At 69.7% G+C, this 107,829-nt stretch carries 101 protein-coding genes, 2 tRNA genes and 2 pseudogenes; 43 read left to right on the forward strand and 62 right to left on the reverse strand.

What is annotated here, in order from left to right; genetic code table 11:
* Window positions 1-241: 241 nt before the first annotated feature.
* The 5 genes from VKV26_08930 to VKV26_08950 all read right to left on the reverse strand — a co-directional run bounded on the left by VKV26_08930 (window position 242) and on the right by VKV26_08950 (window position 3,627).
* Window positions 242-796: a hypothetical protein gene (locus VKV26_08930; protein HLZ70015.1), complete on the reverse strand. Its 555-nt coding sequence runs from the start codon at window positions 794-796 to the stop codon at window positions 242-244.
* 481 nt (window positions 797-1,277) lie between these two features.
* Entirely contained in the window at window positions 1,278-2,225 is a 948-nt protein-coding gene (locus VKV26_08935) for a hypothetical protein (GenBank protein HLZ70016.1), read from the reverse strand.
* Between the two features lie 57 nt (window positions 2,226-2,282).
* Window positions 2,283-2,642, reverse strand: a complete 360-nt coding sequence (locus tag VKV26_08940) for a hypothetical protein (protein ID HLZ70017.1) — start codon at window positions 2,640-2,642, stop codon at window positions 2,283-2,285.
* Window positions 2,629-3,249 carry a sigma-70 family RNA polymerase sigma factor gene (locus VKV26_08945; protein HLZ70018.1) on the reverse strand — a complete coding sequence of 207 codons (621 nt, stop codon included), beginning with the start codon at window positions 3,247-3,249 and terminating at the stop codon, window positions 2,629-2,631. Before VKV26_08945 ends, VKV26_08940 begins: the two co-directional genes overlap by 14 nt.
* An 81-nt stretch (window positions 3,250-3,330) precedes the next feature.
* Window positions 3,331-3,627, reverse strand: a complete 297-nt coding sequence (locus tag VKV26_08950) for a plastocyanin/azurin family copper-binding protein (GenBank protein ID HLZ70019.1) — start codon at window positions 3,625-3,627, stop codon at window positions 3,331-3,333.
* A 785-nt stretch (window positions 3,628-4,412) separates the two neighbouring features.
* Between VKV26_08950 and VKV26_08955 the strand changes: the two genes are divergently transcribed.
* Window positions 4,413-5,417 carry an ATP-binding cassette domain-containing protein gene (locus tag VKV26_08955; protein ID HLZ70020.1) on the forward strand — a complete coding sequence of 335 codons (1,005 nt, stop codon included), beginning with the start codon at window positions 4,413-4,415 and terminating at the stop codon, window positions 5,415-5,417.
* 86 nt (window positions 5,418-5,503) lie between these two features.
* Here the strand turns inward: VKV26_08955 and miaB are convergent, their stop codons facing one another.
* From miaB to VKV26_08970, 3 genes are all read right to left on the reverse strand, one after another.
* On the reverse strand, window positions 5,504-6,790 hold the full coding sequence (miaB, locus tag VKV26_08960; protein ID HLZ70021.1) for a tRNA (N6-isopentenyl adenosine(37)-C2)-methylthiotransferase MiaB: 1,287 nt from the start codon (window positions 6,788-6,790) through the stop codon (window positions 5,504-5,506).
* 118 nt (window positions 6,791-6,908) lie between these two features.
* Window positions 6,909-6,994, reverse strand: a tRNA-Ser gene (locus tag VKV26_08965).
* A gap of 184 nt (window positions 6,995-7,178) precedes the next feature.
* Complete coding sequence (locus VKV26_08970; GenBank protein ID HLZ70022.1) at window positions 7,179-8,135, reverse strand: exo-alpha-sialidase; 957 nt, start codon at window positions 8,133-8,135, stop codon at window positions 7,179-7,181.
* Between the two features lie 284 nt (window positions 8,136-8,419).
* Between VKV26_08970 and VKV26_08975 the strand changes: the two are divergent.
* Window positions 8,420-8,635, forward strand: a pseudogene (locus VKV26_08975) (Rdx family protein).
* Window positions 8,636-8,725: 90 nt separating this feature from the next.
* Here VKV26_08975 and purM read toward each other — a convergent pair.
* Window positions 8,726-9,766 (reverse strand): phosphoribosylformylglycinamidine cyclo-ligase, encoded by a 1,041-nt coding sequence (gene purM / locus VKV26_08980; protein ID HLZ70023.1) that lies wholly within the window; start codon window positions 9,764-9,766, stop codon window positions 8,726-8,728.
* 110 nt (window positions 9,767-9,876) lie between these two features.
* Window positions 9,877-11,463: an amidophosphoribosyltransferase gene (gene purF / locus VKV26_08985; protein ID HLZ70024.1), complete on the reverse strand. Its 1,587-nt coding sequence runs from the start codon at window positions 11,461-11,463 to the stop codon at window positions 9,877-9,879.
* Between the two features lie 301 nt (window positions 11,464-11,764).
* On the opposite strand from purF, the gene VKV26_08990 reads away from it, so the two are divergent.
* From VKV26_08990 to VKV26_09000, 3 genes are read left to right on the forward strand one after another with little or no spacing between them, the layout of a single operon-like run.
* Window positions 11,765-12,370 (forward strand): TetR family transcriptional regulator, encoded by a 606-nt coding sequence (locus VKV26_08990; GenBank protein ID HLZ70025.1) that lies wholly within the window; start codon window positions 11,765-11,767, stop codon window positions 12,368-12,370.
* On the forward strand, window positions 12,367-12,987 hold the full coding sequence (locus VKV26_08995; GenBank protein HLZ70026.1) for an ABC transporter ATP-binding protein: 621 nt from the start codon (window positions 12,367-12,369) through the stop codon (window positions 12,985-12,987). The genes VKV26_08990 and VKV26_08995 overlap by 4 nt, the downstream gene beginning before the upstream one ends.
* Window positions 12,984-13,874: a hypothetical protein gene (locus VKV26_09000; GenBank protein ID HLZ70027.1), complete on the forward strand. Its 891-nt coding sequence runs from the start codon at window positions 12,984-12,986 to the stop codon at window positions 13,872-13,874. The genes VKV26_08995 and VKV26_09000 overlap by 4 nt, the downstream gene beginning before the upstream one ends.
* A 22-nt stretch (window positions 13,875-13,896) precedes the next feature.
* Here VKV26_09000 and VKV26_09005 read toward each other — a convergent pair whose 3' ends face one another.
* Window positions 13,897-14,694, reverse strand: coding sequence for a hypothetical protein (locus VKV26_09005; GenBank protein ID HLZ70028.1), 798 nt, complete (start codon window positions 14,692-14,694; stop codon window positions 13,897-13,899).
* A gap of 520 nt (window positions 14,695-15,214) precedes the next feature.
* The gene (locus VKV26_09010; protein HLZ70029.1) at window positions 15,215-16,168 is read right to left on the reverse strand and encodes a YbjN domain-containing protein; all 954 of its coding nucleotides are present in this window, start codon (window positions 16,166-16,168) and stop codon (window positions 15,215-15,217) included.
* Between the two features lie 559 nt (window positions 16,169-16,727).
* Here VKV26_09010 and VKV26_09015 point away from each other — a divergent pair.
* From VKV26_09015 to VKV26_09025, 3 genes are all read left to right on the forward strand, one after another.
* A complete protein-coding gene (locus VKV26_09015) occupies window positions 16,728-17,990 on the forward strand; it encodes a cytochrome P450 (GenBank protein HLZ70030.1) in 1,263 nt (420 codons plus the stop codon).
* A 205-nt stretch (window positions 17,991-18,195) separates the two neighbouring features.
* Window positions 18,196-18,519, forward strand: a complete 324-nt coding sequence (locus VKV26_09020) for a YciI family protein (GenBank protein ID HLZ70031.1) — start codon at window positions 18,196-18,198, stop codon at window positions 18,517-18,519.
* A 66-nt stretch (window positions 18,520-18,585) separates the two neighbouring features.
* Window positions 18,586-18,903 (forward strand): hypothetical protein, encoded by a 318-nt coding sequence (locus VKV26_09025; protein HLZ70032.1) that lies wholly within the window; start codon window positions 18,586-18,588, stop codon window positions 18,901-18,903.
* Window positions 18,904-18,906: 3 nt separating this feature from the next.
* Here the strand turns inward: VKV26_09025 and VKV26_09030 are convergent, their stop codons facing one another.
* On the reverse strand, window positions 18,907-19,332 hold the full coding sequence (locus VKV26_09030; protein HLZ70033.1) for a hypothetical protein: 426 nt from the start codon (window positions 19,330-19,332) through the stop codon (window positions 18,907-18,909).
* A 51-nt stretch (window positions 19,333-19,383) separates the two neighbouring features.
* Window positions 19,384-19,992 (reverse strand): amino acid transporter, encoded by a 609-nt coding sequence (locus VKV26_09035; protein HLZ70034.1) that lies wholly within the window; start codon window positions 19,990-19,992, stop codon window positions 19,384-19,386.
* 287 nt (window positions 19,993-20,279) lie between these two features.
* Here VKV26_09035 and VKV26_09040 point away from each other — a divergent pair, with 287 nt between their 5' ends.
* The 6 genes from VKV26_09040 to VKV26_09065 all read left to right on the forward strand — a co-directional run bounded on the left by VKV26_09040 (window position 20,280) and on the right by VKV26_09065 (window position 29,236).
* Complete coding sequence (locus tag VKV26_09040; GenBank protein ID HLZ70035.1) at window positions 20,280-20,585, forward strand: metalloregulator ArsR/SmtB family transcription factor; 306 nt, start codon at window positions 20,280-20,282, stop codon at window positions 20,583-20,585.
* Between the two features lie 173 nt (window positions 20,586-20,758).
* On the forward strand, window positions 20,759-21,634 hold the full coding sequence (gene arsM, locus VKV26_09045) for an arsenite methyltransferase (protein ID HLZ70036.1): 876 nt from the start codon (window positions 20,759-20,761) through the stop codon (window positions 21,632-21,634).
* Window positions 21,635-21,639: 5 nt separating this feature from the next.
* Window positions 21,640-22,197 carry a GNAT family N-acetyltransferase gene (locus tag VKV26_09050; GenBank protein ID HLZ70037.1) on the forward strand — a complete coding sequence of 186 codons (558 nt, stop codon included), beginning with the start codon at window positions 21,640-21,642 and terminating at the stop codon, window positions 22,195-22,197.
* Window positions 22,198-22,425: 228 nt separating this feature from the next.
* Window positions 22,426-26,175 (forward strand): Ig-like domain-containing protein, encoded by a 3,750-nt coding sequence (locus tag VKV26_09055; GenBank protein HLZ70038.1) that lies wholly within the window; start codon window positions 22,426-22,428, stop codon window positions 26,173-26,175.
* Window positions 26,176-26,396: 221 nt separating this feature from the next.
* The gene (locus VKV26_09060) at window positions 26,397-27,878 is read left to right on the forward strand and encodes a metallopeptidase TldD-related protein (GenBank protein HLZ70039.1); all 1,482 of its coding nucleotides are present in this window, start codon (window positions 26,397-26,399) and stop codon (window positions 27,876-27,878) included.
* Window positions 27,875-29,236: a TldD/PmbA family protein gene (locus VKV26_09065; GenBank protein HLZ70040.1), complete on the forward strand. Its 1,362-nt coding sequence runs from the start codon at window positions 27,875-27,877 to the stop codon at window positions 29,234-29,236. The genes VKV26_09060 and VKV26_09065 overlap by 4 nt, the downstream gene beginning before the upstream one ends.
* 87 nt (window positions 29,237-29,323) lie before the next feature.
* Here the strand turns inward: VKV26_09065 and VKV26_09070 are convergent, their stop codons facing one another.
* From VKV26_09070 to VKV26_09095, 6 genes are read right to left on the reverse strand one after another with little or no spacing between them, the layout of a single operon-like run.
* Window positions 29,324-29,710 carry a type II toxin-antitoxin system VapC family toxin gene (locus tag VKV26_09070; GenBank protein ID HLZ70041.1) on the reverse strand — a complete coding sequence of 129 codons (387 nt, stop codon included), beginning with the start codon at window positions 29,708-29,710 and terminating at the stop codon, window positions 29,324-29,326.
* Window positions 29,703-30,011 carry an AbrB/MazE/SpoVT family DNA-binding domain-containing protein gene (locus VKV26_09075; GenBank protein HLZ70042.1) on the reverse strand — a complete coding sequence of 103 codons (309 nt, stop codon included), beginning with the start codon at window positions 30,009-30,011 and terminating at the stop codon, window positions 29,703-29,705. Before VKV26_09075 ends, VKV26_09070 begins: the two co-directional genes overlap by 8 nt.
* Window positions 30,012-30,036: 25 nt before the next feature.
* Window positions 30,037-31,662, reverse strand: coding sequence for an amidohydrolase (locus VKV26_09080; protein HLZ70043.1), 1,626 nt, complete (start codon window positions 31,660-31,662; stop codon window positions 30,037-30,039).
* 54 nt (window positions 31,663-31,716) lie between these two features.
* Window positions 31,717-32,349 (reverse strand): hypothetical protein, encoded by a 633-nt coding sequence (locus VKV26_09085; GenBank protein ID HLZ70044.1) that lies wholly within the window; start codon window positions 32,347-32,349, stop codon window positions 31,717-31,719.
* Window positions 32,349-32,723: a DUF488 domain-containing protein gene (locus tag VKV26_09090; protein HLZ70045.1), complete on the reverse strand. Its 375-nt coding sequence runs from the start codon at window positions 32,721-32,723 to the stop codon at window positions 32,349-32,351. The genes VKV26_09085 and VKV26_09090 overlap by 1 nt, the downstream gene beginning before the upstream one ends.
* A gap of 20 nt (window positions 32,724-32,743) precedes the next feature.
* Window positions 32,744-33,388, reverse strand: a complete 645-nt coding sequence (locus tag VKV26_09095; protein HLZ70046.1) for a DUF488 domain-containing protein — start codon at window positions 33,386-33,388, stop codon at window positions 32,744-32,746.
* 172 nt (window positions 33,389-33,560) lie between these two features.
* Here VKV26_09095 and VKV26_09100 point away from each other — a divergent pair, with 172 nt between their 5' ends.
* Window positions 33,561-34,472, forward strand: coding sequence for an alpha/beta hydrolase (locus VKV26_09100; GenBank protein ID HLZ70047.1), 912 nt, complete (start codon window positions 33,561-33,563; stop codon window positions 34,470-34,472).
* Window positions 34,473-34,590: 118 nt separating this feature from the next.
* Here the strand turns inward: VKV26_09100 and VKV26_09105 are convergent, their stop codons facing one another.
* Complete coding sequence (locus tag VKV26_09105) at window positions 34,591-34,947, reverse strand: zinc-ribbon domain containing protein (GenBank protein HLZ70048.1); 357 nt, start codon at window positions 34,945-34,947, stop codon at window positions 34,591-34,593.
* 222 nt (window positions 34,948-35,169) lie between these two features.
* Between VKV26_09105 and VKV26_09110 the strand changes: the two genes are divergently transcribed.
* Window positions 35,170-36,357: a CoA transferase gene (locus VKV26_09110; GenBank protein HLZ70049.1), complete on the forward strand. Its 1,188-nt coding sequence runs from the start codon at window positions 35,170-35,172 to the stop codon at window positions 36,355-36,357.
* Window positions 36,358-36,474: 117 nt separating this feature from the next.
* Here VKV26_09110 and VKV26_09115 read toward each other — a convergent pair whose 3' ends face one another.
* Window positions 36,475-38,394 (reverse strand): response regulator, encoded by a 1,920-nt coding sequence (locus tag VKV26_09115; GenBank protein HLZ70050.1) that lies wholly within the window; start codon window positions 38,392-38,394, stop codon window positions 36,475-36,477.
* 297 nt (window positions 38,395-38,691) lie between these two features.
* Between VKV26_09115 and VKV26_09120 the strand changes: the two genes are divergently transcribed.
* Window positions 38,692-39,555 (forward strand): hypothetical protein, encoded by an 864-nt coding sequence (locus tag VKV26_09120; GenBank protein HLZ70051.1) that lies wholly within the window; start codon window positions 38,692-38,694, stop codon window positions 39,553-39,555.
* Between the two features lie 22 nt (window positions 39,556-39,577).
* Here the strand turns inward: VKV26_09120 and VKV26_09125 are convergent, their stop codons facing one another.
* Both VKV26_09125 and VKV26_09130 read right to left on the reverse strand, forming a co-directional pair.
* Window positions 39,578-41,212, reverse strand: a complete 1,635-nt coding sequence (locus tag VKV26_09125) for a DUF3352 domain-containing protein (protein HLZ70052.1) — start codon at window positions 41,210-41,212, stop codon at window positions 39,578-39,580.
* 279 nt (window positions 41,213-41,491) lie between these two features.
* Window positions 41,492-41,650 carry a hypothetical protein gene (locus tag VKV26_09130; GenBank protein HLZ70053.1) on the reverse strand — a complete coding sequence of 53 codons (159 nt, stop codon included), beginning with the start codon at window positions 41,648-41,650 and terminating at the stop codon, window positions 41,492-41,494.
* 94 nt (window positions 41,651-41,744) lie between these two features.
* On the opposite strand from VKV26_09130, the gene VKV26_09135 reads away from it, so the two are divergent.
* A complete protein-coding gene (locus VKV26_09135) occupies window positions 41,745-42,443 on the forward strand; it encodes an FHA domain-containing protein (protein HLZ70054.1) in 699 nt (232 codons plus the stop codon).
* A 139-nt stretch (window positions 42,444-42,582) separates the two neighbouring features.
* On the opposite strand, the gene cofH is transcribed toward VKV26_09135, so the two are convergent.
* Entirely contained in the window at window positions 42,583-43,953 is a 1,371-nt protein-coding gene (gene cofH / locus VKV26_09140) for a 5-amino-6-(D-ribitylamino)uracil--L-tyrosine 4-hydroxyphenyl transferase CofH (protein ID HLZ70055.1), read from the reverse strand.
* Window positions 43,950-45,269, reverse strand: a complete 1,320-nt coding sequence (gene cofG, locus VKV26_09145; protein ID HLZ70056.1) for a 7,8-didemethyl-8-hydroxy-5-deazariboflavin synthase CofG — start codon at window positions 45,267-45,269, stop codon at window positions 43,950-43,952. The genes cofH and cofG overlap by 4 nt, the downstream gene beginning before the upstream one ends.
* Before the next feature lie 128 nt (window positions 45,270-45,397).
* On the opposite strand from cofG, the gene VKV26_09150 reads away from it, so the two are divergent.
* Complete coding sequence (locus tag VKV26_09150; GenBank protein HLZ70057.1) at window positions 45,398-45,973, forward strand: helix-turn-helix domain-containing protein; 576 nt, start codon at window positions 45,398-45,400, stop codon at window positions 45,971-45,973.
* A gap of 428 nt (window positions 45,974-46,401) precedes the next feature.
* Entirely contained in the window at window positions 46,402-47,421 is a 1,020-nt protein-coding gene (locus VKV26_09155; GenBank protein HLZ70058.1) for a glycosyl hydrolase, read from the forward strand.
* Between the two features lie 150 nt (window positions 47,422-47,571).
* On the opposite strand, the gene VKV26_09160 is transcribed toward VKV26_09155, so the two are convergent.
* Window positions 47,572-47,751 (reverse strand): hypothetical protein, encoded by a 180-nt coding sequence (locus VKV26_09160; protein ID HLZ70059.1) that lies wholly within the window; start codon window positions 47,749-47,751, stop codon window positions 47,572-47,574.
* A gap of 150 nt (window positions 47,752-47,901) precedes the next feature.
* A complete protein-coding gene (locus VKV26_09165; protein HLZ70060.1) occupies window positions 47,902-49,125 on the reverse strand; it encodes a CoA transferase in 1,224 nt (407 codons plus the stop codon).
* 127 nt (window positions 49,126-49,252) lie between these two features.
* Here VKV26_09165 and VKV26_09170 point away from each other — a divergent pair, with 127 nt between their 5' ends.
* On the forward strand, window positions 49,253-49,546 hold the full coding sequence (locus tag VKV26_09170; protein HLZ70061.1) for a DUF1778 domain-containing protein: 294 nt from the start codon (window positions 49,253-49,255) through the stop codon (window positions 49,544-49,546).
* 14 nt (window positions 49,547-49,560) lie between these two features.
* On the forward strand, window positions 49,561-50,049 hold the full coding sequence (locus tag VKV26_09175; GenBank protein ID HLZ70062.1) for a GNAT family N-acetyltransferase: 489 nt from the start codon (window positions 49,561-49,563) through the stop codon (window positions 50,047-50,049).
* A 33-nt stretch (window positions 50,050-50,082) separates the two neighbouring features.
* Here the strand turns inward: VKV26_09175 and VKV26_09180 are convergent, their stop codons facing one another.
* The 5 genes from VKV26_09180 to VKV26_09200 all read right to left on the reverse strand — a co-directional run bounded on the left by VKV26_09180 (window position 50,083) and on the right by VKV26_09200 (window position 54,210).
* Window positions 50,083-50,718, reverse strand: a complete 636-nt coding sequence (locus tag VKV26_09180) for a DoxX family protein (protein ID HLZ70063.1) — start codon at window positions 50,716-50,718, stop codon at window positions 50,083-50,085.
* Between the two features lie 117 nt (window positions 50,719-50,835).
* On the reverse strand, window positions 50,836-51,405 hold the full coding sequence (locus tag VKV26_09185; GenBank protein HLZ70064.1) for a YceI family protein: 570 nt from the start codon (window positions 51,403-51,405) through the stop codon (window positions 50,836-50,838).
* A 42-nt stretch (window positions 51,406-51,447) separates the two neighbouring features.
* Window positions 51,448-51,879: an ester cyclase gene (locus tag VKV26_09190; protein ID HLZ70065.1), complete on the reverse strand. Its 432-nt coding sequence runs from the start codon at window positions 51,877-51,879 to the stop codon at window positions 51,448-51,450.
* Between the two features lie 162 nt (window positions 51,880-52,041).
* A complete protein-coding gene (locus VKV26_09195) occupies window positions 52,042-53,268 on the reverse strand; it encodes an FAD-dependent oxidoreductase (GenBank protein HLZ70066.1) in 1,227 nt (408 codons plus the stop codon).
* Between the two features lie 159 nt (window positions 53,269-53,427).
* A complete protein-coding gene (locus tag VKV26_09200) occupies window positions 53,428-54,210 on the reverse strand; it encodes a TIGR03084 family metal-binding protein (protein ID HLZ70067.1) in 783 nt (260 codons plus the stop codon).
* A gap of 86 nt (window positions 54,211-54,296) precedes the next feature.
* Between VKV26_09200 and VKV26_09205 the strand changes: the two genes are divergently transcribed.
* Both VKV26_09205 and VKV26_09210 read left to right on the forward strand, forming a co-directional pair.
* Window positions 54,297-55,217 carry an alpha/beta fold hydrolase gene (locus VKV26_09205; GenBank protein ID HLZ70068.1) on the forward strand — a complete coding sequence of 307 codons (921 nt, stop codon included), beginning with the start codon at window positions 54,297-54,299 and terminating at the stop codon, window positions 55,215-55,217.
* 356 nt (window positions 55,218-55,573) lie between these two features.
* Window positions 55,574-56,470, forward strand: coding sequence for a haloalkane dehalogenase (locus VKV26_09210; GenBank protein HLZ70069.1), 897 nt, complete (start codon window positions 55,574-55,576; stop codon window positions 56,468-56,470).
* Between the two features lie 25 nt (window positions 56,471-56,495).
* On the opposite strand, the gene VKV26_09215 is transcribed toward VKV26_09210, so the two are convergent.
* The 3 genes from VKV26_09215 to VKV26_09225 form a co-directional block, all read right to left on the reverse strand.
* Window positions 56,496-57,287: an enoyl-CoA hydratase-related protein gene (locus VKV26_09215; GenBank protein ID HLZ70070.1), complete on the reverse strand. Its 792-nt coding sequence runs from the start codon at window positions 57,285-57,287 to the stop codon at window positions 56,496-56,498.
* Between the two features lie 208 nt (window positions 57,288-57,495).
* Window positions 57,496-58,527, reverse strand: coding sequence for an LLM class flavin-dependent oxidoreductase (locus tag VKV26_09220; protein HLZ70071.1), 1,032 nt, complete (start codon window positions 58,525-58,527; stop codon window positions 57,496-57,498).
* A gap of 111 nt (window positions 58,528-58,638) precedes the next feature.
* A complete protein-coding gene (locus VKV26_09225) occupies window positions 58,639-58,887 on the reverse strand; it encodes a hypothetical protein (protein HLZ70072.1) in 249 nt (82 codons plus the stop codon).
* Between the two features lie 197 nt (window positions 58,888-59,084).
* Between VKV26_09225 and VKV26_09230 the strand changes: the two genes are divergently transcribed.
* From VKV26_09230 to VKV26_09240, 3 genes are all read left to right on the forward strand, one after another.
* Complete coding sequence (locus VKV26_09230) at window positions 59,085-59,621, forward strand: MOSC domain-containing protein (GenBank protein ID HLZ70073.1); 537 nt, start codon at window positions 59,085-59,087, stop codon at window positions 59,619-59,621.
* A gap of 124 nt (window positions 59,622-59,745) precedes the next feature.
* Window positions 59,746-60,954 carry an ATP-binding protein gene (locus VKV26_09235; GenBank protein HLZ70074.1) on the forward strand — a complete coding sequence of 403 codons (1,209 nt, stop codon included), beginning with the start codon at window positions 59,746-59,748 and terminating at the stop codon, window positions 60,952-60,954.
* A complete protein-coding gene (locus VKV26_09240) occupies window positions 60,947-61,390 on the forward strand; it encodes a response regulator (protein HLZ70075.1) in 444 nt (147 codons plus the stop codon). Before VKV26_09235 ends, VKV26_09240 begins: the two co-directional genes overlap by 8 nt.
* 265 nt (window positions 61,391-61,655) lie before the next feature.
* Here the strand turns inward: VKV26_09240 and VKV26_09245 are convergent, their stop codons facing one another.
* A complete protein-coding gene (locus VKV26_09245) occupies window positions 61,656-63,713 on the reverse strand; it encodes a hydantoinase/oxoprolinase family protein (GenBank protein HLZ70076.1) in 2,058 nt (685 codons plus the stop codon).
* A 127-nt stretch (window positions 63,714-63,840) separates the two neighbouring features.
* Between VKV26_09245 and VKV26_09250 the strand changes: the two genes are divergently transcribed.
* A complete protein-coding gene (locus VKV26_09250; GenBank protein ID HLZ70077.1) occupies window positions 63,841-65,103 on the forward strand; it encodes a CoA transferase in 1,263 nt (420 codons plus the stop codon).
* Window positions 65,104-65,278: 175 nt separating this feature from the next.
* Here the strand turns inward: VKV26_09250 and VKV26_09255 are convergent, their stop codons facing one another.
* From VKV26_09255 to proS, 7 genes are all read right to left on the reverse strand, one after another.
* The gene (locus VKV26_09255; protein HLZ70078.1) at window positions 65,279-65,704 is read right to left on the reverse strand and encodes a hypothetical protein; all 426 of its coding nucleotides are present in this window, start codon (window positions 65,702-65,704) and stop codon (window positions 65,279-65,281) included.
* Between the two features lie 124 nt (window positions 65,705-65,828).
* Window positions 65,829-66,062, reverse strand: a complete 234-nt coding sequence (locus VKV26_09260; GenBank protein HLZ70079.1) for a hypothetical protein — start codon at window positions 66,060-66,062, stop codon at window positions 65,829-65,831.
* A 58-nt stretch (window positions 66,063-66,120) separates the two neighbouring features.
* Window positions 66,121-67,152 (reverse strand): hypothetical protein, encoded by a 1,032-nt coding sequence (locus VKV26_09265; protein HLZ70080.1) that lies wholly within the window; start codon window positions 67,150-67,152, stop codon window positions 66,121-66,123.
* A gap of 96 nt (window positions 67,153-67,248) precedes the next feature.
* Window positions 67,249-67,521 carry a DUF4242 domain-containing protein gene (locus tag VKV26_09270; GenBank protein HLZ70081.1) on the reverse strand — a complete coding sequence of 91 codons (273 nt, stop codon included), beginning with the start codon at window positions 67,519-67,521 and terminating at the stop codon, window positions 67,249-67,251.
* Between the two features lie 188 nt (window positions 67,522-67,709).
* Entirely contained in the window at window positions 67,710-70,316 is a 2,607-nt protein-coding gene (locus VKV26_09275) for an AAA family ATPase (GenBank protein ID HLZ70082.1), read from the reverse strand.
* A 185-nt stretch (window positions 70,317-70,501) separates the two neighbouring features.
* Window positions 70,502-70,765 (reverse strand): MoaD/ThiS family protein, encoded by a 264-nt coding sequence (locus VKV26_09280; GenBank protein HLZ70083.1) that lies wholly within the window; start codon window positions 70,763-70,765, stop codon window positions 70,502-70,504.
* Between the two features lie 36 nt (window positions 70,766-70,801).
* Window positions 70,802-72,235, reverse strand: a complete 1,434-nt coding sequence (gene proS, locus VKV26_09285; GenBank protein ID HLZ70084.1) for a proline--tRNA ligase — start codon at window positions 72,233-72,235, stop codon at window positions 70,802-70,804.
* A 161-nt stretch (window positions 72,236-72,396) separates the two neighbouring features.
* Between proS and VKV26_09290 the strand changes: the two genes are divergently transcribed.
* Entirely contained in the window at window positions 72,397-73,092 is a 696-nt protein-coding gene (locus VKV26_09290; protein ID HLZ70085.1) for an NIPSNAP family protein, read from the forward strand.
* A 15-nt stretch (window positions 73,093-73,107) separates the two neighbouring features.
* Entirely contained in the window at window positions 73,108-73,839 is a 732-nt protein-coding gene (locus VKV26_09295; protein ID HLZ70086.1) for an MBL fold metallo-hydrolase, read from the forward strand.
* A 244-nt stretch (window positions 73,840-74,083) separates the two neighbouring features.
* Here VKV26_09295 and VKV26_09300 read toward each other — a convergent pair whose 3' ends face one another.
* From VKV26_09300 to VKV26_09310, 3 genes are all read right to left on the reverse strand, one after another.
* Window positions 74,084-75,184, reverse strand: a complete 1,101-nt coding sequence (locus tag VKV26_09300) for an amidohydrolase family protein (protein ID HLZ70087.1) — start codon at window positions 75,182-75,184, stop codon at window positions 74,084-74,086.
* 118 nt (window positions 75,185-75,302) lie between these two features.
* Window positions 75,303-76,679, reverse strand: coding sequence for a Rieske 2Fe-2S domain-containing protein (locus VKV26_09305; GenBank protein HLZ70088.1), 1,377 nt, complete (start codon window positions 76,677-76,679; stop codon window positions 75,303-75,305).
* A 52-nt stretch (window positions 76,680-76,731) separates the two neighbouring features.
* On the reverse strand, window positions 76,732-76,917 hold the full coding sequence (locus VKV26_09310; GenBank protein ID HLZ70089.1) for a superinfection immunity protein: 186 nt from the start codon (window positions 76,915-76,917) through the stop codon (window positions 76,732-76,734).
* A 362-nt stretch (window positions 76,918-77,279) separates the two neighbouring features.
* On the opposite strand from VKV26_09310, the gene VKV26_09315 reads away from it, so the two are divergent.
* From VKV26_09315 to VKV26_09325, 3 genes are all read left to right on the forward strand, one after another.
* Window positions 77,280-79,088: an ABC transporter substrate-binding protein gene (locus VKV26_09315; GenBank protein ID HLZ70090.1), complete on the forward strand. Its 1,809-nt coding sequence runs from the start codon at window positions 77,280-77,282 to the stop codon at window positions 79,086-79,088.
* Complete coding sequence (locus VKV26_09320; protein HLZ70091.1) at window positions 79,088-80,032, forward strand: ABC transporter permease; 945 nt, start codon at window positions 79,088-79,090, stop codon at window positions 80,030-80,032. Before VKV26_09315 ends, VKV26_09320 begins: the two co-directional genes overlap by 1 nt.
* 98 nt (window positions 80,033-80,130) lie before the next feature.
* Window positions 80,131-81,057: an ABC transporter permease gene (locus VKV26_09325; protein HLZ70092.1), complete on the forward strand. Its 927-nt coding sequence runs from the start codon at window positions 80,131-80,133 to the stop codon at window positions 81,055-81,057.
* Here the strand turns inward: VKV26_09325 and VKV26_09330 are convergent.
* A complete protein-coding gene (locus tag VKV26_09330) occupies window positions 81,054-81,911 on the reverse strand; it encodes a hypothetical protein (protein HLZ70093.1) in 858 nt (285 codons plus the stop codon). The genes VKV26_09325 and VKV26_09330 overlap by 4 nt on opposite strands.
* 296 nt (window positions 81,912-82,207) lie before the next feature.
* Between VKV26_09330 and VKV26_09335 the strand changes: the two genes are divergently transcribed.
* The 4 genes and pseudogenes from VKV26_09335 (at window position 82,208) to VKV26_09350 (ending at window position 85,303) form a co-directional block, all read left to right on the forward strand.
* The gene (locus VKV26_09335) at window positions 82,208-82,771 is read left to right on the forward strand and encodes a DsbA family protein (protein ID HLZ70094.1); all 564 of its coding nucleotides are present in this window, start codon (window positions 82,208-82,210) and stop codon (window positions 82,769-82,771) included.
* A gap of 289 nt (window positions 82,772-83,060) precedes the next feature.
* On the forward strand, window positions 83,061-83,882 hold the full coding sequence (locus VKV26_09340) for a hypothetical protein (protein ID HLZ70095.1): 822 nt from the start codon (window positions 83,061-83,063) through the stop codon (window positions 83,880-83,882).
* Between the two features lie 272 nt (window positions 83,883-84,154).
* Complete coding sequence (locus VKV26_09345; protein ID HLZ70096.1) at window positions 84,155-84,451, forward strand: hypothetical protein; 297 nt, start codon at window positions 84,155-84,157, stop codon at window positions 84,449-84,451.
* Between the two features lie 54 nt (window positions 84,452-84,505).
* Window positions 84,506-85,303: pseudogene (locus tag VKV26_09350) on the forward strand (PPK2 family polyphosphate kinase).
* Here VKV26_09350 and VKV26_09355 read toward each other — a convergent pair.
* The 3 genes from VKV26_09355 to VKV26_09365 form a co-directional block, all read right to left on the reverse strand.
* Window positions 85,296-86,675 (reverse strand): MmgE/PrpD family protein, encoded by a 1,380-nt coding sequence (locus VKV26_09355; GenBank protein ID HLZ70097.1) that lies wholly within the window; start codon window positions 86,673-86,675, stop codon window positions 85,296-85,298. The pseudogene VKV26_09350 and the gene VKV26_09355 overlap by 8 nt on opposite strands.
* Before the next feature lie 63 nt (window positions 86,676-86,738).
* Window positions 86,739-88,253 carry an MFS transporter gene (locus tag VKV26_09360; protein HLZ70098.1) on the reverse strand — a complete coding sequence of 505 codons (1,515 nt, stop codon included), beginning with the start codon at window positions 88,251-88,253 and terminating at the stop codon, window positions 86,739-86,741.
* A 172-nt stretch (window positions 88,254-88,425) separates the two neighbouring features.
* Window positions 88,426-89,373 (reverse strand): PAC2 family protein, encoded by a 948-nt coding sequence (locus VKV26_09365; GenBank protein HLZ70099.1) that lies wholly within the window; start codon window positions 89,371-89,373, stop codon window positions 88,426-88,428.
* A gap of 172 nt (window positions 89,374-89,545) precedes the next feature.
* On the opposite strand from VKV26_09365, the gene VKV26_09370 reads away from it, so the two are divergent.
* Window positions 89,546-89,622 (forward strand) — tRNA-Tyr (locus VKV26_09370).
* 89 nt (window positions 89,623-89,711) lie between these two features.
* Here the strand turns inward: VKV26_09370 and VKV26_09375 are convergent.
* From VKV26_09375 to VKV26_09400, 6 genes are all read right to left on the reverse strand, one after another.
* Window positions 89,712-89,906, reverse strand: coding sequence for a tyrosine-type recombinase/integrase (locus VKV26_09375; protein HLZ70100.1), 195 nt, complete (start codon window positions 89,904-89,906; stop codon window positions 89,712-89,714).
* A 258-nt stretch (window positions 89,907-90,164) separates the two neighbouring features.
* Window positions 90,165-90,551: a hypothetical protein gene (locus VKV26_09380; protein HLZ70101.1), complete on the reverse strand. Its 387-nt coding sequence runs from the start codon at window positions 90,549-90,551 to the stop codon at window positions 90,165-90,167.
* Between the two features lie 164 nt (window positions 90,552-90,715).
* Entirely contained in the window at window positions 90,716-92,362 is a 1,647-nt protein-coding gene (locus tag VKV26_09385) for an MDR family MFS transporter (GenBank protein ID HLZ70102.1), read from the reverse strand.
* Window positions 92,363-92,600: 238 nt separating this feature from the next.
* A complete protein-coding gene (locus VKV26_09390) occupies window positions 92,601-92,897 on the reverse strand; it encodes a hypothetical protein (protein HLZ70103.1) in 297 nt (98 codons plus the stop codon).
* A complete protein-coding gene (locus tag VKV26_09395; GenBank protein ID HLZ70104.1) occupies window positions 92,894-94,180 on the reverse strand; it encodes a Rieske 2Fe-2S domain-containing protein in 1,287 nt (428 codons plus the stop codon). The genes VKV26_09390 and VKV26_09395 overlap by 4 nt, the downstream gene beginning before the upstream one ends.
* A 77-nt stretch (window positions 94,181-94,257) precedes the next feature.
* Window positions 94,258-95,268, reverse strand: coding sequence for a 2-dehydropantoate 2-reductase (locus tag VKV26_09400; protein HLZ70105.1), 1,011 nt, complete (start codon window positions 95,266-95,268; stop codon window positions 94,258-94,260).
* 117 nt (window positions 95,269-95,385) lie between these two features.
* Between VKV26_09400 and VKV26_09405 the strand changes: the two genes are divergently transcribed.
* Window positions 95,386-95,880, forward strand: coding sequence for a DinB family protein (locus tag VKV26_09405; protein ID HLZ70106.1), 495 nt, complete (start codon window positions 95,386-95,388; stop codon window positions 95,878-95,880).
* A gap of 48 nt (window positions 95,881-95,928) precedes the next feature.
* Here VKV26_09405 and VKV26_09410 read toward each other — a convergent pair whose 3' ends face one another.
* Window positions 95,929-97,437: a D-aminoacylase gene (locus tag VKV26_09410; protein HLZ70107.1), complete on the reverse strand. Its 1,509-nt coding sequence runs from the start codon at window positions 97,435-97,437 to the stop codon at window positions 95,929-95,931.
* A gap of 188 nt (window positions 97,438-97,625) precedes the next feature.
* On the opposite strand from VKV26_09410, the gene VKV26_09415 reads away from it, so the two are divergent.
* The 3 genes from VKV26_09415 to VKV26_09425 are packed head-to-tail and all read left to right on the forward strand — an operon-like array spanning window position 97,626 to window position 101,224.
* On the forward strand, window positions 97,626-99,356 hold the full coding sequence (locus VKV26_09415) for an ABC transporter substrate-binding protein (GenBank protein ID HLZ70108.1): 1,731 nt from the start codon (window positions 97,626-97,628) through the stop codon (window positions 99,354-99,356).
* Window positions 99,357-99,371: 15 nt separating this feature from the next.
* Window positions 99,372-100,319 carry an ABC transporter permease gene (locus VKV26_09420; protein ID HLZ70109.1) on the forward strand — a complete coding sequence of 316 codons (948 nt, stop codon included), beginning with the start codon at window positions 99,372-99,374 and terminating at the stop codon, window positions 100,317-100,319.
* Entirely contained in the window at window positions 100,316-101,224 is a 909-nt protein-coding gene (locus tag VKV26_09425; protein ID HLZ70110.1) for an ABC transporter permease, read from the forward strand. Before VKV26_09420 ends, VKV26_09425 begins: the two co-directional genes overlap by 4 nt.
* Before the next feature lie 18 nt (window positions 101,225-101,242).
* Here VKV26_09425 and VKV26_09430 read toward each other — a convergent pair whose 3' ends face one another.
* Together VKV26_09430 and VKV26_09435 are read right to left on the reverse strand one after the other, a co-directional pair.
* Window positions 101,243-103,384 (reverse strand): S8 family serine peptidase, encoded by a 2,142-nt coding sequence (locus VKV26_09430; GenBank protein HLZ70111.1) that lies wholly within the window; start codon window positions 103,382-103,384, stop codon window positions 101,243-101,245.
* Window positions 103,385-103,555: 171 nt separating this feature from the next.
* Window positions 103,556-104,749 carry a CoA transferase gene (locus VKV26_09435; GenBank protein ID HLZ70112.1) on the reverse strand — a complete coding sequence of 398 codons (1,194 nt, stop codon included), beginning with the start codon at window positions 104,747-104,749 and terminating at the stop codon, window positions 103,556-103,558.
* Between the two features lie 122 nt (window positions 104,750-104,871).
* Here VKV26_09435 and VKV26_09440 point away from each other — a divergent pair, with 122 nt between their 5' ends.
* Window positions 104,872-105,618, forward strand: a complete 747-nt coding sequence (locus VKV26_09440) for an SDR family NAD(P)-dependent oxidoreductase (GenBank protein HLZ70113.1) — start codon at window positions 104,872-104,874, stop codon at window positions 105,616-105,618.
* A gap of 42 nt (window positions 105,619-105,660) precedes the next feature.
* Here VKV26_09440 and VKV26_09445 read toward each other — a convergent pair whose 3' ends face one another.
* Window positions 105,661-107,403: a CocE/NonD family hydrolase gene (locus tag VKV26_09445; protein HLZ70114.1), complete on the reverse strand. Its 1,743-nt coding sequence runs from the start codon at window positions 107,401-107,403 to the stop codon at window positions 105,661-105,663.
* A gap of 275 nt (window positions 107,404-107,678) precedes the next feature.
* On the reverse strand, window positions 107,679-107,829 hold a 151-nt coding region (locus VKV26_09450), incomplete at its 5' end, for an alkanesulfonate monooxygenase (GenBank protein HLZ70115.1).

The following is a 107,829-nucleotide window of genomic DNA, read 5'->3' on the forward strand; positions in this document are numbered from 1 at the left end:
GCCTGGCACAGGGGCTCGACCCGCGCGCGATGCGCGGCTAAGACGACGCCTCGAATCCGCCGGCGCCGCGGCCGCGTACTACTGATAGGGACGGCGGCCGGCCTCTGAATCGTCGGGGTGCGTGCGCGGTGGGGAGGAGGAGCCGCCGTCCCTTACCCCCTCACCGTTCCTTCTGATGGGTTTCACCAGCAGCAATCGCCCGGCGCTCGCGCACCGGACTGCGAGCCGTGCCCTGCCGCGCTCATGGTCGCGCGCCGAGCCGCGTGTCTGCGGTGAAGCTGAGGAAGCCTTCGACGCGCGGCGGCGCCGCCACGCCGGGCAGCGGCACCACAAGCTGCGTGTCCAGGTGCGGCGCCAAGTCCGGCGTCGTGCGCCCCCCGCCGCCGATCACGTTGCCGTCCGCCGCGTAGGCTACGACGCTGAGCCACGCGTTGCGGACCGGCACGGCGTTGTGATTGGTCAGCAGCAGCGTGGCGAGCGGCGGCGTCGCGTCCGTCACGCCGGTGACGACGACGACGACGGCGGTGCTGCTCGAGTCCCCCGGAGGCAGCGGGCGGAGCATCACGTCCATCCGGGTAGGCGAGGCGGCCGCGGAGGCCGGCAGCGCCTCCGCCCAGCCGGGGCGGCCGAGCGGCGCGATGTAGGGGATGACGAAGCTGCGCACCTTCGCCTGCCCCGGCGACGCGCCAGCGAAGCGCACCTCACCGCGTACGCCCACGGCGGCCGGCCCCGGATTCTCGACCACCATGGCGTAGCTGCCGCCGCTCGCATCGATATGAAAGCCCTGCGCGGCCACGCGCGGCGCATCAGCAACAGCGGGCGCGGGTGGAGGGCTGGCGGCGGGCGTGCCGGCGGGTGCACGTAGCGCCGGCAGCGATGGCGTAGCGACCGCGAGCGTCGAAGCCGGCGTGTCCATGGCGGCGGCCGTTGCCGGCGCGGGGCTGTTCACGGGCGCGACAACCCGCTCGCTTCCGGCGGCTGCGGCAGGGGGCGCGGCTGGATTCGGGCGCGCCGCGCCCCCGCAGGCCACGCCCAGCAAGAGGCCCAACGCCACGTACGGCAGCGCGCCACGCGCGAAGGCAGCCGGCAGAGCTTGCCGCTGCCCTTTCGCTCGCTTGCCCACGCCCGTTCGTCTCTCTTGCGGCGAGGTCGCCTTTGCCCGCACGTACGCATCGTGCCGGCAGCGAACCGATCGTCGCGCCTGCCTGCCCGCTTCGGCGTGGCGGAGGCCGCCGGCCGGCCGAGCCGGCGGCCTCCATGAAACCTGAGTCCCGATCTCAGCGGCCCGAGGAGCGGGCGCGCCGCCCGAACCAGCCGGCGCCGCCCAGCAGGAGCAGGCCGGCCGCGATCAGCAGTCCCACCAGCCAGCGGTCCGCGCCGTGGCCGTTCAGGTAGCCGCCGTTGCCGGAGCCCGGCAGCCCATTCGCCGCGGCCGGCGGCGCCCCGGCGGCGACCTGCCCCGCGCCGAACGTCGCGGTGATCGCGTTGGTGATGTCACCGGCGATCGGCGTGTGGTCGTTGTTGTGGAGTTGGACCTTGATCTCGTGCTGCCCCGGCGCGATCTGCGGCAGGGCGTCGTTGGGGATGGTGATCGAGTCGGAGACGCTCAGCCCCGCGTACTTGCCGTCGATATAGATATGCCAGTGGCCGACACCCGGCTGCGGCGGCGTGCCGATCTTGGTGCCGTCCAGCTTCAGGCCGGTGATCTGCACCTTGATCTCGTTCGGCCGCGTGGTGGAGAGCTGCGCCCCGTTTGCCGGCGAGATGATCTTGATCGAAGGGCTGCCGCCGGCGGGCGTGAACTTCACGTCCTGGGTGAAATTCACCATCGCCGTGGCGATGATGTCGCCTGCCACCGGCGTGTGGTCGTTGTTGTGCAGTTGCACCTTGATCTCGTGCTCGCCGGCGGGAATGTCGGTGAGCGCGTCGTTGGGCACGGTGACCACGTCGGAGACGCTCAGGCCCGCGTACTTCCCGTCGACGTAGACGTGCCAGTGTCCAATGCCGGGCTGGGGCGGCGTGCCGATCTTGGTGCCATCCATGTGAAAGTTGCTGACCTGCACGTGCACGTCCAGCGGCCCGGAATCCGACTGCCCCGCGCTGGGCGAGACGAGCTTGATGCCGGGCGACGCCTGGGCGTGAGTGTGCCGGGCCGCGGGTAGCAGCAGCGCCGCGGCGGCAAGCAGAAGGATTGCTGGGAAGCGGGTCAACGGGAGCCGGTGCATCGATACCTCCATCTCGTCGCGCACTATTGGGGCGAGCACCGCCGGCGGCGGGTGTGGCTACTCGCCGGCGGGTTCGCCGCGGTCGGTACCTGCCGCGCGCAGGGCGCGACCCGGGCATGGCCGGGCGTGAACCGGCGTCTGCCCGCCGGCGAAGAGGCGCAGCACCGCCCCCGCGTGCAGGCAGGGGCAGTGCATGCGCACCTGCCGCGGCAGCCGCTGCTCGGCGATGCAGAAGCGGTCGAACGGACAGTAGGCCCAGCCTTCGGGCAGGGGGCCCTCGCCGCGGCGGGGCGCCAGCCGCGCCGCCAGCTCGTGTTCCAGCCCCGCGCGGAAGCCGGCGTCTGTTGCAACAGGCGCTTCCAGATCGCCCAGCAGCTGCTCCACGTCGTCCGCGTGCTGGGGTTCAAATCCGTTCATGGCTGCCGATCTCCCCGTTGATCGCGCCGCGATCGCCATAGGCGCGGCGGAAGGCATGCCGTGCCCGCGCCAGCAGCGACTCCGCGGCGTCCTCGGAAAGCTGCAACTGCCCGGCCAATTCGCGGCCGCTGAGCCGGTCAAGATACTTCAGTGTCAGCGCCTGCTGGTAGCGCGGGGGCAGGGCGCGCAGGGCAGCCAGCACCAGGCCGCGCCGTTCCTCGCGCTCGACCAGGTCACACGGATCGATCAGGTCGCGCGGCTCGGCCACGAAGGCGGAGCGGATCTCGCCCAGGCGTTGCAGGCGGCGGAAGTGGTCGGCTACTTTGTGGCGGGCGATGCCGCAGAGCCAGGTGAAGACCTCGGCGCGGCCGTCGAACCGCTCCAGGGCGCCGAACGCCGCCACCAGGCTCTCTTGCGTCAGGTCCTCGGCGGTTTGCTGGTCGCCGCCGACGCGGAAGAAGACGAAGCGATAGAGACGGTCGAGATAGGCGCTGGTGAAGATCTCCAGTGCCATGGCGTCGCCGTGCCGCAACCGGCGGAGGAGATCACTCTCATGGTCCGGGTCTGGCGGCGCCGGTTTCACATCGGTCCTCCGCGGCGCGCTCACCGCATTCAGATCGTTCGTCGCAGCAGGCGGGAATTTCCGTCGCTCGCCATTGATCGCGCCTGGGCGCCTGGGCGCAGCGGCTCAGGGCACGACCTGCACCACGCCCTTCATCCACGGGTGCAGGCTGCAGTGATAGGGCACGCTGCCGGCCGCGGCGAAGCTATGGCTGAAGTGGTCGCCGGCGTTCAGCACGCCCGAATCAAAGCTCGAGCCGTCATCGGCGGTGACCGTGTGGATCTCGTTGCCGGCCGGGTTGGTCCAGGTCACGCTGCCGCCGGCCTTGACCGTCACCATCGCCGGCATGAAGCCCCAGCCGTGCGGGTCTCCCGGCGGCTGGTCGAGCGACACGGTGGCCGTCGCGGGCGCGGAAACTGCCACGGCCGTCGCCGGAGCGGGCGAGTGCGCGGCTGTTGCTGTCGGCGTAGCGACGGCTGTGGCGATCGAAGCGGTCGCCGGCGCCGACGCGGGTGTGGACGCGACCGCTTGTGGCGCTACGCTGGCCCCAACGGCTGCCGGCGCGGTTACGCTGGCGACGCCTTGCGTTCCCGCCGCCGGAGTGCTCTGGTTACTGCTGCAGGCGACCAGCCCGGCCGTGAGGCCCGCGAGCGCCAGCAGCCATCCCAACCTCTGCACGCTATCCCTCCACTGTGCGCTTCACGGCTTACAGATGGTTTCAAAACCGGCTCGATCGCCGTGTGCTGCGCGTGCACGACCACCCGGAACGCCGGTTTTAGAACCATGTCTTCGTCCTGCTGGTTAGTCGCCGGGGCGGCGGCTTTCCGTCGTGCCCGTGCCGGCCGGCAGCGGACCGGCGTCCTACCGCTGGTACGAGCCACTGCCGTGCAGCGGATGCACGTGCTGGTGGCCGGTGCGCCCGCCGCTTACGCTTGACGCCCTTCCGAATGGTCTGCTAGCGTCGATCCAGCAGTCGGAGGCAGCGAGGAACCGTGTCGCAAACCGCACGCGTAGCGATGCCAGGCGCCGGCGCCGTCCTTATCGCGGCGATGCGTGCGCCCGTGCGTCGGCGCGGAGGCGGTCGGGCGGCATAGAACGCCGCGGATCGGTCAACTCACAGACGCCACGGGCAGCAGGCCCGCGGCGTTTTCGTTTTGGTGCGGGTTCCTGCGCCGGGCTGGGGCAGGCACGCGGCGGGAGGCGTGGCGATGCAGACGATCGAGGTCGAGGCGCTGGAGAAGCGCTTCCGTGCCCGGCGTAAACAGCCGGGCCTCGGCGGCAGCGTGCGGGCGCTCTTCGCGCCGCAGTACAGCGAGGTGACCGCCGTCGATCGCCTCAGCTTCAGCATCGGTCGCGGTGAAATCGCCGGCTTTATCGGCCCGAACGGCGCCGGCAAGTCCACGACGCTGAAGATGCTCACCGGCATCCTGCATCCCAGCGGCGGCAGCGCCCGCGTGCTCGGCTTCGTGCCCTGGCGCGAGCGCAAACGGCTCACCTATCGGATCGCCTCGGTCTTCGGTCAGCGCTCGCAGCTTTGGTACCACCTGCCGCCGGCCGACAGCTTCAACCTGCTGGCACACGTCTACGAGCTGGAGCAGGGCGCGTACCGGGCGCGGCTGGCGCGGCTGGTGGAGCTGTTCGCGATTGCGCCCTACCTGCACGTGCCGGTGCGGCGGCTGAGCCTGGGCGAACGCATGCGCTGCGAAATCGCCGCGGCGCTGCTGCACCGGCCCGAGCTGCTGCTGCTGGACGAGCCGACGATCGGCCTCGACGTCGTCGCCAAGGGCCAGATCCGTGCCTTCGTGCGGCAGCTTGCCGAGGAGGAGCAGGTCACGGTACTGCTCACCTCGCACGACGCGGGCGACATCGAGCAGGTCTGCCGCCGTGTGCTGGTAATCAACCACGGCACGCTGATCTTCGACGACGCGCTGGAGCGGCTGAAGCGCGGCTTCCTGCGCCACAAGGTGATCGATCTGAAGTTGGCCGAGCCGGGTGAACCGCAACCGGAGCCGGGCCTGCGCGTGCTCAGCGCCGATCCGTACCGGCTGCGGCTGGAGGTGGACAGCGACCGGCAGCCGATGGAGCGGGTGATCGCCGGCCTCGTCGGCCGTTACCGCATCGCCGACCTGACCGTGGAGGAGCCGCCGCTGGACGAAGTGATCGCGGCGATCTACGCCGCGGGCCGCCCGGTACTCACCGCGCCGCAAGGCTGAAGCCGGACCCGCGCGCAGCGGAAATTGGAGAGATGAGAGTGGACGGCGAGCTGCTCGCTACCCGTTCCGGCTTCCTCCCCTATGCCCTACGCTCCACGCCCTGCGGCCTCGCCCTGGAGCGACCAGGGGCTGGTCTTCGTGATGCGGACCGAAACCAACTCGCCGATCGCCGCCGCGCCGTCGAAATGGACGAGCTTGTTGGTGCGGCTGCGGCCGGAGCGGCGGCCCTCGCGGATCTCTTCGACCAGCACGTCCTGCACGCTGCCCAGCAGCCGCGCGTTGATCTCCGTGGCGATCCGTTCCTGCGCGTGCTCAACCGCCTGCAGGCGGCGCTTCTTTTCGTCGGCCGGCACATCGTCGGGCAGGCGGCGCCAGGCGATCGTGCCCGGCCGCGGCGAATAGGTGGCGACGTGGACCTTGTCGAAACGCAGCTCTTCGAGCAGCGCCAGCGAGTGCGCGAACTGCTCCTCCGTCTCGCCGGGGAAGCCGACGATCAGGTCGGTGGTGATGCTCGCGCCCGGCATCAGCTCGCGCACGCGCCGTACTTTGGCGCGGTACTCGCCCAGCGCGTAGCCGCGGCGCATGGCGCCGAGCACGCCGTCGTCGCCGCTCTGCACGGGCAGGCTGAACGACTCGCACACCTTCGGCAGCTCGGCCACGGCCTGCATGATGCGTTCGGTCATGTCACGCGGATACGAGGTGAGAAAGCGGATGCGCTCGAGTCCGGGCAGATCGTGGATCAGGCGCATCAGGTCGCCGAGATCGGGTTGATCGGGCAGGTCGTAGCCGTAGGCTTCGACCGTCTGGCCGAGCAGCGTCACCTCGCGCACGCCGCTGCGCACCAGCGTCGCGACCTCGTGCTGGATTTCGGCGGGCGGGCGGCTGCGCTCGCGGCCGCGGCGGTAGGGCACGATGCAGTAGGTGCAAAACTTGTTGCAGCCCTCGATCACCGGCACAAACGCCGTCGGACCGCCCGTCTGGCCCACGGCTTCCGGCCAGAACTCGCCGCCGAGGTCGTCGGTGTCAACGCCGAGGCCGTGCAGCACGTCGTCGAACGCCTGCGGCTGGGCGAAGATGTCGACGAAGGGGAAGCGGTGCTCGAGATCGGCGGTGCGCGGGCCGATCATGCAGCCCATCATCACGATCTTCAGCTCGCCGTGCCGCTGCTGCTTCAACCGCTTGAGCGTCGCCAGCTTGTTCACGGCGCGCTCTTCGGCGCCCTCGCGCACGGCGCAGGTGTTGACGACCACGACATCGGCCTCTTCCGGCCTCGCCACCGCGGCATAGCCGACGCGGTCGAGGCCGGCGCCCAGCCGCGCGGAGTCGGCCTGGTTCACCTGGCAGCCGACGGTCCAGATGTGGTACCTGAGCATGGCCGTGGTCCTCGATCGGCGCCGAGCGAGCCGAGGCGCTAATCCTACACTGTCTTCGCCGCTTCGGCCCTCTCGGCCCTCAATGAAAAGACCCCTGCGTGCAGGGGCCGGCTCTGCGTGGCGGAGGGGGAGGGATTCGAACCCTCGATCCCGAAGGATAACGGTTTAGCAAACCGCCGCACTAGGCCACTATGCGACCCCCCCCGAAAACGCGAGCCTGGGCGAGCTTGCGCGAGGTTGATACCCCCGGCAACCGCCGCCCCGTCGCGTTGACGGTCTGACCACTGGCGAGTCTATCAGACCCGCCACCGCGTGGGAAGCCGCCACGCTCAAGCCTTCGCCGTCGAGCAACGGCGCCTGACGGGACGCGACAATCGGGGGCTGCGCGCTACGCGTCGTCGGGGAGCGGCAGCAGCGCCTGGATCGGCGGCAGGCCAGATGCCTGCACCTGCCAGTGCTCGCCGCGGTCGTCGCTGCGATACACCGTGTCCGCGACCGCGGCGTACACCCGCTCCTCGCCCTCCGCCACCAGCGCCCCCACCATCCGCGCGAACGGCGCCGGCAGGCCCTGCTCCAGCCGCTGCCAGTGCGTGCCGCCGTCCTCACTGCGGTAGAGCACCACGTTGGCGCCGTTGCGCCAACCCGGCGGCGGCGTGGCCGCTGCGGCGGTGTACACCCGCTCGGGGGCGGCGGCACTTGCGGCAAACGTCACCGTATAGCCCCGGTCCAGACCGTCGTCGTAGTGCTGCCAGCGGTCGCCGCCGTCATCGCTGCGGTAGAAGCCGCCGCCCGTCGTGGCGTAGAGGCGCGCCGTGGGCGTGGGCGTCACCGTGTGCACGTCCCAGTACAGCCCCTCGTTCAGGCTGAGCCAGCTGCGGCCGCCGTCGGGGCTGCGGAAGACGCCGCCCTCTTCGACACCGATGTAGATCCCGCCGGTCACTGCGGGGTCCGGCGCGATCGAGCGGATATGGGGAATGTGCGGCGGCGGCGGAAAGGTCCAGGTCTCGTAGCCGGGGATCTGCCGCACGGATTCGCAGGCCAGCCAGGTCACGCCGCCGTCGTCGCTGCGGTAAAGCATGGCGGGCGAAACGCCCAGGTAGAACCGGCCCGGCAGCCGCGGGTCGGCGGCGAAGGCCCAGACCTCCTCCTCCACGCTGCGCGGGTTGAGGCAGTCCCACTCGCCCTCCGCGCCGCGCCGCCAAACGGCGTTCTCCGCCGCAAGCGCGCAGACCGCCCGCGCGCCGCGCGCGAGGAAACGCGGCGCGGGCACCGTTCCCTCCGTTGTCGAGCGGTTCTCGGTCAAACAGAAGATGCCATCGGCGGTGCCGGCAAGCAGGCGCGCCATTGGTTCCCTCCTCCAGACACGGCGGGGTGGCCGCGGGGACACGTCCATTCTACGCCCGCGGCGGAAGCACGGCAGCGCGTCCCGGTGATCGCATTGGCCCCGCGCCGGTGGCCAGAACTCCGCCGCGGTGGTACCGTGCGAGCGCGGGCGTATGAGCGCGTCCACTCGCTTGCAACAGCGCGGCGACAGGGCGATACCGGAGGTGCAACATGGCGGAGACGGAAGGCAAGGCTCAGGTAGAGATCGCGTACTGCGTCACCTGACAGCTCTTCCCCACGGCCGCCTGGATGGCGACCGAGCTGTATGCGGCCTTTGGCAACGACCTTGCCCTGACCCTCACGCCCGCGGGCGGGGGCCGTTTCGAGGTCTACCTGAACGGTAAGAAGATCTGGGACCGCAAAGAGGCGCCGGGCCGGCCCTACCCCAGCCTGGCCGTGGTGCACGACCTGCACGACGTCGTCGCCGAGGCGATCGCGGCGGCCGAGGTGCCTGCCCGCTGAGCCCGTGCGGCAAACGGTCGTCCTTCGCCGGCGCCCCACGGTCATGGCCTTCGCGCCTTCGCGCCTTCGCGCATGAAGCCTGGCCGCGGCTCAGCGCAGCAGCACCCGCGGCGTGCCCGGCTCCGCCGCGATTACAGCGCCCACCAGCCAGGCGCCGGGCAGGGCGCGCAGCAGCGGCTCGCACTGCTCGGGCGCGGCAGCGATCACCATGCCGACGCCCATGTTGAAGGTGCGGAACATCTCCATCTCCGGCACGTCGCCCGTGCGTTGGATGAAGCGGAAGAGCGTCGGCACGTCCCACGAGGAGCGCTCGAACTCGGCCGCCACGCCCTCGGGCAGGATGCGCGGCACATTCTCGTACAGCCCGCCGCCGGTGATGTGCGCCAGCGCCGTGATGCGCGGCAGGAGCGGCTGTAGCTCGTGCAGGTAGCCTCGGTGCGGCACCATCAGTGCCGCGCCGAGGCTGGTGTCCGTGCCCGGCACGATCTGCGCCAGCACCTCGCGATCGTGCTGCTCCGTCTCGGCGCCGCCCTGCGCGATCTGGAAGATCCGCCGTACCAGCGAGTAGCCGTTGGTGTGCAGGCCGTTCGACGGCAGCGCCAGCAGCGCGTCGCCGGGGCGGATGCGCGAGCCGTCCAGCAGGGCCTCGCGCTCGCAGACGCCGACGATGAAGCCGGCGATGTCGAAGTCGCCGCGCTCGTAGACGCCGGGCATGTCGGCCGTTTCGCCGCCGATCAGCGAGCAGCCGGCCTCACGGCAGGCCTCGGCCATGCCCTCGACGATCGCTACTTTCTGGTCTTCGCTCAGGCCGTTGTTGGCAAGGTAGTCGAGGAAGAAGAGCGGCGCGGCGCCGGCGGTGAAGATATCGTTGACGCAGTGGTTGACCAGGTCGCGGCCGACCGTGTCGTAGCGGTCCAGCACGCGCGCCAGCTTGACCTTGGTGCCCACGCCGTCGGTGCTGGAGACGAGCACCGGCTCGCGGTACGCGCCCAGCTTCCACAGCGCGGCGAACGGCCCGATGCCGGCCAGGACTTCGGGCCGCGCCGTGCCCGCCGCCAGCCGCTTCATACGCTCGACGGCGCGGTTGGTCGCGTCGATATCCACGCCCGCCGCGGCGTAGGCGTCAGTCACGGCCAGCAGCCGTGCGGATGACAGGTGACAATGGAGTCAGCAGCCGACGGCCCGGCCAGGCTCAGCGCTAACCGCCCCATCTGTACCCTGAAACCAGTCACCGTAACCCCTCACCGTACCCCGTCGTGCGGGTGGTCGGCGTCGCCGGCGGCGACGAGCGCGGGCTGGCGGTAGTCTGTGCCTTCCAGCGTGAGCTTGTCGAACTCGAGCTGCACGGGCACCGGGTAGTGGCCGGTGAAGCAGGCGAGGCAGAAGCTCTCGCGCGGCATGCCCGTGGCGTGGATCAGGCCGTCCAGGCTCAGATAGCCGAGGCTGTCGGCGCCGCTCACGCGCTCGATCTCCTCGACGGAAATGCGCGCCGCCAAAAGCTCCTTACGTGTGGCCATGTCCACGCCGAAGTGGCAGGGATGGCGGATCGGCGGGGCGCAGATGCGGAGGTGGATCTCGCGGGCGCCGGCGTCGCGGATCATCTTCACCACGCGCGGCGTGGTCGTGCCGCGCACGATCGAGTCGTCCACCACCACCACGCGCTGGCCCTCCAGCACTTCGCGCACCGGGTTGAACTTCAGGTGCACGCCCGTCTCGCGCAGCCGCTGGTCGGGCTGGATGAAGGTGCGGCCCACGTAGCGGTTCTTCATCAGCCCCTCGGCGAAGGGGATGCCGGAGGCACGGGCATAGCCCACGGCGGCGGCCGTGGCCGAGTCGGGCACGCCGATCACGATATCGGCGTCCACCGGGTACTCGTTCGCCAGCTCGGCGCCCATCGCCATGCGCATCGGGTAGATGCGGCGGTCGCGGATGATGCTGTCGGGCCGCGAGAAATAGATGTACTCGAAGACGCAGAAGGCGTCCTGCTTCGACTCCACCGCCTGCTCGGCGTGCATCCCGTCGGCGTCGAGGATCACAACCTCGCCCGGCTCGACCTCGCGCACGTACTCGGCGCCCAGGTGATCGAGGGCGCAGGTTTCCGAGGCGATGCACCAGCCGCCGCCCAGCCGGCCGATGCAGAGCGGGCGGTTGCCCATCGGGTCGCGCACGCCGATCACTTTGTCCGGCGTGAGAATCGTGAGGCAGTAGGCGCCCTCGATGCGGCGCATGACGTGGCGCAGCCGCTCCACCCAGGTGAAGCCGGGCGCCATGCTCAGCATGCGGGCGATCAGCTCCGAGTCGGTGGAGGTGGTCAGCTCGTGCCCTTGCTCTTCGAGCTGGCGACGCAAAATCGGCGCGTTGACGAGGTTGCCGTTGTGCGCCAGGGCGATCTCCCCGCGTTGGCCGATGGTGTGGATCGGCTGGGCGTTGGCGATGCGGCTGGAGCCGGTGGTCGAGTAGCGCGTGTGGCCGATGCCCAGGTGGCCGGGCAGGTGCGCCAGGTCTTCCTCTTCGAAGACCTGCGCCACGAGGCCCATGCCCGTGCGCACGTGCAGGCTGCCCTTGTCCGCCGTGGCGATGCCGGCGCTCTCCTGCCCGCGGTGTTGCAGGGCGAAGAGGCCGTAAAAGGTGAGGCGGGCGACCTGCTCTTCCGGCAGATAGACGCCGAAGACACCGCAGGCCTCTTTGAGCTCGTCGGTTGCCGCCGCCGGGGCGAGCGCCAGGTCGGCCGGCAGTGGCCGCGAGCCAAGCGCGGGCATAGCCGGCAAGGTGCGCACCGCGGCGCCGGCAGAGGACCGATCGACGGGCGTGCCATCATGCTGCTGCATCATCAGCCTGCCTGCGGGTACACGCCAGTACGGTGGAAACGGTGCGCGGGAACGCGGGCAACGGCCATTCGCTCAAGTTCGTCTCTGCTTCCGCAGCGAGAGGGGACGCGTCCCTGCGGCGAACTGACACCTTTATGGTACGGCCCGCCCCGCCGAAGGGTCAAACCCGCCGCACGACGTAACAACGCGCCGCGGCGACCCGCGCCTCGCCCGTGCTCGGTGAACGCACGCAACAACGAACCGCGCAGCGCCGCACCCGGCGGCTTGACAGCCCGCGCGCGATGGCCCATCGTTCAAACAGATGTTTAAGTCTCAACGGGATGGAGATGCCGATGCCCGCGACCGCATCCTGCGCGCCGCCGCGGAGGAGATCGCGGCCAGCGGCTGGGGCGGCGTGCGCATCCGCGCCGTGGCCGAGCGCGCCGGGGTCAACGTCGCCATGCCGCACTACTACTTCGGCTCGCGCGAGGCGCTGCTCAAGGCCGCCACGCTGGCGCTGCTCGAGGCCGAGTTTCGCGAGCCGGGCGAGCTGCTGCTGCGCGCCCGCAGCCTGCAGGAGGCGGTGCAAGGGATGATCGGCTGGATCGGCCGCTACGACCCGGCCGCGCCGGCGCACCGAGTCTTCGGGGAGGCGTTGCTCGAAGTCGTGCGCGACGAAGCGCTGCGGGTGCAGCTCGGCCCGATCCTCGCCGGCTTCCGCGCACGGTTGACCGAGCTGGCAGCGTCCGGGTCCTTGCCGCCGGGCGCCGAGCCGGCCGGCGCGGCCGCAGTGCTCGCCGCCACGATGGACGGCCTGCTGCTGCACCGCGTCTCCGACCCGGCGACCGATCTGGCCGCGGCGGCACGGACGCTGGCGGCCCTGCTCGACGGGCGGCGGCCAGCGGGCGACGGGGGAGATACGCGATGACCGCGGCAACTGAGCCGGTGCTCGAAGCGCGCGATCTGCGCCGCACCTACGGACGCCACAAGGTGCTCAACGGCGTCAGCTTCGCCGTGCGGCCGGGCGAGCTGGTGGGCATCGTCGGCGAGAACGGCGCCGGCAAGTCGACGCTGCTCAAGATCCTGGCGGGCGAGCTGCGGCCGGACACCGGCGACGTGCTGCTGCGCGGCGGCGCCGGCTACTGTCCACAGTTGCCTGTCTTGAACGAGGCGCTGAGCGTGCAGCAGCACCTCGACTACTTTGCCGCCGCCTACGCGCTGCACGATCTTTCCTATGCCGACGCGCTGGTGCAGAAGCTGGCTTTTAGTCAGTACCGCGCCGCGCGCGTCGGCGCCCTGAGCGGCGGCACGCGGCAGAAGCTGAACCTGACGCTGGCGCTGATGCACCGCCCCGGCCTGCTGCTGCTCGATGAGCCCTATCAAGGCTTCGACTGGGAGACGTATTTGCGCTTCTGGGACCTGGCGCTCGACTGCCGTGCCCAGGGCGTGGCCGTGCTGGTGATCTCGCACCTGCTGTTCGAGCGCGAGCGCTTCGACCGCATCGCGCACCTGCGCGGCGGCCGCATCGAGGAGTACAGGCCATGAGGGCGAGCGCGCTGCGCGGTCTGCTGCCCGGTCACGCGGTGAGCGCCGCGGCGCCCGTGGAGGCAACGGCCGCCACGAGCGGGACACGCGTCGCCGGCCGCTACCGCACGGCGCTGAAGGCGCTGCTGATTGAGCAGGGCCGTAACCACACGGCGTTGCTGCTGCTCGTCGGCTTCGTGCCGCTCTGGTACGGGTTGATGGTGGTGCTGGTGCCGGCCGACGCCGTGGCCTTCCGCTTCCGCGTCACCGGCCAGTTCCTGCAGGTGAACGGCCAGCAACTCTCGCTGATCACCGCCGGGTTGAACGCGATCACACTGATCGTCGGCTTCGTGCTGTTCAGCGCCACGCGCCGCGGCATGGCCTTCGACCGGCGCCTGGCGCTGGCGGGCTATCCGCGCGGCACCTTGCTCTGGGCGAAGCTGACGGCGCTGACGCTCGTCTCCGCCGCCGTCGCGCTCTACGCCAGCGTGGTCCTGCTCGCCTTCTGGCGACCAGGCGGGCTGTTGTTGATCTTCGCCGGCTGCTTCTGCGCGGCGCTGACCTACGGCGCCTTCGGTTTCCTGCTGGGCGTGCTGGTGCGCGGCGAGCTGGAAGGCTTCTTCCTGGTGATCATGCTCAGCCTGATGGACGCGTTCTTGCAGAACCCGATCGGCAATCCGGCCGCGAACAAGGACCTGCTCGCCTACTTCCCGACCTTTGCGCCCACGCAGCTCGCCGTCGCCGGGGGGTTCACGTCTGCCTTCCCCGACCGCTACATCGGGCTTGCGCTCGCCTGGGCCGCCGCCTTCGCCCTGCTCGGCTCCCTGATCTTCGCCGTCCGCACGCGCATCGCCGGCCGACGCACCGCAAACGCTCGCCCTCCGGCAGCCATCAACCTCGGCGGCTGAGCGACTCGCCGGGGCGCGCCGGTCAGGAGCCGATGCGGACGATCTCCCGTCCGTGCGCGGCGGTGATGGCGATTCCCGAGAGGTCTGGCCCGCCGTCGCGCAGGTGAACGGCGTCTGAGCGGTTGCCGGCGGCGAAGATGCCGCCACCAACCTTGAGCTGGTCGACCTCGCCCTCGATCTCCACACTCACCACGTCGTCGCCGGCGGTCAGGACCTTGCCGCCGATGTGGACGGCGCCGACCTTGCCGCCGGGCTTGACGCTGAAGGCGATCGCCTTGAGCGAGACCTGAACGCCCTTGACCAGGCTTTGGCCCTCGCCGCCCTCCGTGCTCAGGTCCCCGGCGATCTCCAGCAGCGGCAGCGGCTTGCTGATCTGGACCCCTACCGAGCCGTCACCGTGAGTGGCGATCGAGCCGAACGAGGCATGCCGCAGCGACCCGTCGTACAGGTTGAAGCCGCGGGCGCCCGCGCCGAAGGTCTGGATCGGCGCCGGCACCTCCAGCCGGTCGATCTGACCGAAGTTGACAAAGCCGATCCCACTGGGGCCGAGGGATGTCACGGCCGCGGTCGCGGTCCAGGTGGACACCGCGCCCCAGTTATCGAGCACCATGTCGTTCTGCCCGTTCGTCGTCACCGGCCCGGCGTTGACGACCCGGTCCACGACCGCGCCGGAGATGACAAACACACCACCGGAGATCAGATCGGGGGTGCCGGCGGGGATCCCGCCGTCGGTGTGGATCTCCCCGGTTCGCAGGATCGAGACCCGGACGGTCCCGCCATCAGCGACGCCGTCCCAGTTGCCATGGCCGCCCACAAACACGCGCTACCGCGTACCGGCGACTCGCGGCTGCCCGCCGCAATGTCGAGCAGCTCCGCCGTGATGGTCACGCCTGCATCGGGCTGTCGATTCCAGAGGGTGAAGGCGCCCTGGAGCGCTTCCACACCGAAGCCATGCGGCCGCTCGGCGCGCCCGCGCACGTCGGCGCTGGCGATCATCAACCCTTCTACGCGTACGTGACCGGAACGCACGTTGTCCGCGGCGAGCAGCAGCACCTGTCCCGTCGCGCGCACGCTTCGCAGGCTCAGCGTGCCAAGGTCCTCAACACTGGTGTCATTGAGGATCGCGACCTCATCGTCGGCGGTCAGGATGGTGACACCATCCAGTTCGTTGTTCCGCGTCAGCCGCACACCCTTGGCGCCGAAGCGTAGTGTGCCCCCGCGCAGGCGCACGCCGGGGCCGAGGGTGATCATCGGCATGCCGCCGAGACTGCCGCGCACCTCGATCTCGCCGGTCGAGGACTCCACAGCCGCGAGCAGCTCCTGCGCCGTCGTCACGATAGTCATGGCCGTCGTCCTCCTGGCCTCGGTGCAATTGAGCAATCGAGTAATGCCGGATCCGGCCGGCACTCGTCCCCGTGAAGCGACACGAACGCAGCGGCGCCTGCAAGGTCGAACAAGCATAGTCCCGCGATCTCGTGCGCGCATAACCCAAGTCCGAGGCTGGTCGCTAGCGGCTGAGGGCGCCGCACGGTCACGCCAAGGCGGTCAGGGATCGCGCTCCCTTGCAGGCGCATCCGGCGCTTCGCCTGCCGCCCCGCGCCGCGCCCGGATCGCCTCCGCGGCGGCGGCGCTGAAAGGGTCGGAGGGGTGTACTCTCGGAGGAAGGCGGCGTCGATGCGGTCGATCGCCTCCGGGTCCAGCACCGCGGCTTCGAGCTTCGGCCCGTCTTCCGGGCCGCCGGGGCCGCCGTCGTCGGGACCGCCGTCGCCGTCAGGACCGTTGTCGCCGTGGTCGAAGCCGGCCTGGTAGCGGGCCAGCGCCTCCTCGGCCGAAAGGCCGCCCCAGAGCACCGCCTGCAGGAGCGGATAGCAGCGATCGACCTCGGCGCAGACGCAGGAGACGGCCTGCATGATCTGCGCGAAGCTCAGCTCGGCCGCGCCGGTGGGCAGCACCGTGCCGAAGGAGAGGCTGTGGCCGCCGAAGCGGTAGAGCATGAACGCGCCGAACAGCATGGCGCCGTTGAGGAGCAGCGCCAGGCGGCAGGCCTCGCCCAGCCGCGCCGGCTCGGCCAGCGCCGGGGCGAAGAGACCGATGTCGTGCTGGTAGATCGCGCAGTAGCCCAGCTCGGGCGAGACGGTCAGCCGCAACTCGTGCGGCACGCGATCGCAGCCGTGGCGCAGGTAGAGCGAAGGCTCCCCCTCGGCGCGGTCGTAGCAGACGCCCGCGGCGTCGAACAGCGCTTCCAGGCGCTCGATCGTGAACTGGCTGAGCGGCTGGGACACGGACTCGGACACGGGCGCCACCTCCACGAAGCTTCCTGCACGGCCGGGCACACAGCGCGCCGGCCGCCACGATTCCTGCCTGCTGTTCCGCGCGAGCGCGCGAACTGCGACGCGCGCCGGGCCGAAGGCGGCAGGCAAGCCGGAGCCAGCCGCGCGCAGACAGGGCCGCGGGGCTCCGTCAGCAGGAGATCTGGAGGGGGATCAGGTAACGGCTGAACGCATGACGCCACCTCGCATCTGCTGGCGAGCGGGCGTCTGTTCAGCCGCCGCGCTCTCGGAGAGGCCCCATGAACCGGTACGCACCGATTCCAGCACCTTGGCCGAGCGCCGAAAGCTCCGCTCGGGTCGGTTGCTGCGCCGGTGATGCGCGTTCCGCGCACCCCGGTGCTCTGCATGGGGGAGGCTGACTGAGCATCCTCACCCTCAGGATACCCGATTGCGAAACGTTTGTGCGAATTTCCGCATCGCGAACGTGTTGCAGCTTCACCGTTCGGCAACCCAAACACCGTGCCGCTTGACGGCCCGGCCGTGGCGGCGCTCAATAGCGGCACGGCAACAAGGGGGTGAGACGATGACCACGCTGAGTGAAAGCACCCGCTCCGAATCCAGCCCCGAGTTCGATCCGTTCTCCGCGGCGTTTCTCAGCGACCCGTACCCCTGGTTCGCCCGTTACCGCGCCGAGGCGCCGGTGTTTTACAGCCCGGCGCTCGACTACTGGGTGCTCTCACGCTACGAAGATGTGCGCGCCGCCTTCCGCGACACGGCCACCTACTCCGCCGCCAATGCCCTGTCCCCGATCCAGCCGCCCTGCCCGCGCGCCGCCGCGGCCCTGCGCGACGGCGGCTTCCGCTCCGTGCCCACGCTGACGAACACCGACCCGCCCGTGCACACCCGCGCCCGCCGCATTGCCAACGCCGCCTTCACGCCGCGGCTCGTGGCGCGCATGGAGCCCTTCGTGCGCGAGCTGGCCGGCCGCATGATCGAGGAGCGGCTGTGGGGCGGCCGCAGCGACATCGTGCGGGCACTCACCTGGGAGCTGCCGGCGCTGGTGATCTTCAAGGTGCTGGGCGTGCCCGACGAAGATGTGCCCCGCGTGAAAGAGGGCTCCTCCAACCGGCTGCTGTTCATGTTCGGCCGCTCGGAGGAGGAGCAGCAGGTGCAGATCGCCGAGGGCATGGCCGCCTTCTGGCGCTACACCGAAGAACTGGCGTCCAGCCGGCGCGAGCAGCCGCGCGACGACTTCACCAGCGAGCTGGTACACACGCTCGACCTCGAAGGCAAGCCGCTCTCGCAGCAGGAGGCGGCGACGGTGCTCTTCGGCCTGCTGCTCGCCGGGCACGAAACGACGACGAATCTGCTCTCCAACGGTCTGCGCCGCTTCCTCGAACGGCGTGTGATCTGGGAAGAGCTGTGCGCCGAGCCGGCGTTGATTCCCAATGCGGTGGAAGAGGTGCTGCGCTACGATCCGTCGGTCGTGATCTGGCGGCGCAAGATGAGGGCCGCCTCGCGCATCCGCGGCGTCGATGTGCCGGCGGACGCCAACCTGCTGTTGCTCGTTGGCTCGGCCAACCGCGACGAGGAGGTGTTTGAAGACCCGGACGTGCTCGACATCCGCCGCGCCAACGCCCGCGAGCATCTGGCCTTCGGCCTCGGCAACCACCTCTGCCTGGGCGCGCCGCTGGCGCGGCTGGAGGCGCGCGTCGTCTTCGAGGAGCTGGCGCGGCGGCGGCCGGGCCTGCGCCTCGTGTCCGGCCAGCCGTTGACGTTCCATCCGAACATCTCCTTCCGCGGCCCTGCCTCGCTGCTGGTGGAGTGGGACACGGCGCCGTCGTAGCCGGGGTCGCCACGGCGAAACGCAGCGCCGCCAGCGGCGACTTCGCTGCACGTACAGATGGTTTCAAAACCGGCTCGGGTTCCCGCTTGAAGGTGTGCGATCGCGCGTGAACGCCGGTTGTGAAACCATGTCCTAGGCGGCGGCCCGCGCGGCGGGCGCATGGTAGCGTGGATGGCGAGACCACGCCGCCGAGGAGCGTGCCGCCATGCCCGATGCGCAATTCTACGCCTACCGCATTCAGCCCACACGGCCCGCCATGCTGACTGAGGGCCTGAGCCCCGCCGAGCTGGACAGCTTCCAGCGCCACAGCGCCTACCTGCAAACGCTTGTGGACGACGGCATCGCCTGCTTCATCGGCCGCACGCTGAACCGCGACGCCAGCGGCTGGGCGGCAACCGTGTTCAAAGCCGAGTCGGAAGCGGCGGCCCGCGCCGTGATGAACGCCGACCCCTTCGTGCGGGACGGCGTGATGCGCGCCGAGTTGTTCCCCTTCCGCATCGTCGCCATCAAGGAAGCGAACGCCTCCTGACGTCCGGCTCTTTCCGTGCTCGTTTTCGCGCCGGAGATCCGTCTTTAGCTCAGCTGCGGCCATGTGATGCCGACGTTCGAAGCCAACGATCGATTTGAACAGGACTACAGGCGCCTGCGACCCGATCAGCGGGCGCAGTTCAAGCGGGCGCTGCGTGAGTTCATCGGCGTGCTGCGAGACTGGGAGCGGGAGCAACGGCCAGGATTCCCACGATTCCCGGCGCACCTGGGCGTCAAGCCGATGGCGAACCAGCGGACGCTGCTTATGGAGTTCCGCTGCTCGCCCGACGGGCGCTGCACCTGGCAATACGGAAGGCCGCGCCAGCGCCGCTATCACATCATCTGGCGAAGGATGGGCACGCACGCGATCCACGAGGATCCGTAGCAATCAGCTATCGCGCTCCCAGCGGGACAGGACGGCCTGCAGTTGAGCCTCATCCTCGAAATACCGCTTCGGCCGGGTGGGAGCGGTTGGCGTATGTTGCGCACCCGGCGGCTGTATATTCTCGGGGCTCAGAGCGATGCCGTCGATGACCGGAAGTGTCTCCCCGTCGGCAAGGCTGCCGCGCACCCAATCTTCCAGTTGCGCCCGCAGATCGTCGAGGCAGTCCTGCTCGGTGGCGCCCAGCGCTACGAGCCCGAAAGCCTCGGGAACCGTCGCTGCAACCACGTCGTCCACGCATTCAAGGCGCGCGTGCTGCATCGCGGCGCGGATATAGGCATCGATGACTGCCGGATGTGGCAAAGCCGTTCCCTCTCCTTCAGTATGCAGCACCTCTGGTGAGCCAACAACGCCGATATCTGCCAATCCCATGGGTGGGTGAGTGCCCAGGGGCACGATTCCCAACAACGACGCATGGGTCCGCTACGCCGATTCCAGCCGCGCAAGCCAGGGATGCTCGGGCTTGTAGCGGCGCAGCGCTGCGGCCAGCCAGGCCCGGCGTTCGGCGTCGAGCCGCGGCAGCACGGTGGTAAAGTCGGCTTCGTCTCTCGGCCGCGGCGCATCCGTCGCCTTGTAGAGCAGCTGCACTGCGGGCGCGAGGAAGGGGATGCCGTCTGCCGTGCGACAGGTGAGCTGCGCCAGCGGCCCGCCGATCGACGGCTCACGGCGGAAGCTCCAGCGGCCGGCCTCGGCGTTGGCGAGCATGAGCTGCACCGCCCACGGCGCCTCCGGCCCGCGCCGGCACCAGAGATCGTGGATCGGCTCGTCGAGCCATTCCCCCCGGCGCCACGGCCGCAGGCTGCCGGGCGGGTCGGCGGCGTACAGATCCCAGCCGGCCAGAGCCGCCCGCACCACGAGTTGATCTTGCCGCAGCACCAGCACATCGGTGTCACCGTGCTCGCGCGTTTGCCGGCCGAGAAACAGGTCGAGCGCCCAGCCGCCCGAGATCCACCATGGCACGGAGAGCCCGGCGAACAGCACCGCCACCTCGCCTACGCTCAACGGCTGCCACGGGCCGAGCGAGTCCGGCACATTCACCTCCCGGCGCCGACAGGCTGGGAGTCGATTGCGTTTCCCTGCCCAATCCGCTGGCGCGACCTCGGCGCGACGGAGCCGTTGCGAACCGATCATCTCACGCGACGTGGCCAGGCGCTCCAGCGCGGGGTGGGTACGGTCTCTGCTGGAAGCCCGCCGGTACGCAGGCTGGGAAGGGCGGTGCGGCGGGCTACAACGATCTTCGGAAATTTCCGATGAAAGGCGTCTCAGACGGTTGACATGGCCGATCGGGCATCGTAAATTACCGATGAGAGGGCAACGGCGTGAAGCAGCTGGAGCAGACGGAGCAGGAGACGCGGGCAGTGCGCATGCTGCGCGCCATGGCCAACCCCGTTCGCTTCCGCATCGTGCGGCTGTTGGCCGAGCGCGACACCTGCGTCTGCGGCGAGCTGGTCGAGGCGCTGCCACTGGCGCAAAGCACGGTCTCGGAGCACCTGAAGGTGCTCAAGGACGCGGGCATCGTGCGCGGCACGATCGGCGGGCCGAACACCTGCTACTGCCTGGACCCGCAGGCGCTGCGCTTTCTCGGCGGCGTTTTTGGCGCACTGGAGCAGCAGGCGTGCTGCTGAGCGCCGGATCGCTGTAGGCACGATATCGGAAAAGTCCGATGAAAGGAGGACGTAACGGTCAGCAACTTCGAGGCCTTTCGGCCGGGGCTGCGGCGTCTTGCGGCCGGCCCATCCTCCAGCTAGCGATCGCCGGCAGCCTCTGGAACCATCCACACGGATGAAGGAGCACGATCATGGCACAGCGAACGGCGGACGAGATCCGGCAGGCGGTGAGCGCGGCCTACGGCGCGCGCGCCAAAGACGTGGCTGCCGGCGATACCAGCGGCTGCTGCGGCGACGACTGCTGCGGCGAGGCGCGCGCGGGCGGCGTCAAGGCGCAGTACTACAGTGAAACACAGACCGACGGGTTGCCGGAAACAGCAGTCTCCTACGGCTGCGGTAACCCCGTGGCGATCGGCAGCCTGCAGGCCGGCGAAACCGTGCTTGACCTCGGCTCCGGCGCCGGACTCGACTGCTTCCTCGCCGCGCGGCAGGTCGGCCCCGCCGGCCGCGTGATCGGCCTGGACATGACCGACGAGATGCTGGCGCTAGCCGCGCAGAACCAGGCCAAAATCGCCGCCGAAAACGTCGAGTTCCGCAAGGGCGTGATGGAGGCGATGCCGGTCGAGAGCGCCTCGGTCGATGTGATCATCTCCAACTGCGTGATCAACCTTTCGCCCGACAAGGACGCCGTCTTCCGCGAGGCGTTCCGCGTGCTGCGCCCCGGCGGCCGGCTGCACGTCTCCGACGTCGTGCTGCTGCACCCGCTCTCGGCGGCCGAGCAGGAGGACATGAGCCTCTGGGCCGGCTGCATCGCCGGCGCGCTGGAGCGCACGGATTATGCCGTCCGCCTGCACGCCGCCGGCTTCACCGATGTCGTCGTCACGCTCAAAGACGGCGAGGACGCGCAGCCCTGGCGCAGCGCCCTGATCGACGCCTGGAAGCCGGGCGGCAGCGGCCGGCCGCGCCCGGTCGCCCGCCTGGAGCCGATCGAGCCGATTGCCGTGCCCGGCCTGCAAACCGGCGCCTGCTGCACGACCGACGCCGACGGCAACACGCGCTGCTGCTGAGCGCCATGCCTGCCATAGTCAGCGTCGAGGTCACGTCCGCCGCCCTGCACGAGAAGACCGTGCTGCGACACCTGCTGGAGCTGTACAAGTACGACTTCAGCGAGTTCACGGGCGAGGACGTAGACGCCCATGGCCTCTTCGGCTACCGCTACCTGGACCATTACTGGACGGAGCCGGCGCGCTGGCCCTTCCTCTTCAAAGTACGTCCGGCCGCGGCCGGTTCTGGAGCCGAGGGCCGGCTCGCCGGCTTTGCCCTGGTCAGCGATCGCACCATCCTGCCCGAAAACGCCGGCGGCTTCGACCTGGCCGAGTTCTTCGTGTTGCGCCGGCACCGCCGGCAGGGGATCGGCGTTGCAGCGGCCGGGCAGCTCTTCGATCGCTTTCCCGGCCGCTGGGAGGTGCGCGCGCTGGCGGAGAACACGGGCACCGTCGCCTTCTGGCGCCGCGCGATCGGCGCCTGCACCGGCGGCGCGTTTCAGGAGGTCATACTGGACAACGACGCCTGGCGCGGCCCGGTGCAGTCCTTCGTTGCGGCTGGCCCCGGCGCTCGGGCGCGGAATTGACGCACCGGCAGTATGTGCTGGCGATGGCGCCTTGCGGTTATAGTATTACAGATATGCCGGGAACAGGCGGCGCCACGCGCTGATTTCGCCGCCGCCAGGTAGCGTTGCCCGGGCGCGTCTCGCGGCGCCGTCGCGTGGTAACCTTTGGCGAACGACGCGAGAGGTGGTGGGATGACGCGGCGGAATCGGCGGTGGTCTGATCGAACGGCTGGCAGCAGCCGTCTTCTTTTGCGCTGGCCACTGCTCGCGGCGCTGCTTGCCGTGATCGCGGCCGGCCTGCCCGGCCTCAGCGGCTCGCGTCCGGCGCTGGCCTTGACGGCGAACGCCTGCAGCCAGGATGAGAGCCTCACCCAGACGACGCAGGTCAACACGGCCTTTCCCCAGGGGGTCGCCGTCACCACGGTGAACCAAAACGGCACGAACTTCACCGTCGTGCCCAATGTCCCCGTCACGTTTACCGCGATACCGGCGGCGAACGGCGCCAGCGGCACCTTCGACAACGGCACCGCGACGAAGACGGTGACTTCCAGCGGGACGGGGCTGGCCGACCCAGGCACCTTCAAGGCGAACGGCATCGCCAGCACGACCAGTACGGACTTCTACCAGGTCACGGCGACGCTGGTAGGCAGTACAAACCAATGCTCAACCTATTTCATGAACAATTCCGGCACGAGCGTCGTCGGCCAGGTCGCGACGCTGAGCGTGCAGTCGCCTCAATTTCAGCACACGCTCGTCGGCACAACCTTTCCCTCCGCATTCTCTGTTGTCGCGCTCGACAGCTCTGCCAGAACGCTGGCAGGCGCGACCATCACGGCGACCGCGCCGACCAGCGGCGCCAGCGGCACCTTCGCCGGCGGCCTCATCGTGGTGACGGCCGTGACCGGCTCGACCGGCATCGCGACGTTCCCCGCCTTCACAGCGAACCTGATCGCCGGCTTCTACAGCGTGCAGTTTACCGCGGGCATTGCCATACCGCAGGCCGAATCGCTGACAAACGACGGCTTTCCCACAACCACTACGCTGACCTCGTCGCCCAGCGGCACGGCGATGTTTGGTCAGCCCATAACCTTGACCGCCTCCGTGACGCACAGCCAGGGGACAACTGTTCCCCCCGGCGCCGTGCAGTTCGACCTGGACGGCAGCCCGATCGCCGCCTGCTCCGCGGCTACGCTGGTCAACGCCGCGGCAACCTGCACGCTCGGCACGTTGGCCGTGGGCGCCCACAGCTTCCAGGCGGTCTACGCCGGCGGCGGTTCGTACAACGGCAGCACTTCGGCCACACTGCCGCTGACCGTGATCCAGGCAGCGACCGCCACCACCCTGACGTCGAGTCCCAGTACGACGGTCTTCGGCCAGGCCGTCACCTTCACGGCTACGGTGACGGCCGCGACGTCCGGCGCCGTCGCGCCGACCGGCAACGTGAGCTTCTCCGAAGGCGCCGTGCTGCTCGGCTCGGGAACGGTGGCAAACGGCACGGCCACGTTCACGACGAGCGCGCTCAGCGCGGGCACCCACACAATCACCGCAACCTACAGCGGCGACACGAACTTCTTGACAAGCACCGTCAACTTCGCGCAGACCGTCGGCCAAGCCAGCACGGCTGTGGCGCTGAGCACCAGCGGCAGCCCATCGCTTTTCGGCCAGACGGTGACCTTCACAGCCACCGTGACGCCGGTGGCGCCGGGCGCAGGAACGCCGACCGGCTCCGTGAGCTTCAGCGACGGCACGACACCGCTCGGGACGGGAACGGTGGCCAACGGCGTGGCCACGTTCACGACGAGCACGCTCACGGCGGGTTCTCATCCGATCACCGCGGTCTACAACGGCGACGCCAGCTTCGCCGGCAGCACTTCGAGCGCGCTGACGCAGCAGATTACGAGTCCCCCCGCGGTCGTGAGCGTCAGCAGCAGCCTCAGTCCCTCCGTCTTCGGCCAGAACGTCACCCTCACCGCGACACTATCGCCCGGTGCGGGGGGACTACCCACACCCACGGGCAGCGTGACGTTCGCCGAGGGCAGCACGGTGCTGGCGGCGAACGTGCCCTTGGTGAACGGCGTGGCGACCTTCACCACCAGCGCCCTGGCCGCCGGCCAGCACACGATCACCGTGACGTACGGCGGGGACGCCAGCAACGGCGCCGCCAGCGGCAGTGTTGTCCAAACGGTGGCCCAGGCAGGCACGGCGCTCGCGCTCGCCTCATCAGCGAACGGCCCATCGCCGTTCGGCCAGAGCGTGACCTTCACGGCGACCGTAACGCTGGTCGCCCCCGGCGCGGGCACGCCGACGGGCAGCGTCACGTTCACGTCGAGCGACGGCACGCCGCTGAACGGCGGCGCGCCGGTGGCGCTGGCGGCGAACGGCCGGGCGAGCGTCTCGACCACGGCGCTGCAGATCGGCACGGCGACGATCACCGCGACCTACGGTGGCGACACGAACTTCACCGGCAGCTCCGGCTCACTGGCGCAGGTCGTTACGCGCCCGCCAGCCGTCGTGACCGTCGCCACCGGCGGCAGCCCCTCCGTGTTCGGCCAGGACGTGATCTTCACCGCGACGCTGGCGCCCGGCGTGGCGGGCCTGCCCACACCTTCTGGCAACGTGACATTCTTGGACGGCAGCACGGTGCTGGCGGCAAACGTTGCGCTGCAGAACGGCGTCGCCACGACTAGCACCAGCGCACTGGCCGTCGGTTCGCACACGATCACGGTGTCGTACGCAGGCGACGCCAGCAATGGCGCCGCCAGCGGCGGCGTGGCACAGACCGTGGCGCAGGCCGCCACGACGCTCGCGCTCAGCTCCTCGGCGAACGGCTCACCGCCGTTCGGCCAGAGTGTCACCTTCACGGCGACGGTGAGCGTGGTGGCGCCCGGCGCCGGCACGCCCACCGGCACGGTGACGTTCATGGATGGGAGCACCGTCCTGGCGGCGAACGTGCCGCTGCAAAACGGCGCGGCCGCCACGACCACCAGCACGCTGACCGTCGGTGTTCATGCCATCACCGCGACCTACAGCGGCGACGCCGGCTTCGCGGGCAGCTCCGGCTCGCTGAACCAGGCGGTCGGCGTGATCACGACGACGGTCCTGCTCCAGGTTCGTCCGTCGCCGGCCTTCGCCGGCCAGGAGGTGACGCTGGGCGTCACGGTAGGTGACACAGGAGGGGCGACCGCACTCAGCTACCGCGGCAGCATGACGCCAAGTTCAACGACATCGCTCGCGGGCGCGACGCCGGCGGGCAGCGTCACCTTCAGCGACAACGGCACGCCGATCGCCACGGTGCCGCTGACCAACGGAGCGGCGGTGACGACCACGACCTCGCTGGCGATCGGCAGCCACAGCCTCACAGCCGCCTACTCCGGCGACAGCACGCACGCGCCCGCCACGTCGGCGGCAGTTGCCCTTACCATCGTGCAGCCGCCGGTCGCGCTTGGCGGTCCAGTGCCGCCAGCCGGCGCCCCACCGGGAGGCGGCGGAACCGGCACCAGCGGCAGCGGCACAACCACCGGCAGCGGAGGGACGGCGCCGGCGGGTACCGGCGGCAACAGCGGCGGGAACCAGGCCGGGCCGCCGACGGTGACGGTGACCTACGCCGCGGGCTGGAACCTGGTCAGCGGACCGGACGGGCAGATCTTCAGCGGCAGCGACAACCCCTTGTATGCCTTCCAGCCCGGCGATACGGCATACGAAGTGCTCCCAGCCGGCAGCCCGACACACGCGGGTGTGGGCTACTGGGTCTACTTCCCAGCGCAAACCACCGTGACGCTCAACGCGAGCACGGCAACCTCGCTCACGATCACGCTGCCGGCGGGCCAGTGGGTGCTGATCGGCAACCCGAGCCAGCAGACGCTGCAACTACACGGCGCGGACGAAGCGCAGACCTGGGACACGGCGAGCGGCACCTATCTTTCGGTTACGAGCATCGGGGCGGGGCAAGGCGTGTGGGTGTACAGCCAGAACGGCGGCGAACTCACGCTCAGCCCATAAGGCCCTGGCTCATTGCAACGCGTGGGGTGCAACGCGTGGGGTGCAACGCGTGGGGTTTCGGGGCCAGAGAGTTAGCGCAAGCCGTCCGGCCGACACCGGCGCGCGTACTCGCCGGTTCGCCATGCATCGCGAATCCGGGGCTTGCCGCCTGCGCGCGATATACTGCTGCTAACCATCCTTCCCGGGGCGCTCGGTCCCGGCCAGAAAGCAGGCGGCTTCCCATGACTTCGCAAGCCAACGGCGCGCCGCGCGGCGGCGCGGGCGCGGCCTTCTTCGCCGGCCGCTTCGGCATCGATGAACAGCTCTGCGAGCGGCTGCTCGGCGTCGCGCTCGGCCGCGGCGGCGACTACGCCGAGCTCTACTTCGAGCATCGCGAGAACGGCAACATCGTCTTCGAAGACCAGAAGGTGAAGAGCGCCGGCGGCGGTGTGATGTCCGGCGTCGGCGTGCGCGTGATCCGCGGCGACTCGATCGGCTACGCCTACACGGAGGATCTCAGCTTCGAGGCGATCAAGGCGGCCTGCGAGGCGGCGGCGCACATCAGCACCGCGGGCGAGCAGAACCTGCCCGTCGGCATCGACGCGGCGCCCACACCCTCCTACTATCCCGTGCTGAACCCCGCGGCCGAGGTCGGCGCCGCCGAGAAGCTGGCCGTGATCCGCCGCGCCGACGAGGCCGCGCGCCGCTACCACCCCTCGATCGTGCGTGTGGATGTGAGCCTGGTGGACGAGCTGAAACGCGTGCTGATCGCCAGCTCGGACGGCAAGTTCATCTCCGATGTGCAGCCGATGGTGCGCTTCAACGTCGGCTGTCTCTCCGAGATCGACGGCAGCCGCCAGACGGCGCGCTCGGGCGGCGGCGGCCGCTACGGCATGGAGTACTTCGCGCAGGTCACACCCGAGGCGCTGGCCATTGAAGCGGCGCGCGAGGCGGTGCTGCTGCAGGAGGCCGTGCCGGCGCCGGCGGGCGTGATGCCCGTGGTGCTGGGGGCCGGCGATTCGGGCATCCTGCTGCACGAGGCGGTGGGCCACGGGCTGGAAGCCGACTTCAACCGCAAGCAGACCAGCACCTACTCCGGCCGCGTGGGCCAGCTCGTCGCTTCCGAACTCGTCACCGTGGTGGACGACGGCACGATCGTCAACAGCCGCGGCTCGATCAACATCGACGACGAGGGCAACCCCGGCCGCCGCAACACGCTGATCGAGGACGGCGTGCTGCGCGCCTACATGCAGGACCGGATCTCCGCGAAGCACTACCGCACCGACCCGAGCGGCAACTCGCGCCGCGAGACCTTCCGCCACTACCCGATGCCGCGCATGACCAACACCTATATGCTTGCCGGCGAGACGCCGCCGGAAGAGATCATCCGCAGCGTGGACAAGGGCATCTACTGCGTCGCCTACAGCGGCGGGCAGGTGAACATCTCCAACGGCGACTTCGTCTTCTCCGTGACCGAGGGCTACCTGATCGAGAACGGCCGCCTGGGCTCGCCGATCAAGGGCGTGACGCTGATCGGCAACGGGCCGGACGTGCTCTCCAGGGTCACGGCCGTGGGCACGGACTACAAGCTCAGCGACGGCCGCTGGACCTGCGGCAAAGACGGCCAGAGCGTGCCGGTGGGCGTGGGCATGCCGACCGTGCTCGTCTCCGGCATCACCGTGGGCGGCACCGAGCAGGCCGCGGGCGGCGGAGAGCTGTCATGAGCGAAGGCTTCCATGAAGACTACCGGTCGCTGGCCGAGCAGGTGGTGCGCCGTGCCCTGGCGAAGGGCGCCGACGACGCCGAGGCCGTGATCAACGCCGGCAGCGAGTTCACCGTCTCCGTGCGCAAGGGCGAAATCGAGAAGCTGATCGAGGCCGGCTCGCGCACGCTCGGCCTGCGCCTCTACCGCGACGGCCGCGCCTCCGCGACCTACACCTCCGACCTGAGCCCGGAGGGCATCGAGGAGTTCATCGACCGGGCGCTGGACCTGGTGCTGATCGCCGATCCGGACGAGTTCCGCAGCCTGCCCGACTTCGATGCGCAGCCCGCGCTGCCCGACCTGGACCTCTACGACGAGGCGATCGCACGGCTCACGCCGGCAGAGCAGATCGACTGGGCGAAGCGCTGCGAGGCGGCGCTGTTCGCCACCGACCCGCGCATCACCAACTCCGACGGCGCCGAGTTCTCCAGCGAGACCGGCACGATCGCCTTCGCCAACAGCCGCGGCTTCTCGGGCTCGTATCCCACCAGTGCCGCCTCGCTGCAGGTCGAGGCGATCGTGGACGACACCGACCAGAAGAAGCGCACCGACTACTGGTACACGGTCGAGCGTTCACTGGTGCGGCTGCAGTCGCCGGAGGAAGTCGCGCGCGTCGCCGCCGAGCGCGTGCTGCGCAAGCTGGGGCCGCGCAAGGTCAGCACACGCGAGGTACCCGTCGTCTTCGAGCCTGGCATGACGCGCGCCCTGCTGCGCGAGCTGTCGTCTGCCGTGATGGGCACGGCGCTCTACCGCCGCTCGAGCTTCCTGATCGGCCGTGAGGGCGAGCAGGTCGCCTCGCCGCTGGTGACGATCGTAGACGATCCGACGCTGCCGGGCGGCGTGGGCAGCCGCCCGTTTGACGCCGAAGGCGTGCCCACGCGGCGCAACGTGCTCTTCGACAAGGGCGTGTTCAAGCAGTTCCTCTTCGACAGCTACACGGCGAACCGCACCGGCCACCAGAGCACGGGCAGCGCCGGCGGCGGCATCGGCTCGATGCCGACGGTGCGCACGACGAACCTGGTGCTGGTGGCGGGGCCGCACACGCCGGAGCAGATCCTCGCTTCGGTTGCGGACGGCCTCTATCTGACCGAGTTGATGGGCTTCGGCGTGAATCTGACCACGGGCGACCTCTCGCAGGGCGCCGCCGGCTACTGGATCGAGAACGGCAAGCTCAGCTATCCGGTGAGCGAGATCAACATAGCCGGCAACCTCAAAGCGCTGCTGCTGGACATCGAGATGGTGGGCAACGACGTACAGACGCTCGGCGCCACCGCCGCGCCCACGATCAAAGTCAGCAAGCTGATGGTGAGCGGCCTCTGACTGCACGCGGGCATGCAAGCGACCACCCCGGACAACGCCTGAGACGCGCTGGCTGCTGGTTCATCTGTCTGCATGCATGCAGCCGGCTCAGCGCACCAGCTCGATCGCTACGCCGAGTTGCAGCCCCGCCCAGCCGCGGTCCGCGGTGAGCGCGGGCAGGCCAAGCCGCGCCGCCAGCGCCAGGCAGGCGCGGTCGCCCAGCGAGAGGCCGCGGTGTTGCGTCACCGGGAGCAAGATTCCGGTCTGATACGCGAGCGCCTTCTCGAAGGGGATGATCTCCAGGCTGAGACGATCGACCAGCATACGGATCTCGTTTTCGCTCAGCCCTTCGCGCGCCAGTCTCGCGACGACCTCGCTGAGGTTCACTGCTCCGAGCGCTGCTCCTTCCTCTCGTGCCTGCTCCACACGATCCTTGCCAGGCTCATCCCGCAGGTAGGCCAGCACGGCGGAGGCGTCGAGCACCGAGCTACTCACGCGCAGCCTCAGCGCGGCGCTCCGCGATGAGTTCATCGGCCAGCGAGCGCCCCTCAGGCACGTGCCTCTGTACAATCGCCCGGGCTTGGCGGGCTGCTTCGGCCGGCGTCACCACCGTGACTCCGCCGTTTTCGAGAATCAATAGAACCTGATCCCCGACGCAGAGTCCAAGAGCCTTGCGAAACTCCGCAGGAATGACGATTCTGCCTCCGTCGGTAAGCCTGGTGCGCACCGAGGCCATACTCCACCTCGCACGAACTGATCCAAATCTCAGAATAGTTGCCACAGTTGACCATATCATGCCATAGAGTGGTCAATTGTGACACCTATCCAGGAAACATTCTCCGCCCATCGACCAGCGTCTCTTCCACCGCGATCTCCGTAATCGCCGCCGCGGGCACGGCCAGCGGATCGGCGCTGAGCACGACGAGGTCGGCCAGCTTGCCCGGCTCGAGCGAGCCGCGGCGCCCCTCGTCGAACGAAAGCCAGGCGCTGCCGCGCGTGTACCAGGCCAGCGCCTCGGCCGGAGCGATCGCCTGTGCGGAGCCGAGCACGCCGGCGAGCTGCGTCTCGCGCGTGGCGCTGCTCCAGATGCCGAGCAACGGTTGATACGGCGTCACCGGCGAGTCGGAGCCGCCGCCCACCGGCAACCCGCTCTCGGCGAACTCGCGCAGCGGCATGGCGGCGGCGGCGCGTTCTGAACCCCAGTACTTCACCCAGCCAGCACCGAGCGCGTAGATCAGCGGCTGCTGCGCGGCGACGCAGAGGCCGAGCCGCCGCGCGGTCTCAAAATGCTCGGGCCGCGCCAGGATCATGTGGATCAGCGTCCAGCGCAGATCGCGGATACTCGCCGCCTGATGCGCCGCCTCGAAGGCCGCCAGCACCAGGTCGATCGCCGCGTCGCCCACGCAGTGCACGCCCACCTGCCAGCCAAGCTTCGCCGCCTCGCCGCAGACGGCAGCAAGGTTCGCTTCGCTGACCTGCGGCTTGCCACGCGGGCTTTCCAGGTCGTCGGCGTGGGCGTAGGGTTCACGCAGGTAGTTCGTCTCCACGCCGCCGTCGGCCACGATCTTGATGCCGCCGATGCGCAGCCAATCATCGCCAAGACCTGTGAGCAGCGGCGACGTCTTCAGGTCGCTCAGCGCCCGCTTCAACATCTCCTCATCGGTACCCGGCGCGAGGCGCGGCATCAGGACCGTGCGCAGGTTGAGCACGCCCGTCCGCCGCGCCTGCTGATAGGCGCGCAGTTCGGCGGCGCCGAGACCCGGCTCGATCACGCCCGTGATTCCCGCGGTGGTGTACAGCCGGCAGGCCCGCGCGATCGCCGCAATCATTTGCTCCTCGGACGGGTCGGGCAGCAGGCGCGTGAGCCGCTCGTAGGCCGGCCGGCCGATCACGTGGCCGCTGAGCCTGCCGGCGGCGTCGCGCACGAACGTGCCGCCGCGCGGGTTCGGTGTTTCGTCGCCGATGCCCGCCCGCGCCAGCGCCGCGCTGCTGGCGACGACGTTGTGGCCGCCGCGGCGCAGTAGCACGGTCCGGCCGTCTGTCACGGCGTCCAGCTCGACCCGCGTGGGGAATCGCTGCTCCTCGAGCTGCGACTCGTGCCAGCGCGAGGAGCTGATCACCCAGCCTCCCGGCTCCGTCCGCGCCGCTCGCGCGCCGATCGCGTCGAGCACGTCGCGCACGCTGCGCGTTTCGGCCAGGTCGACGTGCTCGGCGTTGAGTCCGGTTTGCAGCAGGTGGTTGTGCGAGTCGATCAGCCCCGGCACGACCGTGCGGCCCTGCAGATCGCTGAGCACGGCGTTCGGCGCGGCGAGCTCGCACATCGCCGCGTCGCCGCCGGTCGCCAGCACGCGCCCGCCAGCGAGCGCGATCGCGCTGGCGGTACTGCGCCGCCCGTCGAGCGTATGCACCGTGCCGTTGAAGAAGACGCGCGTGGCCGTGCCGGACATCTGCCTGCCTCCGTGTAGTGCTTTCCGGACGGTAGCAGATGCGGCGGCCGCAGTTCAGGCGGGGAGGGCGATCACCGCCGCCACGAGCCTGAAGCCGTCACCACCGAACGGCTCGCCCAGGCTGACCGTGAGAAAGATGCGCGCGTTTGCGCCACAGTCCATCACCTCGCGCGGGTGACGGCCGGGCGGCAGCAGGGCGAGCCGAAGCTCGAGATCCAGGTCCGTGACGGCGAGGTTGCAGGCTGTTCCTCGCAGCGTGGAAGCCGCCCGCGTGCGCCGCTGGCCGCCCGCGGGCGGCTCGATCAGCCAGGTAAAGTTCGCCGGCTCGACCACGGCGAGCGACGCCGCGGCCGGATGTGCGGCGAACCGCGCCGCGGGGACGCGATCGCCGCCGCGGCCCAGCAGCTCCGGCCCGGCCGTGGCGAGGCTCGCGAGCGCGCTCACCGCATCGCGGGCCGCGAGCGTGCGCCGCCGCTGCCAGAAGCCGGGCGCCAGCAGCGAGTTCTCCGGCTGGTGCTCGCGCGGCTCCGTGCCATCGCTGCAAACGCGGTCGCGGCGCTCCTGCGTGCCGGTAGCCGTGTCGCTCACCGGGCGCTGCCAGCGCTGTCCGGCGAGGTCGTAGCCGGCGACGCAGCGTTCGCCGTACTTGCGCGAGTTAGCCAGACAGACGATCTCCACCTGTGGCATCAACCGTCTCCGCCCGGCTGCAAGTGCCGGATCTGGAAGCCGCCCCAGCGCTCACGCAGATACTCCGCCACGAGCCGGCGGTGGCAGTGCTCGGCGGTCGCTTCGGAACAGAGCAAGACGCTGGGCGTGGCGAACAGGTCGCGCGGGAGCCGCTCCTCTACGCGCCGCTCGCTCATCAGCGCCAGGAAGGCGCGCTCGTACGCGGGCCAGCCGCCCTTCTGCATGCGGTAGCCGTCCAACAACTCCTGCATGAGCGCCAGCAACAGCTCGTGCCGATAGCCGGCGCCGCAGATCTCGCGCAGGAAGACGGCGAGATCATCGCGCTTGGAGAAGCCGGCAAGCTGCGAGACGTTGTTCAGGCGAACGTCAATCAACTGGCGGCTGCCTGCCTGCCTCAACGCCCCGAAGAAGGCGGCGGCGGATCACTGCGTAAAACCGATCGTACCGACGTCCATGCATCTCCTTCCGGCAAGGCGCTGAACAGTGCGAGCTGCCCGGCCGCGCCCCCGGCAGCCGTGATGAGCTCCGCCTCCGTCTCCAGCCGCCCGTCGCCGCGGATGTGCAGCACGGCGCCGCCACGCGACGCGAGCACCCGCGCGATCAGCAGGTGCCGGTGACAGCCGCGCGGGTCTTCCTCGCTGCACAGCAGGGCGGTGCGCCGCTTCGCCCGCGCCTGCTCGATCTGCGCGATGCCATGCAAGAACGGCTCCGACGCCGCCAGCCGGCCGTAGAGCACGCGGCCATCGGCGTCGTAGAACTGCTCGTCGCGCGGCCTGCCGCCCAGCTCCACGCCCATGAAGGCGTAGCGAAGGCCGGCCGCCGCCAGCGTTGCCCGCAGCGCGTCCCGCTCGAACTGCGACGCATAGCGCGAGCGGGGCATGCTGCGCACATCCACCAGCGCCGCGATCTGGTGCCGCCGCAGCAGCGCGATCAGCGCCTCGACCGGCTGGTTCGAGTGACCGACGGTGTACAGCGCCGGGCCGGCGAGGGCGTCCGCCGCGGCAAGCCGTCCTGCGCGTGGATTGATCGCCGCAGCCATGCCGCTCCCGCCGCCCGCCCCGGACGTGCACGGGCGGCGCCAGTATGGCACGTTCGGCACGCGGCCGGCGCGGCCGGCACGGGCAGGTTCCGAAAGCCTGTGCCGAACGGGTACGCTGGAAGCGGGACGGGCGCCGGCCATCCGGCGCTTCAGCGCCTCAGTGGAGTACGCCGTGAACGTGGTGCTCTGGCTCGCGCTGGGCGCGGGGCTGCTGCTGTTCGTGCTCTTCGCCATCGGGCTGGGCATGACCCTGTGGGCCTACCGCGCCGCCACACACCCGAGCCACGGCGTGTTCGACGCGCCGCGGCTCGGCGATGGGCTGCCGCGCGAGCCCGTCTCGCTCACCAGCCGCGACGGCACCAGGCTTTCCGCCTGGTTCATTCCCGGCACGCGGCGGCAGGCCGTCCTGCTGCTGCACGGCTACACGGCCTGTAAAGACGACATGCTCTCGCATGCCGCCTTCCTGCACGAGGCCGGCTACAGCCTCTTTCTGCTCGACCTGCGCGCCTGCGGGGAGTCGGCCGGCAGCGTGGTGACGCTGGGCGGTCACGAGCGCGACGATGTGCGTGCGGCGCTCACGTACCTGCAGTCGCGCAAGGACATCGACGCCGACGGTCTCGGTGTGCTCGGCCTTTCGCTGGGCGCCGCCCTCGCCCTGCTCGCTGCTTGCGACTCACCCGCCGTGCGCGCCGTCGTCGCCGAATCGGCCTTCCGCTCGGTGCGCAGCGCCATCCGCCAGAACTTCCGCCGCTTCACGCATCTGCCCAGCTTCCCCTGGGCCGAGCTGACGATGCGCCTGGCCGAATGGCGCCAGCATGTCAGCGTGCATCTCGTTGCACCGGAGCTGGAGGTCGGCAGACTTGGCCGCTGCGCCGTGCTGCTGATCCACGCGGCCGACGATCGGGTGATCTCGATTCGCGACAGCCAGGCGATCTTCGCCCGCGCCGGCGGCCCGAAGGCGTTCTGGCGCATTCCCAGCGCCCCGCACGCGCTCGCCTACAACTGCCTGCGCGAAGAGTACGCCGCGCGCGTGGTCGCCTTCTTCGATCGCTGGCTGACGGACGGCGGCAGAACCGGGGCGTAGCGCCGCGGCCGTACACCCGAGCGCTGCCCGGGCCACCGGGCTGCGACGGCGCCGCGGGAATACAACCAAAGCCGGACCGATCAGGATCCGGCTCTGCTGATCGCCTGGGAGCGGCAGCCTACCAGCGCTCGCGCCGTCCGCCGCCCGACGAGCGAGCGCCGCCGCCCTGGCTGCGGAAGCAGTCCGAGCAGTAGACCGGCTTGTCGCCACGTGGCTCGAAGGGCACGCGCGCCTCTTTGCCGCAGCTCGCGCAGGTGGCGCTGAACATCTCGCGCTGGCCACCGGAGCCGCCGCCCGAGTTGGAGCCGCCGGAACCGTAGCTGTCACGGCCAGCGCGTCGCGCCGCGCGGCATTCCGGGCAACGCCGCGGCTCGTTGGTGAACCCCTTCTGAGCGTGGAACTCCTGTTCGCCCGCCGTGAAGGTAAAGGAGGCGCCGCAATCGGCGCAGGTCAAGGTCTTGTCGGTGTACGTCACCCGCTGACCCTTTCGTGGAATGCGGGTCGGCTTCGGTCATCGAGCGCGGAGCGAGGCACACGGTGCGACGGACGCGGCGCATGAAGGAAGAGTTCCCCAATTACTATGATACACCATCCAGGCGCCGCGGTAGAGAGCCTGGCGCCCCGGTTGCACCCCGGCGCTGGGCCACAGTAGCGTGGGCGCACGGGCCCGCGCCGGGGCAGCGGGCAGGGGGAGTGGATGGGCGCACTGGACGGCTTCCGCGTGCTGGATCTCTCGCAGATCGTGCAGGGGCCGCAGGCCGGCGCCTTGCTGGCCGATCTCGGCGCCGACGTGGTCAAGATCGAGCTGCCCCGCCTGGGCGATATCTCCCGCTGGATCCCGATCTCGAGCGCGGACCGTCGCTCCGCCTACTTCTTCGCCTGCAACCGCGGCAAGCGCTCGGTCACGCTCGACCTGCACGTGCCGGAGGCGCGCGCGGCGTTGCTGCGGCTCTGCGAGACGGCCGACGTGCTGATGCACTCCTTCACGCCCGGCGTGATGGAACGCTGGGAACTGGGCTACGAGCAGATCGCGCCGCGCCTGCCGCGCCTCGTCTACGCCACGGCCAGCGCCTTCGGGCCGGCCGGTCCGGACGCGGAGCGCGAGGGCGCCGACCTGGCCGGACAGGCCGCCGGCGGCCTGATCCGCGCCACGGGCGAGGACGGCGACTTCCCCTCGCCCGTCGGCGCCGTGGTGGCCGACCACTGCGGTTCGCAGAACCTGGTGGCGGGCATTCTCGCCGCGCTGCTGGCGCGCGAACGCACGGGCCGCGGTCAGCGCGTCGATGTCTCGCTGCTCGGCGGCCAGGTCTGGGCACAGGCCAGCGAGATCACGCACTATCTGCTCTCCGGCAGTCTGCCCGGCCGCGCCAACCGCGGCCACGGCCTGTTGCCCACGCTCTACCGCATCTTCGCCACCGCCGACGGCCATCTCGCCATCGTCGGCGCAGGCGGCGCCCTCTGGCCCGGCTTCTGCCGCGCACTCGACCGCCCGGACCTGATCGACGATTCGCGTTTCGCAGACGAGGCTGAGCGCGGCCGGCATCTGCCCGAACTGGTCGCCGCGGTCGCAGAGCAGCTCGCCACGCGCACGACGGCGGCATGGTGCGATCGCCTGCGCGCCGAGCAGCAGCGCTACGCTCCTGTGCGTGACTACGCCGAGCTGGCGGCCGACCCGCAGCTCTGGGCGAACGGCTATCTGGTGGAGGTCGAGCATCCGCAGTTCGGCCGTCAGCGCATCGTCGGCACGCCCGTGCGGTTCAGCGATACCCCCTCGCGGCCGGGCACGGCGGCGCCGGAGCTGGGCCAGCACACCGAGGCCGTCCTGCTCGACGCGGGCTTCACCTGGGACGAGATCGCCGCCCTGCGCGAAGAAGGCGCCTGGTAGCCCGGCGCGCAACTCGCTTGCCGTACCCGCCAAGCCGGCATCGCGCCCCGCGCTCGTACAGGTGGCCGCGGCGCCTCGCCTTCAGCCGCAACCGTCCCGCAATAGATCTCCCTATCCCTAGTATTGGGGGCCAGGAGATGAACCGGGGGATGCGGGCCGCCGCGAGATAGCCGCCAGCGCCTCGCGCAGTTGCGGGGCGCTGAACGGCTTCGGCAGCACCGCCTGCGCCCCGGCGGCCTCCATGTCGTCTCCCGCCAGCTCGATGCCCCAACCGGTGACGAGCACGCAGGCGCTCTCATAGCCGGCGGCGCGCATCGCCGCCAGCAGTTGCATGCCGTTCATCCCCGGCATGCCCAGGTCGGTCAGCACCACGTCGTAGCACCGCGGCCCTGCGGCGAGCAGCGCCAGCGCCTCGGCGCCGCCGCCGGCCGGCGTCACCGTGTGGCCGTCTACTTCCAGCATCAGCCGCGTGGTGGTCAATATCTGCGGCTCGTCGTCCACCAGCAGAATGCGCAGGGGACCGCCGGCAACCGGCTCCGGGACTGGCTCGGCCTGTTCGGCGCGACGGAAGGGAAAGATGATCGTGAAGGCCGTGCCCCGCCCCGGCGCGCTGTCCACCTCGATGCGCCCACCCAGCCGCGCCACGATGCCGTAGGACATGCTCAGCCCGAGGCCGGCGCCGCGTGTGCCCTTCGTGCTGAAAAACGGGTCGAACACGCGCCGCCGCACCTCGTCCGTCATGCCGGTGCCCGTGTCGGCCACCTGCACCTGCACCGTGTCGCCCACCTGCCGCGCCCGCAGGGTGATCGCGCCGCCGTGCGGCAGCGCGTCCACCGCGTTGAAGACCATGTTGACCAGCACCTCGCGCAGCTCGGAGGGATTGCCCACGAGCGGCGGCAGTGGCTCGTCGTCCACGCTCACGTCGATCGTCACGCCGGTCTGCTGGGCGCGGTCGCGCCAGCGGGGCCGCGTGAACTCCAGCACGTCGCGCAGCACGACACCCACCTCCATGGCACCGATGGAGGGTCGGCGGCTGATGCCGGAGAAGGTTTGCAGCCTCTTCACCGTCTCCTCGCCGTCGCGTGCCGCCTGCCGCACGACTTCGAGGTGTGGCGCGAGGCGCGGCGCCACGTCGAGGCCGGACATCAGCCCTAGCAGCAGCTCGCAGCGGCCGAGGATGATCGCCAGCATGTTGTTGAAGTCGTGGGCGATGCCGCTGGCCATCTCGCCCAGCGCCCGCAGCCGCTCGCTCTCTTCCACCCGCTCACGCGCGCGTCGCATCTCCGTTACGTCGCGCAGAATCAGCGTGGTCGTGCCGCCGGAGGCGTCGTTGGCGTACGAGATCGACGCTTCCACCGGAAACTCCTGGCCGTCGGAGCGGCGCGCCTGCATCGCGCGCGGCGCGACGTGACCGGCCGGCCCGGCATCGAAAGGCAGGCGCTCCCGCTCCCCAGTCCACGCGGGGAGAAAGCGGTCGATCGGTTGCCCCAGCGCTTCCGCGGCCATGCACTGGAACGATTGCTCGGCGGCACGGTTGAAGAGGGTGATAGATTCGGCGCAGTCGAAGGAGACGATCGCGTCCATCGCCGAAGCGACGATGCCCGCCAGCCGTTCGGCGGTGGCCTGCAGCGCCGCCTCGGCCTGGCGCCGGGCGGCGCGCTGCGCCCGCTGCTCCAGCGCGCTTTCCACCACCTGGCCGAGCCGCGCCAGCCGGTCCTTGAGCAGGTAGTCCGTGGCGCCGGCCTTCATGCACTCCAGCGCATCTTCTTCGATGTAGCCGGTGACGACGACGAAGGGCACGTCCAGCCCGCGTTGCTGCAGCAGGTGCAGGGCGGCCATTGCATCGAACCCGGGCAGGCGGAAGTCGGCGAAAATAATCTGCGGCGGCGTGTCTGTAGTCAGGGCCGCGAGGTAGTCGGCCTCGCCGGCCGCCATCTGCCATTCGGGCGCGAAGCCGGCCCGCCGCAGCTCATGGATCACGAGCTCGGCGTCGGCACGCACGTCTTCCAGGATCAGCACGCGCAACGACCTCGCCATGATGCCCTCACTGCAGCGCTGCGCGGGTGCCGTCACCCGTGTCCCCTACTATAAACGCCGGGCGGCGCGGATTCTGTCGACCCAAATCGTCCGTGCAACGGTTATCTGGCAACCTCGGCGCCGTGGCGGAGATCGAAGCGACACGGCTGTGCTGCGCAGCGCGGCGCTCCTGTCTCAGGATCGGTTCACGGCCTCGGGGGTTTGAGCGGCTGCCCACGCGTTGAGTGGGCAACACGGCGCAACGTCTCACGCGGCGCCCGCGTCCACTGCATAAGGAAGCGGCAGGGAGGCAAGACGATGGCCGACAAGGTTTGCAAGCTGGCGGGCGCCCGCCTCGTGGCGGGTGTGCTGACAGCAGCAGCGCTGGCACTGCTGGCGGCGTTCGCCCCCGCGAACCGCGGCGGCACGCCCGCCGCACACGCGCATCGCGCCCAGGCCACGCCGTCCGCCGCCGGGCAAGAGCACAGCTTCGCGGTCAGCGACACCGGCACGACGCTGACCGTCGGCGTGGGCGACCTGATCGCCCTGCGCTTCGGCGCCGTGCGCGGGCTGAGCCTCAGCGGTCCAGACCCCGCCGTGCTCTCGCCCCTGCCCGGCCCCAGCAGCGACACCGCGCTCTTCGCGGCGGCCGCTCCTGGCAGCACGACGATCGACGCCACCGGCGGCCCGCCCTGTCCGGGGCCGATCTGCCCGGCGATCGCCTTCGTCTTCAAGGTGACGATCGTGGTCATGGTGACGCCGCCACCCGCGCTGACGGTCACGTATCAGCCGGGCTGGAACCTCGTCTCCATGCCGCCGACCGGCCGGCTGCCGGTGGACGCCTTCGCCTGGGATGCCGATAAGGGGGCGTACACACGCGTCGCCGCCGGCGATCCGCTGCTGCCCGGCCACGGCTACTGGGCCACGTTCGATCGGCAGACCACGCTGGCCTTGCCCGACGCCACGCACGACGTGGTGCAGCTCGGCGGGCCGGCGGGCGCCTGGCTGCTGGCCGGCGATCCGGACGGCGTCGCGCCAGCGGCGATCAGCGGCGACGGCGGCGCCTTCGCCTGGGACGCCGCGGCTCAGCGCTACGTCAGCACGAGCAGCATCCAGCCGGGCACCGGCGCCTGGGTGCTGGCTGAGAGCGGTCTTGTGAGCGTCGGCGGACCCCGCCGTTAGCCGGGCGCCGGGCAGGCGTGCGTTACGGGCCAAGTCGGATCAGCAGTACGCCGCCGGCGTGGTCCTTCGCCTGCGATACGGAGCCGACCGCGTAGCGCAGCTTGCCGAGCGCCTGCCAGGGCACGTCGCCGCCGCCGTCGCCGCCGGCCGCCTGCTGCGCCAGCGCGACGATGCGTTTCACGTTCACGTACCAGGTGAGGGCGCGATCCTTCGGCAGTTGCGTCAGCGCGTCCCTGAAGTCTGCGTCGTCGGCCAGCGCGTGCGCCGGGGCCAATGCGCCTTGCAGGACGCCGTTGCCGAAACCCGCGAGCAACTCATCGCCCGCCACCGTGACCGCCGCGTTTTCGTCCGGGTTGTCGGGGTTGGCGATCTGGTACAGCCGCGCGCCGGCCACGCTGATCGTCGTGGCGGGCGTGCCCTGCTGCGCGGCGAAGTCGGCGATCTTGTCCAGCGCCTGCTGCACCGCCGCCGGATCGTCCGCAATCGCGCCGGCCAGCGCCCAGAGGCCGTTCGTCGAGGCGCCGCTCGCCCCCAGCGCAAAGCCGTACTCGCCGGTGAGGTGCGCCAGCAGGTCCTTCTCCGCGTCGAAGCCCAGCTGCTGCGAGAGCTGGTTGAGAGTGTCGTTGAACTGGGCGACGCTGCCGGCCGCATCGGGGCTGCTGCCGTACTGCTGCAGCGCCCGGCGGATGCCCTTAATGTAACTGTCGTACAGATCGTTACCGGCGAAGAAGAAGAGGGCGTCGGCCGGCGCCTGGTGCGCGAGATGACTGTCGGCGGGCGCGGCGCGCAGCGTCACCGCACTCTTCGCCGGGTCGATGTCGACGGTCTGGAACTCGAAGCGCACGCCGTCGCTCTCGGACGAGAAGGCGAAGGCCTCGGCGGCCTTGTCCAGGCCGGCCGACTGCAGCAGATCCTGAGTGGACTGGCTGCCGGCCTGCGCGGGCGCCAGCGAGGCGGCGAGATCGCCCAGCCGCGCGAGATTCAGGTAGACGAAGGCGAGCGGATCGGCGGAGACGGCGGCGCGCGCGTCCCGGTATCCCTTCGTGCTGGCAAGCGCCTTGCCCTTGCCGCCGTTCAGGTCGAGCACGGTTTGCGCCAGGTCGGTGCTGCTGGCGAGCATCAGGTAGCGGCCCTGGTGCGTCACGGCCAGCGGGCTGCCAGCGCCCGCGGCGGGATAGGTGCGAATCGTCAGACCACGGTAGCTGCTGTCGCTCCCCGGCGCACCGCTCTCCTGGGCCAGTTCATCCAGCTTGCTCGTGGCGTGCTGCCAGGCTTTATCGCCATCCGTGACCGAAAGCACGGCCAGGCCGCCAGGCTGGGAGCCGTCGAGACTGGTGATGGCCAGCGTCGCCTCGCCGCCGAGATACGGCGCCACGTCCTTGTCCCAGTCGAGGCCGGCCTGCGTGAGGCCGTCGTTGCGGCCGCTGCGCGCCTGCTTGTCGAGGCCGAGTCGTTGCATCAGCGCCGCGAGCTGCAGCCACTGGCGTGAGCTGGCGTCGGTGTTCACCGTGGCGTACAGCGCCACGTCATCCGGCACCAGCCGGGCGGTGTCGCCCGTGCCCGACTGGCCGCTCATCGCACGAATCACCACGACCGAGCCGCCGGCGACGAGCGCTGCGGCAATGATTAATCCGATCAGGGGCAACTTCAGCCGCATACTTCCTGCTTTCGCCGCCGGCGCCGTCTACGTCGCACGGCCGGCCCAGGCGGCACGATCCGCGCGGCCACGCCGCTGCGGCCAAGCGGCCGTTCTCCCTGTTCCCAGATTCCTGTTCTATGGATCATCGTCCGCCCACGGTCCGTCCGATAGAGGCTGCGGCGGAAAACCGTTGCGCCCGTGCGCGGTGCACTCCGACGGCTGCGCTGCGGCGAAATGAACGGCGCCGTCCAAGTCTGATGCGGCGGGGCCAGCCAGGCGTCCGCCGCGTCGGCAGCTTCACAGATCGCGGGTCGGCTTCTTCACCGAGCCCGCGCCGTTCTGCGCGAATACTTGGGTCAGTGCATCAATGGCCACCCTAACCATATCCGTGGCGGAAGGAGACGGCGCCGGCAAAATGGAGATCAAGAGCCTCGTGCGGATTGCGATGATGGCCACGCGCTTGCTGCGCGTCGCCCGGTTCCGCGGGCGGCGGGACATGGTTCCCGCCATCCAGTCACTTGCGGTGCGGTGACATGCGATCGGGGATGCGATGACGCGGGCTGCTCTGGTCTGGGCCGATGCTGAGCGCATGCGCATGGCGCCGCTGGCCGAGGATGCGGCGGCGATCATCGGCCGCGCCGAAGACGCGACGGTTCGCCTATCCGCGCGCACGGTCTCACGCTACCAGGCAGCCGTGACCTGCACCGCCGGCATCTTCGCCGTGCGGCAGCTGGGCGCCAGCAACCCCACCCTGGTGGACGGCACGGCGCTCTCGCCGCAGCAGGCGCCCATTGCCCTGCGCGACGGCGCCGCGATCGACGTGCCCGAGGTGCGGCTTACCTTTCACGACCTGGCGTCGGCCGACCGCGTTGAGTACCAGCTGCGCTGCGGCTTCTGCGCCCGTGTGGTGCAGCCGCGGGACCTGGCCTGCTGGTATTGCGGAACGTCGATCGACAGCGCGCCGAGCATTTACGCGGTGCAGCGCCGGGTTCGTTGCCGGCTGGTGGCGCGGGACGGCGCGGTCTTCGATCTGTGCCCGGGCGAGAGCCTGGCCTTCCGCGGCGCCGGCACGCCGGATCTCTGGCGCCAGGGCAGCCGGCCGCAGGTGCCGTCCGTGCTGGCGCGGGAGGACGGCGCCTGGCTGGTGCTGCCGCCGGACGCGGGAACGCCGCAGGGCAGCTGCCGCCCGCTGCGCTGCGGCACGGAGCTGCACACCGGCGCCGGCGCCTTCCTCGTGATCGTGCGCTGAACTGGCGAGGGCTGGGAGATGCCGTGTGCAGGGCGCCAGCGGCACGCCGTGTGGCGGATTCTCAACCCGCTCGTCTGCCGGGTCCCCACTGCAACTCCGGTTCAGCCGATGCACCGGAAATCCACCTCGCCGCGCGCCGTTACCGTGCGGCGCCGGCCGCCTTCTGCTCGTTTTGTTCCCTGAAGAACTCGACGAAGCGGAAGGCGGCACCGTGGGTGAGCTGGCCGTAGCTGCCGAACTGCGCCGTGTCCAGCGCCGGGTCGTCCAGCGGCTCCAGCTCCGCCGGCTCCGCGTGGAAGACGCGGCGGATGCCGTAGAGCGTGCTGCGCTCGGCCGGCAGCCGGCCCAGGTCGCGGGCGATGCGGCGCAGCTCGGCCGGCCGCACGAGCTGGCCGTTACCGGCGCCCGCCGCCGTGCTGATGCTCTCGTTGATCAGCGTGCCGCCCACGTCGTTGCCGCCCGCCGTCAGGCCGATCTGCGCCAGCCGCGTGCCTTCTTTCACCCACGAGACCTGGATGTTGGGGATGAAGCCGTTCAGCATCAGGCGCGAAACGGCGTACATCTTGATCACGTCCTGCCCGGTGGGGCCGGGGCGCAGGCCGCCGACGAGCTGCTTCTGGTACATCGGCGCCTCGCTGTGCACGAACGAAAGCGGCACGAACTCGGTGAAGCCGCCCGTCTCCCGCTGAATCTCGCGCAGCGTGGCGATGTGCGCGGCGCGGTGCCGGTTCGTCTCCAGGTGGCCGTACATGATCGTCGACGTCGTGGGGATGCCGACGTGGTGCGCCTCGCTGATCACCTCGATCCACTGCGCTTTCGTGATCCGCCCGGGCGCGATGCGGTCGCGCACCTTCTGGTCGAGGATCTCAGCCGAGGTGCCCGGCAGCGAGCCGACGCCGGCTTCTTTGAGCCAGCCCAGATACTCGCGGATCGAGACGCGCGAGCGGATCGAGCCATAGAGCACTTCTTCCGGCGAGAAGCCGTGGATGTGCAGGTCCGGCAGCGCCTTTTTCAGTTCGAGCGTGAGATCGACGTAGAGGCGGCCATCCATCTTCGGCGGCAGCCCCGCCTGCACGCAGACCTCGGTCGCGCCCAGGTCCCACGCCTGCTGCGCCCGCCTCACGATCTCCGAGGCGGGCAGGAAGTAGCCTTCTTCGGTGCGGTGGTCGCGGCTGAAGGCGCAGAAGCCGCAGTGCTTGATGCAGACGTTGGTGAAGTTGATGTTGCGGTTGAGCACGTAGGTCACGGTCTCGCCCACGGCAGCGGCGCGCAGCTCGTCGGCGGCGATCACCAGCGCCTGGTAGTCGATGCCCGTGACGCCGAACAGCCGCTCGCCCTCATCGACCGAGACCTCTTCGCCGCCGAGGGCGCGTTCCAGCGTGTGCGCCACATCGGGCGAGAGCAGCGGCAACAGGCGCGCGGCAGCGCCGTGTTCCGCGCGGGCGGGCGAGAGGCGCAGCGGCCAGTCAAGCTGCCGGCCGGGAACGGGAACGCTGGTGAGATCGGTCATGATTGCGCCTCCTGCGCCGCGCCGGCGGCGGGGAACTCTCGGAGAATCAGCGGTGCGGGGCCCTCGCGGCGCACGGGCCGGCCGCGGCGCGCGGCTGGCGCCCCCAGCGTGCTGCCCTGCAGCTCCGGCCGCACGTAGCCGCTCTCGTCGGTCAGCGCGGCCACGCGGCTCGCGAACGGCTCGCGGATGGTCGCGGGGTTCCGGCCGAAGCGCGGATAGATCGCCAGCCGCTCGCGCAGGCTGAAGCCCGCCTCTTCGGAGACCTCGCGCAGCTCCTCGATCTTCGGCCAGGGCGCCTCGGGGTTGATATGGTCCGCCGTCACCGGCGAGATGCCGCCCCAGTCGTTGATACCGGCCAGCAGGTAGAAACCGTAGGCGTCGGGCGAGAGGTTCGGCGGCGCCTGCACGCTCATCTCCGGCCCAAGCACGAGGCGGGCGATCGCGATCGTGCGCGCCATCTCGATCGCCGTCGGCTCGCCCTCGTTGCGCATCGGCGTATCGTCCTTGGCGCGGAAGTTCTGCACGATCACTTCCTGCACGTTGCCGCTGCGCGCCTGCATGTCGCGAACGGCGAAGATCGAGTCGATCCGTTCCTCCAGCGTCTCGCCGATGCCGATCAGGATGCCCGTGGTGAAGGGAATGCCGAGCCGGCCGGCGTCCTCGATCGTCTTGATGCGCAGCGCCGGCTCCTTGCCCGGCGAGCCGGCGTGCGCCAGGCCGGGGCCGAGCAGCCGTTCCGAGATGTTTTCCAGCATCAGGCCCATGCTCACGTTCCAGGGACGCAGCAGCTCCAGCTCGCACGGGTCCAGCACGCCGCAGTTGGCGTGCGGCATGAGGCCCGTCTCTTCGAACACGAGCCGGCACATGGCGGCGAGGTATTCAGTAGTCGTGGCATAGCCCAGGGCGCGCAGTTCATTGCGCGAGCGCTCGTAGATCTCTTCCGGCCGCTCGCCCAGGCTGAACAGCGCCTCCTTGCAGCCGGCCGCGGCGCCAGCGCGGGCGATCAGCAGCACGTCGTCCGGCGTCAGCGTGCGCGCGGCGGGGCTGTTCGGCGCCTGGGCGAAGGTGCAGTAGCGGCAGCGGTCGCGGCAGAGGTTGGTGAGCGGGATGAAGACCTTGCGCGAGTAAGTGACGGTGCGACCCCAGCCGCGCTCGCGCAACTCGGAAGCGGCGGCAAAGAGCGCGGCGAGATCCGTGGCCTGCGCCCGCGCCAGGGCGTATGCTTCCTCTCGGGACGGCGTCTCGCCCGCGACGGCGCGGCGCAGGATCGGGCGCAGGTTTCCGGCCACGGCGGGCCGCGTGTGCAGGCTGGTCATGGACTCGCCGCCGCTCCCACGGATGCCGGACGGGCATCCGAGATTGTTTACTATCCTATAGTGAGTCTTATAATGCTACTAACCCAGCCGCGTCAAGTAAGGGCGGCTGGCAGTCTTTGGGCAGGATGATGACCAGCGTTCTGGACGGTGGCGCTGAAACAGCAGGAGCGGCCGAGCCGCGCCGCACGACGCGCCGCCGCCTACCCGCGCTCGACCAGCGCGCCCGCTGCGCCATCGCCGGCACGCTGCAGATCGTCGGCGACCAGTGGACGCTGGTGATCATCCGCGACCTGCTGCGCGGGCAGACGAAGTTCGCCGAGCTGGCCGCCGCGCCGGAGGGGATCGCCCGCAGCGTGCTCTCCGAGCGGCTGAAGCTGCTCGAAGCCGAGGGCATCGTCGAGCGCAGTTTTTATAGTGACCATCCGCCGCGCGCCGAGTATCGGCTGACGCCGAAAGGGCGTGATCTCGGCCCGGCGCTGGGGGCGCTGGCGCGCTGGGGCGTGCGCTATCTGGAGCACGACACGGCGATCGTCTCCGCGGTTTGCGGCCACGAGCTGCGCGTGGCCTTCGAGTGCGCCGAGTGCGCACGCCGCGTGCCCGCCAGCGAGGCGCGCTTGGCCCGCCTGGGCGAGGCGGATGCCGGCGCCCCGGCAACACAGCTCGCTTCCGCTGCCCAGGCTGCTGCCCGCGCCGTGGGTGGCTGAGCAAACGGCTTGGCCGCGTGCGGCGCCGCAGCCGGCGTCGTGCGCGCTTCCTTCGGGGTCGACTACCGGCGGTCGCGGACGATCTCGGCCCTGCCGCGGGGGCTTCGCGACTTGAGCCCGCGGCCTGCTTGCGCCTCGCATGGTGAAGCCGGCGCCGAGCATCGCTGCCCGCTCCGCGCGAGACACTTGGACGCTGCACGCTCCTGGCAGCGTCAGAATCCAGCAATTCGGCGATTGAGCGGCGCGGCGTCCGGCAATCCACCGCAGGTGGCCGCTGAGCGCAGCGCAACCGCCGTGCACTCGGCTGCATTCTGCAAGATCGGTGCGATACACTTCCGCCGGTCTTCGAGGGAATTGTTATATGCGGACTGCTCTCTCGTGATAGACGTGGCAGCCGATCCGGCTCAGAACCAGCCAAAAGGTGGTGCATGGAAGCGCAGCACATCGTTGGCCCCGCCCTGCGACGCCCGACCCGGCTCCTGGCGCTCAGCCTTCTGGCGCTGGCGGTGTTGGCCTTTGCCGGCCGCACGCGTTCCGTCGGCGCGGCCACCGGCGTCTACTTCGGCGTCTCGATCAGCAACGTGCCCGACGCGCTGGCGGCGCTCGACCGCTACGAAGCGGACGCGGGCAAGCACGCCGCGATCGTCAACTTCTGGCGCGACTTCGGCTCGGCCAACAACAGCATCCCCGCCTTCTATCTGCAGAACCTCGACGCCCACGGCAGCGTGCCGATGGTCACCTGGGTGCCGGTCAACTGGAACGGCGGCGACCAGTCCTCCTACAGCCTCGCGGCCATCGCCGGCGGCAGCCAGGACGGCTACCTGCGCACGTGGGCGCAGCAGCTCGCCGCCTACGGCAAGCCGATCTTGCTGCGCTTCGCCCATGAGATGAACGGGACGTGGTATCCGCAGTGGAGCGGCAACTCCGGCGCCTACATCGCCGCCTGGCGGCACATCCATGACCTGTTCGTGCAAAACGGCGCCACAAACGTGCAGTGGGTCTGGGCGCCCAACATCTGGTACCAGGTCTCGCTCGCCACGGATGGCCGACCCTACTACCCTGGCGACGGCTACGTGGACTGGGTGGCGCTGGACGGCTACAACAACACGGCGAACAGCTGGCAGAGCTTCACCACGCTGTTCGGCTACGCCTATAACCAGCTCACGGCCATGACGAGCAAGCCGATCATGATCGCGGAGACCTCCAGCGGCGAGGCCACGCCCGAGCAGGCCGCGCAGAACTACAGCAAGGCGCGGTGGATCGCCAGCGCCCTCTGCTGCGAGGTGCCGTTCACCTTCCCCCGCATCAGGGCCATTATCTGGATGAACGACAACCTGACGGCCGCGGAGGGTTGCTGCGACTGGAGCGTCGAGTCCTCGGCCGACACGCTCACCGCCGCCAAAAATTACATCGGCGGTGAGTGGTACTACCTGGGCTACTATCCCTGAGCCGCCCGGGCGCCGACGGCTACGGCTCTTCGAAGGCGGTGCGCGCCGGATCGTCGCTACCGCCATGCTTCGGCGCCTGCCAGCGCACGCTGAGCGAGCCGTCGCGGTGGCGCGTCATGGGGAGGGTGTCCATGGCGTGCCGCGCCGCCTTCAGAGCAGGGCGGCCCCGGCGGCCGCTGTGTTCGGGAGAGGTACGGTCGCCGCCGGCCCGCCGACGCCGGCGTGAACGCCCGCCGCCTGCACCACGGCCGACGGCGGCAGCGCCATGCTCAGCAGCCAGATGCCGGCCGCCAGCACAAAATAGGAACACTCACGCAGCCACGGTTTCACCCAGTGCCTCCGGAACTCACAGGACGCCGACGGCCTCGACCGTCGTTGCAAAGTCCTGTCACAATGGAGATCGTGCGATGGCCGCCGCTGTTCCTCTGGATTCGGATACGATCGGGTAACAGCCGCCGAGGCGCCCGGCGATTCCCCGGCTCAGCCGAGGACGCGGCGCCCACGCAACGCGCCGATCTGCTCCCAGCTCAGCCCAGCCTCCAGCAAGACCGCTTCCGTGTGCTGCCCCAGCTCCGGCGCCGAACCGCGCGGGCGAATCTCCGCGCCGGCGATCTGGAAGGGCGCCCGCACCACGGGCAGCGGCCCAGCCGGCGTGTGCACCGTGTGCAGCGTGGCCTGCGCCGCCGTCTGCTCGCGCGCCACCGCTTCGCGCACGGTCGAGACCGGCGCATAGATGATCGCTTCGGCGTCAAGCCGCCGGGACCAATCGGCGCGGGTGCGCCGCGCGATCTCCTCGCTGATCGCGGCGGTCAGCGTACGCGAATCCGTCGCGCGGCCGACCGTGCTGGACCACACTTCGCAGTCCAGCCAGTCTTCACGGCCCAGGGCGCGGCAGAAGCGCTGCCAGTAGGCATCGGGCTGGATCATCGTCAGCAGCAGCCAGGCGCCATCGGCGCAGCGATACGTGTTCCAGAGCGGGTTGAGCGGCTGCTCGCGCTCGTGCAGCGGCGGCTCGTTACCCGTGGAGGCGGCGGTGACCAGGTCGGCGCCGTTCACCCAGTGGCTGACGCTGAACAGCGACAGCTCACAGACCTGGCCCTCGCCGGTCTGGTCGCGCAGGCGCAGGGCAGCGAGCGTGGCCGTGAGGTTGGTGAGGCCGGTAGTGTGGTCGCCTAGGGCCGGACGCGAGAGCGGCGGATTCTGCCCCGGCGGCACCAGCCGGCTCATGATGCCGCTGCTGGCCCAGAAGGCGGAGTAATCGAAGCCGGGGCGGTCGGCGTCGGGGCCGTCCGGCCCGTAGCCGGTGACGCCCACGTAGATCAGGCGGGGGTTGCGGGCGAGCAGGCCAGCCGGCTCGAAGCCGAGCCTGGCGCGGCGTCGCGGCAGCAGGTTGGTGAGAAAGACGTCGGCACGGTCGATCAGCAGGCGGGCCATCTCCGCGCCGGCCGCATTCGTAATGTCCAGCACGATCGAGCGCTTGCCGCGGTTGTCGTGGTTGAACTGCGGCGAGAGCGGCGCCCCGGCGACGTCGAGGTCTTCCGGCTTGCCGGCGAAGGCGGGGCGACCGCGCCAGCCGTCGCCCGCGGGCGGCTCGATCTTGACCACGTCGGCGCCCATGTCGGCCATCAATGCCGAGCCAGCCGGCGCCGCCACGTAGTTCGCCAGCTCGATCACCCGCACGCCGTCCAGCGGCCCGATACCCATCCTTTGCCCTCGCAGCGTTTGTTCAGCGTCTAGCAGATGCTGCGGGCGCAGGTGAGCCGCTGTCAAAGATCGACCGCTCGTGTTGTACGGCAATATGCCGTACGATCTTTAATGGAGGGAGATAACCATGCCAACGCTACGCGCCGCATCGCGTTCGCAACGTGGGCGGCTTGACATGCGGCTCGATGAGGAGCAGAAGGCGTTGCTGGAACGCGCTGCCGAATTGAGCGGCCAGACGTTGACCGCCTTCGTGCTGGACAGCGCCCGCCGCGCCGCCGAACAGACCGTTCGCCACCATAGCCTTATTGCACTTTCCGCACGCGATGCCGAGGCGTTCGTCGAGGCGCTGCTGAACCCGCCGCCGCCGGCGCCGCGGCTCGCGCGCTCCCTGCGCCGCCAGCGCCGCCTGCCCACCCAGTAGGCGGCCGGCGCGCGATGTCTCTGGTAATCGAGCCGTTGCACGGGCGCCATAGACGCGAGCGCTTCAATAGCGGTGAGGAGGAACTGGATCGCTACCTGCGCGAGCAGGCGGGCCAAGATGTGCGCCGCCGTGCCGCCAGTTGCCATGTGCTGCGCGCGGTCGAGAACCTCGACGTGATCGGCTACTACACGCTGAGCATGAACCGCATCGACCCGAGTGTATTTCCGGAAGTGGCGCGGCGCCGTCTGCCACGCTATCCGGACCTACCGGCGGCGTTGCTGGGCAGGCTGGCCATTGATACAGGCGTCCGCGGGCAACGTCTTGGGGATCTCTTGCTCACCGACGCGATCGAGCGCGTGCTCAACAATCCCGTGGCAGCGCTGGCGCTTATTGTGGACGCCCTGCATGAACGCGCCGCCGGATTCTACGAGCACTTCGGCTTCGCACGCTTCCCAGACGATGCGCACCGCCTATTTCTGCCGTTGAGCAACATCAAACTCTGAAAGCTGTGTGCGGGAACCTGCAGCCCGTGCCTCTCAGCCCGGCGAGCGCTGGGAAGATTCGGCCAGCGTGGCGTCGAGTCCTTCGTGCGTGCGGGCCGTTTCCGGCTGGGGCGAGTCCTGCTGCGCGCCGGCTTCGCCGCCTGGCTCGGCTTCAAAACCCTCCGCCTGCTCCTCGCGCGCCTGCTGCGCGTCCATGTGCAGCTTCATGCCGTAGCCGATACCCGCCGCCGTGCCCAGGAGCGCCAGCAACGTCAGCGCCTTCGGTACGCGGATGCCGAGCAGACCGTCGAGCGAGAGCTTGCCAGGGCCGGTGAGAGCCAGCGCCGCGGCCGCGGCCATGTTGCTGACGGGCAGCTCGGCGCCGCCTTCGGTCACCCAGATTGGCTTGCCCCGGTGCACGGTGCCCGTCGCCATCGCCATCGGCGCGATCGTCGTGATCGGGCCGATCGGGCTGAGCAGGCCGAGCGCGGTAAGCAGCCCGCCGCCGAATTCGCTGCCGCCGGCCAGCAGCGCCCAGCGCTGGCCGGGCTTCATGCCCAGCGACTCCAGCCAGCCGCCCGTGCCTTCCAGGCCCGGTCCGTTGAACTTGCCGAACAACTTCTGGGAGCCGTGCCCCATCAGCAGCCCGCCCGTCGTCAGCCGCAGCGCCAGCAGTCCAAGGTCCTTCATCGTCTCTTCCTCCGTCAGGCACGACGGTAGGCGGCGCTGCCGTACGTGGCAATGCCCGTTTCGAGTGATCTGATCGGCGCACACCGCCTCTGTGCCGTCAGCCGGGCGCTCAACAGATCAGGGCCGCTCTTCGTCGGAGCGGATCGCCTCGGCATGGATCTCGACGCTGATGTCGCGTCCCAACAGGAAGCCGCCGGACTCCCGCTCCAGCTCCGCCGTCAACCCGAACTCCTTGCGGCTGAAGGCGGCGCTCGCCTGGAAGGCGAGTCGCGCGCGCTCTGACGGATCGAGGATCGCGCCGATGAAGCCGCCCTCCAGTGCGACCGGCCGCGTAACATCGCGCAGCGTGGGCTCGCCCGCCGCCGTCCAGCCGCCGCCGCGATAGGTCATGCGCGGAAATGCCGCCACGTCGAGAAAGCGACTGCTGCGCAGATCCTCGTCCCGCGTCTCGTTCTGCGTGCTGACGCTCGCCGTCTCGATTTGCACCCCGACCGTCGAGGCCCGCGGATCGTCCGCGATCGTGATCGTCCCGTTCAGCGTGTGGAAGCGTCCGCGCATCCGGCCCACCACCAGGTGTGGCACAGAGAAGAACGCGAAGGTGTGCGGCCGATCGAGCGTATGCCTTCCGGCGGCGGGAGTGGCGATGCCGTCGAACAGGCGGGTGATCGGCGCGGGTGCTGCCGCCATGCCGGCCGGCCTCCTGCGCGTCTGTCACGAGAAGCGGACTCGCTACATCACGCCGATCTGCTTGAGGAAGCCGACCTGGTCGTAGAACAGGTTCTCCTCCACGATCTCCCCGTCCTTCCAGCGGGCGACGGTGCAGAACTCCAGCTCGAAGCTCTTGCCCGTCGGTTGATGGACTTTGCCGTCTGGGCCGGTCAGCGGCCCGATCATGCGCCCCTTCCACTTCGCGATCGTGCAGGTCCAGTCGCCCGAGGCGAACATCACTTTGTACGGGTTGTTTTCCAGGCTGTTCTCGATCGACTTGAAGAACGCCTCCGATTCCTGTTGGTGCGCTTCGCGGCCGCGCGTCGGGTCTGGCTGTCCAGGCCAGTAGACGGCAGTGTTCGCGGCATGGCGCTTTTTGAACAGCTCCCAGTCCTGCGCGTTCCACGAGTCATCCAGTGTCTTCATCAGCTGCAGGTTGTCCTCACCGGCCACGACGTTCCTCCTGCGTGCGCTTCAACGAGTCCCGCCGAATTCGTGTACCGCCGCTGGCGAGACGACCAGCGAACGGGCCTATGCCCACCGCGCGAGCGGCAAAGTTCTACACTTCTGCCCGTGCCGCACCACGCCGGCTTCCGGCCACGTTGTCCGGCGCCGCTATGGTTCCTCCAGCGGGCGCTGATCGTTCTGCACCCGGCCGGCATCGACCGGCGTGCGATCGGCGATCCAGCGCTGCGCCGCGTCGCGCTCGTCGTCGGGGCGGTTCATCGCGAAGGCGGCGAGCAGCCGCGTTCCCGCCAGCCACCAGGCGCTGAAGCTGCTCGTGGTCACATCGCCGCGATACACGACCCGCTCGGCGTCCGCCGTGTCGCCCCACAGCTCGTAGGAGAGGTCGAAATCGTCGGAGAAGAAGTAGGGAACGTGCACAAAGGGCACGCGCTCGCCCAGCAAGAGGCGCGCTGCATGCTTACCCTGCTCGACGGCGTTGTCCCAGTGCTCGACGCGCCGCGTCTTCTCGAAGAGCACATCGCGGTAGTGGGCCACGTCGCCGGCGGCGTAGACGCCGGGCACGTTCGTCTCAAGATATTCGTTGACGACGATGCCGTTGTCGAGGACGAGGCCGCTCTGTTCGAACAGCCCGGTGACTGGGCGCACGCCGATCCCCGCCACCACCAGGTCCGCGGGCAGGCGGCGGCCGCTCGCGGTGATCGCGACTGCCTGGCGCTCGCCCTGGCCAGGCTCAAAGGCCGTGACGCGTTCGCCGGCGGCCAGTGTGACGCCGCGCTCCCGGTAATACCGCTGGAAGAAGGCCGACATCTCGGGCGTGAAGAAGCGCGCCCAGACGCGCTGCTCGGGAAAGGCGAGGGTGGTCGCCACGCCCTGCTGCGCGAGCACCGCGGCCACTTCCATGCCGATGAAGCCGCCGCCGATCACCAGCGCCTGGCGGACAGCCGGAATACGTGCCTTGATGCTCCGAGAATCGTCGAGCGAGCGCAGATAGTGGATGTTCGCCTGCTCTGCACCCGGCACGTTGAACGTGCGAGGCTGGGCGCCGGTGGCGATCAGCAGCGACTCGAAGCCGATCGCCTCGCCGCCGCTCGTGTGCAGCCGCTTCGCGCCGAGGTCGATGCCGATCACCGTGGCCCCGATCCGCAGCTCGATGCCGTGCTCGCGATAGAAGGCGGCGTCGCTGATGAAGACGCTCGCCTCCGTGTCCTTGCCGGCAAGAAAGCCCTTGGAGAGCGGCGGGCGCTCGTAGGGCAGCGCCGAATCGGCAGAGACGATCGCCAGGTCGCCCGCCGCAAGGCCGCGCTCGGCCATCGCCTGCGCCGCGTAGCCGGCGACCATGCCGCCGCCGAGAATCAGGTACCGGAAGCTGGGCACATCTCCCTCCAGCGCGGCCTGCGCTCATGCCCGATACGAGCGTGCGCCCGCCGCGGATGCACAACAGCACGGGCTGCCGCGGGATGGGATAGCCCGAAGGAGGGAGAAACGACGGAATCTTGCTGTTTGGCGCGGACCGATGCAGCGGCCGCACGGTGGCTATGTTGCGTCTCCGATCCGCTTTTTCGGCGGGCGGCCGCGGCCGGGCGGGCCGGCAAAGGCCTGGGCCACGCGCAGGAACTCGGCAGCCGCTTCGCCCTCCGTCTTGAGGTCCGCGTCGCGCCAGTGCAGCCGCTGGGTGACGACGCGGCAAAAATCGCCGGCGGGGCCGGAGACGCGGTCGCGCGCGTCCGCCCGTCCCCACGTCCAGGCGGCGCCGGACGGGGCGGTCAGCTCCAGGTAGAGCGGCGTGGACGGCGGCTCAAGGCCGCGGGTGCGGTAGGCGAACTCCCGCGTCACGTAGCCGAGGTGCGCGACGTGCTTCAGCCGGTCGGTGTCCACCGGCGCCACGCCTGCGGCGTCGTGGATGTCGAGTCCGTGCGACCAGGCCTCCATCAGCCGCGCCGTGGCGAAGCTGCGGGCGCTCATCGCCGGTCCAGCCCAGGGCAGCCGCTCCTTGGGGTCGAGCGGCAGCAGCGCCGCGGCCAGCTTCTCGCGAGCATCGCGCCAGTAGGCGAGCAACTGCGCCGTGCTCCAGCCGCGCATCTCCGCCTGGCCCGCGCTCAGTGCGTCGTCGCGGCGGGCGCCGGCGCGCACCGCGAACTCGCGCGTCTCGATCACCCGCGCGGCGCTCTCGTCGAACTCGGCCAGGTGCGCCACGCAGTCGCGCAGCAGCCAGCCCTCGGCCGGACTCGGCGTCTCCCAGCGCTCGGTGGAGAGGCCGGCGACGATCGCATCCAGCACCGCCTGCTCGGCGACGAGGTCATTGACGAGGTCACGCATGGCCGTCTCGCTCCGCGGGCCGTTTCCGCTATGATACCGCCGGTGCGCCGGGCCGTAGCCGGGCCGGCCGCTCAGCGAGGCGAACGATGCTCCGAGCGAAGCCCGACTGGCTCGCGCCGCTCTTTCCCTGGGAACAGCAGGCGCTCGCTGTCAACGGCCGCACGATGGCGTATATCGACGAGGGCGACCGGGACGGCCGGCCGGTCCTGCTGCTCTCCGGCAACCCCACCTGGGGCTTTCTCTACCGCGACTTCATCGGCCCGCTCACGGCGGCGGGCTACCGGGCGATCGCGCCGGATTGGATCGGCGCCGGCTACTCCGACCATCCGCGCATCGACGCGCAACTCACGCTGGCGCACCACATCGCCGACCTCGTCTCGCTGATCGACCAACTCGCGCTGCGCGGCTTCGTGATCGTCGGGCAGGACTGGGGCGGGCCGCAAGGCGTGGGCGCGGCGCTGCAACGGGTCGAGCGGCTGGGCGGGCTGGTGCTGATGTCCACCTGGCTGTTCAACGGCTATGTCGGCCGCTTTCACCAGTCGCCGCGGCCGTGGACCACCTGGCACGCGCCGCTGATCGGGCAGCTTTTCATGAAGCGTGAAAAGCTGCTCTCGCAGCACGGCCCCTCCGCGATCTCGAAGCGCGGCATGAGCGGGCTTGAGGCCCGCGCCTATCATCACGTCTTCGACGAGCCGGAGTCGGACGCCGTGGTGCTCACCTGGCCGCGCACGATTCCGTTGCGCGAGGGCGACCGCGGCTACGCCGACATGGCCGCGATCGAGCGCCGCCTGCCGGAGCTGCGCGACGTGCCAACGCTGCTGCTTTGGGGCCGGCAGGACAGCGTCTTCGGCGAGCGCTACGCCAACCGGCTCAAAGAGCTGCTGCCCAACGCCGAGGGGCCGCAGGCGATCGAGAACGCCGACCACTTCATGCAGGACGACGCCGGGCCGGAGATCGCCGGCCGCATCGTCGAGTTCCTGGATCGGCGGCTGGGAGCGAGGCCGTGAACTTCAGCCAGCCGGCCGCGGAAGAGCTTTCCTTCCTGCGCCCCGACCCCCTGCTCTGGGAGCAGGAGCTGGACGTGCGGCCCGATGTAGCCGAGGCAATCGAGCGGGCGGCGGGCATTCGCGCCGGCCGCGTCTACTGGCGCTCGGCGCATGACCACCTGTACGCGTTGGAGCTGGCCGACCTGGGCCGCGGCCGCCCCTCGATGGCCACGGTGCTGGGCCACTGGGACCGCTTCGAGCCGCGCCCGCCCGAGCACGAGATCACGGCCGATCTGCTCGACTTTTCGCTTTGGATTGCCGCAATCAGCGGCAGCATCCGGCCGGAGGACGTGGCGCAGGTGGCCAGCTTCGCCCGCGTGCAGACGAGCTGGCCGGAGGGCTCAGTTCTGCGCACGCCGGAGGAGCGCTTCGCCGCCCTGCCCGACTTTCCCTATGAGCCGCGCTACGTTGAGATCGAGGGGCTGCGCATGGCCTACGTCGAGACGGGCGCCGGCGATCCGATCCTCTGCCTGCACGGCGAGCCGACCTGGAGTTTCCTCTACCGGCGCATGCTTCCCACGCTCGCCAGTGCCGGCCGCGTGATCGCGCCCGACCTGGTCGGCTTCGGCCGCTCCGACAAGCCGGTGGCCGACTACGCCTACTCGTACAAAGCGCACGTGCGCTGGCTGCGGCAGTTCGTGGAGGCGCTGGACCTGCAACGCATCACGCTCGTCTGCCAGGACTGGGGCGGGCTGCTCGGCCTGCGGCTTTTGGCGCAGCAGCCGCAGCGGTTCGCGCGGCTGGTGGCGATGAATACGGGCATCCCCGACGGCGGCGATTCCGGCGAGCCGTTCCTGCGCTGGCGCCGCTTCGCCCAGCAGCAGCGCGAGCTGGACGTGCCGGCGATGCTGCGCCGCGCCGTGCGCTCCCGCCAGCTTTCCGACGCCGAGGCCGCAGCCTACGGCGCACCGTTTCCGAGCGCCGCCTACCAGACCGGCGCCCTCGTCTTTCCTCGCCTGGTGCCCACACGGCCGGACCACCCCGGCGCCTACGACAACCGCGTGGCGATCGAAAGCCTGAAGACGCTCGAACTGCCCGTGCTGCTGCCCTGGGCCGACGGCGACCCGATCACCGGCCACTGGGAGCCACACCTGCGCGCCATCTTCAAGCACGTCGCGCCACCGCTGGTAATCCAGGGCGCCGGCCACTTCCTGCAAGAAGATAAGGGCGAGGAGATCGCCACACAGATCGTGCAGTGGATGGCGAAGACCTGAAGCGGCGCGGTTCGCCGGCGCTTGCTCAGGGCAGCTCGGTCCAGCGCGGCGGGCGCTTCTCGGCGAAGGCGGTCATTCCTTCAAGCGCCTCGGGGCTGGCGAACATGCGCGGGTTTAGCTCCGCCGCCAGCTCAAAGCCCGCATCCAGCGAGAGCGCGGGCACGTCGCGCACCAGTTGCTTGCAGAGCGCGAGCGCCTGCGGCCCGCCCTGCAGCAGCATGCCGGTGTAGCGCTCGACCGCCGCATCCAGCAGATCGGCGCTGGTCACGGCGTTGAGCATGCCCAGGCGCACCGCTTCAGCCGCGGGAATGTTTTCCCCGGTGAGCACGTACTCCATGCCCCTGGTCAGGCCGATCTTGCGCAGCGCCAGCACGGAGATGACCGCCGGAACAAGCCCCAGCCGCACCTCGCTGAAGCCGAAGGTCGCCGCCTCGCTGGCCACCGTGATGTCGCAGGCGCAGACCAGGCCGATGCCGCCCGCCCGCGCGTGGCCGTTGATCCGCCCCACCACTGGCTTGGGCGAGAACCAGATCGACTTGAAGATGCCGATCAGCCGCTGGGCGCTGGCCACCATCGCCGCGCTGTCGCCGGCGGCGTTCGCCTCGCGCTGCTCCTTCAGGTCGGCGCCGGCGCAGAAGGTGTTGCCCGTGCCGGTGAGCACGATCACGCGCACGCGCGCATCGGCCAGCGCGGCGTCGAGCTGTTCGCGCAGGCCCTCCACCAGCACCCGCGAGAGCGCGTTGCGGTTCGCTGGCGAGTCCAGCGTAATCGTGCCGACGCCGCCGGCGACGTCGAGTCGTACAGGGGTTTCACTCACCGTGAGCCTCCGTAATCGGATCGTGGCGTCTGCCGACAGCGTACCCGGGGCAAGGATGAACCGTATTCAGCCGCTCCCAATCCATGAGCATGGTAGACGCTCCCATTTTTGACCCGCGGAGCCGGACGGGTTGATAAAGCCCGGCCAAGCGCCCGCCGGGTAACCCGACGCCCTTCGGGATCTCCCGACGCCCGATCGCCCCTTTCCCCTAGTATTGGGGGAAAGGGGACGGGGGATAGGGGGCCAGCGGCGGCAGCACGGCCTCGCCGAGTGTGCGCAGCAAGGCGGCGCGGTCGCGCACGAAGCCGGTGAAGAGCACGTTTGGCACGCCGGCCTCGGCTACGGCCCGCAACTTTGCCACGCACGCCTCCGCTGGGCCGACCACGGCGAAGCGCTCCGCCAGGTAGCGCAGCAACACCGGATCTTGCATCAGCTCGGCGTTGGCGCCGGCCGCCTGTTCGTGCTGCGCCGGCTGGTAGCCGCGCTGCACGCGCAGGATCGCCTCCGCCAGCTCGGCCGGCACCTGCTTGCCTTCGAGCGTGAAGCGGAAGACGTGGTGGGCGCAGGAGGCCAGCTCCATGCGGATCGCGTCGATGCCCGCCTCTACGTCGTCGGTGATGTTCACGCGCGCGAAGGCCCAGAGGTCGAGGTCCGCCAGCCGGCGCCCCGCCCGCGCCGCGCCGGCGGCCAGGTGCGCCAGCGCCTCGCGCAGCAATGCCGGCTGCAGGCCCACGCCGATGATCACACCGTCGGCGACTTCACCCGCCAGCTCCAGCGTGCGCGGTCCTTCCGCGGCGAGGTACAGCGGCACCGCCCGTTGCGGCCAGCCGAGGTGCACACCTTTGCCCCGGTACTCCGTATCCTGCCGGCGCAGCAACGCGCGTACCGTCTGCAGGTATTCGCGCAGGCGGGTTAGCGACACCGGCCGCTCCCCCAGGTTCAGCACGGCGCTGTCGCCGGTGCCGATGCCGCAGAAGGCGCGTCCGCCGCTGATCTCGTCAAGGGTGGCGACGGCCGAAGCGGTCACCGCAGGATGGCGCGTGATCGGGTTGGTGACCGCCGGACCGATGCGGATGCGGCTCGTGGCCGCGGCGCAGAGCGCGGCCGTGCCGTACAGCTCGCGGAAGACCGACTGGCTGTCGGCCACGCCCAGCCAGTGGAAGCCGGCTGCTTCGGCCCGCTTCGCGTCCTCAACGGCCTCGCCCGCCGTATGCGGCAACGCGATCACGCCGAACTGCATGCCGGAGCCTCCGTGTACGATCACGAGAAGTGGTGGCGACGAGGACCGGGCGGAATTTGCACGGCCGGCGGCTCGCGCGCCGTTTCATCCGTTTCAGCCGGTTCAGCCGTTTCACACCGCGCGCGGGGACGAAGAGAGCCGCGGGCCGCTCATCGTCGCCCGTGCCGGATCCCAGGCGAGCGCCAGCCAGGCGAGCGTGCGGCGCGCGCGGCGACGCAGGCGGCGGCCGCGCAGCGTGCTCATCGGTGTGAGGCCGCTATGGCGGTTGTGGCCGTCGTAGCCCTCGCGCTGCCAATCGCGGTGCTGGCCACGCAGGCTGTGCGTGCGCTCGTCGGCGGTCAGGGGTTCCATTGCCGTCATCGCCGGCGCTCCTTCCGCTGAGGCTGTGGGCCTGCCTTCACCAGAAGTTCCCGTGGCGGAAGCGAAGTGCGACAACCGGGGCGCGACCATTTCGCTGCAAGCCTGCACGACCGCGGCACAAGCGTCAATCTCTCTAACGCCGCCGCGTCCGTGGCGTTACCATGGCGGCGGGACGATCGCTGCGAGGAGCTGGGACAGTGACGGCAGACGGGCGCATCTTCCAGCTCAACGTCTCGCGCGGGGGCGTGCCGAAACATCCCGTGACCGAGGCGCACGTCGATGCCGGCGGCATGGAGGGCGACCGCCAGGCCGACCGCCGCATCCACGGCGGGCTGCAGCGCGCCCTTTGCCTGTTCGCCGTCGAGCAGCTCGCGACGCTGCGGGCGGAGGGCCATCCAATCGCGCCCGGCTGCACCGGCGAGAACATCACCACGGAAGGCCTCGACTGGCGACGCGTGGTGCCCGGTGTGCGCCTGCGGCTGGGCGCCGAGGCGCTGATCGAAATCACGAGCTACACCACACCCTGCTGGAAGAACGCGCGCTGGTTCCGCGACGGCAATCCCAATCGCATGAGCCAGGACGACCACCCCGGCGAAAGCCGCGTCTACGCCCGCGTGCTGCAGCCCGGCCTGCTGCGCACCGGCGAACCGATCGAGCTGATTGAGGAGACAGCGGCGCGGCGCGTGCGCCGCCAGCAGCCCCGAACCTTCCGCTGGCCGCGCGACTTCGCCTGAGCACGGCCCGCGGTCACGGTTCGGCCGGTGCAGCAGTTCCGTGTCAGCGATATACTCCCTCCACGGCGCGGCGGGCACGGCGGGCAATCGAGCCGTGCTGCCGGCGGCGGTCGATGGGGGAACGATGAGCAGCGCGGACGCTCCAGGCTCGACTATCGAACCGCACGATGTGGCTCTCGCCGAAGACGCGGCCGCGGCGCTGCGCCGCGCAAGCGAGGCGGAGTTCCGCTATCTCTTCATCAATCACCCGCACCCGATGTGGATCTACGACCTCAAAACGCTCGCCTTTCTCGAGGTGAACGACGCGGCAGTCGAGCACTATGGCTACAGCCGCGAGGAGTTCCTGCACCTGCGCATCAGCGACATCCGCCCGCGGGAGGACGTGACCGCGCTGCGCCGGCACATGGCGTCGCAGCGGCCAGGGCTACAGAAGTCGGGCCACTGGCGCCACCGGCGCAAAGACGGGCGGCTGATCGACGTCGAGATCACCTCGCACAGCATTCGCTTCGGCGGCCGCGCCGCGATCGTCGTCTCGGCGCAGGACATCACCGACCGCCTGCGGACCGAGGAAGAGATCCGCCGGCTCAACGTCGAACTGGAACGGCGCGTCGCGGAGCGCACGGCGCAGCTCGAGGCGGTCAACCGCGAACTGGAGGCGTTCACCTACTCCGTCTCGCACGACCTGCGGGCGCCGCTGCGCAGCGTCAACGGCTTCGCGCAGGTGTTACTCGAAGACCACGCCGATGCTCTATCGGATGAAGCGCGGCGCCACCTGCAGCGCGTGCAGGACGGCGCCCGCCGCATGGGCCAGCTGATCGACGATCTGCTCGCCTTTTCACGCCTGGGGCGGCAGCCGCTCGGCCTGCGCGGCGTCTCGCCGGCCGCGATCGCCCGGCAGGCGCTGGAGACGCTGGAGGCGGAGCACCGGGGTCGCCACGTAGCGGTCACGATCGACGAGTTGCCCGACTGCCGGGCCGATCCGGCGCTGCTGCTCCAGGTGTACGTCAACCTGCTTGCCAACGCGCTCAAGTTCACACGCCCGCGCGACCCTGCCGTGATTCGCGTGGGCGCGCGGGCGGAGCCGACGGCCGGCGGAACGGAGCGAACCGTGTACTTCGTGCGCGACAACGGCGTGGGCTTCGATCCGCGCTACGCCGACAAGCTGTTCGGCGTCTTCCAGCGGCTGCACGCGGCCCGCGAGTACGAGGGCACGGGCGTCGGCCTGGCAACGGTGCAGCGCATCGTGCAGCGGCACGGCGGCACGGTCTGGGCCGAGGCGCAGCCGGAGCAAGGGGCGGCCTTCTTCTTCACCCTGGGAGCGGCGGATGCTTGAGCATGAGGTTGAGATCCTGCTGGTGGAAGACAATCCCGACGACGAGGAGCTGACCCTGCGCGTGCTGCGCAAGCACCACCTCGCCAACCACATCCAGGTCGTGCGCGACGGCGCGGAGGCGCTCGACTTCATCTTCGGCCGCGGCGCCTTCGCCATGCGCGATGTGCAGAAGGCGCCGCGGGTTGTGCTGCTCGACCTCAAGCTGCCCAAAGTCGACGGCGTCGACGTGCTGCGCCAGATGCGGGCGGACGAGCGCACGCGCACCTATCCGGTGGTGGTGATGACCTCTTCGAAAGAAGAGCGGGACATCATCGAGACCTACGAGCTCGGCATCAACAGCTACATCGTCAAGCCGGTGGACTTCGAGCAGTTCGCCGAGGCCGTGCGCCAGGTCGGCTACTACTGGCTGCTGCTCAACCAGCCGCCGATCCAGTGAGACGGCCTGCCCGCCGGCGCAGCCCGCAGCGATGCGCCATGGCGCGATCGTGTCAGCCGAGCCGGCCGCGGGTGCTGTGCGAGAGGCGAGTACTACCTCGACGAAGACGTGGAGATCGACGCGGCAGCGGTGATGCGGTCGCTCGGGTTCTACGTGCCTACCAGGCGCGACGCCGGCCGCCAACGAACTTCCGCCGAAACGCCGTTGGGCTTCGCCGCCTCGCTCGGCCGCGTGCTCGTCACACGCGACCGCGACTGCATGGACCCTACCCTCCGACCCGCACGATCAGGTTTCCGCGCGCGTCCACGTGGGCGCGGTCGCCGGGGCGCAGCACCGTGGTCGTGTCGAGCTGGTCGACGGCGAGTGGGCCGGCGAGCGCGTGGCCGGGGCGAAGCGCCTCGCGGGTGTAAAGCGGCGTGTCGAGCCAGCCGTGCGCGGCGCCGAAATAGATCTGCCGCGCGCCGGCGGGTGCGGGCGGTTCGCCGGGCGCTGGGGACGTGGCGGGCGCAGATTCCGCATGCGGCAACAGGCCCGTGGCAGCCACGCGCAGGTTCACCAGCTCCACCGTCTGGCCGCGCAGGGCGTAGGTGTAGAGACGCTCGTGCTCGCGGTGGAACGCCTCCTCGATCTCGGCCAGCGCCGCGGCTGTGAGGGCGCGGTCCGGCAGATCGACGCTCAGCTCGGCGTTCTGGTGCCGATAGCGCAGGTCCGCCGCCGGGCGCAGCAGGCGCCGCTGCAAGGGCACGCCCTCGCGCTCGAGATCGGCGTTCGCCTGCGCGAACAAGGCATTGAGCACGGTGTTGAGGCCGGCGACGTCGTACAGCGGGCCGGTTTGTGTGCAGGTGCGCACGTAGTCGTTGCGCAGGTCTGTGCGCAGCAGCCCCTCGGTCGAGAGCACGCCGGGGCGCGGCGGAATCACGATCGTCTCGATGCCCAGTGCGCTCGCCAGCGCCGGCGCATGCAGCGGCCCAGCGCCGCCGAAGGCGATCAGCGCATAGCCGCGCGGATCGAGGCCGCGGGCGATCGAGATCGTACGGATTGCGCCCAGCATGGCGTTGTCGGCGATGGCGAGGATGCCTTCCGCCGCCTCGATCGCGCTCAGACCGAGCGGCGCCGCGATCGTCGTCTCAATCGCCCGCCGCGCCGCCTCCGCGTCCAGCGCCAGCTCGCCGCCCAGCAGGTACGCGGGCAGGCGGCCGAGCAGCAGGTTCGCGTCGGTCACGGTCGGCTCCGTACCGCCACGGCCGTAGCAGGCGGGGCCCGGCTCGGCGCCGGCGCTGCGCGGCCCGACGGCCAGCCCCCCGGCGCTCGTCAGCCAGGCGATGCTGCCGCCGCCGGCGCCGATTGTCTGCACGTCCAGCATCGGCACTTCCATGGGAAAGCCGCCGACCCGGCCCTCTGTGGTGGTTTCCGGCCAGCCGCCGCGCGTCAGGCAGACATCGGCGCTGGTGCCGCCCACGTCGATCGAGATCACGTCGACGTAGCCCGCCGCCCGCGCCGCCGCAACGGCGCCGATCACGCCCGCCGCCGGACCGGAAACGGCCGTGTGAATCGCCTGCCGCGCCGCCGCGGCCGCGCTCACCACGCCGCCGTTTGACTTCATGATCAGCAGCGACGCCTCGCAGCCGCGCTCGCGCAACCGTCGTTCGAGATCGCCCAGGTAGCGGCCGACGTGCGGCGCGACGTAGGCGTTGAGCACGGTCGTCATCGTGCGCTCGAACTCGCGGAAGCGCGGCAGCACCTCGCAGGAGAGCGAGACCAGCGCACCGGGCTGCTCCTCGGCGAGCAGCTCACGCAGGCGCAGCTCGTGCGCCGGGTTCAGGAACGAGTAGAGCAGCGAGACGGCGTAGGACTCGACGCCGAGGTCGCGCAGGCTGCGGATCGCCTTGCGCGCCTCGTCGTCGTCCAGCGCACGCAGCACGCGGCCCTCGCAGTCGATGCGTTCGGACACTTCGCGGATCAGGTCGGCCTTCACCGGCCGCTCCGGCTTGCTCCAGCCGAAGTAGTTGGCGTCGCGCGGAATGTCGTGGCGGCCGATCTCCAGCACGGAGGCGAAGCCGGCGGTCGTGAGCAAGCCGAGCCGTGTCTCGCTGCGCTGCAGGATGGCGTTGGTGGCGACGGTGGTGCCGTGAAAGCAGCGCTCGATCGCGGAGAGCGGCACGCCGGCCAGCTTCGCGGCCTTCTCCAGTCCGGCCACGAAGCCGAGCGATTGATCCCGCGGCGTGGAGGGCGTCTTCACCGCCCAGGCACGCCCGCTCTCGGTCTGGACCAGCGTCACGTCGGTGAAGGTGCCGCCCACGTCCACGCCGGCGGTGTAGGCCATCGTCGCTCCTCCCGGCTCGCTCTGCCGGCCAGTGTACAGGGTTGGGCAGAGCGGACCTTTGAACGGTAGCCCCCCTTTCGGACATGCTGCAGGTGAAAACGAATCGAGCGATAAACGGGGGCAGGTCGTGGCGGGTGCGCTTGAAGGAGTTCACGTTCTCGACTGCAGCCAGATCATCGCCGGGCCGGTCTGCTCGTCGCTGCTGGCGGACATGGGCGCCGACGTGGTCAAGGTCGAACCGATCGAGGGCGAGCCCTGGCGCTTGCAGTCGGAGTTCATGCCCAAGGAAAGCCGGCCCTTCATCAACCAGAATCGCGGCAAGCGCGGCATCGCCCTGGACCTGAAGCGGCCGGAGGCGGCGCCGATTCGCGAGGCGCTGATCCGCTGGGCGGACGTGCTGGTGACGAACTACCGCCCCGGCGTGCCCGAGGCGCTCGGCGTGGATTATGACTCGGCCCGCGCCATCCGCCCGGACATTATCTACTGCGCCAACACGGCCTTCGGCACGCGCGGGCCGGACGCGCACCGCCGCGGTTACGACATCGTGGCGCAGGCGATGAGCGGCCTCGTCACCTCGAACGGTGTGATCGAGAACGGCATTCCCCGCATCGTGCAGTTCGCGCCCGCCGATGCGCTGACCGGCGCCTACATGGCCTGGGCGGTGAGCGCGGCCCTCTACCACCGCGAGAAGACAGGCGAGGGCCAGGCGATCGACACGAGCTTGCTGCTCTCGGCGCTGAACCTGCAGGCCGGCTTCAAGGAGATCGTGGCGATGGACGAGGAGCCACGCGAGTTGAAGCGGTCCAACCTTGCCGCCGCCCGCGCCCGCGGCGACTCGATTGCTGAGATCTACGCCGAGCGCCGCGCCGCGATGCCGGAGCTGCTGGGCAACATCTACTACCGCATCTACCAGACCAAGGACGGCAACATCGCCGTCGGCTGCCTGGGGCCGGGTCCGCGCGCCCGCTTCCGCCGCGCCCTCGGCGTGCACGACCGCCGCTACGACCCCGACTTCGACCCGGCAAAGGAGAGCGTTGCCGAGGTCGGCCAGGCGCTGGTGGCCGAGGTGGAGCAGAAGATGCGCGAACGCACCACGGCCGAGTGGCTGGCGCACTTCGACGCCAACGATGTGGCCGCCGGCCCGCTGCGCTTCGTAGACGAGCTGTGGGACGACCCGCAGGTGCAGGCGAACGGCTACATCGCCGAGTACGAGCACACGCTGCTCGGCCCGATGCGCGGCGGCGCCCCGGTGGTCAGTATGAGCGCCACGCCCACGCGTGTGCAGCGCGCCTCGCCCGCCCTGGGCGAGCACAACGACGAAGTGCTTGGCCAGCTCGGCTTCCCACCAGAGCAGATCGCGCAGTGGCGCGAGGGCGGCGTCATCCGCTGATCACTATGCGGGGCGGGCGTGTAGAGGAGGCGCAGCAGGGTGCGATGCGGTTTGCTCGTGCCCGGCCCTCCCCGGAGCGGCCCCGCCGCGTGGTGAGCGGGCGATGACCGTCACTCGCAGATGGGCCGCAGACCGGGCAGCGTGCAGCTACCGTCCGAGGGTGCGCAGGCACGGGTCAGCGAACGTTGAAGGCGCTGCTGCTGGCCGAGGAGCATTCGCCGCTGTAGCAGGCCTGCACCGTCCAGACGTAGACGTGACCCGAGCGCAGCCGCACGTTGGGGTATGGGGTCCAGCTCGTGGTCGCTACCTTCGTTGTGCCGAGGTCGATGCCGGCGGTCATGTCCGTGATATCGACCAGGTAGTATGTCGCACCGAAGCTCGCGCTCCAGCGCAGCGTGATGGTGCTGCTCACCGTGGCGCCCTGCGCCGGCGAGATCAGGGTAGGCGCTGGAGGGATGAAGACGGGTGGAGGAGTGACCGTCGGCGAGCTGCCGTCGGCCCGGACGCTGCTGACGGGCGGTTGCGCCGTCGCGAGGACGAGCAGGACCAGGCCCGTGGCCATAAGGCCCACCGTCGTGAGGAACCAACGAGAACTTCGCATGATGCGTCTCCTTCTGCTCAGGTCACGCACAACTGGCGGTGAGTACGACGGATGGTGCGCCGTCGCGAGCGAGCGGCGCCCCGCAGCGGGATGCGGGGCGCGCCGGGCCAGGAGACAGGTGCCCTCAGGTTGGGATGTGGCGCGGAGATGGGGACGGCTCGTTGCTGAAGCTTGACTGCGACGAAGACGGCTGGGTGAGGGACGGCAGCGGCCGCGCTATCTCGGTTGCCAGCCAGAGGTAGCGCTGCGCGTCGATCGTCGTCGTATATGGCAGGAGGCCGGTCGCGTAGCCCTGCACCTCGGCGGCCGCATCGCCGTCGTGGCTGTCGTTGTCGGTTGAGGTGCCGTGCTCGTTCATGGTTCCTTGGTCCTTTCCCGCTCTTCTGTTCACGTTTGATGTCTGCCCGAGCCGGCGCTCAGGGCAGGACGGTGATGGTGCCGCGCATCGGGTTGGGACCGTGGATCAGGCAGAGGTACTGATACGTGCCCGGTGGCGCGTCGATGCGCAGGGCGAAGCCGCCGCCCGGCCCGAAGAAGCCCGAGTTGATATAGCCGGTGCCGTCGTAGCTCATGCCGCCCACCGGGCTGTAGACGTTCGCCGCGATGACGGCGAGCGGTGGACCGGACGGCTGCGGGCTGACCTGCAGCAGAGCAGGCGCCGCCGCGCTGGAGGTGAACGTCACCGTATGCACCTCGAACGGGTCTTCGACCGCCCAGATCACGAGGTCGCCGCGGTGCACGGTGAGATCCGCGGGAATGAAGGACAGGGCGCTCATTCCGGCGGTGTTGCTAATGCCCGCCGCCACGAGGTGCGTCACCGAGCCGTTGGCAGCGACGGCCTGCGGTGCGCCGGCACCGCTGAGCGCCGTGCGCAGTTGCTCGACCAGTCCGTTGAACTCGCCGGTGCCGCGAGTGGTGGCCTGAGCGGGCGTCTCTGTGAGCGTGGCGTCCGCGGGCAGAACTTCGATGCTGCCGTGCATGCCGGGATGGGTGAGGCAGAGATATGGGTAGATGCCCGGCCGCGTGAAGGTGAGCAGGAAGGGCGGGGTGTCCGGGCTCAGCGGGACGCCGGAGCCGGTGACCTGGCTGCCGTCGTAGGTGCCGCTGTTGTCCGGGCCGATGTCGCCCTGCGGGAAGAAGCCCGGTCCGCCCTGCACCGAGCCCGCGTCAGGCCCGGGCACGAAGATGTCAGGGGTGGCGGCGGGACCCGGGAAGGTGACGGTGTGCGGCGCCAGGATGGTGGCCCAGGTCCAGCGTACGCTGTCGCCCTGATGGACGGTGAGGGCGCCCGGAAAGAAGGCGTTCGCCATGATCCCTTCGGCGGCGACGTCGCCCGAGACCTGGACCCCCCACACCGTGGCGGCTCGCGCCGCGTGCCGCGGCAGTGTGAGGACGCCCGGCAGGGCAAGCAGTGCCAGGCCGAACAGCATAAGCCAGCGTCGCAACATTGCATTCCCCCTTGGCACGTGAAACGGAACCGCGCGCCTATTGTTCGCCGGCAGGACACCACCGTCGGCGGCAGGCGGACAGGGCAGCGGTCTGGGCTAGCGGTAGAAGTAGGGGTCGAGCACGCTGACTTTGGTGATACGATCGATCGGCAACTGGTTGCGTTCCGCCGCCCGACGGATCGCCTCGGGGTCCGGCCCGTCGTAGATACAGTACGTCTTGTGCTTGTCCTCGCTGACGTAGGAGTGGACCCAGGTCACGCCGAGGTCAGCATTGGTACCCACCACGGCCAGACAGGTCGCGGCCCCATCGTCGCTCACGGGGATGCGCAGCCCTTCTGGAAAGCTGCGTTCGACGAGATAGCGTGGCATTGCACATCCTCCTCAGATGCTGCGTCGGTCCGCCCGACAGGGTTCATGCTGCCGGAGCCGGCATCGCCGCTCATCGGGAGGGCTGCCCAGATTGGCGAAGCGTGCTGCCTACTTTGGAGCAGAAGGTGGCCGGCAGGTTACCCGCGGTGCTGCCGCGGGTGGCCCCACGCCTGCATCGGCGCCACGGCTCACGAGGCCCGACTGCCCGAGCGCGCCGACGCATGGTCCTGGAAGGTGCGGGCGGCCTCGGCCCGCGAGCGCACGCCCAGCTTGGCGAGGATAGCCGAGACGTGGTGGTCGACGGTGCGCTGGGAGAGCACCAGCCGCTGCGCGATCTCCGCGTTGCGCAGCCCCTCGGCGAGGAGACGCCAGATCTCAATCTCTCGTGAGGTGAGGCCGGCGGCATTGGAGCGGGTGGACGGCCGCGGTCCGCGCGGCAGACCGCGCACCCCGAGCTGGCGCAGGTGGCGCTGCACCATCGCCGCCGCCAGGCGGGCGCCCAGCCGCTCGAAGCTGGTCAGCGCCTCGCGTAGCGCGGGCTCGTCGCCGTCGGCCAGCGCCATGGCCGCCTCGTACGGGCAGCCCAGCGCCTTCCACTGCGCCGCGGCCGCCTGCCAGTCGCCGGCGATCTGCCGAGTGTAGGGCTCGGCGGCGACCGCCGGAACAGCACCAAGCCTGCCCGCACGCTGGAGCAAGAGCGCCAGCTCACCCACCAACCAGCGCTCGTTCCTCGCGATAGCACCCTCGTAAGGGCGCTGCGCTTCGTCCGCGGCCCCTGCTGCGTCTCCGGCCAGCCACGACGCTTCAGCCCGTGCGGCATGCGCCACGGCGAGCCACCCTCCGCCGATCGGTGCGGCGAGCTGCAGCGCCTCGTCCAGCACCGTGGCTACCTCCGGATCGCCGCGCCGGGCCCGGATACGCCCGAGCACGGCAAGCCCCTCGATCCGGTGGCGCGGCGAGACATCGGGCCGCGCCAATAGCTGGCCGACCGCCTCCGCCGCCTCGCTCCAACGACCCTGCAAGAGAAGCTGATTGGGGCGCCTGTGCAGCATGGTGTAATAGTAGGTCTGCACGTCGTGGTCGAGGGCGTAGGCGAGCCCATCATCGAGATAGCGCTCAGCACGCGCTAGGCTGCGTTGGAAGATGGCCCTTCCGGCGAGATTGGCGTACGCTCGGCCGGCGTGCTCCTCGTGATTGCCCGCGAGTGCCAGCTCTAAGCTGCGCTCGAGCTGTGCCCAGCCCTGCTCGTCTTCGCTCTGCAGCCGAGCACAGCCGACGTTGTTGAGCGCATGCGATAGCAAAGCCGAGTCACCGAGGCGTTCGCCGATCGCGATCGCCCGTTCGCCCCAGGCGATAGCCTCGGGGTTCTGGCGCGCGGTCATACGCAGCCGTGCCAGTTCGCTGTAGGCCCAGCCCAGCTCGATACCTGGCGGCAGCGGCTCAAGCACGCCCAGCGCCTCAGTCACAGAGGCATCGGCATCCGCATGCCGACCCAGATACCACAGTGGGCGCGATAGGCAACGCAGAATGTCGCCCTCTTTGAGCGGATCACGCAACGATCGCCGCAGATCCAGCGCCTGCGTCCAGGCGGCGACGGCCTCGGCGTGACGCTCGGTGAGGTAGTACTGGTACGCCAACGCCTCCAGCAGCTCTGCGAGCGGGAGCGGCGGCAAGCCGTCGGCGTATCGTAACGCCCGCCTGTACTGGGCCACCGCCTCCCGATGTGCCTTCAGCCCCGCCGCCTGCCGGCCTGCCTCGGAGGCGTACGCAAGCACGGCCTCGCTGTCGTCGGCGCCTTCGGCGTGGTGGGCGAGCCGCGCGACCAGGGGGCCGGTGTCGGATTGGTTCCGCAGCGCGGTAAGCACGGCGCGATGCAGCTCCACACGGCGCGGTAGTGAGAGCGCCTCCAGCACCGCCTCGCGCACCAGTTCGTGGCGAAAGGCGAGCAGGCCATCGTCGGCCACGTGCAGCATCCCACTGGCGAGGCACTCATCGAGCGCCACGGCGGGTGCGGCGAGCGCCTGCAGCAGCCGGGGCTCGACTCGTGCTCCGATCACCGCCGCGGCCTCCAGCGCCACATGCGCGGCGGGCGAGAGGCGAGCGACACGGGCGAACACCGCGTCCCGCACCGTAGCGGGCGTGCCGGGTACATTCGTGGCCAGCAGCTCGGCGACGAAGAACGGGTTTCCGCCGGTGCGCCGGTGTACAGCTACCGGGTCGAGCGCGCTATCCTTGAGCAACGTTCGCACGGCGTCGAGCGAGAGCGGGGGCAGCGTCAGCCGCGTGGTGTTCGTGGTGGCGAGGTCGCCCATCGCCACCCGTAGCGGGTGTCGCGCCCCTACCTCGTCGCTGCGGTAGGTCACGAGGAGCAGGGCGTGGGTGCCGCCCACACGCCGGCCCAGGTAGCGCAGCAGGTCGAGCGTCGCGTCGTCCGCCCAATGCAGATCCTCGAAGACGACGATCCGAGGGCGAGTGCCGGCCGAGAGCTCGGACAGAGAGGCCACAAACAGGCGCTCTCTCGGCTCCCCGCGCTCGAGCGCCAACTGCAGCGGGCCGCCGGCCGCGTGGGCGATGTCTAGCAGTGGCGCCAACGGACGTGGCGTGGAGAGCGCGTCGCAGGCACCGAGCAGCACGTGGGCATCGCTGGCGTGGTGGCGACAGAACGCCTGCACGAGGGCCGTCTTGCCAGCCCCGGCCTCGCCGCTCACGAGCACGAGCCGGCCCTGCCCGCCGGCCGCCCGGGCCAGCAGGGCGTCAAGCTCTTCGAGGAACGCGGCGCGCTCCAGCAGCTCCATCCGTGTCAGTATGCGACCAATCTCGGGACCTGACAATGCGGCGCACCCGGCCGCGTTGTGCTCGCCCAACGCCCGGAGGCGAATCAGCGCAGCGTCGCGCACCTGGTCGCAGAGGCCGTTCGGCTCGAACGGAGTGAGTCCAAACAGAGCACGACGGCTCGCTGTGAAAGCCAATACACGGACGGCTACCCGCCGCTGATCGCCGGCAGGATCACGACCTCGCTGCGCTCATCTACGGGCTGCAGCAGGCCGAGCGTAGCAACCTCGCCGTCGACGGAGAACGCCACCTCCGGGCGCGGCTCACCGTCTTCGGTCAGCCGCTCGCGCATGCCGGGGTAGGACGCTTCGAGCGCCGCCACGAGCTGGCGCAGGTTGCGGCCCGAAACCTCCACCACGGGCTGGCCCTGGGTTAAGTCCCGCATCAGCGCGGGAATGCGCACGCTTGCCATCTGATCATCATCCTGAGTTGCGCTTGCACGGGCAGCTCAATAGGCGCGGCCGAACAACCCTTTGCGGCCTGCCGGCCGACCGTCGCGGATGCAGCTGCCGCTGCCGCCCGACTGTTCGAAGGGGATGCAGCGCGAGGTCGCCCGCGTCTCCTCTTTGATCGCCGTCTCGCAGTCCTCCTGCTCGCACCACCAGGCCAGCGCGAAGCCCTGCTGCACCGCGTCCAAAAACTCGGCGTAGCTGGCCGGCTCGGCCGTGTGCGCCTCGCGGAAGCGCAGCGCCCGATCGTAGAGCGCCGTGTGGATCTCCTTGAGCATCTCGCCCACGGCGGTGGGCGCTTCTGCGCGCGGGACAGCTGTCTTGCCCTCTTTGCCCGGCCGATCGCGCCGCGCCAGCAGCACCGTGCCCTGGGCGATGTCGCGCGGACCAAGCTCGATGCGCAGCGGCACGCCGCGCATCTCCCAGTCGTTGAACTTGTAGCCCGGCGTCAGCCCATCGCGCTTGTCCACGCGCACGCGGTAGGCGCCAAGCTCGGCTGCCAGCCGTTCCGCCTCGGCCAGCACCTGCGCCCGCTCCTCGTCCTTACGGTAGATCGGCACGATCACGACCTGGTGCGGCGCCAGCCGCGGCGGCAGGATCAGGCCGGTATCGTCGCCGTGCACCATCACGATCGCGCCGATGAAGCGGGTGGAGAGCCCCCACGACGTGGTCCAGCAGTGCTGCAGGCTGTTGTCGGTGGCGAGGTACTGGATGTCGAAGGCGCGCGCGAAGTTCTGGCCCAGGTTGTGCGAGGTACCCGACTGCAGGGCGCGCCGGTCGCCCATCATCGCCTCGATCGTATACGAGCGCAGGGCGCCGGCGAACTTCTCCGACTCGCTCTTCACGCCGCGGATCACGGGGATCGCCGCCTCGTTCTCGGCGAAATCGGCGTAGACGTCGAGCATCTGCCGCGCCTCGGCCTCACCCTCGTCGGCCGTGGCGTGGGCGGTGTGGCCCTCCTGCCAGAAGAACTCGGTAGTGCGCAGGAAGAGCTTGGTGCGCTTCTCCCAGCGCACAGCGCTGTTCCAGAGGTTGATTAGCACGGGCAGATCGCGATAGGACTGGATCCACTTCGCGTACATGTGGCCGATCAGCGTCTCGGAGGTCGGGCGCACGACGAGCGGCTCGGGCAGCTCCTCGCCGCCGCCGTGCGTGACCACGGCGAACTCGGGCGCGAAGCCCTCGACGTGCGCCTTCTCCTTTTCGAGGAAGGAGGCGGGGATGAACATCGGGAAGCCGGCGTTCACATGCCCCGTCGCCTTGAAGCGGCGGTCCAGCGCCTGCTGGATGTTCTCCCACAGCGCCCAGCCATAGGGCCGCACGACCATGCAGCCGCGCACGGGGGCGTAGTCGGCCAGCTCGCTCTTGAGCACGAGCTGGTTGTACCACTCGTTGAAATCCTCTGCGCGCGAGGGGATGCGATCTTCGGCCATGCCGCCTCCGCTGCCGCCGGCAGTTGTCTGTACAGCACCAGTATGGCAGCGTCGGCGAACGCAGGCGATGGTTGCGTTCGCGGGCGCGGCCCGGCCGCTCGCGCAACGGATGCCCGCCGGTCCACGATATGGGCGGACACGCGCGGAGGAAGGCGGGATCGATGCTCTACACCATGCGCACCTTTCTCGTGGACAGGGCAAACGTCACGCGCTTCGTCGAGCTGAGCGAAACGGCGATCTGGCCGGCGCTGGAAGGGCGCGACGGCCGCGCGCTCGGCCTCTGGCAGGTCGTGATGGGCGGCGCCGAGCGCATCGTGCTGATCACCCGCTACGAGAGCCTGGCGCACTGGCAGCAGACCCGCGCCTGGCCGGAGAACCGCGTGCAGGGTGCCCAGCCCGATCGCTGGCCTGCCAGCGGCCGCGAGGCCGTCGCCGCCCGCGCCGCGATCACGCGCGAAACGGACGTGATCGCCCTGCAGCCGCTGGGCGAGCGCCGCCCGCCGGAGAACACGCCCGATGGCACGCCCGGCATCTACGCCCTGCGCAGCTTCCAGGTGCGAGCGGGCGACGTGGCCGAGTTCGTGCGCCGCACGGAGGCCGCGGTCTGGCCGTGGTACGAGACGCAGGGCGCGCGGCCGCTGGGCATGTGGCGGGCGCACGTGGCCGAGCAGCCGCTGCTCTGGATGCTGACGCGCTACGCTGATCTCGGCGTCTGGGAAGCCTCGCGCGATCTCGGCCCGGAGCCGGAGGACGCGACGCGGGCGCAGTGGCAGGCGCTGCAGCGGGCCAACCGCAGCGAGCTGGTTCAGGCCAGCGGCGTGCGCATCCTGCGGCCGATCTCGTCGCGGCGGCCCTGAAGGCGACGTCTAGCGATGCTCCCGGCAGGCGCTCCCGTTCGCTCGATTCTGCCTGGTGTGGTGCAGGCGCCGTTGCGGGCCACCTCCTGCTTTCTCCTGCTCGACCGGCGCCTGACGCTGATCGACACGGGCCTGCCGGGCAGCGCCGACCGTATCCTGCGCGCCGTGGCGCTCTGCCGCCGCCGGCCCGACGAGATCGAACGGATCGTGATCAGCCACTACCACCCCGACCACCTCGGCAGCCTGGCCGAGCTGCAGCGGCGCCTGCCGGCGAAGGCAGCGATCCACGCGGTGGAGGCGCCGGTGGTGCAGAGCGCCGGCGGTCCGCCGCCGCCCTTCGCCAGCGCCGCGCTGCGCACGCTGGCCCGTCCCGTGGCGAACCGTGCCTTGCGCTACGAGCCGGTGCGCATCGACGAGCCGCTGCACGACGGCGACGAGCTTTCCGTGCTTGGCGGTATGCGCATCGTGCATACACCCGGCCACACGCCCGGCCACATCGCCCTCTACTTCCCGCGCATGGCGCTGCTGATCGCCGGCGACGCGCTGGAATACCGCGAGGGCGTGCTCTCCGGCCCGGCCGCGGGCGTGACGGCAGACATGCCGCAGGCGATCGCCTCGCTAAGCAAGCTGGCGGCGCTCGAGCTCGACGTGATCGCCTTCAGCCACTTCCCGCGCCTGCCGGTGCAGGCCGGCGCGGCCTTGCGGGCGCTGGTGCAGGGCGCGGGGCCCTCATCCTCACCCCCGTGATCTTCCACTGGTCCTTCTCCCAATACTGGAGAGAAGGAGAGGGGCGATCCAGCAGAAAGCGATCCAGAGGGCTCCGGGCTGCCAGGCATGGTGCGGACGGTTCGTGAACCGCCCCGCGTGCCGGTGGGCGCGATTCACGGCGCGCCGCCTGACCCGACGCTCGCTGGAATGGTCCAACCCATGAGCTCCCCTCTCGCCCAGGATTGGGCGAGGGGTATGTGAAATGAGGTGAGGGCCGGCCGCGTCAGTTTGCGTTGAGGTTGTAGACCTTCGCCATCGTGACGCCGAGGATCTGCGCCATGTCGGCCTCGGGCACGCCCGCGAAGTTCTTGGCGATCTGCTCGCGCGAGTGCGGGAAGGTCGAGTCGAAGTGCGGATAGTCCGAGCCCCACATCAGCCGGTCCGTGCCGATTAAGTCGCGCGTGCGCACGCCGGGCACGTCGTCCTGGAACGTCGCGTAGACCTGGCGGCGCCAGTAGTCGGCGGCGTTCATCTTCATCGCCGGATAGCGGGCGCCGAAGCGGTTGGAGGCGTGCTCGAGCCGCTTCAAATGGTGCGCCAGCCAGCCGATGTCGTTCTCGACCGAGATCACCTTCAGGTTTGGATGTCGCTCGAACACGCCGCTGGTGATCATGTCGAGAATCGAGGCCACGGCGTAGGTGTGCAGCTTCATGTAGTCGGCGATGATGCGCTCGCTCAGGCCGGTGCCGCGCTGGCCGGTGAGGATGTGGATGTTGATCGGCAGGTCCATCTCCTCGCAGGCGGTCCAGAACGGCTCCCACATCGGGTTGTCGTAGCGCCGCTCCGGCGCGGGGTCGTTGGAGATAAAGACGCCCTTGAAGCCGAGCTTCGCGCAGCGCTCCGTCTCCGCCAGCGCGTCTTCGACGGTGGTCATCGAGACGTTGGCCACCGGCAGCAGCCGCTTCGGGCTGTGCGAGGCGTACTCATGGGCGAAGTCGTTGTAGGCGCGCATGATCGCCCGTTGCAACTCGTCGTCCGGGTGGCTGAAGAAGAACATGCCGAGGCCGCAGTAGAAGATCTCGACGTCGACGCCGTCCAGATCCATGTCCTTGACGCGCTCGGCCGGATCCCAGCCGCCCGGCCGGCAGACCTTGTAGCCGCCGAACGCGAACCTCTCCAGCTCGGCGGGCGGAATGCCGGCGCTGCCCAGGCTGGTGACGTTGAAGGGCGGCAGCGGCGGGCAGAAGAGGAAGTCGCCGCTCTGGCCCTTGTTCTCGTGGATGATCGTCGGCGCGCGCTCGCGGAACTTCTCCGGCATGCGCTTCGTCCAGAGGTCGCCGGGCTCCAGCACGTGCGAATCGGCCGACATGATCGTCTTTGGCATGGTGGGTTCTCCTTACGAGGAAATAGAAATCAGGAAATAGGAAATAGGAACGAGCGGCTTGCCGGCATCCCTGTTTCCTATTTTCTCAATTCTATTTCCTCGCCTGCCTCGTTCCTCGTTACTCCGTCAGCATGTCGCTGAACATGTGCGCGTCCGGCGCCTCGTCCTGCGAGAGGCCCTCCGTCGAGCGGAAGTCGAACGCCGCGTTGCGGCCGCCGAAGTGCTTGGTCACCACCAGCTTGCGCCACTGGATCACTTCGGCATCGGTGCCCGAAAGCTTCTCCGGCCAGTCGTAGACCTGGTGCAGCATCACGCTCATGTCCTGCTGCGAGAAGTTGTACTCGGACAGCCAGCGGTAAATCGACCAGTAGAGCAGCCGGAACCAGAAGAGCTGGAGCTTGCTTTGCGGCCGCGTGTAGTGGAAGTACCAGACGCGGGTGAGCCACTCCTCCACCGGCACGGTCTGCCGTGTGTAGAAGCCGAACAGGCCGTTGACCCGCCGCCGCACCGACATCGGCCCCACGTTGCTCACGGACGCCACGCCGTTCGTACCGTTCGTGTCCGGCTTCGGCGGCGCCACGAAGCCGCCGGCGCGGAACATGCCGGGCAGGCGGTGGCCGCTGCTCCAGCGCACCGTCTTCGGCGGCGGCGCAGGCACGCAGGTGCGCTCGAAGAACCAGCGGAAGGCCCAGATCCACTTGGCGCGGAACATGTGCTTCGGCCAGCGCCAGCCGTTTGGATAGACGTCCTGTGGCTGCGGCTGGAAGGTGAGGCCGCCGGCGTTGCGGAAGCCGTTGCCGGTGAAGGCGATCTTGGAGCCCTGCGCCGGCCGCGCGCCGGAATTGGGCGCGGAGAGCAGCCCGGTGAGCGCGTCGCGGTGCAGGTAGCCGACGTGCGAGTCCATCGAGTTTTCGAGACCGACCTCCCAGTTGGTCTGCCACATGATCTGGTCGTTGAAGAAGATGCAGGCGCCGCGATCGAAGAACTCCTCGGGCACGTCCTCTTCGATCGGCGCCGGCTCCTCGCTGCCCATCCAGATGAAGACCACGCCCTTCAGCGTCTTCGTCGGATAGACGCGCGCCTCGGACCCCGGCTTGCCGCAGACGCCGGACTGCGGCCCCTCGGAAAGCACCGCGACGTTCTTGCCCTGCTCGTCCCAGACCCAACCGTGGTAGGGGCAGGCGACGGTGCCTTTGTAATGACAGTCGCCCTCAGACAGGCGGGCGCCGCGATGGGGGCAGACATCGCCGATCGCCGCGACGTTGCCATTCCTGCCGCGGAAGAAGCAGATGTCGTCGCCCAGCATGCGCACCTGCACCGGCCGGCGCTTGCCCACGCGCGAGGCCGGCAGCGCGGGGTACCAGTACTCGCGCAGCCCCAGCTTCGGCACCAGGTGGCGGATGTCGCCCACCAGGCGCGGGATGTCGCCGTTGCGGTCGAGCGGCAGATCGGCGGGGGGCGCGGCACGGCCGGTACGTTGCTTCTGCTGAACCATCAGTTTCTCCTTCTCAGCGCCGGCTGCCCCGCGGCGCCGATGGGGCAGCACGTCAGTGCGACGACGGGTCGCGGTAGAGCGCCCAGATGAGCGCGATCGCCCAGCCCACGATCGTCCAGCCGCCGAGCAGGTTCAGCATCAGCAGCGCGCCGCGGTTGCGATGACGCCGCGCGTAGGCTAGCTCGGCGGGCAGCAGATAGATCCCGGCCGCCGCCGCGAGGATCGCCGGCAGTTTCATCGCCCTATCCCTTTGCCCTGCGCCCGCAGCGCCGGCGCTGAGCTGCGCTCCTGTATGCACACCTGCTCTCGTGGCCTCTGTCCGGATCCTGTGATCCTCCGGCGGATCCGTCAAGCACCGTGGCGGCGACGGACGCGCACGCCGTCACGGCCCGTTGGGTCGCGCTTGGCGGAATCAGCATGATTGGTCGGGTCCATCTAGCTATTCCGTTGCAATCTGGACATATCGATTGCTCTTCAGCAACGACCGCCTAATACTCGGCTCGCCGGGCGCAGAATGTGACGCCTTGCTCGGAGGCTGATTCGCGCCACGGCGTGGCTGCGGCGGAACGGTTCGTCGCGCCGATAGGGAGGGAGCGCGCGATGGGCGATGATCGCTCGGAGAACTACTGGCTGCGGCTGGCGAACCGCCAGTTTTCGCGGCGACGGCTGCTCGGCACGGGCATCGGCGGCGCCGCGGCGCTGGGTCTGGCTGCCTGCGGCAGCTCGAACAACAACAAGACCAGCAACAAGCCGGCGGCAAGCAGCGCTGCCGGCGCCGCCAGCCCGGCCGCCGGCAACAAGGCGCCCACGCAGGCCAACACCGGCGGCCAGGTCGGCGCGCTTACCGCGACCGTGGTGCCGCTGGCGCCCGGCGCCAACGCCGCGAACGTCAAGAAAGGGGGCACATTCGTCGTCCTGAACGGCGGCGAGCCGCGCACGCTCGACCCGCACTTCGACACCTTCCCCTTCTGCACGGCGATCGCCGACAACGTCTACAACGCGGTGATGAAGTTCACGCCCGACCTGACCAAGATCACCACGGACCTGGCCGTGGCGATGCCCGAGCAGCCCGACGACAAGACCTACATCTTCAAGCTGCAGCAGGGTGTCAAGTTCCAGGACGTGCAGCCCGTCGGCCCGCGCGAGTTCACCGCCGACGACGTCAAGTACAGCATCGAGCGCCAGGCGACGAACGACCCCGGCAAGTTCCAGCACGGCTACTACTTCCGCGACAAGCTGGACAGCATCCAGGTCGTGGACAAGTACACGGTCAAGTTCGTGACCAAGGCGCAGTACGCGCCGTTCATGAGCTACATCGCCAGTCCGTGGACGGTGATCGTGCCGCATGAGGCGGTGGAGAAGTTCGGCGACCTGACGGCGAATGCGATCGGCACGGGGCCGTTCATCTTCGACTCGTGGGAGAAGAACGTCCAAACCACGCTGCACAAGAACCCCAACTACTTCCGCAAGGACGCGGCGGGCAACGCGCTGCCCTACGTCGACAAGCTGACGATCAAGTACGTGGTCGACCCGCAGGCGCAGCTCAACCAGTTCGTCCAGGGCAACCTCGACGCGGGGGCGCTGCAGTTCAACTACGCCAAGCAGGCCTCGGACTCGGTCAAGGGCGCCAACAGCCAGGCGGTGCCCAGCCAGTTCTGGAAGGAATTCCGCACCCAGCCCTGGGACGGCCAGAAGTACATGCAGAAGGCGCCCTACACGGACATCCGCTTCCGCCAGGCGCTGGTGCAGGCGATCGACAAGCAGGAAGTGCTGGACACGGTCTACTCGCTCAACGGCAAGGGCGACGGCATCCTGACCTTCGGGCCGATCCTGCCGATCTACAAGCCCTGGGCACTCACCAGCGAGCTGGCCGGCTTCGATCCGAAGAAGGCGCTGGACATGCTGAAGGCGTCCGGCGTCGACCCGAACACCTTCTCCGACCAGATCATCTTCGCCAACCAGACCTCGATCGACCAGCAGGTGGGCGAGGTGATCCTGGCTCAGTTGCAGAAGAACCTGGGCCTGAAGAAGGTCTCGCTGATGCCGATGCAACTGGCGGAGTACTACAACAAGACCTACGCCTACGACTACGGCATGTCGCACCACACGCCGCTCAACAGCCCCGACCCGGACGAGAACCTCTCCTCCTACTTCGGCCGCACCTCCACCTTCTACAAGTGGGGCAACACGCAGATCTGGGATCTGATCGACAAGCAGGGCATCACCGTCGATCCGCAGGCGCGGCTCCCCATCGTGCAGGACGCGCAGAAGATGATCGTGCAGGACTTCCCGATGGCGTTTCTGTATACGGCGAACCTGCACCTGTTCACGCAGCCCTATGTGAAGGGCTGGTTCTTTCCGCAGGATCTCTACGACGGCCGTGTCGAGACGGTCTGGATCGACAAGTAATGCTCGACTACATCGTCCGCCGCATCATCTACGCCCTGATCACGGTGATGCTTGTGCTGATCGCCACCTTCTCGATCATCCGCCTGCTGCCGGGCGACGTGGTGACGCTGATGGCGCATCAGAATAATTACGCGGCGGCCGACGAGCACCTGCTGCGCCATCAGCTTGGCCTCGATAAGTCGATTCCGGTGCAGTTCAAGGACTGGATCGGCGGCGTGCTGCACGGCAACTTCGGCCGCTCGCTCTGGACGAAGCAGACCGTGGCCTCGGAGCTGCGCCGCCGCTTCCCGATCACGGCCGAGCTGGGGCTGATGGCGGTCTTCTTCGGCGTGGTGCTGGCGGTGCCGGTCGGCATCCTCAGCGCCATCCGCCAGGACACGCTCGCGGACTACGTGGCGCGCACGGCGGCGGTGGCCTTCATCTCGCTGCCCTCGTTCTGGGTGGCGACGTTGATTCTCACCTTCCCGCTGATCTGGTGGAAATGGTCGCCGCCGCTGACCTACGTCGGCTGGTCGCACCCATTCGATCACCTCACCTACTATCTGGCGCCGGCGATCTGCCTCGCCACGACGCTGGCCGGCGGCGTGATGCGGCTCACCCGCACGGCGATGCTGGACGTGGTGCGGCAGGACTACATCCGCACCGCCTGGAGCAAGGGGTTGCGCGAGCGCTCCGTGCTGGTGCGCCACGCCACCAAGAACGCGATGATCCCCGTGGTCACGATCGTGGGCCTGCAGGTGGCGCTGATCTTCGGCGGCACCGTGATTCTCGAACAGATCTTCCAGGTGCCCGGCGTGGGCCGCTTCTTCTACGATGCGGTGCTCAACCGCGACTACCCGGCCCTCCAGGGCGTGGTCTTCTTCATCGCCCTGATCGTGGTGGCGACGAATCTGCTGGTCGACCTCGCCTACGGCCTGCTCGATCCGCGCATCCGCTACGCCTGAGCACCAGGCGATGCATCCAGGAGGATAGGGCAGGGCGGCGCAGGCGCGGACGGCGGTTTTCACCGCCGTCCGCGGCCCGCTGCCCGCTGCCCGCAGCGATGGCACAGGAAACCAGCGCCCGGCCCGGCCCCGGTGTGGCGCCGCTCGCGGCGGAGGGCCGCGGCGTGCGCTCGCGCTCGATCTGGCTTGATACGCTGATTCGCCTGGTGCGCACCAAGCCGCTGGGGCTGGCGGGCGGGATCATCATCCTCGCGCTGATCGTCATGGCGATCTTCGCGCCGCTGCTGGCGAACTATCCGCCGGCCGAGATCCATCCGAAGTTCAAGCTGCTTGGCCCGTCGGGCACGTGGTGGTTCGGCACCGACAATTTGGGCCGTGACATCTACAGCCGCATCATCTACGGCGCCCGCGTCTCGCTGAAGGTCGGCTTTTTGGCGGTGCTCTTCTCGATCGTGCTGGCCACGGCGATCGGCGTGGTCAGCGGCTACTTCGGCGGTATCGTCGACACCGTTGTGCAGCGGCTGGTCGATGCGATGATCGCCTTCCCCGGCTTAGTCCTGATCCTGCTGATCGTGGCGATCTGGGGGAACACGCTCAACAACGTCATCCTCGCGCTGGCCTTCTTCGGCATCGCCGGCAACTCGCGCATCATGCGCGGCGCTACGCTGGCCGTGCGTAACCAGACATATATGGAAGCGGCGCGCGCCATGGGCGCCAGCGACCTGCGTATCATCCTGCTGCACGTCTTGCCCAATGTGACGGCCACGGCGATTACGCTGGCGACGCTCGGCCTGGGCACGGTGATCCTGGCCGAGGCCTCGCTCGGCTTCCTCGGCCTCGGTGTACCGCCGCCCAATCCGACCTGGGGCAACATGCTCAGCGGCCAGGCGCGGCAGTTCATGGTGCAGGCGCCGTGGCTGGCGATCTTCCCTGGTGTCGTGCTGAGCCTGGCGATCTTCGGGTTCAACATGCTGGGCGACGCGCTGCGCGACCTGCTCGACCCACGCCTGCGCGGCGGGCGTTAAGCGCCAGCCTGGCTGCTCGATGTGCCTTCCTCGGTCGCGCTGGTCGGGGCGCCGGCCGGCGCCGCCTCCACGGTAACGGGCTCCGGCGAGGCTGGCACGTGCTCGATCACGCGGGCGGGCTGCGGCGCGTCCGCGGGCTGAAAGTCGGCCGCGGAGCGGTCGTCCGGCCTCGCCCACTTGAGCGACTCTGCCGGGGGCGGCGCAGAAGTCACCGACGCCGTCGCCGCGGCGATCGAGGACGGCCCGGGCGGTGGTGCCGCCGCCATGCCGGCGGCGGCGCCTGCCGGCGCCGACGTGGCCGTCGACCACTCGGTGAGCCGCCAGAGGCCGACGAACAGCAGCAGCAGCACGCCGACCAGGGCGATGGCGAAGCGCAGGAAGCGCGCCGCGGTGTCCAGCACCGCCGGCGTGCCGACTACCAGTAAGGTGAGAATGCCGGACGGGTTCTCCGTGCCCAGCGGCACGGGTTGAATCACAAACCAGGCGCCCGCCGCCAGCAGCAGGCCGCCGCCGATCAAAAAGCCGAAGCGCAGGTAGTTGACGATCGCGGGCAGCGCCACGCCGATGATCGCGAAGATCAACCCCGCGACGGCGAAGGCGATGAAGATGTTGCGCTGGTAGTCAGGGTACTTGCCTTTGAAGTTCTGCACGTCGCCGAAGTAGCCGTCGATCTGCTTGGCCTCGCGGGCCGTTTCGGCGTCCGGTGTGTTGCCGCTGAGCTGCTGGAAGGTCACGCCCACCGGCTGCGGCAGGCGCGGCTCGGAAATGAAGATGGCCGACCCGAAGCCGGCCGTCAGCGCCAGCACGAGCCCGAGCAGGCTGCCGTAACCGACCTTCACCCAGGTGGTGCCCATGCGCTCTCGTCCTCTCCCGCGGGCTGCACGGCCCGCCCGCCCCGCCCGCCCCACTCCGCCGCTTCCCGCACAGTATACCGGCTGAGGGACGAGGAACGACGAAGCAGGAAAGCGGAACGGGGAAATAGGAAACGGGAACAAGACTGCCCTCGCCCCTCGCCTCTGGCTCCCATCTCCTCGTCCGGCGCTATACTGCGGGCATGAGTGACGCGGCAATCGCCGATCTGACCGAACGCCAGACGCCGGGGCGGCTGCACCTGCTGGTGGTCTCCGACTACATCTGACCGTGGTGCCTGATCGGCCTCGTGCGGGTCGAACAACTGCAGCGCGAGTTCCCGGTCGATGTGGACTGGGTGCCGTTCGAGTTGCACCCGGAGACGCCGCCGGAGGGAAGGGTCATTGACCCCGCGTCGAGCGGCCGGCGCGCCGCCGTCCACGAGCATCTGCAACGGCTGGCGGCGGAAGCGGGCCTCGAGATGAAGCAGAAACGCTTCGTCTCCAACTCGCGGCTGGCGCTGGAAGCCGGCGAGTTCGCCCGCGCCGCCGGGCCAGAGGTCTTTAACGCCCTCCATCGCGCCCTGCTGCACGCCTACTTCGAAGAGGCGCAGGACATCGGCGACCGCCAGACGCTGCTGGCGGTGGCGCGCGGCGCCGGCCTCGACACCGAGGCGCTGAGCGCCGCGCTCAGCGACCAGCGTTACGCCGCCGAGGTCGATGACTGGACCGCCTGGGCGCAGACGAACGGCATTACCGGCACGCCCGCCTTCGTCTTCAACAACCGCTTCCTGATGGTCGGCGCCCAGGACTATGAGGTCTTCGCCGACGTGGCGCGTCGGCTGCTGGCCAGAGAAGGCGGGTAGCGGCGCCGCACGGGCTGCCGCGTGCGGGAGGGCGCGCGCCCGGCGGGGCGTGCAAAAGTGTGTGGCCCGCGCCGTTCGCCATAATGAGTACTCGATCCTTACGATCCCGTGTTATCGTATAACCCGGCTACTGGAATTATGTCCCCGTACGCCCGTGCGTGGAACGATCGTCACGACCGGGGCGTTGAACAGAGCAGGCAGCCAGCGGAGCAGGCCCCGCACCGCTCATCCGGTCGTTTCAGCCAGACTCCGCGAGCACACAGCAGCAGCTGCAGGGAGGAAGCGAAGTATGTCCCTCACCCGCTCTCTGGTCGGAACCGCGGTCCTGGTGGCGGCAACAGCAGCCGTCACACTCATCGGCGGTGGCAGCCCCACGGCCCGGGCGCAGCAGACACCGCCCGCCGCCCGCGTCTACGGCGGCATTCAGATCAATGGCCAGAATGCGCCGAGCGGCGCCGTCGTCACGGCCTACAGCGGCAGCGCGCTCTGCGGCACCGCCTCGGGCAACGGCGTGTACAACGGCACGCAGTACTTCGTCGATATCGACAGCAGCCAGGCTGCCTGCGCCACGCCGGGCAATACCCTCAGCTTCAAAGTCAACGGCCAGGCCGCCAACGAGACCACGACGGTGCCGCAGATCGCCGGCTCGCCGGTGCAGCTCAACCTGACCGTCAGCGCTACGCCCACGCCCAGCGGCCCCACCGTGACCTATCAGACCGGCTGGAACATCGTCGGCGGACCGGCGGGCATGACCTTCCCGCAGGCGGCCGCCACCCTCTACACGCTGCCGGGCGGCGCCAGCAACTACACCACGATCTCGAACACGACCGGCATCACCGCCGGCGCCGGCTACTGGGCCTTCTTCGGCGCGACCACCACGGTGTCGATCAGCGGCAGCTCCACGCTGCCCGCCACGGTCTCCGTGCCCGCCAACTCGTTCGCCATGATCGGCAACCCCGCGAACAAGGCGGTGACGGTCAGCGGCGCCGATGCGGTCTACACCTTCGACCCGGTGGCCAACAGCTACAGCAACGGCAACACCACCACGCTGCAGCCGGGCCAGGGCGCCTTCGTCTACTCCGCCGCGGGTGCGACGGTGACGATGCAGTAGTCAGCCGGAATTCTCAGCGCGTGGGGCACGACGCGCGATGCGAACGGGGCGGCGCTACCTGCCGCCCCGTTCGCGCGCCCCGTCAGGCGAGGAACGAGGAACGAGTGGCTGGCGACGAGGGCTGTCTCGTTCCTCGTTCCTGTTTCCTCGTTCCTCGTCCCCTTATTCGAACATGTGCGCTAGTTATGGTATAATGGCTGTGCATCGAAGACGCAGCGCTGGGTCCGGCGGCGGAGCCGGGCAAAGATCGAGAAGACGGCAGGCCAACTACCATGACGACCGCAGAACTGCAGGCGCGGGCCATCGCCCGCGCCCACGACGAACATATCTACATCCGCCGGGTCACCAACCGCCCCGGCGTCTATACCGCGCGCAGCCGCACGAACCCGCACCGCCGCTACATCCTCGTCGACCGTGACGGCACACAGGCGTGCAGTTGCCCCGGCTTCACCAACCGCGCCTCCTGCAAGCACGTGGAGGGGCTGCGCCAGCGCCTGGCGCGCGAGGGGCAGCAGCTCAGCCTGGATCTGCAACCGGCCGGGGAGCCGCTGGCGCACGCGGCGGCCTGATCCGCCGCGCCCCGTGCCGGCTGGGCGAGCATCACATCGCCGGGGAGACGCGGCATGAACGCACCGCCCTGGCTGGTGAAGCCCGGCGAGCGCGTTGATCTGGAGGATCTTGACCCCGCCGACACGCGGCCGTTTGCCGACAAGGTCGCGGCGGCCGATCTGCTGCGCCTGCGCGAGCTGCAGGAGCGGCTGCACGTCGACGGCCGCCACGCCCTCTTGCTCGTCTTGCAGGGCATGGACACCTCCGGCAAAGACGGCACGGTCAAGCATCTCTCCGGCGGGCTCAGCCTGCTCGGTGCCCGGCTCGCCGCCTTCGCCGCGCCCACGATGGAGGAGCTGCGGCACGACTTTCTCTGGCGCGTGCACCGGCAGGCGCCGCCGCACGGCTGCGTCGGCATCTTCAACCGCTCGCATTACGAAGACGTGCTGGTGGTGCGGGTGCACAGGCTGGCGCCGGAGGCCGTGTGACGCGAGCGCTACGGCCAGATCAACGCCTTCGAGGCGCTGCTGGCCGCCGGCGGCACGACGATCTTCAAGTGCTATCTGCACATCAGCAAGGCGGAGCGGAAGCGGCGCCTTGAGGCGCGGCTCGACGCGCCCGACAAGCTCTGGAAGTTCGACCCCAACGACCTCGCCGAGCGCGATCGCTGGGACGCCTACCGCGAGGCGTACGAGGAGGCGATCGCCCGTTGCAGCAGCAAGCAGGCGCCCTGGTACGTCGTGCCGGCCGACCATAGGTGGTACCGCAACTACGCCGTCACGCGCCTGCTGATCGAGGCGCTGGAACGGCTGCCGCTGCAGTTGCCCAAACCGGCGTTCGACGCGCAGGAGCTGAAGCGCCGGCTCAGCTAGCCGCGCCCACGCGCTCCGGCGCCGCCAGCAGCGCCATCAGCCCGCGCAGATCCGGCAGCGATTCGAAGTATGCGATGCGCTCCAGCGCCTCGCGCGCCGCGGCCGCCGGCAGCGCCACGGCGGCGCAATCGCGAAACTTCTCCGCCAGCTCCTCCCACGACAGCGGGCTCTCGCCCGAGCCGCGCGGCTCGTCCACGCCGCGCCGCAGCGTACGGCCGTCGCGCAACGTCAGCGCCACCTCGGTGCGGCCGCCGGCGATCTGCGCCTGCGCCGGGCCGGCACGCATCTCCACCCGCCGCAGCAGCGCCTGCGCCGCGGGTCGCTGCACGGCGGCGTCGCTGAAGGTGGCGAGCCGCGGGGCGCCGTCGAGCAGCGCCGCCGCGACGCAGTACTGCATCGAGAACTTGCCCTCCAGGCCCGTCTGCGGCCGCGGGTGGATCAGCGGCGCGGCGGACGTTTCCGGCAGCAGGATCTCGACCGCGGCCACGTCCTCCGCGGCGATACCCGCCTCGTCGCGCAGCGCCAGCACGCCATCGAGGGCGCGGTGCGTGTTGTAGCAGCAGGGATACTTCTTCACGGCGATCCCCGGCGCGAGGATGTCCCAGGGGGCGCCGAGATTCCCCAGCGCCTGCGTCGGGTCGTGGTCCTCGGCGGGCGAGAAGAGACGGATGAAGCCGAGCGGCGCTTCGAGCATCGTCTCGTCCGCCGTGAAGCCCCGCTGCGCCAGCAGCGCCGCCGTGACGCCGGCCTCCGCCGCGCGGCCGGGGTGCAGCGGCTTGGTCATCGTGCCGAAGTTCTGGCGCGAGCCGGCGGCCATGCTGCCGGCGATGCCGAGCGCCATCACGGTCTGCTTTTCGGTCAGGCTCAGCAGCGCCGCCGCGGCCGCCGCCGCGCCGACCGTGCCGTGGGTCGAGGTCGCGTGCCAGCCGCGCGCGTAGTGGCTGGCGCCCTGGGCGCGGCCGAGCTTGCACTCGATCTCGAAGCCGAGCACGAAGGCGCGCAGCGCCGCGCGTCCACTGGCGCCCAAGTGCTCGGCCAGCGCCAGCACCGCCGGCAGCACCGGTACGCTGGGATGGCCGTTCAGCGAATAGTTCACGTCGTCGTAGTCGAGGGCGTGGCCGGATACGCCGTTCACCAGCGCGGCCTGCGCCACGCTGACCCGTTCGCCGGCGCCGATCACCGTCGCCTGCGGGCTGCCGCCCAACGCCCGCGCCAGCTCGAGCGCGATGCGGGCGGCGGGCTCCACGGAGCCGGCGAGCGTGGCCGCCAGCGTGTCGAGCACGGCGCGCTTCGCTGCCGTCACCACGTCGTCGCCCAACTGCTCGTATCCCGTCTCGCCGATGAAGCGTGCGTAGCCCCGCGTGATCTCCATGGCCGCACTCCCCCGATCGCTTCGACCCGATCCGTCTGCGCGTAGAGCGTACACCCGCGCGGCCTACTCCGCCGCCACGGGCCGTGGCACGAGCGTGGCCGGTTCCTCCGTCCGCGGCGGGGCGCCCTGCCGGCGTTCGCGGGCACGATCGGGGATGAAGAACGCCAGCACAATGCACAGCAGATACAGCACGACGTAGGCGATGTACACATGCTCCAGGCCGCCGGCCACGTTGTGCGGATCGCGGCTGAGCACGAGCGGGATCATCGCCGTGCCGATCATGCCGCCCGACTGGCGGAAGGTGCTGCGGATGCCGGTGACGGCGGCGACTTTGCCCGGCAACAGATCGAGCGCGGCGTTGTTGGCCGCCGGCTGCGAGATACCGAGCCCCAGCCCGATCAGCGCGGTGATCATGCTGAGCCAGACGACATCGCTCACGCCGACGCCGAGCAGCGACACATGCGTGAGGCCGCGGCTGAGCAGCAGCATCGCCAGCGCCTGCAGCGACATGCCGGCCACCATCGGCAGGCGGTAGCCCAGGCGAATGATAAAGATCGAGCAGAGCGTCGACGTGACGATCATCGCCATGGCGCGCGGCGTCAGCAGCGCCCCCGCCAGGGTGGCGGAGACGCCGTAGCGGTTCTGGAAGTAGGTCGGCAGGAAGGCCATCACGCCGAAGACGCCGGCGCCGAAGCAGAAGTTGTAGAGATTCGCCGCCAGGAAGGGGCGGTGCTTGAGCAGCACGGGCGCGATCACCGGGTCGGCCGTACGGCTCTCGGTGCGGAAGAAGAGCACGAGCAGCAGCGGCACGCTCGCCAGCAGCAGCCAGACCAACGGGTTGCGCAGGGCGTTGGCGCTCTCGCCAAGCCAGGTGAGCGCGAACAGCAGCATGATCATCGCGCCGCCGTAGAGCGCCGCGCCGGCGAAGTCGATCCGGCGCCGCTCGCCGGTGGCGCGGCCCTCGTCGCGGTAGAGCGCGGCGGTGAGCGCGATCACCAGCAGCCCGAGCGGCACGTTCACCCAGAAGACGAAGCGCCAGGAGAGATGGTCCACCACGGCGCCGCCGATGTTCGGCCCCAGCAGGCCGCCGATCGGGAAGATACTGGTGAAGAGGCCGATGGCGCGGGCGCGGCTCTGCGGAAACAGGTCGGAGACGATGCCCGTGCAGGAGGGGATGAAGCTGCCGCCGCCCAACGCCTGCACCAGGCGGCAGACGACCAGCACGTAGACGTTCGGCGCCATGCCGCAGAGCAGCGAGCTGCCGGTGAACAGGACGATCGCGCCGAGGAAAACGCGCTTGCGCCCCCACTCATCGCTGAGCTTGCCGGCCACGGGCAACACCAGCAACTGGCCGAGCTGGTAGGCGGTGATCGTCCAGGTTTCCCAGACGACGCTGGTGTGCAGGCTCTTGCCGATCGCCTCGAGCGCCACGGCCACGATCGTCGAATCGATCGAGGCCATCAGCAGCGCCAGCGCGATCACGGAGAAGATCAGATACCGTCGGGACGGCGGGCGCAGCGCGGAGCCGGCGCGCGCCGGGGCCGGAGGCGCCGTCAGCGCGTTGCCGCCGTGGGCCATCGCCACCCCGGTTCGGTGCGGAATCCAGCGTCCGTGCCGTCCGATCGGCGCGGAAAGCTTCCGCCAGGTGTGCGGAGGTTGCGCTTCACAGTGCGCTTCCGCCGCGATTTATGCTAGCGGTGAAGTCGCGCTGCTTCAATGCCACCCCGCAGAGGCGGCACGATCGAGTGCGCTAATCCTCGCGTGGACCCGGCCGGCGGCCCTGGCGCAGCAGGTCCTCGAACGCCTGGATCACGTCGGCGGGGTTGGGCAGATCGCCCGGCTCGCTGCGCTTGACCGCCTCGACGTCGTTGCCCGCGGCGCCGCTCTGCTCTTCCAGCTCGTGCACGTGCTCGGCCACCTCGGACTTCGCCCGCACCGCCTCGCTCACCTGGCGCTCGAAGAAGGCCGAGGCGTCCTCCAGGCGCGACAGGTCGAAGGGCAGGTCGGTGAGGTCGCGCACGGCGCGCAGCAGCGCCAGCGCCGCCTTGGGGTTGGCCGTGGTGGGCAGATAGTGCGGCACGGCGGCCCAGAGGCTGGCGGCGCTCATGCCCTGCGCCCGTGCCGCATCTGAGAGCACGCTGACGATGCCGGTCGGCCCTTCGTAGCTGGTGCTGAGCGTGCCCAGGCTGCGCAGCGGCGGCTGTTCGTCCTCGCTCCAGGCGTAGCCGGAGATCGGCACGGGCCGGGTGTGCGGCACCGCCCCGAGAAAGGCGCCGAGCGTGACCACGCGCTTCACGCCCACGGCCTGGGCGACGGAGAGTGCGGCCTGGCAGTAGGTGCGCCAGCGCAGTTCCGGTTCGCGCGCCACGAGCGCGACGAGGTCATTCTGCCAGCCCGGCCCGCCGCGGATCGCGTAGAGGTCGTGGGCGGGCCAGCGCAGCACGCGCTCGCCGTTGCGCAGGCGCACGATCGGCCGTGACTGCATCTCGCTGAAGACGTGGAAGGCGTCCGGCCGGATGCTGGCGATGCGCTGGCCGTCCAAATTGCGCGCCAGCCAGCGCACGGCGGCGCTGGCGCCCTGGCCGCCGTCGTTCCAGCCCTGGAAACCGGCGACGAGCACGGGTGAGCGCAGGCCGGGCAGCACGCGCACCTGGCGCTCGATATGGCGATCAAGATCGTCGTTTGTATGTCTAGCCATGGCAGAATGCCTCGTGAAGTTCGCGTTCGGAGCCCGTGCAGCGGGCCCAACCCTTAGTGTAGCCAATCGCGGGCTCCGGGCGTAGGGCGCTGTGTTGAGGGGCGCCTCCTGCCCGTGCGCGGCGCGGTTGAGCCCGGTGCGAGGCTGTAGTACGCTGATCGCTGCCGCACCTCCCGGGATAGCTCAGTTGGCCAGAGCAGCGGACTGTAAATCCGCGTGTCCGTGGTTCGAATCCACGTCCCGGGACCAGCTTGCAGGCGTGAAACCGGCCCCATCGGGCCGGTGTTCTCTTCGGTTCCGTAGCGTGATGCCAACGGCTGATGCCAACGCGAACCGGCTCATGCCTGCAAGACCGCGCTGAGCGCGTCCACCGCCGTCTGCTGAAGCCGTGGCGTGACGTGCGAGTAGGTGTTGAGCGTCAGCGTTGTGGTGCTGTGCCCAAGCAGATCGGCCACGATGCGCGGATGCACCCCCTGCTCAAGCAGCAAGGTAGCGCAGCTATGCCGTAGGTCGTGGAAGCGGATGCGCGGCAAGCCGGCCTTCGCAAGCAGCGGCCAGAAGGAGCGCCGCAGGAGGTTGCCCGCCTCGATATCACGCGGTCGCCCGCCGCTGCCATAACCGCCATCGTGTCGCGCGCGACGCTAAACCGCCACTGGGATACCAAGCATTGGCGGATGAGGAGACGGTGAGAAGCGGGCGGTGAATGCCCTGCGGCATTACCAGTTGCGGATGTAGCCTTCCTCGTACCCGAACGTGTCCCAGAACGGGATCGGCTTCGGCTCGTCCGCCGCTCAGTCCGGCCGCGGCACGCCGAACTCGTTGTGCAGGTAGTCGGCCAGGTCATTGCCGTAGTGAATGATGTCGGTCTGCATCACCGAGAACACCGGGTTGCCAGCCTCGGCGGGCGTGTCGGGCATGAAGCGTGCACGCACGATGGCGTATGCAGTGTTGCGGTCCCGCGGCGCCGATCCCCAGCCCTCGTACCATGTCCGGCACTGCCACGGCACCAGCTCCCGCTCTTGCTTGTCATTCATGGCAAAGTAGTCGTAACCGTCGATGTCGCCCCAGATGCCTTCAAAAACCCAGCGTCGTTCGTCGTCCAACTCCTTGGCGGTAATGTTGCGCCAGTCCGGAAAGTCGGGATGCACAGGCAGCATGAATTGCAGGAACGAGCGCAAGTCCAGCGGGCGGTCTCCTCCCGTGGTAATACGGCTTTGAAGACAGCGGAGGCGCTCGCAACAGGCTCTCCCGCACCATCTCGAGATAGTCGAGCGGCTGTTCTCCGGCCATCGGTACGCCTTCGGCGGTTCGCGCCGCGGGCGTGCGGCGGCGCGTGGCATGGTCAGTGCGGGCTGAGCGCGGCGGCGGCGATCAGCTCGCCGGCCGGCTCGCCGGGCTCCGCCGGACCAAGCGTGCGGCGCAACGGCCGCTCTTTCATCAGCAGCGCCAGCGCCAGCGCCACGGCGATCAGCGCCAGCGCCAGCGCAAACACCCGCCGGATCGCTTCCGAGATCGCCGAGCGTTGCGCGTCGCGCGCGTTTGCCAGGTGCGTGCTGCCGTCGGGCTGCGCCAGCAACTCGGCCTGCACCTTCGCGTACGCGGCGGGATCGAGCGCCAGCGTCGGATCCTCGAAGCGGGCTAACGTCTCGGCCGCGACCGCGGCGCGCGTCTGCGCCGGCACGTGCTGGCGGAACTGCGCCTGGAACGTGGTCGTGAGCAGCACGCCGAAGAGCGCCGTGCCGATCACGGCGCCGATCTGCATGAAGAACTGCCGTGCACTCGTCGCCACACCCAGGTACGCGTGCGAGACCGCATTCTGGATCACGACGGAGAGCGTCGGCATCACCAGGCCGCCGCCGAGGCCGAGCAGCACCACGAACAGGCTGAGCTGCCAGGTCGGCGTGGTGGGCGAGAGCGTCAGCATCAGCCCCATCGCGCCGACCATCATCACGCTGCCGCTGATGGTCAGCGGCTTGTACCGGCCGGTGCGCGAGAGCAGTTGCCCGCCGACGATGCTGGTCACGAGCAGGCCGAGCGACTGCGGCGTCGTGATCAGCCCCGAGGCGGTGGCCGACTCGTCGAGCGCGACTTGCAGGAAGGTGGGCAGGTAGGGAATCGCGCCCATCATCGCGAAGCCGGTACAGAGCACCATCAGGTTGCCGAGCAGAAACTCGCGGTTGCGGAAGAGGTGGAAGGGGATGATCGGCGCCGGGTGGCGCAGCTCCTGCGCGACGAAGGCGGCGCCGAAGGCGGCGGCGCCGGCGAAGAGGGCCAGCGTCGGCGCGCTCGCCCAGCCGTACTCCGTGCCGGACCACGCCAGCGCCAGCAGGCCGCAGCTCGTGCTGAGGGAAAGCAGCGCCGCGCCGATGAAGTCGATCTGCGGCCGGCGGCTGCTGCGCACGAGCGGCAGGTTGCGCCAGATGGCCGGGAACGCCACGGCGCCCACGGGCACGTTGATGAAGAACACCCAGCGCCAGCCGGCGTGGTCCGTGAGCAGCCCGCCGATCGCCGGACCGAGCACGCTCGCCAGGCTGAAGGTGCCCGTGAACAGCCCCATGTACTTGCCGCGCTCGGCCGGCGCGAAGATGTCGCCGACGGTAGCGAAGATGCTCGCGAAGACCGCGCCGCCGCCGATGCCTTGCAGGCCGCGGCAGGCGATCAGCACGGCCATGTTCGGCGCGGCGCCGCAGCCGGCCGAGGCGATGAGAAAGATGACCATGCCCGCAAGCAGGAACGGCTTGCGGCCGTAGATGTCCGAGAGCTTGCCGACCAGCGGCCCGACGACGGTCGAGGTGAGCATGTAGGTCGTGAAGACCCACGACAGCAGTGAGAAGCCGCCGAGGTTGGCGACGATCTTCGGCGCCGCCGTCGCCATGATCGTCTGGTCGAGCGCGCCCATGAACATGGCGCTCATCAGGCTGATCAGCAGTAGCCAGCGCTGGCGCCGGTCGAGCGTCTCGCCCAGCGGCCGTTCGTCCAGGGCCATCATCGGCCGATCCCCCGGAGGTGCGCCGATCCACGCACTGAATCGCAGTGTACCGCGTTGGATAGGGGGTGCGGCAACCGCTCCGACGCCCCACCCGTCGCCGCGGATTCCGCGTTCGACATCGCGACATGGCGGTCTCCATGTTGGCGCCTCCGCACCGGCCGTCGAGCGGAGAACGGGTGCACCAGCCGGACGGCCATACCGTTCGGCAGCCGCACGCCCCTGCTGCCTGGAACTGAAATTAGAGGAGTGCCCGCAGCCGCGCCGCCGCCTCGTGCGGCTTCTCGTCCGCCGCCAGGTCGTGCGCCTCGTGCACGGCGTCGCGCAGGGCGAGCAGGCGCTCGCGCGGCAGCACGGCGCCGTCGCCGCGCTCCAGTGCGATGTCCAGCAGCCGCCAGACCGCGTCCAGCTCCGACTCGCGGTAGACGCAGTGCTCGAACGAGTTCGAGACGTCGAGGTGCGCGACCAGGTTGCGCAGCGTCGCCTCGCCGTAGTCCTCGACCGGGATCACGTGGGACGGGTTCGGTTGAGTGGTCATTGCACCGGCACCGTAAGCATGTTTTTGACCGTCTCTTCGTAGGAAACGTCGCGCTTGAGCATCATCGAGGCGGAGCGCACGCGGAAGGCTTCCGGCCGCTGCACGGCCGCCGGGCCGCGGCCCTCGCGCTGCAGCTCGCGCGCCTCGCGCAGCAGCAGGCGCCGCGCGGCGATGATCGCCGTGTCGCTCGTGCCCAGATGCTCCTGGCTGCGGTCCACCACGGGACCCATCGCCTCCTGCACCGCCGAGTCCTGCTCGCTCACGCCCTCAATGCCGGTGTAGCTGTCCTGCTTCTGCTTCGCCCGGTCGATCAGGTACTCGTTGCGGGCGTTGCGGATCGGCAGAAAGGTCTTCTGGTCCACGCCGGCGTGGATGCTGTTGCCGGACTGCAGGTCCGCCAACTCCTTCTCCGTCAGCGGCCGGCCCGGCAGCCAGGAGACGCTGAAGTTCCAGCAGTGCGCGTCGTCGATCGGCGTCCAGAAGTGGCCGTTGTAGGGCGCATCCACGTTCATCGGGCCGGGGATGATCGTCGCCGTGGGCAAGAGGAACTGCGTGATCCGCCAGTAGTAGCTGTCGGCCTCGGCGTCGCGGCGGGCGCCGATTAAGAGGCCATAGTCCGTGCGGTTCACGGTGAAGCGCGGCGCCTTGTCGCGCCACATGTAGGCCGATTGCAGCCCGAGCGTCGAGGAGACGTGTGTCTCGGCGCTGGGCGTGCTGTGCAGAAACGAGACGTGGCTTGAGTCGATGCCGCCCTCGACGGCCTGCAGGTAGTTGCTCTCCTGCAGCCGCTTGGAGACGAAGCGTTGGTTCTCGGGCACCACCGCCCACTCGAACTCCGGCAGCGGCGGCAAGGCGCCGCCGGCCGCGCGCGGGCCGAGGTAGGCCCAGATCAGGCCGCCCCACGCGCGCGCCGGGTAAGCCGTGGTGAAGACACGCTCTTTAAACCCGTACTCCGGCGGCTCGTTGGGCATGTCGATGCAGTGCCCTTCGATATCGAACTTCCAGCCGTGGTAGACGCAGCGCAGGCCGCACTCCTCGTTGCGGCCCCAGTAGAGGCTGGTGCGCCGGTGCGGGCAGAACTCGTCCAGCAGCCCGAAGCGGTCCTGCGAGTCGCGGAAGGCGACCAGCTCCTCGCCCATCAGCCTGACGCGCACGGGCGGGCAGTCCGCCTGCGGCAGCTCGCCGGCGAGCAGCACCGGCTGCCAGTAGCGGCGCAGGTACTCGCCCATCGGCCTGCCGCGGTTCGTGTGCGTCAGCAGCTCGTTCTCTTCACGGGTCAGCATCGGCGGCGCTCCGTGCGTGCAGGATGAACGCCGTTATCTTACCGCGTTCCGGCGCCGGTGCCGGCACTTGCCCACGCCTACGCTCCCGCGGTCCGCCGCGCGTTCGCCTGCTCGACGCCGCGCAGCACGGCCACGAGCGTCTCAAGGCTTGGCGTGGAGAGGCCGTGCGCCGCGGCCCGCGCCAGGGCGTCGCCGGCCGTGTCCTCTAGCTCGGTCGGGCGGCCGGCGATCACGTCCTGCGCGAGCGATGGATAGAGCACGAGGCCGGCGGCCCGCTGCCGCTCGCCCATCAGGGCCAGGCCGGCCACAACTTCGTCTTCGCTCCAGACATGGCCGGGCGCGATGCGCTGTGCCGGCGGTCCGCCGCCCAGGTCGGGAAAGGTGGCCGGCAGCTCCCACAGCGGGAAGCCTTCCGCCTCCGCCACGGCGGCGACTTCCAGCACGACGCGGGCGCCGAGCCGCAGCAGCGCCGGATCCTCGGTCAGGGTGCCCACGTCGAGCCGTGTAAGCGCACAAACCAGCGAGGTGCGCAGATAGCCCGCGAGCTTGTACCACTCGCGCGAAACGACATCCGGCACACAGATCACGGGCAGACCGGCTCCGGTCATGGCCGTGGCAAAGCTTTCGCCGCGCGGGGAGGGCCCACCTTCCAGCTCCCCCACCTGCGAGGCGCCCGAGAGCGTGTGCGAGACGACGCCGGGCCGCTGCAACTGCGCCCCGATATAGGCCACCGCGCCCAGAACGCGCTCGCGGCCGAAGACGGTGCACAAGGCCGCATCCTTGCGCACGCCGTTCTGCAGCGACAACACGCAACCGACATCTACGCCGGTGAGCGGGGCCAACGCGGCCTGCGTGTCGCGCGTCTTCACGCAGACGATCAGGTAATCGAACGAACCGAGCCGGTTCGCCTCTGCCGCGACGCGCACGGGCGCGCTGAACTCGGCCAGACCGGTGATCTGCGCCTGAGGGCCGGCAAACGCGGCGGCCTGCGCCGGCTTCACGAACAGCGTGACCTCGTGGCCGGCGCGGGCAAGGTAGCCCGCGACCACGGTGCCCAGCCCGCCGCCGCCGAGAACGAGCACGCGCATGCCGCCTCCCTTCTCCTTTCCCTTCCCTCTCATTGTGGCGTATCGTCCAGCCCGATGCAGGGAGGGCGCTATGCTGCCATGGAGAAATCGGCCTCATCGACGTCGCGAGGACAGCGCATGCACGCGCCGCTGGCCGAGCTGTTGCGCTACAACAGGTGGGCCGTTTTGACCCTGCTCGACGCCTGCCAGGCACTCGGCGAGGCCCGGCTCGACGCGCGTCCGCAGGGGATCTCCGGCTCGGTGCGCGAGCTGCTGCACATCGTCGGCGGGCAGCAGACGTTCGTGCTGCGCACGCGCGGACGCCGGCATGAGGGCGAGCTGAATCGGGGCAGCCCCTGGCCCGGCTTCGCCGTCCTGCGTGGGGTCGCCGTGCGCAGCAGCGACGAGTTGATCGCCGTCGCCGAGGAGCTGGTACAGGACAGCGAGCTGCGCTTGCCGTGGCGAGGCCGCGAGTACCGCTACCCGAAGTCGTGCTTCCTTGTGCACGCCGTCCAGCACGGCGTCGAGCACCGCACCGAGGTCAAGCTCGCGCCGGCGCAGCTCGGCGTGCAGACGCCGGACCTCGACGCCTGGTTTTACGCTGAGGCGATGGGCTTCGGCACTGCGGTCTGAACGGAGTCTACCGGCGGTGCCGACGCAGTCGTTCTGCGGGCGGCAGCGTCAGGCGCCGCGCCGCAGCGCCCGGCCGGGCCGGGCATGCGTGTGCTCGCCGTCGCGCGCCACGCAGACGCCGTTCACGTACACGGCGCGAATGCCCGTGGGATGGCGCCGCGGCTCCTCGTAGGTCGCGGTGTCGGCGATCGTGCGCGGGTCGAAGACGACGAGGTCGGCGAAGGAGCCGGGCGCGAGGCTGCCGCGGCCCGCCAGCTTGAACTTCCGCGCGGGCATGCCCGTCATCTTGTGAATCGCGGTGGCCAGGTCTAGCACGCCCTCATCGCGGGTGTAGCGGCCCAGCACGCGCGCGAAGCAGCCGAAGAGACGCGGATGCGGCTTCTTGCCCGCGGGCACGCCGTCCGAGCCGATCATGGTGGTCGGATGCGTCATCACCGTGCGCACGTCGGCCTCGTCCATCATGAACAGCACGACGAACGCGCTCTGGCCCTCTTCCTCCAGAATGCGCGCCGCCGCGTCCTCAACCGGCAGGTCCATTTGTTCCGCGATCTGCGCCAGCGTCTGCCCCTCCCATTCGGGGTGCTTCGGCGCGGCGGCGAAGAGCACATCTTCGGCGCGGACGCGGCCAATGCCGCCCGCCTCGGGATCGCCGTCCTTGCGAAAATTACCGTTCTGCACCACGGCGAAGAAGGCGGTGCTGCCGGCCGTGTAGGGGTACTGATCGGCGGTCACGTCGAGGCCGCGCGCCCGCGCCGCCTCGATCAGCGCGATCGACTCGCGCACCTTGCCGGCGTTCTCGGCACCGGACACCTTGTGGTGCGAGATCTGCACCGGCACACCGGCCTCTTCGCCAATGCGGATCGCCTCGCGCACCGAGTCGAGCAGTCCTGCCGCCTCATTGCGCATGTGCGTCGCGTACAGTCCGCCGCCAGTCCCCAGCTCGCGCGCCAGTGCGATGATCTCCTCCGTCGGCGTATAGCGGCCGGGCTCGTAGATCAGGCCGGTAGAGAGGCCGACGCAGCCCGCGTCGCGGCCCTCGCGCACCAGCTCCTGCATCCGCGCGACTTCGGCGGCCGTGGCAGGCCGATTCTCGACGCCCATTACGGAGCGGCGAATCGTGCCCTGCCCCATCAGTACCGCGACGTTCAGGCTCGGCGGCTGCTCGTCCAGCCGGCGCAGATAGCCGCCGAAGCCATCCCACGGCACCGGCTGTGCGCCGGGCGCAAAGTCGCGCCAGGCGGCGATCGCGGCCGGAAACGGCGCCACGCCAACGCCGCAGTTGCCGACGATATCGCTGGTCACGCCCTGCAGCACTTTGCAGGCGAAGTCGGGGTCGAGCAGCACGGCCATGTCGTCGTGCGCATGCACGTCGATAAAGCCGGGAGAGACGGCCAGACCGCTGGCGTCCAGCTCGTTCGCCGCGCGCTCGCGCACCACGCCCACGCCAGCGATGCGATCGCCGCGCACGGCCACGTCGGCAGCGACGCCGGGCGCGCCACTGCCGTCGTACACCGTGCCGCCACGGATCACCAGGTCGATCGGTTCGTTTGCTTGCATCGCTGCCTCCAGCCTGGCAGAGACTTCGATCGGCATTTCCGCCCCATAGTACCGCGTGCCCGACCACCGAACGCATCGGCACGCATCGTGATCGCTTGCCGTGCCTCGGGCGCGCTCCTATACTTGCGGCCATCGACCGCGGGCGATGATCGCGCCGCTATGTGAGCAGCCGAAACGAGGCCGGCGAGATGAGCGAAGAGAACTACTGGACGCGACGTATGATACGGCGCCTCTCGCGCCGGCGAGTACTCGCCGGCGGCGTGGCAGCGGGCGCAGCGTGGATCGCCGCGGCCTGTGGCGGCGGCTCCAATAATAGGGGCGGCGCGGCCACGGCGACCAAAGCGGCGGGCGCCGCTAGCGGTACTGCCGCCGGCACCGCAGCGGCGAGTGCGGCCGCTTCAGCGCAGGCCGGCCAGGCCGGCGCGAAGCAGCCGAAGAAGGGCGGCACGCTGAAGTGGGGCATCGAGGCGGACGTGGCGTCGCTCGATCCGGTCTGGACGACGGCTACCGTTACCTCGGAGATGGCGCTCAATCTCTACGACCAGCTCTTCATCTGGGACGCGAACCAGAAGCCGCAGCCGGTGCTGGTCAAAGATTACGCGATCAGCCCGGACAACCTCACCTACACCTTCAATCTGCGTCAGGAGGCGACCTTCGATGGCGGCAGGCCGATCCTCGCCGCCGACGTCGTGCCGTCGGTCCTGCGCTGGAGCAAGAACCAGGCGTCCGGCATCTCCATGTTCAAGGTCGTCAATAGCTGGGAGGCGAAGGACGATCACACCGTCGTCCTGGAATTGAAAGAGCCGTATAGCCTCGTGATCGACTCGTTCTCCACGGGCTTCGGCGCGCCGTTCATCATGACGAAGGAGGCGGCGAGCACCGCGCCGGACCAGCGCGTGGACGACGTGACCGCCTCCGGCCCGTTCAAGCTGCAGGAGTGGACGAAGGGCAGCCGCCTTGTCCTGAAACGGCGGGACGACTACAAAAGCCCGCCCGGCACACCGAGCAACCTTGCCGGTGCCCGCACGGTGTATCTCGACTCGGTGGAGATTCCGATCATTCCCGATCAAAACAGCCGCCTTTCAGCGCTGCAGGCCGGCACGATCGACCTGATGACACAGCCGCTCAGCGACTACTACGACCAGCTCAAGGGCGATCCGAACGTCTCGATCCTGGTCAACGGCCTCGGCTCGTACAACGTCGTGTTGCTGAATAATACGCGGCCGCCGTTCAACAACCCGCTGGCGCGGCAAGCCGTGCTTGCAGCCACGGACATCGACAAGTTCATGACGGCCGGCTGGGGCAAGAACCTGTGGAAGCCTTGCCCGGCGATCTTCCTCTGCGGGTCGCCGAACGAGAGCAAGGCCAGTATCGACCAGTACAACCGCAAGGATCTGACGAAGGCGAAGCAGCTCTTCCAGCAGTTGCAGCAGTCCGGCGGCTACGACGGGCGGCCGATCACGCTGCTGGCGAACACGACCTATACCTGGATGCTGAACGAGAGCCAGGTGACGAAGCAGATGCTGGAGAGCATCGGCTTCAAGGTCGATTATCAGACACCGGACTGGGCCACCGCAGTCAGCATCCGCCCGAGCAAAGATAAGTGGGATCTGTTCCACACGGGCGGCGTGCACGGCCCCGGCGGCAACGATCCGCTGCGCTCACTGCCGCTCAACCCAACCTGGTTCGGCTGGTATCAGAGCGCGGAGATGGACGACCTCAAGCACCAGTACGGTCTCGCCACCACGCCGGACCAGCAGAAACAGGTGCTGGATAAGGTGCAGACCCTCTGGTACAAGGACGTGCCTGACCTGCTGCTCGGCGTGGCGCAGTTCTACGACGCCTTCCATACCTACGTGAAGGGGTATAACAACTCACCCAACCAGACGAGCTTCTGGAACGTCTGGCTGGACAGGTAGAAGAGGCACGAGCCGATGGTGAAGTATATCGGCCAGCGGCTCGTGGCCGCGGTGCCCGTGCTGGTAGTGGTCGTGATCGCCGCCTTCGCCCTGCTGCATGTCGCACCCGGCGACCCGGCAGCGCTGATCGCCGGTGACAACGCGACGCCCACGCAGATCCATGAGCTGCACCGCAAGCTTGGCCTCGACCAGCCGCTGTATATGCAGCTCGGCATCTGGGTGAAGAACCTGGCGCACGGCGACTTCGGCAAGTCGATCTTTTCCGGCGAGACCCTGACGAAGCTCGTGGGCCAGCGCATCCAGCCCACGCTCGCGCTTGCGATCCTGGGTGAGCTGATCGCGATCTGCATCGGCGTGCCGCTGGGCGTGCTGGCGGCGCGCCGGCGCAACTCCTGGCTGGATCGCGGCGTGATGATCTTCGCCGTGCTCGGCTTCGCCATGCCCTCGTTCTGGCTGGGCTACAACCTGATCTTTCTCTTCTCGCTGGACGTGCACTGGCTGCCGCCGACCGGTTATCGGCCGATCTCGGCCGGCATCGGGCCGTTCCTAAAGTACCTGATTCTGCCGTCGCTCACGCTGGGCTTCGGCGTGGCGGCGCTGATCGCGCGCATGACACGCGCCACTATGCTCGAAGTGCTGCGCCAGGACTACGTGCGCACGGCGCGGGCCAAGGGGCTGCGCGAGCAGGCGGTGCTCGTGCGGCACGCGGCGAAAAACGCCGCGATTCCGGTGCTGACGGTGATCGGCCTCAGCGTCGCCTACGTGCTCAGCGGCTCGGTGATCATCGAAACCGTCTTCTCGATTCCGGGCATGGGCCGTCTCTTCGCCGAGGCCGCAATCAACCGCGACTATCCGATCGTGCAGGGAACGATCCTCGTCACCGGGGTGCTGTTCGTGCTGGTGAACCTGCTCGTCGATCTCTCCTACGTGCTCTTCGACCCGCGGATCCGGTACTACTCGTGAGCGCCAACGTCGCCGACACGATCCTGCTCGGCGGGCGGAGCGAGCGGCTGGCAGGCGCCGACCGTTCACGCTGGGCGGCCGCGGCGCGGCTGGCGCGGCGCAACCCAACCGCCGCCGCGGGTCTCGGCGTGCTGCTGCTGCTGCTGGCGCTTGCCCTGCTCGCACCGCTGGTTGCGCCTTACCAACCGAACGCGCTTAACCCGGTCGTCCGCCTGCAAAAACCGAGCGCCGCCCACCTCTTCGGCACGGATAGCATCGGCCAGGACGTGCTCAGCCGCGCGATCTACGGCGCCCGCGTCTCGCTTAGCGTCGGCTTCACGGTGTCGGCGATTTCGGCGCTGCTCGGCACGCTGATCGGCGCCTGCGCTGGCTTCTTCCGCGCAGTCGACCTGGTGTTGATGCGGATCATGGACGGCCTCATGGCTTTTCCGGGCCTGCTGCTGGCGTTGGCGCTGATCGCGATCGTCGGCCCGCACCTCTGGGCGGTGATCCTCGTGCTCGGCGCCGTCCAGACGCCCGGCACGGCGCGGTTGATGCGTGCCTCGGTGCTTAGCCTGCGCGAAAACCTCTACGTCGAGGCGGCGCGCGCGATCGGCGTGAACGAGCGCCGCATGATCTGGCGCTACATCCTGCCGAACGCCCTGGCGCCGTTGCTGGTGCAGGCCACCTTCAGCTTCGCGAGCGCCGTGCTCTCCGAGGCGGCGCTGAGCTTTCTGGGCACCGGCATCCCGCCAACCACGCCCAGCTGGGGCAACATCATCGGCCAGGGCCGCGCGGTGATTCAGCAGGCGCCGTGGTTGAGCATCTACCCGGGGCTACTGATCGTGATGACCGTGCTGGCGATGAGCGTCCTCGGCGACGGCCTGCGCGACACGCTCGATCCGACGTTGTCGCGGCAGATGTGAGCGCCCGGTTGCCCGCTGCTACTTGCCCTTCTGCACCTTCTGCAGATGGCTGAGGCCGGCCTTGGCGAGGGCGATCGTGGCCTTGTCGTTGCCGCGCGTGGCGCCGGCGCGGGTGATGCCGGAGATGGCCGTAACGGTGATGTCGTCCACCAGCACGATGCAGCGCGTGACGCCGATCTTCTGCCCGCCGTCGGTCGTGAAGGTGCCGCCGGCGCAGGCCACGGGCTTGCCGAAGCCGCCGGGCTTCGTGTCGGGCTGGCTTTCCAGGTCGTCGAACAGGGCCCTGGCGTCGCTGGCCGTCGGGAAGAACGTGTAATAGAGGAGATCCACGTCGTCCGGGCCGTGCACGCCGACATCGACCGCCGCCACGGCGCCGTGCTGCTGCTCGGTGTTGCTGGGCGTGCCCGCGGCCGGCTGCGCGTTGGAAAAACCGGACGGCAGCTCCTTGCCGTCGAAGCGGGTCTCGAGCAACGGCTGGTAGAGCGCCGGCGCGGTGCGGGTCGGTGCCGGCGCCTGCGTTGGCGCCGTCTGGGTTGGCTGCGCCTGCGTCGGGCCAGCCGAGGCGCTCGGCCTGGGCTGCTGCGGCGGCGGCGTAGTGCCGGGGCAACCGAGCGTCAGCAGCGCCCGGCCGGCGGCGGCCACGTCGAGGCGGTGCTTGCTTACGTTGTTTCGCCTGTCCACGATCTGCGGGCCGCTCGAAGTCAGGGCTTTTTCGATGTTGTCCGCCGAGGCGCCCTTGCATTTCGAGACGATCGCCGCCACGGCGCCGGCCGCGTGCGGCGTAGCCTGCGAGGTGCCCGACTCGGTGATCCCCGCGGCGGTGATGCGGCTGCCGGGCGCCAGCAGGCCGAGAGTCGGCCCGGACTGCGAGAAGCAGGCGACCAGGTCGGCCTTCGTCGCCTGGTCGCCGCAGTCGCCGAAGTCGGTGCGGCCGATGTCGGCCACGTACACGGCGCCGACGCTGACCGCACCCGGCGCGCAGGCCGGCTTCTCAATGCCGTTGACGAAAGCGCCGCTGGCCATCGCGTCGTTGCCGGCCGCCACCAACGGCAGGATGCCGGCGCGGCGCAGTTGCTCGTAGGCGCCGGTCAGCGGCGACTCGCTGCACGGCGTCGTGTGATAGTCCCGCGAGGCGCCGACGCTCATGTTGACCGAGACGATGTTGTACTGGGCACGGTGCTGCATCACCCAGTCCAGCCCCGCCAGCTCCAGCGATGAGCTGGTGTGACCGCTGTCGAAGATGTCCAGCGAGACGATCTTCGCCCCCGGCGCCACCGCGGCGACGATGCCGGCCACGTTGGTGCCGTGCATGCCCTGCGCGTCAGAGTCGGTGCGGCCGTCGTCCGGAGCGATGTGCTGGAAGACGGCCACGCGGCAGGCCGCCGGCTGACCGGGCGCCGAGCAGCTAAAGGCGTCGCGGCGGAAGTCCACGCCGGTGTCGAGGATCGCGACGGCCGTCCCCTCGCCGGTGAAGCCGGCGGCGGCGGCGGCGGGCTGGTCGATCAGTGCCAGGCTCACGCTCAGCGGCGGGCGCGGATTCGACTGCTCTGCCTCGTCAGTGCCGCGTACACGGTCCGCGAGCGCGGCGCCGCCGGCGCCTGGCCGGCCCGGCACGCCGGAGATCGGCGTGGGCGCGGCGTACTGCTCGTTCGCGGTCACGCCGGCGACCTCGGGACGCTTCAACAGCGAGAGCAAAGTCTCGCCGCTGGTGAAGTGCACGAGCACGGAGCCGAAGCTCTTGAAGTTCTGCACGATGCTGGCCGTGCCGGGGTAGAGCGCCACGATCTGCTGCTTGATCTGGTCGTACTGCGTCGTGCGCAGGTCGGCGAGCTGCTGGTCGCTGACGTTGACGCCGATCACGGCCGCGGCCTGCTTCAGGCGCTGCGTCACCACGTCTTCGTTGAGCACGACGATGCCGTCGGCGGCGCCCTTGGCGACCAGCTCGTCCAGCACGGACTTGTCGAGCTTGCCCTGGCCGACGAGTTGCTGGAGGTCCTGCAAGACCTGGCCGCCGGGCGGCGCGCCCGGCTTCGCAGTTGGAGTCGGCGTTGGCGACTTCGCCTTCTTGCCGCCGCAGGCGGCCACGGCGAGCGGCAGCAGCACGGCGATCAGGCAGAGCAATACGGCGCGGCGCCGGGCCGGCCGGAGCGGGGCGATCATGAAGCGAACCTCTACCGAGACGAGCGCGGCCCGTTGCGGTCAACGAATCCGCAACGCCGTGATTTTCAGTCGCCGCTATGCTACGCGCCGCCGCGCTGCTTTGCCACACTTTTGTTCGATGCTCAAAACGGCCGTGCGCGCCATGCGCCGATCCGGCAGCAGTTCAGCAGATCAAATGACCTCTGCCCGCCGCAGCGCCTCGATCTGCGGCCAGTCGTAGCCGAGATCCAGCAGCACGGTCTCCGTGTCCATGCCCAGCTCCGGGGCCGAGCGCAGCGGCGGCGGCGGCGTGGCGGAGAGGTGAATGGGAATGCCGGCGCTGCGCAGCGTGCCCAGGTTCGGGTGCTCGATCGTCGTCAGGTAGCCGTTGGCCAGCGCTTGTTCGCTCGCTTCCACGGCGCGGTAGTCGTTGACGGGACCGCAGGGCACGTCCTCCGTGATCAGCCGCGCCAGCCAGTCGGCGACCGCGCGCGTGGCGAAGATCGCTTCCAGCAGCTCTTCCAGCCCGGCGGCGTTGCGGTCACGGTCCCACGGCCCGGCAAAGCGCGGATCGTGCTCCAGGTCAGGCTTCCCAAGCGCCCGGCAGAGCCGCGGCCACATCTTCGGGTCCACGGCGGCGATCGCCAGCCAGCCGTCGGCGCAGCGGTAGTGGCTATACGTGGGGCTGCGGCGCCAGCGGGCGCGGCCCTGCTTGCCGGTGCGCAGGTAACGCATCAACTGTCGCCCCTGAAAGGCGAGCATCGAGCCGAACAGCGAGACTTCGACCTTCTGCCCCATGCCGGTCTGTTGCCGCGCGTACAGCGCCGAGACGATGCCGAGGGCGAAGAGCATGGCGCTGATCTCGTCGGCGGCGCCGGGCAGCGCCGGCTGCGGCGGCTCGTGGCCCGGCCCGCCCGCCTGCTCGACCATCAGCCCGCTCACGGCCTGCGCGATGTGATCGTACCCGGGCCGCTCCCGCTCCGGCCCGCGCGGACCGAACGCCGAGGCCGCGGCGTAGATCAGCCGCGGATTGAGCGGGCGCAGCGCTTCGTAGCCGCAGCCCAGCCGCTCCATCACGCCGGGTCGGAAATTCTCGGCCAGCCCATCCATATGCGGCACGAGCCTGTGCACGATCTCGCGCGCTTCCGGCCGGCGCAGGTCCAGCGTGATCGAGCGCTTGCCGCGGTTGTAGGTTTCGAAATACGCAGAGAAGCCCTCGGCGTCGCGCTCCATCTGCCGGCCCAGCTCGCCGTCCAGGCGTGGCTCGACCTTGAGCACGTCCGCGCCGAGGTCGGCCAGCAGCGAGGTCGCGTACGGCCCCTGCTGGTAGCGCGTGAAGTCGAGCACACGGACGCCGGCCAGCGGTCCGCCTTCCGTTTCCGGCACCTCTTCCCCCGTCGCGCGCGGCGATTGCGCCAGGGCGCCGGCCCGACCCGCGGCCGGCGAAGGCGCTCGTGGTGCGAACCGCGCCATACTGTGCTGACAGCATTTTGAGCAGGGGGAGATCGATGGGCAAGCTCGACGGGCGTGTGGCCGTAGTCACCGGCGGAGCGCGCGGCCTGGGTGCGGCCGCGGCGCTGCGCCTCGCCGCGGAAGGAGCGCGGATCGGCGTGCTCGACCTGCGCGAGGCGGACGACACCCGCGGCCGCATCCAGGCGGCCGGCGGCGCCTGCGAGACGTTTCGCTGCGACACGACGGACGAGTCGCAGGTCGCGGCGGCGATCGAGGGTGTGCACGGCCGGCTGGGGGCGCTCGACATCCTCGTCAACAACGCCGGCATCCTGCAGCCGCGCGCCGTTTCGCTGGAGATGAGCAAGGCCGAGGTCGAGCGGTATGTCGCGGTCAACTACGTCGGCTACTTCGTCGTGACCAAGGCGGCCTACCCGCTGCTGAAGCAGAGCCAGCACGCCCGCATCATCAACGTCGCCTCGCGCACGTACTTCCTGGCGAACGCCGGACAGATGGCCTACGTGGCGAGCAAGGGCGCCGTGCTGGGGATGACGCGCGTGCTGGCGCGCGAGCTGGGGGCCGACAACATCTGCGTGAACGCGGTGATGCCCGGACAGATCGCCACCGAGGGCACGCGCGCGTACACAGACGAAGAGACGTTCAACCGCACGATGCAGAACCAGTCGATCAAGAAGCGCGGCACGCCCGAGCACCTTGCCGGCCTGATCGCCTTCCTCGCCAGCGACGACGCCGAGCTGATCACCGGTCAGACGATCCTCTGCGACGGTGGCGCGTATCTGCACTGAGCGAGAGCCTGGGCTGGCACCGGCCCGTGCCTCGGCCCGATGTCACTGCCGCGGCATGAGCGGCAGGGTGATGTGCGAGGGATGGGTGGCGTCGTGCCAGACCGTCTGGCGGGCGGGGATCAGCTCGGTCTCGGTTGCGATCGGCCGGCCGGTGTTGGGGTTGCGGTCGAAGCGCGGGAAGTTGCTGGAGCTGATCTCCAGCCGCAGGCGGTGGCCCGGCAGGAAGACGTGGCTGGTTGACCACAGGTCGATCGTGAAGGCGTAAACCTGGCCGGGGCGGATCAGCGCCGGCTCGGTGGCCGAGTCGCGGTAGCGGGCGCGGATGATGCCGTCCTGGATGTTGTGCGCGTAGCCGTTCGGGCGCACGTCCACGAGCTTGGCGGTGAAGTCCGTGTCGTACGCCGAGGACGAGGCGTAGAGCGTTACCGAGATCGGCCCGCTCACCTCCAGCGGATCGCGCAGCGCCTCCGAGCTGTAGACCAGCACATCGGGCCGCGCCTCGACCGGCCGCTGGTCGAAGACGCCGAGCGGCACGATCAGCGTCGAGCCGCCCAGCGTCGGTACGGGGTCGTCGGGATCGTAAACGTACGCGTCGGCCGGCTCGCTCGCCGGCGGCTCGGGGCTGAGCACGCCGTCCCCGGAGGCCGAGTTGGCCCCGCCGCGGCTGTGCAGATACCAGGGCGTGAACTGCGCCGCCGGCGGCGGCCAGGCCGTCGCCGTCTGCCAGCGGTTCTCGCCCATGGTGAAGAAGCGCACCGGCGGCCCGTCCATCGCGCCGTTCTGCTCGCCCTTCAGCCAGTGATCGAACCAGCGGCGCTGCTCCTCCAGCAGGTCGATCGCCGCGGCCGGGCCGAAGTCGATCTCGCCGGTGCCCTTCGAGGTCGGCTGTGTGTACGGAAAGAGATGGCCCCACGGCCCCATCAGCAGCTTCTGCGCTCTGCGCGCCCGCGGCGTGCCGGCCGCCGTGATGCCGCTGAAGTTGTTCCAGGTGCCCTCCTGGAAGATGTCGTACCAGGAACCCATGTGGTAGATCGGCACGTCCACCTGCTGATACCGGCGGCGCAGGTTGACCCGCCACCAGTACGGCCCGTCGTCGGCGTGCGCCAGGTAGTCGGCGAAGTAGGGTGCAATCGCTTTCAAGCGCTCGGCCCAGTCGCTCAGCGGCAGATGCCGGTACCACTGCGGCGTGAGCGGGCGGGCGAAGTTGAGCGCCGGATCGACGTAGCCGTCCAGCTCGTCGAGCGCCGCCTGACCCAGCCCACGCCGCTCGGCGGTGTTACGGCCCTTGAAGATGGCGTAGCTGACCATCCAGCCGAACTCGAAGGCGCCGCCGCTGTGGTAGACCCAGCTCTGGTGGAAGTCGGAGGAAGCCGAGATCGGCGCCATCGCCTTGAGATGCGGCGGCGCCTTCGGCGCAAGCACGTGCTGATCTGCAGCCAGGTACGACTGCCCGATCGTGCCGATCTCGCCCGTGGACCAGGGCTGCGCGGCGGACCATTCGATCGTGTCGTAGCCATCGTCGCCCTCGTTCACGATCGGGTAGTAGTCGCCCTCCGAACCGAAGCGGCCGCGGCAGTCCTGCGCCACGACGGCGTAGCCGTTTCGCACCCAGTACGCCGCGCCCGCGCCCGCGCCGCCGCGCCCGTACGGCGTGCGCGAGACGAGCACCGGAAAGCACCCCGCCTTCGCCGGCCGGTAGACATCGGCCTGCAAGCGCACGCCGTCGCGCATCGGCACCCAGACATCGCGATCGACGGCGCCTTCGAACGTGGCCGGCTGCACCATGCTCGGCCTCCTCTTCGTTCCAGCCGGCGGCGCTGGCACGGCCCTTCGGCCCTCACCTCATCTCACTTGCCCTCTCCCAATCCTGGGAGAGGGGCAATCCGGCGGAGCTGGATCGGGGCGGCGTCGGGTCACCCAGTTCACGTTGGCCCGCATCCCCGCAGATGCCTGCTAACCCGACACAGCCCTGGACCTTCCTCCTCCCGATCGCCCCTCTCCTTCTCTCCATCATTGGGAGAAGGAGAGGGGAGGGGGTGAGGTTGAGGGCCCGCCCAGCCCTATGATGCCAGCGCCACGCGCTCCCGCCGCGCCACTTCCGCCCGCACGATCGGCAGCAGGTCGCGGCCGTACTCGATCGCGTCGGGCAGGGGATCGAAGCCACGGATCAACAAGGTCGTGACGCCGAGGTCGTAGTAGGCGAGCAGCGAC

The organism is Dehalococcoidia bacterium, from assembly GCA_035310145.1.
Taxonomy (GTDB): domain Bacteria; phylum Chloroflexota; class Dehalococcoidia; order CAUJGQ01; family CAUJGQ01; genus CALFMN01.

Coding starts and splice junctions, on each gene's coding strand:
- VKV26_09275 (HLZ70082.1), bottom strand. CDS start 70,316: ATGGAGCTGCTGGAGCGCGCCGCGTTCCTCGAAGAGCTTGACGCCCTG.
- VKV26_08995 (HLZ70026.1), top strand. CDS start 12,367: ATGACCGCGGCAACTGAGCCGGTGCTCGAAGCGCGCGATCTGCGCCGC.
- VKV26_09030 (HLZ70033.1), bottom strand. CDS start 19,332: ATGGGATTGGCAGATATCGGCGTTGTTGGCTCACCAGAGGTGCTGCAT.
- VKV26_09395 (HLZ70104.1), bottom strand. CDS start 94,180: ATGCTGACCCGTGAAGAGAACGAGCTGCTGACGCACACGAACCGCGGC.
- VKV26_09235 (HLZ70074.1), top strand. CDS start 59,746: ATGAGCAGCGCGGACGCTCCAGGCTCGACTATCGAACCGCACGATGTG.
- VKV26_09315 (HLZ70090.1), top strand. CDS start 77,280: ATGGGCGATGATCGCTCGGAGAACTACTGGCTGCGGCTGGCGAACCGC.
- VKV26_09000 (HLZ70027.1), top strand. CDS start 12,984: ATGAGGGCGAGCGCGCTGCGCGGTCTGCTGCCCGGTCACGCGGTGAGC.
- miaB (HLZ70021.1), bottom strand. CDS start 6,790: ATGCTCAGGTACCACATCTGGACCGTCGGCTGCCAGGTGAACCAGGCC.
- VKV26_09430 (HLZ70111.1), bottom strand. CDS start 103,384: ATGATCGCCCCGCTCCGGCCGGCCCGGCGCCGCGCCGTATTGCTCTGC.
- VKV26_09385 (HLZ70102.1), bottom strand. CDS start 92,362: ATGATGGCCCTGGACGAACGGCCGCTGGGCGAGACGCTCGACCGGCGC.
- VKV26_09060 (HLZ70039.1), top strand. CDS start 26,397: ATGACTTCGCAAGCCAACGGCGCGCCGCGCGGCGGCGCGGGCGCGGCC.
- cofG (HLZ70056.1), bottom strand. CDS start 45,269: ATGACCAGCCTGCACACGCGGCCCGCCGTGGCCGGAAACCTGCGCCCG.
- VKV26_09260 (HLZ70079.1), bottom strand. CDS start 66,062: ATGAACGAGCACGGCACCTCAACCGACAACGACAGCCACGACGGCGAT.
- VKV26_09400 (HLZ70105.1), bottom strand. CDS start 95,268: ATGCGCGTGCTCGTTCTCGGCGGCGGCGGGCTGGGCACCGTGGTCGCG.
- VKV26_09445 (HLZ70114.1), bottom strand. CDS start 107,403: ATGGTGCAGCCGGCCACGTTCGAAGGCGCCGTCGATCGCGATGTCTGG.
- VKV26_08940 (HLZ70017.1), bottom strand. CDS start 2,642: ATGAACGGATTTGAACCCCAGCACGCGGACGACGTGGAGCAGCTGCTG.
- VKV26_09095 (HLZ70046.1), bottom strand. CDS start 33,388: ATGGCTGCGGCGATCAATCCACGCGCAGGACGGCTTGCCGCGGCGGAC.
- VKV26_09245 (HLZ70076.1), bottom strand. CDS start 63,713: ATGGCCTACACCGCCGGCGTGGACGTGGGCGGCACCTTCACCGACGTG.
- VKV26_09365 (HLZ70099.1), bottom strand. CDS start 89,373: ATGGCTAGACATACAAACGACGATCTTGATCGCCATATCGAGCGCCAG.
- arsM (HLZ70036.1), top strand. CDS start 20,759: ATGGCACAGCGAACGGCGGACGAGATCCGGCAGGCGGTGAGCGCGGCC.
- VKV26_09265 (HLZ70080.1), bottom strand. CDS start 67,152: ATGTTGCGACGCTGGCTTATGCTGTTCGGCCTGGCACTGCTTGCCCTG.
- VKV26_09065 (HLZ70040.1), top strand. CDS start 27,875: ATGAGCGAAGGCTTCCATGAAGACTACCGGTCGCTGGCCGAGCAGGTG.
- VKV26_09340 (HLZ70095.1), top strand. CDS start 83,061: ATGTCCCTCACCCGCTCTCTGGTCGGAACCGCGGTCCTGGTGGCGGCA.
- VKV26_09360 (HLZ70098.1), bottom strand. CDS start 88,253: ATGGCCCACGGCGGCAACGCGCTGACGGCGCCTCCGGCCCCGGCGCGC.
- VKV26_09310 (HLZ70089.1), bottom strand. CDS start 76,917: ATGAAACTGCCGGCGATCCTCGCGGCGGCGGCCGGGATCTATCTGCTG.
- VKV26_08990 (HLZ70025.1), top strand. CDS start 11,765: ATGTTTAAGTCTCAACGGGATGGAGATGCCGATGCCCGCGACCGCATC.
- VKV26_09020 (HLZ70031.1), top strand. CDS start 18,196: ATGCCCGATGCGCAATTCTACGCCTACCGCATTCAGCCCACACGGCCC.
- VKV26_09200 (HLZ70067.1), bottom strand. CDS start 54,210: ATGCGTGACCTCGTCAATGACCTCGTCGCCGAGCAGGCGGTGCTGGAT.
- VKV26_09405 (HLZ70106.1), top strand. CDS start 95,386: ATGCACGCGCCGCTGGCCGAGCTGTTGCGCTACAACAGGTGGGCCGTT.
- VKV26_09240 (HLZ70075.1), top strand. CDS start 60,947: ATGCTTGAGCATGAGGTTGAGATCCTGCTGGTGGAAGACAATCCCGAC.
- VKV26_09300 (HLZ70087.1), bottom strand. CDS start 75,184: ATGCCAAAGACGATCATGTCGGCCGATTCGCACGTGCTGGAGCCCGGC.
- VKV26_09050 (HLZ70037.1), top strand. CDS start 21,640: ATGCCTGCCATAGTCAGCGTCGAGGTCACGTCCGCCGCCCTGCACGAG.
- VKV26_09080 (HLZ70043.1), bottom strand. CDS start 31,662: ATGTCCGGCACGGCCACGCGCGTCTTCTTCAACGGCACGGTGCATACG.
- VKV26_09320 (HLZ70091.1), top strand. CDS start 79,088: ATGCTCGACTACATCGTCCGCCGCATCATCTACGCCCTGATCACGGTG.
- VKV26_09290 (HLZ70085.1), top strand. CDS start 72,397: ATGCTCTACACCATGCGCACCTTTCTCGTGGACAGGGCAAACGTCACG.
- VKV26_09410 (HLZ70107.1), bottom strand. CDS start 97,437: ATGCAAGCAAACGAACCGATCGACCTGGTGATCCGTGGCGGCACGGTG.
- VKV26_09420 (HLZ70109.1), top strand. CDS start 99,372: ATGGTGAAGTATATCGGCCAGCGGCTCGTGGCCGCGGTGCCCGTGCTG.
- VKV26_09165 (HLZ70060.1), bottom strand. CDS start 49,125: ATGGGTATCGGGCCGCTGGACGGCGTGCGGGTGATCGAGCTGGCGAAC.
- VKV26_09345 (HLZ70096.1), top strand. CDS start 84,155: ATGACGACCGCAGAACTGCAGGCGCGGGCCATCGCCCGCGCCCACGAC.
- VKV26_09125 (HLZ70052.1), bottom strand. CDS start 41,212: ATGCGGCTGAAGTTGCCCCTGATCGGATTAATCATTGCCGCAGCGCTC.
- VKV26_08955 (HLZ70020.1), top strand. CDS start 4,413: ATGCAGACGATCGAGGTCGAGGCGCTGGAGAAGCGCTTCCGTGCCCGG.
- VKV26_09325 (HLZ70092.1), top strand. CDS start 80,131: ATGGCACAGGAAACCAGCGCCCGGCCCGGCCCCGGTGTGGCGCCGCTC.
- VKV26_09305 (HLZ70088.1), bottom strand. CDS start 76,679: ATGGTTCAGCAGAAGCAACGTACCGGCCGTGCCGCGCCCCCCGCCGAT.
- VKV26_09440 (HLZ70113.1), top strand. CDS start 104,872: ATGGGCAAGCTCGACGGGCGTGTGGCCGTAGTCACCGGCGGAGCGCGC.
- proS (HLZ70084.1), bottom strand. CDS start 72,235: ATGGCCGAAGATCGCATCCCCTCGCGCGCAGAGGATTTCAACGAGTGG.
- VKV26_09225 (HLZ70072.1), bottom strand. CDS start 58,887: ATGACGGCAATGGAACCCCTGACCGCCGACGAGCGCACGCACAGCCTG.
- VKV26_08970 (HLZ70022.1), bottom strand. CDS start 8,135: ATGGCGCGCCTGCTTGCCGGCACCGCCGATGGCATCTTCTGTTTGACC.
- VKV26_09135 (HLZ70054.1), top strand. CDS start 41,745: ATGACGCGGGCTGCTCTGGTCTGGGCCGATGCTGAGCGCATGCGCATG.
- VKV26_09175 (HLZ70062.1), top strand. CDS start 49,561: ATGTCTCTGGTAATCGAGCCGTTGCACGGGCGCCATAGACGCGAGCGC.
- VKV26_09415 (HLZ70108.1), top strand. CDS start 97,626: ATGAGCGAAGAGAACTACTGGACGCGACGTATGATACGGCGCCTCTCG.
- VKV26_09355 (HLZ70097.1), bottom strand. CDS start 86,675: ATGGAGATCACGCGGGGCTACGCACGCTTCATCGGCGAGACGGGATAC.
- VKV26_09115 (HLZ70050.1), bottom strand. CDS start 38,394: ATGGCGAGGTCGTTGCGCGTGCTGATCCTGGAAGACGTGCGTGCCGAC.
- VKV26_09255 (HLZ70078.1), bottom strand. CDS start 65,704: ATGCGAAGTTCTCGTTGGTTCCTCACGACGGTGGGCCTTATGGCCACG.
- VKV26_09120 (HLZ70051.1), top strand. CDS start 38,692: ATGGCCGACAAGGTTTGCAAGCTGGCGGGCGCCCGCCTCGTGGCGGGT.
- VKV26_09075 (HLZ70042.1), bottom strand. CDS start 30,011: ATGATATGGTCAACTGTGGCAACTATTCTGAGATTTGGATCAGTTCGT.
- VKV26_09170 (HLZ70061.1), top strand. CDS start 49,253: ATGCCAACGCTACGCGCCGCATCGCGTTCGCAACGTGGGCGGCTTGAC.
- VKV26_09150 (HLZ70057.1), top strand. CDS start 45,398: ATGACCAGCGTTCTGGACGGTGGCGCTGAAACAGCAGGAGCGGCCGAG.
- VKV26_09295 (HLZ70086.1), top strand. CDS start 73,108: ATGCTCCCGGCAGGCGCTCCCGTTCGCTCGATTCTGCCTGGTGTGGTG.
- VKV26_09390 (HLZ70103.1), bottom strand. CDS start 92,897: ATGACCACTCAACCGAACCCGTCCCACGTGATCCCGGTCGAGGACTAC.
- VKV26_09270 (HLZ70081.1), bottom strand. CDS start 67,521: ATGCCACGCTATCTCGTCGAACGCAGCTTTCCAGAAGGGCTGCGCATC.
- VKV26_09155 (HLZ70058.1), top strand. CDS start 46,402: ATGGAAGCGCAGCACATCGTTGGCCCCGCCCTGCGACGCCCGACCCGG.
- purF (HLZ70024.1), bottom strand. CDS start 11,463: ATGCAGCAGCATGATGGCACGCCCGTCGATCGGTCCTCTGCCGGCGCC.
- cofH (HLZ70055.1), bottom strand. CDS start 43,953: ATGACCGATCTCACCAGCGTTCCCGTTCCCGGCCGGCAGCTTGACTGG.
- VKV26_09205 (HLZ70068.1), top strand. CDS start 54,297: ATGCTCCGAGCGAAGCCCGACTGGCTCGCGCCGCTCTTTCCCTGGGAA.
- VKV26_09180 (HLZ70063.1), bottom strand. CDS start 50,718: ATGAAGGACCTTGGACTGCTGGCGCTGCGGCTGACGACGGGCGGGCTG.
- VKV26_09110 (HLZ70049.1), top strand. CDS start 35,170: ATGGGCGCACTGGACGGCTTCCGCGTGCTGGATCTCTCGCAGATCGTG.
- VKV26_08935 (HLZ70016.1), bottom strand. CDS start 2,225: ATGCACCGGCTCCCGTTGACCCGCTTCCCAGCAATCCTTCTGCTTGCC.
- VKV26_09085 (HLZ70044.1), bottom strand. CDS start 32,349: ATGCCACAGGTGGAGATCGTCTGTCTGGCTAACTCGCGCAAGTACGGC.
- VKV26_09220 (HLZ70071.1), bottom strand. CDS start 58,527: ATGCAGTTCGGCGTGATCGCGTTGCCGCATACGGCGGGCGAGGCCGTT.
- VKV26_09330 (HLZ70093.1), bottom strand. CDS start 81,911: ATGGGCACCACCTGGGTGAAGGTCGGTTACGGCAGCCTGCTCGGGCTC.
- VKV26_09185 (HLZ70064.1), bottom strand. CDS start 51,405: ATGGCGGCAGCACCCGCGCCGATCACCCGCCTGTTCGACGGCATCGCC.
- VKV26_09015 (HLZ70030.1), top strand. CDS start 16,728: ATGACCACGCTGAGTGAAAGCACCCGCTCCGAATCCAGCCCCGAGTTC.
- VKV26_09280 (HLZ70083.1), bottom strand. CDS start 70,765: ATGGCAAGCGTGCGCATTCCCGCGCTGATGCGGGACTTAACCCAGGGC.
- VKV26_09025 (HLZ70032.1), top strand. CDS start 18,586: ATGCCGACGTTCGAAGCCAACGATCGATTTGAACAGGACTACAGGCGC.